Source organism: Reinekea sp. (assembly GCF_046710285.1).
GTDB lineage: Bacteria > Pseudomonadota > Gammaproteobacteria > Pseudomonadales > Natronospirillaceae > Reinekea.
This window is the reverse complement of the sequence record NZ_JBKEGY010000011.1, coordinates 1-114,747: the sequence shown is the minus strand read 5'-3', so window position 1 is coordinate 114,747 and position 114,747 is coordinate 1. Positions and strand designations below refer to the sequence as shown.

117 protein-coding genes (1 of these 117 only partly in view) are annotated in these 114,747 nt (G+C 43.4%); 64 read left to right on the top strand and 53 right to left on the bottom strand.

Annotation, left to right across the window (positions count from 1 at the left end; all coding sequences use genetic code 11):
* Positions 1-1,601: the 3' portion of a diguanylate cyclase gene (locus ACI882_RS09840; RefSeq protein WP_411744732.1), read on the top strand. 181 nt of this gene lie to the left of the window's left edge; the window shows 1,601 of its 1,782 coding nt (coding positions 182-1,782); its start codon lies beyond the left edge, outside the window; the stop codon is at positions 1,599-1,601.
* Between the two features lie 4 nt (positions 1,602-1,605).
* On the opposite strand, the gene ACI882_RS09835 is transcribed toward ACI882_RS09840, so the two are convergent.
* The gene (locus ACI882_RS09835; RefSeq protein WP_411744731.1) at positions 1,606-3,786 is read right to left on the bottom strand and encodes a LemA family protein; all 2,181 of its coding nucleotides are present in this window, start codon (positions 3,784-3,786) and stop codon (positions 1,606-1,608) included.
* Between the two features lie 102 nt (positions 3,787-3,888).
* On the opposite strand from ACI882_RS09835, the gene ACI882_RS09830 reads away from it, so the two are divergent.
* Positions 3,889-4,614 (top strand): pyridoxine 5'-phosphate synthase, encoded by a 726-nt coding sequence (locus ACI882_RS09830; RefSeq protein ID WP_411744730.1) that lies wholly within the window; start codon positions 3,889-3,891, stop codon positions 4,612-4,614.
* A 1-nt stretch (position 4,615) separates the two neighbouring features.
* On the opposite strand, the gene ACI882_RS09825 is transcribed toward ACI882_RS09830, so the two are convergent.
* From ACI882_RS09825 to ACI882_RS09815, 3 genes are all read right to left on the bottom strand, one after another.
* The gene (locus ACI882_RS09825) at positions 4,616-7,675 is read right to left on the bottom strand and encodes a beta-galactosidase (protein WP_411744729.1); all 3,060 of its coding nucleotides are present in this window, start codon (positions 7,673-7,675) and stop codon (positions 4,616-4,618) included.
* A 112-nt stretch (positions 7,676-7,787) separates the two neighbouring features.
* Positions 7,788-8,948, bottom strand: coding sequence for an MFS transporter (locus tag ACI882_RS09820; RefSeq protein ID WP_411744728.1), 1,161 nt, complete (start codon positions 8,946-8,948; stop codon positions 7,788-7,790).
* Positions 8,949-9,014: 66 nt separating this feature from the next.
* Entirely contained in the window at positions 9,015-9,638 is a 624-nt protein-coding gene (locus ACI882_RS09815) for a LysE family translocator (RefSeq protein ID WP_411744727.1), read from the bottom strand.
* A gap of 118 nt (positions 9,639-9,756) precedes the next feature.
* Here ACI882_RS09815 and ACI882_RS09810 point away from each other — a divergent pair, with 118 nt between their 5' ends.
* Complete coding sequence (locus ACI882_RS09810) at positions 9,757-10,398, top strand: hypothetical protein (RefSeq protein ID WP_411744726.1); 642 nt, start codon at positions 9,757-9,759, stop codon at positions 10,396-10,398.
* Between the two features lie 85 nt (positions 10,399-10,483).
* On the opposite strand, the gene ACI882_RS09805 is transcribed toward ACI882_RS09810, so the two are convergent.
* Genes ACI882_RS09805 through ACI882_RS09795 form a run of 3 tightly spaced genes read right to left on the bottom strand, consistent with a single transcriptional unit; the run spans position 10,484 to position 13,182 of the window.
* Entirely contained in the window at positions 10,484-12,061 is a 1,578-nt protein-coding gene (locus tag ACI882_RS09805) for a WG repeat-containing protein (protein ID WP_411746717.1), read from the bottom strand.
* Between the two features lie 20 nt (positions 12,062-12,081).
* A complete protein-coding gene (locus ACI882_RS09800; protein WP_411746716.1) occupies positions 12,082-12,795 on the bottom strand; it encodes a hypothetical protein in 714 nt (237 codons plus the stop codon).
* 12 nt (positions 12,796-12,807) lie between these two features.
* On the bottom strand, positions 12,808-13,182 hold the full coding sequence (locus tag ACI882_RS09795) for a hypothetical protein (RefSeq protein WP_411743157.1): 375 nt from the start codon (positions 13,180-13,182) through the stop codon (positions 12,808-12,810).
* 309 nt (positions 13,183-13,491) lie between these two features.
* On the opposite strand from ACI882_RS09795, the gene ACI882_RS09790 reads away from it, so the two are divergent.
* Positions 13,492-14,079: a hypothetical protein gene (locus ACI882_RS09790; protein ID WP_411743156.1), complete on the top strand. Its 588-nt coding sequence runs from the start codon at positions 13,492-13,494 to the stop codon at positions 14,077-14,079.
* Here ACI882_RS09790 and ACI882_RS09785 read toward each other — a convergent pair.
* The 5 genes from ACI882_RS09785 to ACI882_RS09765 all read right to left on the bottom strand — a co-directional run bounded on the left by ACI882_RS09785 (position 14,076) and on the right by ACI882_RS09765 (position 16,793).
* Positions 14,076-14,708: a UPF0149 family protein gene (locus ACI882_RS09785; RefSeq protein WP_411743155.1), complete on the bottom strand. Its 633-nt coding sequence runs from the start codon at positions 14,706-14,708 to the stop codon at positions 14,076-14,078. The genes ACI882_RS09790 and ACI882_RS09785 overlap by 4 nt on opposite strands.
* A gap of 2 nt (positions 14,709-14,710) precedes the next feature.
* Positions 14,711-15,007, bottom strand: coding sequence for a DUF1244 domain-containing protein (locus tag ACI882_RS09780; protein ID WP_411743154.1), 297 nt, complete (start codon positions 15,005-15,007; stop codon positions 14,711-14,713).
* An 11-nt stretch (positions 15,008-15,018) separates the two neighbouring features.
* Entirely contained in the window at positions 15,019-15,411 is a 393-nt protein-coding gene (locus ACI882_RS09775; protein WP_411743153.1) for a translation initiation factor Sui1, read from the bottom strand.
* A 62-nt stretch (positions 15,412-15,473) separates the two neighbouring features.
* Entirely contained in the window at positions 15,474-16,094 is a 621-nt protein-coding gene (locus tag ACI882_RS09770) for an FKBP-type peptidyl-prolyl cis-trans isomerase (protein WP_411743152.1), read from the bottom strand.
* Between the two features lie 54 nt (positions 16,095-16,148).
* Positions 16,149-16,793: a DsbA family oxidoreductase gene (locus ACI882_RS09765; protein WP_411743151.1), complete on the bottom strand. Its 645-nt coding sequence runs from the start codon at positions 16,791-16,793 to the stop codon at positions 16,149-16,151.
* A 165-nt stretch (positions 16,794-16,958) separates the two neighbouring features.
* On the opposite strand from ACI882_RS09765, the gene ribA reads away from it, so the two are divergent.
* Complete coding sequence (ribA, locus tag ACI882_RS09760) at positions 16,959-17,567, top strand: GTP cyclohydrolase II (RefSeq protein ID WP_411743150.1); 609 nt, start codon at positions 16,959-16,961, stop codon at positions 17,565-17,567.
* 130 nt (positions 17,568-17,697) lie between these two features.
* Positions 17,698-18,597, top strand: coding sequence for a lysophospholipase (locus ACI882_RS09755; RefSeq protein WP_411743149.1), 900 nt, complete (start codon positions 17,698-17,700; stop codon positions 18,595-18,597).
* A gap of 13 nt (positions 18,598-18,610) precedes the next feature.
* Here the strand turns inward: ACI882_RS09755 and mutT are convergent, their stop codons facing one another.
* The 5 genes from mutT to rpmH all read right to left on the bottom strand — a co-directional run bounded on the left by mutT (position 18,611) and on the right by rpmH (position 22,804).
* Positions 18,611-19,003: an 8-oxo-dGTP diphosphatase MutT gene (gene mutT, locus ACI882_RS09750; protein ID WP_411743148.1), complete on the bottom strand. Its 393-nt coding sequence runs from the start codon at positions 19,001-19,003 to the stop codon at positions 18,611-18,613.
* Between the two features lie 40 nt (positions 19,004-19,043).
* Complete coding sequence (gene mnmE, locus ACI882_RS09745) at positions 19,044-20,408, bottom strand: tRNA uridine-5-carboxymethylaminomethyl(34) synthesis GTPase MnmE (RefSeq protein WP_411743147.1); 1,365 nt, start codon at positions 20,406-20,408, stop codon at positions 19,044-19,046.
* Positions 20,409-20,496: 88 nt separating this feature from the next.
* Positions 20,497-22,167: a membrane protein insertase YidC gene (gene yidC, locus ACI882_RS09740; protein WP_411743146.1), complete on the bottom strand. Its 1,671-nt coding sequence runs from the start codon at positions 22,165-22,167 to the stop codon at positions 20,497-20,499.
* A 101-nt stretch (positions 22,168-22,268) separates the two neighbouring features.
* The gene (gene rnpA, locus ACI882_RS09735) at positions 22,269-22,652 is read right to left on the bottom strand and encodes a ribonuclease P protein component (RefSeq protein ID WP_411746682.1); all 384 of its coding nucleotides are present in this window, start codon (positions 22,650-22,652) and stop codon (positions 22,269-22,271) included.
* Positions 22,653-22,669: 17 nt separating this feature from the next.
* On the bottom strand, positions 22,670-22,804 hold the full coding sequence (gene rpmH / locus ACI882_RS09730) for a 50S ribosomal protein L34 (RefSeq protein ID WP_411743144.1): 135 nt from the start codon (positions 22,802-22,804) through the stop codon (positions 22,670-22,672).
* A gap of 537 nt (positions 22,805-23,341) precedes the next feature.
* Here rpmH and dnaA point away from each other — a divergent pair.
* From dnaA to gyrB, 4 genes are read left to right on the top strand one after another with little or no spacing between them, the layout of a single operon-like run.
* The gene (gene dnaA / locus ACI882_RS09725) at positions 23,342-24,781 is read left to right on the top strand and encodes a chromosomal replication initiator protein DnaA (protein WP_411743143.1); all 1,440 of its coding nucleotides are present in this window, start codon (positions 23,342-23,344) and stop codon (positions 24,779-24,781) included.
* Positions 24,782-24,803: 22 nt separating this feature from the next.
* Positions 24,804-25,910, top strand: a complete 1,107-nt coding sequence (gene dnaN / locus ACI882_RS09720; protein WP_411743160.1) for a DNA polymerase III subunit beta — start codon at positions 24,804-24,806, stop codon at positions 25,908-25,910.
* A gap of 18 nt (positions 25,911-25,928) precedes the next feature.
* Positions 25,929-27,026, top strand: a complete 1,098-nt coding sequence (recF, locus tag ACI882_RS09715) for a DNA replication/repair protein RecF (RefSeq protein ID WP_411743142.1) — start codon at positions 25,929-25,931, stop codon at positions 27,024-27,026.
* On the top strand, positions 27,023-29,440 hold the full coding sequence (gyrB, locus tag ACI882_RS09710) for a DNA topoisomerase (ATP-hydrolyzing) subunit B (protein WP_411743141.1): 2,418 nt from the start codon (positions 27,023-27,025) through the stop codon (positions 29,438-29,440). The genes recF and gyrB overlap by 4 nt, the downstream gene beginning before the upstream one ends.
* Positions 29,441-29,552: 112 nt before the next feature.
* Here gyrB and ACI882_RS09705 read toward each other — a convergent pair whose 3' ends face one another.
* The 3 genes from ACI882_RS09705 to ACI882_RS09695 form a co-directional block, all read right to left on the bottom strand.
* Positions 29,553-30,047, bottom strand: a complete 495-nt coding sequence (locus ACI882_RS09705) for an N-acetyltransferase family protein (RefSeq protein WP_411743140.1) — start codon at positions 30,045-30,047, stop codon at positions 29,553-29,555.
* Between the two features lie 24 nt (positions 30,048-30,071).
* Positions 30,072-30,368, bottom strand: a complete 297-nt coding sequence (locus ACI882_RS09700) for an MGMT family protein (RefSeq protein ID WP_411743139.1) — start codon at positions 30,366-30,368, stop codon at positions 30,072-30,074.
* A 122-nt stretch (positions 30,369-30,490) separates the two neighbouring features.
* A complete protein-coding gene (locus ACI882_RS09695; protein WP_411743138.1) occupies positions 30,491-30,967 on the bottom strand; it encodes a peroxiredoxin in 477 nt (158 codons plus the stop codon).
* Between the two features lie 224 nt (positions 30,968-31,191).
* Between ACI882_RS09695 and ACI882_RS09690 the strand changes: the two genes are divergently transcribed.
* Positions 31,192-33,492 (top strand): 7TM diverse intracellular signaling domain-containing protein, encoded by a 2,301-nt coding sequence (locus tag ACI882_RS09690; protein WP_411743137.1) that lies wholly within the window; start codon positions 31,192-31,194, stop codon positions 33,490-33,492.
* On the opposite strand, the gene ACI882_RS09685 is transcribed toward ACI882_RS09690, so the two are convergent.
* The 4 genes from ACI882_RS09685 to ACI882_RS09670 form a co-directional block, all read right to left on the bottom strand.
* Positions 33,493-34,935: a GGDEF domain-containing protein gene (locus ACI882_RS09685; protein ID WP_411743136.1), complete on the bottom strand. Its 1,443-nt coding sequence runs from the start codon at positions 34,933-34,935 to the stop codon at positions 33,493-33,495.
* Between the two features lie 60 nt (positions 34,936-34,995).
* The gene (locus ACI882_RS09680) at positions 34,996-35,814 is read right to left on the bottom strand and encodes an endonuclease/exonuclease/phosphatase family protein (protein ID WP_411743135.1); all 819 of its coding nucleotides are present in this window, start codon (positions 35,812-35,814) and stop codon (positions 34,996-34,998) included.
* A gap of 115 nt (positions 35,815-35,929) precedes the next feature.
* Positions 35,930-36,559 carry a thiol:disulfide interchange protein DsbA/DsbL gene (locus ACI882_RS09675; protein WP_411743134.1) on the bottom strand — a complete coding sequence of 210 codons (630 nt, stop codon included), beginning with the start codon at positions 36,557-36,559 and terminating at the stop codon, positions 35,930-35,932.
* Between the two features lie 143 nt (positions 36,560-36,702).
* A complete protein-coding gene (locus tag ACI882_RS09670) occupies positions 36,703-37,335 on the bottom strand; it encodes a c-type cytochrome (protein ID WP_411743133.1) in 633 nt (210 codons plus the stop codon).
* A 140-nt stretch (positions 37,336-37,475) separates the two neighbouring features.
* On the opposite strand from ACI882_RS09670, the gene yihA reads away from it, so the two are divergent.
* Complete coding sequence (yihA, locus tag ACI882_RS09665) at positions 37,476-38,126, top strand: ribosome biogenesis GTP-binding protein YihA/YsxC (protein WP_411743132.1); 651 nt, start codon at positions 37,476-37,478, stop codon at positions 38,124-38,126.
* Here the strand turns inward: yihA and ACI882_RS09660 are convergent.
* A complete protein-coding gene (locus tag ACI882_RS09660; RefSeq protein WP_411743131.1) occupies positions 38,108-39,016 on the bottom strand; it encodes a MaoC family dehydratase in 909 nt (302 codons plus the stop codon). The genes yihA and ACI882_RS09660 overlap by 19 nt on opposite strands.
* A gap of 192 nt (positions 39,017-39,208) precedes the next feature.
* Here ACI882_RS09660 and ACI882_RS09655 point away from each other — a divergent pair, with 192 nt between their 5' ends.
* The 3 genes from ACI882_RS09655 to ACI882_RS09645 are packed head-to-tail and all read left to right on the top strand — an operon-like array spanning position 39,209 to position 41,053.
* Complete coding sequence (locus ACI882_RS09655) at positions 39,209-39,445, top strand: YheV family putative metal-binding protein (protein WP_411743130.1); 237 nt, start codon at positions 39,209-39,211, stop codon at positions 39,443-39,445.
* 13 nt (positions 39,446-39,458) lie between these two features.
* Positions 39,459-39,968, top strand: a complete 510-nt coding sequence (gene purE, locus ACI882_RS09650) for a 5-(carboxyamino)imidazole ribonucleotide mutase (RefSeq protein WP_411743129.1) — start codon at positions 39,459-39,461, stop codon at positions 39,966-39,968.
* On the top strand, positions 39,965-41,053 hold the full coding sequence (locus ACI882_RS09645) for a 5-(carboxyamino)imidazole ribonucleotide synthase (protein ID WP_411743128.1): 1,089 nt from the start codon (positions 39,965-39,967) through the stop codon (positions 41,051-41,053). The genes purE and ACI882_RS09645 overlap by 4 nt, the downstream gene beginning before the upstream one ends.
* 150 nt (positions 41,054-41,203) lie before the next feature.
* Here ACI882_RS09645 and ACI882_RS09640 read toward each other — a convergent pair whose 3' ends face one another.
* The gene (locus ACI882_RS09640; RefSeq protein WP_411743127.1) at positions 41,204-42,547 is read right to left on the bottom strand and encodes an MATE family efflux transporter; all 1,344 of its coding nucleotides are present in this window, start codon (positions 42,545-42,547) and stop codon (positions 41,204-41,206) included.
* Positions 42,548-42,767: 220 nt separating this feature from the next.
* Here ACI882_RS09640 and coxB point away from each other — a divergent pair, with 220 nt between their 5' ends.
* Genes coxB through ACI882_RS09620 form a run of 4 tightly spaced genes read left to right on the top strand, consistent with a single transcriptional unit; the run spans position 42,768 to position 47,082 of the window.
* Positions 42,768-43,907, top strand: a complete 1,140-nt coding sequence (coxB, locus tag ACI882_RS09635) for a cytochrome c oxidase subunit II (RefSeq protein WP_411743126.1) — start codon at positions 42,768-42,770, stop codon at positions 43,905-43,907.
* 10 nt (positions 43,908-43,917) lie between these two features.
* Positions 43,918-45,501 carry a cytochrome c oxidase subunit I gene (gene ctaD, locus ACI882_RS09630; protein ID WP_411743125.1) on the top strand — a complete coding sequence of 528 codons (1,584 nt, stop codon included), beginning with the start codon at positions 43,918-43,920 and terminating at the stop codon, positions 45,499-45,501.
* 18 nt (positions 45,502-45,519) lie between these two features.
* On the top strand, positions 45,520-46,128 hold the full coding sequence (locus tag ACI882_RS09625) for a cytochrome c oxidase assembly protein (protein WP_411743124.1): 609 nt from the start codon (positions 45,520-45,522) through the stop codon (positions 46,126-46,128).
* Positions 46,129-46,179: 51 nt separating this feature from the next.
* Positions 46,180-47,082, top strand: coding sequence for a cytochrome c oxidase subunit 3 (locus ACI882_RS09620; RefSeq protein ID WP_411743123.1), 903 nt, complete (start codon positions 46,180-46,182; stop codon positions 47,080-47,082).
* An 18-nt stretch (positions 47,083-47,100) separates the two neighbouring features.
* Here the strand turns inward: ACI882_RS09620 and ACI882_RS09615 are convergent, their stop codons facing one another.
* The gene (locus ACI882_RS09615) at positions 47,101-47,325 is read right to left on the bottom strand and encodes a DUF2909 family protein (protein WP_411743122.1); all 225 of its coding nucleotides are present in this window, start codon (positions 47,323-47,325) and stop codon (positions 47,101-47,103) included.
* Between ACI882_RS09615 and ACI882_RS09610 the strand changes: the two genes are divergently transcribed.
* The 9 genes from ACI882_RS09610 to ACI882_RS09570 all read left to right on the top strand — a co-directional run bounded on the left by ACI882_RS09610 (position 47,324) and on the right by ACI882_RS09570 (position 58,193).
* A complete protein-coding gene (locus tag ACI882_RS09610) occupies positions 47,324-48,055 on the top strand; it encodes an SURF1 family protein (protein WP_411743121.1) in 732 nt (243 codons plus the stop codon). The two genes, ACI882_RS09615 and ACI882_RS09610, sit on opposite strands and share 2 nt — an antisense overlap.
* Positions 48,056-48,070: 15 nt before the next feature.
* The gene (locus ACI882_RS09605) at positions 48,071-48,661 is read left to right on the top strand and encodes a hypothetical protein (protein ID WP_411746676.1); all 591 of its coding nucleotides are present in this window, start codon (positions 48,071-48,073) and stop codon (positions 48,659-48,661) included.
* 4 nt (positions 48,662-48,665) lie between these two features.
* The gene (locus ACI882_RS09600) at positions 48,666-49,682 is read left to right on the top strand and encodes a COX15/CtaA family protein (protein ID WP_411746090.1); all 1,017 of its coding nucleotides are present in this window, start codon (positions 48,666-48,668) and stop codon (positions 49,680-49,682) included.
* Positions 49,675-50,607: a heme o synthase gene (cyoE, locus tag ACI882_RS09595; protein ID WP_411746089.1), complete on the top strand. Its 933-nt coding sequence runs from the start codon at positions 49,675-49,677 to the stop codon at positions 50,605-50,607. The genes ACI882_RS09600 and cyoE overlap by 8 nt, the downstream gene beginning before the upstream one ends.
* Before the next feature lie 15 nt (positions 50,608-50,622).
* On the top strand, positions 50,623-51,294 hold the full coding sequence (locus ACI882_RS09590) for an SCO family protein (protein ID WP_411746088.1): 672 nt from the start codon (positions 50,623-50,625) through the stop codon (positions 51,292-51,294).
* Positions 51,295-51,337: 43 nt separating this feature from the next.
* Positions 51,338-54,493 (top strand): diguanylate cyclase, encoded by a 3,156-nt coding sequence (locus ACI882_RS09585; RefSeq protein WP_411746675.1) that lies wholly within the window; start codon positions 51,338-51,340, stop codon positions 54,491-54,493.
* A gap of 36 nt (positions 54,494-54,529) precedes the next feature.
* Entirely contained in the window at positions 54,530-55,498 is a 969-nt protein-coding gene (gene pip / locus ACI882_RS09580) for a prolyl aminopeptidase (protein WP_411744830.1), read from the top strand.
* On the top strand, positions 55,495-55,932 hold the full coding sequence (gene dtd / locus ACI882_RS09575) for a D-aminoacyl-tRNA deacylase (protein ID WP_411744831.1): 438 nt from the start codon (positions 55,495-55,497) through the stop codon (positions 55,930-55,932). Before pip ends, dtd begins: the two co-directional genes overlap by 4 nt.
* 128 nt (positions 55,933-56,060) lie before the next feature.
* A complete protein-coding gene (locus ACI882_RS09570; protein WP_411744832.1) occupies positions 56,061-58,193 on the top strand; it encodes a diguanylate cyclase in 2,133 nt (710 codons plus the stop codon).
* On the opposite strand, the gene ACI882_RS09565 is transcribed toward ACI882_RS09570, so the two are convergent.
* The 5 genes from ACI882_RS09565 to ACI882_RS09545 form a co-directional block, all read right to left on the bottom strand.
* A complete protein-coding gene (locus ACI882_RS09565) occupies positions 58,187-58,525 on the bottom strand; it encodes a hypothetical protein (RefSeq protein ID WP_411744833.1) in 339 nt (112 codons plus the stop codon). The genes ACI882_RS09570 and ACI882_RS09565 overlap by 7 nt on opposite strands.
* On the bottom strand, positions 58,526-59,428 hold the full coding sequence (locus tag ACI882_RS09560; protein WP_411744834.1) for a DMT family transporter: 903 nt from the start codon (positions 59,426-59,428) through the stop codon (positions 58,526-58,528).
* A gap of 107 nt (positions 59,429-59,535) precedes the next feature.
* A complete protein-coding gene (locus ACI882_RS09555; RefSeq protein WP_411744835.1) occupies positions 59,536-60,210 on the bottom strand; it encodes an OmpA family protein in 675 nt (224 codons plus the stop codon).
* 346 nt (positions 60,211-60,556) lie between these two features.
* Positions 60,557-60,886, bottom strand: a complete 330-nt coding sequence (locus ACI882_RS09550; protein ID WP_411744836.1) for an HU family DNA-binding protein — start codon at positions 60,884-60,886, stop codon at positions 60,557-60,559.
* Between the two features lie 322 nt (positions 60,887-61,208).
* The gene (locus ACI882_RS09545; protein ID WP_411744837.1) at positions 61,209-61,754 is read right to left on the bottom strand and encodes a Tfp pilus assembly protein FimT/FimU; all 546 of its coding nucleotides are present in this window, start codon (positions 61,752-61,754) and stop codon (positions 61,209-61,211) included.
* Between the two features lie 167 nt (positions 61,755-61,921).
* On the opposite strand from ACI882_RS09545, the gene ACI882_RS09540 reads away from it, so the two are divergent.
* The 4 genes from ACI882_RS09540 (at position 61,922) to ACI882_RS09525 (ending at position 66,606) form a co-directional block, all read left to right on the top strand.
* On the top strand, positions 61,922-62,917 hold the full coding sequence (locus ACI882_RS09540) for a prenyltransferase (RefSeq protein ID WP_411744838.1): 996 nt from the start codon (positions 61,922-61,924) through the stop codon (positions 62,915-62,917).
* A gap of 131 nt (positions 62,918-63,048) precedes the next feature.
* A complete protein-coding gene (locus ACI882_RS09535; RefSeq protein WP_411744839.1) occupies positions 63,049-65,367 on the top strand; it encodes a Tex family protein in 2,319 nt (772 codons plus the stop codon).
* Positions 65,368-65,489: 122 nt separating this feature from the next.
* On the top strand, positions 65,490-66,026 hold the full coding sequence (locus tag ACI882_RS09530) for a GFA family protein (protein ID WP_411745579.1): 537 nt from the start codon (positions 65,490-65,492) through the stop codon (positions 66,024-66,026).
* Positions 66,027-66,045: 19 nt separating this feature from the next.
* Complete coding sequence (locus ACI882_RS09525) at positions 66,046-66,606, top strand: hypothetical protein (RefSeq protein WP_411745580.1); 561 nt, start codon at positions 66,046-66,048, stop codon at positions 66,604-66,606.
* Here ACI882_RS09525 and ACI882_RS09520 read toward each other — a convergent pair.
* A complete protein-coding gene (locus ACI882_RS09520) occupies positions 66,603-67,232 on the bottom strand; it encodes a YdcF family protein (protein WP_411745581.1) in 630 nt (209 codons plus the stop codon). The two genes, ACI882_RS09525 and ACI882_RS09520, sit on opposite strands and share 4 nt — an antisense overlap.
* A gap of 37 nt (positions 67,233-67,269) precedes the next feature.
* The gene (locus tag ACI882_RS09515; RefSeq protein ID WP_411745582.1) at positions 67,270-67,842 is read right to left on the bottom strand and encodes a TetR/AcrR family transcriptional regulator; all 573 of its coding nucleotides are present in this window, start codon (positions 67,840-67,842) and stop codon (positions 67,270-67,272) included.
* Positions 67,843-67,966: 124 nt separating this feature from the next.
* Between ACI882_RS09515 and ACI882_RS09510 the strand changes: the two genes are divergently transcribed.
* From ACI882_RS09510 to rmf, 8 genes are all read left to right on the top strand, one after another.
* A complete protein-coding gene (locus ACI882_RS09510; protein ID WP_411745583.1) occupies positions 67,967-69,064 on the top strand; it encodes an FAD-dependent monooxygenase in 1,098 nt (365 codons plus the stop codon).
* A gap of 3 nt (positions 69,065-69,067) precedes the next feature.
* Positions 69,068-69,439 (top strand): DUF6463 family protein, encoded by a 372-nt coding sequence (locus tag ACI882_RS09505; RefSeq protein WP_411745584.1) that lies wholly within the window; start codon positions 69,068-69,070, stop codon positions 69,437-69,439.
* 73 nt (positions 69,440-69,512) lie between these two features.
* Positions 69,513-69,926, top strand: a complete 414-nt coding sequence (locus ACI882_RS09500; RefSeq protein WP_411745585.1) for an SRPBCC domain-containing protein — start codon at positions 69,513-69,515, stop codon at positions 69,924-69,926.
* Positions 69,927-69,937: 11 nt separating this feature from the next.
* Positions 69,938-70,291: a DUF1428 domain-containing protein gene (locus tag ACI882_RS09495; RefSeq protein WP_411745586.1), complete on the top strand. Its 354-nt coding sequence runs from the start codon at positions 69,938-69,940 to the stop codon at positions 70,289-70,291.
* Between the two features lie 60 nt (positions 70,292-70,351).
* A complete protein-coding gene (locus tag ACI882_RS09490; protein ID WP_411745587.1) occupies positions 70,352-70,726 on the top strand; it encodes an iron chaperone in 375 nt (124 codons plus the stop codon).
* Positions 70,727-70,779: 53 nt separating this feature from the next.
* A complete protein-coding gene (locus tag ACI882_RS09485; protein ID WP_411745588.1) occupies positions 70,780-70,950 on the top strand; it encodes a hypothetical protein in 171 nt (56 codons plus the stop codon).
* Between the two features lie 121 nt (positions 70,951-71,071).
* Positions 71,072-72,622 carry a glutamate--cysteine ligase gene (gshA, locus tag ACI882_RS09480; RefSeq protein WP_411745589.1) on the top strand — a complete coding sequence of 517 codons (1,551 nt, stop codon included), beginning with the start codon at positions 71,072-71,074 and terminating at the stop codon, positions 72,620-72,622.
* A 221-nt stretch (positions 72,623-72,843) separates the two neighbouring features.
* Complete coding sequence (gene rmf, locus ACI882_RS09475; protein WP_411743331.1) at positions 72,844-73,050, top strand: ribosome modulation factor; 207 nt, start codon at positions 72,844-72,846, stop codon at positions 73,048-73,050.
* Between the two features lies 1 nt (position 73,051).
* Here rmf and ACI882_RS09470 read toward each other — a convergent pair whose 3' ends face one another.
* Positions 73,052-73,477: a flagellar basal body-associated FliL family protein gene (locus ACI882_RS09470; RefSeq protein WP_411743330.1), complete on the bottom strand. Its 426-nt coding sequence runs from the start codon at positions 73,475-73,477 to the stop codon at positions 73,052-73,054.
* A 187-nt stretch (positions 73,478-73,664) separates the two neighbouring features.
* Between ACI882_RS09470 and rsd the strand changes: the two genes are divergently transcribed.
* Positions 73,665-74,129 carry a sigma D regulator gene (gene rsd, locus ACI882_RS09465; RefSeq protein ID WP_411743329.1) on the top strand — a complete coding sequence of 155 codons (465 nt, stop codon included), beginning with the start codon at positions 73,665-73,667 and terminating at the stop codon, positions 74,127-74,129.
* A 55-nt stretch (positions 74,130-74,184) separates the two neighbouring features.
* Here the strand turns inward: rsd and lspA are convergent, their stop codons facing one another.
* Both lspA and ACI882_RS09455 read right to left on the bottom strand, forming a co-directional pair.
* The gene (lspA, locus tag ACI882_RS09460) at positions 74,185-74,688 is read right to left on the bottom strand and encodes a signal peptidase II (protein WP_411743328.1); all 504 of its coding nucleotides are present in this window, start codon (positions 74,686-74,688) and stop codon (positions 74,185-74,187) included.
* A gap of 53 nt (positions 74,689-74,741) precedes the next feature.
* Entirely contained in the window at positions 74,742-75,221 is a 480-nt protein-coding gene (locus ACI882_RS09455; RefSeq protein ID WP_411743327.1) for an Lrp/AsnC family transcriptional regulator, read from the bottom strand.
* Between the two features lie 379 nt (positions 75,222-75,600).
* On the opposite strand from ACI882_RS09455, the gene leuA reads away from it, so the two are divergent.
* From leuA to ACI882_RS09440, 3 genes are all read left to right on the top strand, one after another.
* On the top strand, positions 75,601-77,271 hold the full coding sequence (leuA, locus tag ACI882_RS09450; protein ID WP_411743333.1) for a 2-isopropylmalate synthase: 1,671 nt from the start codon (positions 75,601-75,603) through the stop codon (positions 77,269-77,271).
* A gap of 95 nt (positions 77,272-77,366) precedes the next feature.
* On the top strand, positions 77,367-77,759 hold the full coding sequence (locus tag ACI882_RS09445; protein WP_411743326.1) for a TerB family tellurite resistance protein: 393 nt from the start codon (positions 77,367-77,369) through the stop codon (positions 77,757-77,759).
* 5 nt (positions 77,760-77,764) lie between these two features.
* Complete coding sequence (locus tag ACI882_RS09440) at positions 77,765-78,574, top strand: DUF4922 domain-containing protein (RefSeq protein WP_411743325.1); 810 nt, start codon at positions 77,765-77,767, stop codon at positions 78,572-78,574.
* 2 nt (positions 78,575-78,576) lie between these two features.
* Here ACI882_RS09440 and ACI882_RS09435 read toward each other — a convergent pair whose 3' ends face one another.
* Positions 78,577-79,197 (bottom strand): lecithin retinol acyltransferase family protein, encoded by a 621-nt coding sequence (locus ACI882_RS09435; protein WP_411743324.1) that lies wholly within the window; start codon positions 79,195-79,197, stop codon positions 78,577-78,579.
* 89 nt (positions 79,198-79,286) lie between these two features.
* On the opposite strand from ACI882_RS09435, the gene ACI882_RS09430 reads away from it, so the two are divergent.
* Positions 79,287-79,910, top strand: a complete 624-nt coding sequence (locus tag ACI882_RS09430) for a DsbA family protein (protein ID WP_411743323.1) — start codon at positions 79,287-79,289, stop codon at positions 79,908-79,910.
* 19 nt (positions 79,911-79,929) lie between these two features.
* Here ACI882_RS09430 and hemF read toward each other — a convergent pair whose 3' ends face one another.
* The 6 genes from hemF to ACI882_RS09400 form a co-directional block, all read right to left on the bottom strand.
* Positions 79,930-80,853: an oxygen-dependent coproporphyrinogen oxidase gene (gene hemF, locus ACI882_RS09425; protein WP_411743322.1), complete on the bottom strand. Its 924-nt coding sequence runs from the start codon at positions 80,851-80,853 to the stop codon at positions 79,930-79,932.
* 16 nt (positions 80,854-80,869) lie between these two features.
* Positions 80,870-81,433 (bottom strand): L-threonylcarbamoyladenylate synthase, encoded by a 564-nt coding sequence (locus tag ACI882_RS09420; protein ID WP_411743321.1) that lies wholly within the window; start codon positions 81,431-81,433, stop codon positions 80,870-80,872.
* A gap of 54 nt (positions 81,434-81,487) precedes the next feature.
* On the bottom strand, positions 81,488-82,582 hold the full coding sequence (gene dprA / locus ACI882_RS09415; RefSeq protein ID WP_411743320.1) for a DNA-processing protein DprA: 1,095 nt from the start codon (positions 82,580-82,582) through the stop codon (positions 81,488-81,490).
* Between the two features lie 134 nt (positions 82,583-82,716).
* Complete coding sequence (locus tag ACI882_RS09410; RefSeq protein WP_411743319.1) at positions 82,717-84,741, bottom strand: methyl-accepting chemotaxis protein; 2,025 nt, start codon at positions 84,739-84,741, stop codon at positions 82,717-82,719.
* A 108-nt stretch (positions 84,742-84,849) separates the two neighbouring features.
* Positions 84,850-85,599: a substrate-binding periplasmic protein gene (locus tag ACI882_RS09405; RefSeq protein WP_411743318.1), complete on the bottom strand. Its 750-nt coding sequence runs from the start codon at positions 85,597-85,599 to the stop codon at positions 84,850-84,852.
* A gap of 68 nt (positions 85,600-85,667) precedes the next feature.
* Positions 85,668-86,744: a LysM peptidoglycan-binding domain-containing protein gene (locus tag ACI882_RS09400; RefSeq protein ID WP_411743317.1), complete on the bottom strand. Its 1,077-nt coding sequence runs from the start codon at positions 86,742-86,744 to the stop codon at positions 85,668-85,670.
* Between the two features lie 240 nt (positions 86,745-86,984).
* Between ACI882_RS09400 and def the strand changes: the two genes are divergently transcribed.
* The 6 genes from def (at position 86,985) to ACI882_RS09370 (ending at position 93,180) form a co-directional block, all read left to right on the top strand.
* Positions 86,985-87,494 carry a peptide deformylase gene (gene def / locus ACI882_RS09395; protein WP_411743316.1) on the top strand — a complete coding sequence of 170 codons (510 nt, stop codon included), beginning with the start codon at positions 86,985-86,987 and terminating at the stop codon, positions 87,492-87,494.
* The gene (gene fmt, locus ACI882_RS09390; RefSeq protein WP_411743315.1) at positions 87,494-88,459 is read left to right on the top strand and encodes a methionyl-tRNA formyltransferase; all 966 of its coding nucleotides are present in this window, start codon (positions 87,494-87,496) and stop codon (positions 88,457-88,459) included. The genes def and fmt overlap by 1 nt, the downstream gene beginning before the upstream one ends.
* Entirely contained in the window at positions 88,456-89,748 is a 1,293-nt protein-coding gene (gene rsmB / locus ACI882_RS09385) for a 16S rRNA (cytosine(967)-C(5))-methyltransferase RsmB (protein ID WP_411743314.1), read from the top strand. Before fmt ends, rsmB begins: the two co-directional genes overlap by 4 nt.
* An 82-nt stretch (positions 89,749-89,830) precedes the next feature.
* A complete protein-coding gene (trkA, locus tag ACI882_RS09380; protein WP_411743313.1) occupies positions 89,831-91,207 on the top strand; it encodes a Trk system potassium transporter TrkA in 1,377 nt (458 codons plus the stop codon).
* 15 nt (positions 91,208-91,222) lie between these two features.
* A complete protein-coding gene (locus ACI882_RS09375; protein WP_411743312.1) occupies positions 91,223-92,671 on the top strand; it encodes a TrkH family potassium uptake protein in 1,449 nt (482 codons plus the stop codon).
* 68 nt (positions 92,672-92,739) lie between these two features.
* Positions 92,740-93,180 carry a DUF1801 domain-containing protein gene (locus ACI882_RS09370; RefSeq protein ID WP_411743311.1) on the top strand — a complete coding sequence of 147 codons (441 nt, stop codon included), beginning with the start codon at positions 92,740-92,742 and terminating at the stop codon, positions 93,178-93,180.
* On the opposite strand, the gene ACI882_RS09365 is transcribed toward ACI882_RS09370, so the two are convergent.
* The 3 genes from ACI882_RS09365 to hisC form a co-directional block, all read right to left on the bottom strand.
* The gene (locus tag ACI882_RS09365) at positions 93,137-93,928 is read right to left on the bottom strand and encodes a class II glutamine amidotransferase (protein ID WP_411743310.1); all 792 of its coding nucleotides are present in this window, start codon (positions 93,926-93,928) and stop codon (positions 93,137-93,139) included. The genes ACI882_RS09370 and ACI882_RS09365 overlap by 44 nt on opposite strands.
* 141 nt (positions 93,929-94,069) lie before the next feature.
* Positions 94,070-94,840, bottom strand: coding sequence for a transporter substrate-binding domain-containing protein (locus tag ACI882_RS09360; protein ID WP_411743309.1), 771 nt, complete (start codon positions 94,838-94,840; stop codon positions 94,070-94,072).
* Complete coding sequence (hisC, locus tag ACI882_RS09355; RefSeq protein ID WP_411743308.1) at positions 94,837-95,907, bottom strand: histidinol-phosphate transaminase; 1,071 nt, start codon at positions 95,905-95,907, stop codon at positions 94,837-94,839. Before hisC ends, ACI882_RS09360 begins: the two co-directional genes overlap by 4 nt.
* A 130-nt stretch (positions 95,908-96,037) precedes the next feature.
* Between hisC and ACI882_RS09350 the strand changes: the two genes are divergently transcribed.
* The 7 genes from ACI882_RS09350 (at position 96,038) to ACI882_RS09320 (ending at position 102,509) form a co-directional block, all read left to right on the top strand.
* Positions 96,038-96,904: a LysR substrate-binding domain-containing protein gene (locus ACI882_RS09350; RefSeq protein ID WP_411743307.1), complete on the top strand. Its 867-nt coding sequence runs from the start codon at positions 96,038-96,040 to the stop codon at positions 96,902-96,904.
* A 58-nt stretch (positions 96,905-96,962) separates the two neighbouring features.
* Complete coding sequence (locus ACI882_RS09345; RefSeq protein WP_411743306.1) at positions 96,963-97,313, top strand: DUF3088 family protein; 351 nt, start codon at positions 96,963-96,965, stop codon at positions 97,311-97,313.
* Between the two features lie 353 nt (positions 97,314-97,666).
* Positions 97,667-98,617 (top strand): glycine--tRNA ligase subunit alpha, encoded by a 951-nt coding sequence (gene glyQ, locus ACI882_RS09340; protein ID WP_411743332.1) that lies wholly within the window; start codon positions 97,667-97,669, stop codon positions 98,615-98,617.
* Positions 98,617-100,683 carry a glycine--tRNA ligase subunit beta gene (gene glyS / locus ACI882_RS09335; RefSeq protein ID WP_411743305.1) on the top strand — a complete coding sequence of 689 codons (2,067 nt, stop codon included), beginning with the start codon at positions 98,617-98,619 and terminating at the stop codon, positions 100,681-100,683. Before glyQ ends, glyS begins: the two co-directional genes overlap by 1 nt.
* Positions 100,684-100,763: 80 nt before the next feature.
* Positions 100,764-101,585 (top strand): bifunctional DNA-formamidopyrimidine glycosylase/DNA-(apurinic or apyrimidinic site) lyase, encoded by an 822-nt coding sequence (mutM, locus tag ACI882_RS09330; protein ID WP_411743304.1) that lies wholly within the window; start codon positions 100,764-100,766, stop codon positions 101,583-101,585.
* Between the two features lie 10 nt (positions 101,586-101,595).
* Complete coding sequence (gene pdxH, locus ACI882_RS09325; RefSeq protein WP_411743303.1) at positions 101,596-102,234, top strand: pyridoxamine 5'-phosphate oxidase; 639 nt, start codon at positions 101,596-101,598, stop codon at positions 102,232-102,234.
* Between the two features lie 74 nt (positions 102,235-102,308).
* Positions 102,309-102,509 carry a DUF2892 domain-containing protein gene (locus ACI882_RS09320; RefSeq protein ID WP_411743302.1) on the top strand — a complete coding sequence of 67 codons (201 nt, stop codon included), beginning with the start codon at positions 102,309-102,311 and terminating at the stop codon, positions 102,507-102,509.
* Between the two features lie 16 nt (positions 102,510-102,525).
* On the opposite strand, the gene ACI882_RS09315 is transcribed toward ACI882_RS09320, so the two are convergent.
* Both ACI882_RS09315 and ACI882_RS09310 read right to left on the bottom strand, forming a co-directional pair.
* On the bottom strand, positions 102,526-103,743 hold the full coding sequence (locus ACI882_RS09315) for an HD-GYP domain-containing protein (protein ID WP_411743301.1): 1,218 nt from the start codon (positions 103,741-103,743) through the stop codon (positions 102,526-102,528).
* 103 nt (positions 103,744-103,846) lie between these two features.
* On the bottom strand, positions 103,847-104,854 hold the full coding sequence (locus ACI882_RS09310) for a hypothetical protein (RefSeq protein WP_411746724.1): 1,008 nt from the start codon (positions 104,852-104,854) through the stop codon (positions 103,847-103,849).
* Positions 104,855-104,991: 137 nt separating this feature from the next.
* On the opposite strand from ACI882_RS09310, the gene ACI882_RS09305 reads away from it, so the two are divergent.
* Positions 104,992-105,408, top strand: coding sequence for a GFA family protein (locus ACI882_RS09305; protein ID WP_411745518.1), 417 nt, complete (start codon positions 104,992-104,994; stop codon positions 105,406-105,408).
* 38 nt (positions 105,409-105,446) lie between these two features.
* Entirely contained in the window at positions 105,447-106,268 is an 822-nt protein-coding gene (locus tag ACI882_RS09300) for a hypothetical protein (RefSeq protein WP_411745517.1), read from the top strand.
* An 80-nt stretch (positions 106,269-106,348) separates the two neighbouring features.
* Here the strand turns inward: ACI882_RS09300 and selD are convergent, their stop codons facing one another.
* From selD to mnmH, 3 genes are read right to left on the bottom strand one after another with little or no spacing between them, the layout of a single operon-like run.
* Positions 106,349-108,493, bottom strand: coding sequence for a selenide, water dikinase SelD (gene selD / locus ACI882_RS09295; RefSeq protein ID WP_411745516.1), 2,145 nt, complete (start codon positions 108,491-108,493; stop codon positions 106,349-106,351).
* Positions 108,486-109,265 carry a hypothetical protein gene (locus ACI882_RS09290; protein WP_411745515.1) on the bottom strand — a complete coding sequence of 260 codons (780 nt, stop codon included), beginning with the start codon at positions 109,263-109,265 and terminating at the stop codon, positions 108,486-108,488. The genes selD and ACI882_RS09290 overlap by 8 nt, the downstream gene beginning before the upstream one ends.
* A 4-nt stretch (positions 109,266-109,269) precedes the next feature.
* Complete coding sequence (gene mnmH, locus ACI882_RS09285; protein WP_411745514.1) at positions 109,270-110,382, bottom strand: tRNA 2-selenouridine(34) synthase MnmH; 1,113 nt, start codon at positions 110,380-110,382, stop codon at positions 109,270-109,272.
* A gap of 242 nt (positions 110,383-110,624) precedes the next feature.
* On the opposite strand from mnmH, the gene ACI882_RS09280 reads away from it, so the two are divergent.
* Positions 110,625-111,107, top strand: a complete 483-nt coding sequence (locus tag ACI882_RS09280; RefSeq protein ID WP_411745519.1) for an FKBP-type peptidyl-prolyl cis-trans isomerase — start codon at positions 110,625-110,627, stop codon at positions 111,105-111,107.
* A 41-nt stretch (positions 111,108-111,148) separates the two neighbouring features.
* On the opposite strand, the gene ACI882_RS09275 is transcribed toward ACI882_RS09280, so the two are convergent.
* Positions 111,149-112,150 carry an integron integrase gene (locus ACI882_RS09275; protein WP_411745513.1) on the bottom strand — a complete coding sequence of 334 codons (1,002 nt, stop codon included), beginning with the start codon at positions 112,148-112,150 and terminating at the stop codon, positions 111,149-111,151.
* Between the two features lie 422 nt (positions 112,151-112,572).
* Here ACI882_RS09275 and ACI882_RS09270 point away from each other — a divergent pair, with 422 nt between their 5' ends.
* From ACI882_RS09270 to ACI882_RS09260, 3 genes are all read left to right on the top strand, one after another.
* Positions 112,573-113,100: a GNAT family N-acetyltransferase gene (locus ACI882_RS09270; RefSeq protein ID WP_411746725.1), complete on the top strand. Its 528-nt coding sequence runs from the start codon at positions 112,573-112,575 to the stop codon at positions 113,098-113,100.
* An 84-nt stretch (positions 113,101-113,184) separates the two neighbouring features.
* Positions 113,185-113,586 carry a hypothetical protein gene (locus ACI882_RS09265; protein WP_411746726.1) on the top strand — a complete coding sequence of 134 codons (402 nt, stop codon included), beginning with the start codon at positions 113,185-113,187 and terminating at the stop codon, positions 113,584-113,586.
* 567 nt (positions 113,587-114,153) lie between these two features.
* Entirely contained in the window at positions 114,154-114,543 is a 390-nt protein-coding gene (locus ACI882_RS09260) for a hypothetical protein (protein WP_411746727.1), read from the top strand.
* The last annotated feature ends 204 nt before the right edge of the window (positions 114,544-114,747 follow it).

Sequence of the window (114,747 nt, the reverse complement as noted above, 5' to 3'; positions counted from 1 at the left end):
AAGATCAGAACCTCGAACTTGTGCCAACGCCATCCAGCTGGCACAACTTTATAAAGCCCGACCGAGCCAATCCAAGTCTTGATGGCATTGCGACTTATGCAACTCGCATCACCTTTGACCGTAAACCTAGTAAGCCAATTAGCCTCCTAGTGCCATATATTACTGATGGCTATCGAATTATGTGGATGCCTTACAATCAGCCAGAAAAGGCTATGTTTTTAGGTCAGTCTGGCGATTGGGAAACTGGAAAAAACACGGCTCGAGAAGATATGCTCTATGCCATACCGGCTGAAAAAGACGGTATTTTAATCACTTATGTCGCTAAAACTCGATCTTTTCAGGGCGGTATCTTAGAGCCCTTTACCATTCAAGATAGCCACGTTGCTCTGAACCTCAAAGGTATTAACGATTTTGCTCGCGCACTCATGATGGGGGCCATTTTAATCATGAGTATTCACTATTTTGTTCAGTATTTTCATTGGCGCAATAATTTGAGTTTGTTGCTGTTGTCACTTATTTGCTTTGTTATGTTGATTCGGTCAATGGGCGTTTCTGGAAATACGGACCTATTGTTGTCTTATTTAACGCCAGATCATTTTACGGTACGTCTCAGAGCAGAGTACTTAACAATCGTCATAGGCCCCACTGCGTTTTTACATTTTTTTCACTCTCTAATTAGGGGGTTATTCCCCAAGCGCTTCTTACAGGGTGTTTGGACCCTTACCCTTATTTTAGCAATTACAACTTTGATTATACCCTTCAATGTAATGACTAAGAATTTGCTGGTTTACCAAATTCATATGCTGACCGTCTCTTTCATAGCGCTGTTCAGTTTATTTTGGCCTGCTTGGAAAGGTAAGCCTTTTGCTCGCTTACTTCTTGTCGGTACAGCTATTCTGGCATTAGGGGTGTTGAATGATGTTTATGCGTCAATATCGGTCAGTTATCATATTTACTTGATCGAGTTTTTTGTGTTTTTCTTTTTAATTTTCCAAGCTCAGGTTGTCGGTATAAAGCTCAACGAAACGGTTAGTTTATCGGCTCGCTTAAAATCTGAAAAACAAAAGCTTGAACACAAACACGATAAAGCACTGCTTGATAGTCAACTCGACCACTTAACTGGACTCTATAACCGGAAGGCTTTTGAAGAGCTGTTTAACCTAACTTGGCAACATTCGCTTATAAGTCAGGAGTCACTGAGCATTATCTTGATCGACCTCGATCACTTCAAAGATATCAATGACGTTCATGGGCACCTCATTGGTGATGAGGTATTAATTTATATTGCTTCATTGCTGCGCAGTCAAAACTTACGCAAGGGTGATTTCATCAGCCGTTATGGCGGTGAAGAGTTCGTCCTCATTCTACCGGATACTCGCTTAGAAGATGCCTATAACATCGCTGAAAAACTACGCATTGCGATTGCTCATGCCCCTGCGTATGAAGATAACCTTATAAACTTACGCATTACAACGAGCATTGGTGTATTCGCAACGATACCTAAGGAAGAAAATTATAAATCTGCCTTAGGTAAGGCTGATGAAGCGCTTTACAAAGCCAAGAACAACGGCCGAAATTGTGTAGTTAGTCTAGTTGATTAGACCGTCAGTTAGCTTCCATTTGCCGAAAAATAGCTGCTGCCTTGAAACCAAAGACTCTTGCTAAAATTACATCAGGTAGCTTTTCAATTTGTGTATTATAAAGCGTCACTGAATCATTATAACCTTGGCGGATCAAGGCTAACTCATCCTCTGATCGTTCCATTTGCTGGGTAAATTGCTGCATGACTTTATTGGCTTTGAGTTCAGGGTATTGTTCAGTAAGTGCCACCAGCTTTCCTACCGTTTTCTCTTCGACTTTAAGATGCCGTGATGCGTTATCCGCTGAATCTTGGACAGACGCTCGACCCGACCTTACTAACGAAATCGACTCCAATAATGCACTTTCATGGGCAAGATAGCCCTTAACCGTCTCCTGAATACGCGGCCATAAATCGTGACGTTTTTGTAACAGGGTATCTATATCTGCTGCGGTTTTGCTCACCCGTTGGCGTAAAAATACGAGGCTGTTGTAATGCATAACCACGGTTATCAACAGTAGTAGAACGGGTACCAACAACGACACCGATAGCAAATCTAAGGGTGTAAAGCTTCCTGACCCAGCCAACCAAACAGTCCCTGCCATTAGGCCAAACGCCAGTGCTAAACCCGTTAGTAGAAAACCTTTTGCGCCTTGACCCAATATAACCTTTTGTTCATCTTCGGCTGTCAGCAGTAAATCAATGTCTTCACTATTTTGCATCACTAGAGTTGAGGGCTGCTGGTCATCAAAGCCTGCAAAACCCAGGCAATAGACTTCTGTTAAAGGGGCGAGCCAGTACTCACTGTAACGACGTGAGCCTTCTTGTTTTATGAGTTTTTCAGGGTATTTAATGGTCGCTTGATTTGGGTTAATACTGACACGACCTAGGTTGTCTTCAAGCCAAAAATTGACGCTTTCATCGCCCGATTCAATTTCAACCCACTTTTGGTTTTTGCCAGAGCCTCGACGCTCTTCAATACTGTACCTATATGCCACGCAGTCTTTTTGATTCAACTGGCTGCGCAGTACGGGTGCTTCGGTATTAGTTTGTACAATGCCAAACAGCTCAGCAATACCATAGGTTAGCCCTGTCGTTTTTGAAGTCGGTATAAACTCAACTAATCGCTTAAAGCGAATCGCCACTAACGCCGCCCAAATTAAGCCCACGCAAACGAAAACGGCGATTAGGCAAACCAGATAGGTTATCCAAGAGTTTTCAAAACGGCTCGAAGCCTTAACAGCAATTTGAGCAATAAGTGCTTGTTGACGAGTATCGGTTAACACTGGCAGGTCTAAGTTAGAACGGGCAAAATTTTCAAACAATGCATGGTCCGGCCAGCCTTGCGCGCTTTGCTTTAGCAATAAGTAATATCGAAACAAGTCTTCTTGTGCATAACTATTTTTGGGTTGGCTTAATGCGGCCTGTGATCGTTGGCTATAGAGTTGCGCCGCGTGCTGCCAGTCTATTTGTACTGCACGGATACCTAAAGTGGCCAGTGCTGCCATTATGCCAACCGTCATCACCAACACGAATACCCAAAAACGATGCACTGCAAAACCAGTGAGTATAAATGCGACGCCCACTGCCAGTGCACCAACCGCGGCAGAGATAATCATGCCAATCCAGAACAGTGATTGCCCGCCTTCACGCGCGAGAGTTTGAGTGGTTATTATTTTTGGTACGCTGCCGTCTGTTTGAGATAACTTTAGCTCTGCTGATTTTGGGTCGTAATGACCCGTCAATTGAATTTGATTCTCTGCGGCCAGGGTATGCTCTGTATAAGTCAGATCACCGTCTTTTCGCCGATACGTTTCAGGCGCGCTTATTTTTATTTGCTGCAATGCAAAGCCAGGTTGAACACGTACCTCTCCGCTTGTGTCTGCGAGAGTAAAGGGCGTAGCACTTTTACCGCTTTCAAGGGTACGAGTTTTTTGATCGCCGTCGGAATCGGTGTAGGTTTCTTCTAGCTTATAAGCATAAAAGACCACCGGCGTTTTTGAATAGGGCGCAATAATAGCATTGTTAGCTTCTTCAATTGTACCATCAAGGGCATACACACCTTCTGTTAGCGCAGCGATAGGAGTATTGGGTAAGCGATCTAACTGGCGAACTTCTGACAACTTTGTAAAACCAAATGAAAAAGCCCACAAGGAAAAGGCGACCAAAGCTGCAGCCAAACAAATATAAACTATACGACGAATCACAAGTATCTCCTTAAATACTGAGCAAACTAAAGCAGTTTCACTGGCCTGTCTCAGAAATTTCCTTACACTACACGGCAATATGGAACCCGAATAGGAAATAGCATGACCGAATTAAGCGTAAATGTGAATAAAATAGCGTTACTGCGTAACTCGCGTGGCCACGATGCGCCTAATGTTGTTGAGTTCGCTAAGAAATTTATTGAACAGGGTGTAACTGGTATTACTATTCACCCGCGACAAGATGAACGCCACATTACTCGACAAGACGCTCGTGATTTGGGTAACTTGATACGACCACTTGAAGGTGTTGAACTCAATATCGAAGGGTATCCAAGTGAAGAATTCCTACAACTCATAGAAGAAATTAGGCCCGATCAAACCACATTGGTTCCGGATGCGCCCGACCAGTTAACATCAGATCATGGTTTCGACTTTAAAACTAAAACAGACTACTTAGCGCCTATTTTAAAGCGCTTAAAAACTACCGGTACGCGTGTGGCGGTATTTTTAGACCCCGATATCGAGCAAGTAAAGTTGGCGGCACAGTCAGAGACGGATCGTATTGAGTTATACACTGAAGAATATGCGCGGACTTATAATCAGCCTAACCACCCAGAAGTTCATGCCCGTTATGCTCAAGCAGCAATTGAAGCGCAGAAACTAGGTTTAGGCGTAAATGCAGGCCATGATTTGAGCCTAGAAAACTTAGCTAAATTTGTCACCATTCCTGGAATTTTAGAAGTCTCTATTGGCCATGCACTGATTGTAGAGTGTTTAGAATTAGGCTTGCCGTCCGTGGCGCGCCGATACTTACATATTTGCCAGTAAGTTAACTAAATACAAGCTGATACCGGTACTGCGTATCGGTCAGCTTATATTCTTCATGAACACTCGGACTCCAAGAATCATCCCCGCCAATGCCCATATGCTTGTGATCCAAATGAACGGTCAACGCTGTTTCTGGCGTCAGCTCATTGGTGTGGCTCGCCTGCGCTAAACTGGCCTGACTAAAACGGCTGACACCCAGATGAAACAGGCCGTCTACCTTTAAGCTACCAATAGCAGCATGGCGCACATCACAGCGCAGGCCATTGCCAGTCGGGAAAATATAAGGTGTATGAAAATCGTCGATATTCGCCGAATATTGACCAATTAGCGTCGAATATAAGCGATCAGGATAGTTTTCATGTGGGCCACGGCCATACCAATCAATACTTGCATCGGTATTTGGCAACTGCATTTCAATGCCAACACGCGCTAAAGAAGGTAAGCCAAGACTCGGCGTCACTTGGACCTCTAACTGCCACTCTCCATTGCCATTAAAGGTGTACAACCAAGTGGTTTCAATCAAGGCGATTTCATCAGCCTTATAACGCTGAGTGACTAGAATTTTAACGGCGGCTCCAGAAGACAGTAATTCAACCGAAACACATTCACGCGTTAAGCGATCCAATCCGGCATGTTGCCATTGCACACTTGGGGCATTGGCGTCCATCGCATCGGCTTCACTGACGCCAATATCGTTGTCGTGTGGTGCTCGCCAAAAATTATCAACCGGTGCTGACGCTATTTGCGGTTGGCCGTCTTTGTGCCAACCCGTTAACAGCCCAGTCGATGAGTCAAGCGTCCACTGACTGTTGGTTGCCGATATCTGCCAGCTATCTGCCTGCACGATAGAAACATCTGAATCGACAGAAGCAACTGGGCTTGGCAAGCCAACTTTGGCAGGTATTGCAAATTGAGCTTGCGCACTGATATGCCCAGCTTTGCTCCAAGCGGTATCGGCAATGTGGCTGACGGTAATAGTTAAAAAGTACTCACAACCCAACTTCTGCTCAGGTAATTGTGCCGCAAGATCAAGGGATGCACTTGCATTAGCATCAATGTTTAGAGCGGCTTGTCCTGAAGAAATGACGGCGCCATCTTCTAACAGTTGCCAATTTAATTGTTCATTATCCGTTGCTCTAAACAGATATTCACTGGTCACTTTAATGGTCAGTGGTGTGACGTCTAACAATTTAAATTGCAAATGTTGTTGGCAAAACTTAGCCTCAAGTACTGTCGGATGAGGGCTACGGTCGGGAAACATTAAGCCATTAATACAAAACTGTCGGTCATTGGGTTCATCGCCGAAATCGCCACCATAAGCATAGAAGTGCTGCCCATCTGCATCGAACTGACTAATACCTTGATCAACCCAATCCCAAATGAACCCACCTTGTAAACGTGGGAACTCACGGAAGGCTTTCCAATATTTGTCAAACGATCCTAGGCTATTCCCCATCGCATGGGCATATTCACACAGTATCAATGGGCGAGTTTCATTAGGTAAGCCAATCCACTTTTTTATACCCCACTTAGGTACAGCAGGATGGGGAAGGTCATAATCAACTCGGGCATACATTGGACAAATAATGTCTGTTGCCGCTGTATCAGCACCGCCACCTTCGTATTGCACTGGGCGAGTTGAGTCTGCAGCTTTCACCCATTGATACATGGCGTGGTGGTTTTTACCCACACCCGATTCATTGCCTAAAGACCAAATAATCACCGAGGGGTGGTTTCGGTCTCGTAACACCAAACGAACAATGCGTTCCATGTAACTGTTTAGCCAAATAGGGTCTTCAGATAATCGCGATACTGGCGACATCCCATGAGTTTCAAGGTTAGCTTCATCAACCACCAGCAGACCATACTGGTCACAAAGGTCATAAAAGTCAGGGTGGTTTGGGTAATGCGCGGTGCGTACTGCATTAAAGTTATATTGTTTCATTAATATAACATCTTGTTCCATACCAGCTCTGGTCACAGCGTGGCCACGGGTTGCATCGTGTTCATGACGGTTAACTCCACGAATCAAAACCGCCTGACCGTTCAAACATAGCTGACCATTTTTAATCTCAACCGACCGGAAACCAACCTGCGTTGCTTCTGTATCCAGCACTTGTCCTTGTTCATTTATCAAAGAAAGTACCAGTCGATACAAATTAGGGCTTTCATCACTCCATTTTTTAGGCGCGTCTACAAAAACACGTTGCTGGCAAATTTCAGGGTAACCGCCCGCTTCATCGACCACCATAGAGCCCAGTGCTTGGTATGATGATACGACTAATTCGTCACCATCAAACAATTGCGCGTGCACGCTTAAGCCGTTTGCCAGTACGCCTTGAATACGGGTCTCAATCACTAAATGTGCATCGCGATAACAGGCATCTAATTCGGTTTGTACCCAATAATCTGCAACGGCCGTTTTTGGTTTAACTAATAAAGACACATCTCTGAATAGGCCACTTAGCCACCACATGTCTTGGTCTTCTAGGTAAGAGCCATCACTCCAACGCACAACCACTGCGGTAAGGGTGTTGGTTCCAGCAACGGCAACCTGACTAATATCAAACTCACTCGGCAAACGGCTGTCTTTACTCAGACCGACAAACTCTCCGTTACAGTAAACCGTTAACAAGGAGTTCGCGCCTTCAAAGGTCAGGCGTATCTGCTGGGATAAGTCTGCTTGGCTTAACTCGAATTGAGTTCGGTAGACACCGGTAGGGTTTTCAGCGGGAACAAATGGCGGGTTAACCTCAAATGGATATTGAACGTTGGTATAGATTGGTTTATCGAAGCCCTGTAGCTGCCAGTTTGCAGGTACTGCAATGGTACTAGGAAATACAAAGTTGGCTTCGGTCACTCCATTAGGAACGAGTTCAGGGCGAGCAAACAATGCAAACTGCCAATTACCATTTAGTAACCGACGTTGTGTTTGCTGCTGCTGGGCCTGTTGAACAGATTGATAACTATGCAACGGCGCATGCGCGGTGAGTGTGTTGATTTGCTGTACCGTTGGGTTTTCCCATGGCCGCGATGAAATAAAGTCACTAATCCTAATCATATCTGCCTCGATCTTATTGTAATTTTGAAAGCACCCATTCATTTGGTAACGTTTTCAAGGATTACAATAGGATAATAGCGACGACGCAGAATAGCAATTGCAGCAAAAGTACCTAACTCGGTATTTTAGTAGCGGTCGCCCGATTTAGACACACGATTGAAACTAAGGTCATTACGGCACAGGCAATAAAAATGCCTCGGATACCAAAAAACTGCGCCAAAACACCACCACCAAGAGCACCTGCTAAGCCGCCCATTCTTATAGCGTTGGTATAAAGCGTTGAAGCCATGCCCATTCGGCCTTTCATCAAGGCCTGGAAGACTGAGATGCCGAGGCCAGCCATGATGCCAATGAAAGCACCATTAAATATTTGCGCCAATAGCATTAGGGTTAAGCTCTGGCTAAAAAATACGATGATATAAAATACCGCACCCATCACCGCAGCAAATTTTAACGGTGAGAAAAGCGGCCAGTGATTAGCCCTCGCACCTGCGAATATCATCATTGGTATTTCTAAACCCGCGGCCAACCCCATTAATAACCCTGGTGCAATGGCTGCAAGATTGAGGTTTTCCTGAAGGTATATCGGCATATAAACAATATACATATTGTTTGCTGCAAAAACGGCTGCAATTGCAACTATAAGCCATTTTAGTCGGGGATCGGTTAGGGTGATTTCATTACTACGAACTTGCACAGGAGAGTCAGTAAAGCCACGCACTGAACCCAAGGTAATTAAAAATATGGCGGCACAGATAAAGGCTAATCCACGAAAACCAATAGTGGCGAACAAAAGGTACGCCAACGGTGGTCCAATAATCCAACTTAATGAAAAAGAAGCTCTGAGTAAGCTTTGAAAGAGCGTCGCATCTTCTTCAACAACTAGCTCACGAGCTAGTGCAAAAATTTGCGGCTGTATTGGCGAGACAGCAGCAAAAAGCGCAACACCCGCGAGCATCAGTAACACATAAGAACTGGCCATTCCCAGTGCAATCACAGCAAATAGCGACACGATTACACCAACTCGAATGATTTTCACACGACTGAGCCCGGTGTCAGATTGATTCGCCATCCACTGACTGACCGCTATAGCCGATAGGGTGTTGGTGGCAAAAATTATACCTATCCAAAACGGTTCAACACCTAAATTGAGCGCTAAATGCGTACTTAACACGGGCATAATTGATGCACCGGCCATGCCCATACCCAATGAAAGCAATAGCAGTCTTAGACGCAGTGAGTCTTTAAAGATTATCGAGAGTGGTTTAAACATAGTTGCCACTTAGTAGTTTTTTGATTGTGAAAAGTACCTGCTAGCAAAGATACACCGAGAATAGAGTTAACCGAGCGCTAACCAAAATGCGACGCCAATCATTAAGGTACCCGATATTCGATTTAGCAGTTTCACGTTAGACGATTTTGCTAACAATCGGCTCAGGGTTTGCCCACCACCGGCATATGACAGCAGCGCTATAAATTCAATTGTTAAAATCATAAATACCAACACACTTAATTGCATGGGTAAGGGCAGGGAGTCGTCAATGAAGGGTGGTAAAAGCACCATAAAAAAAGCCCAACCTTTAGGGTTGGCTATCGCGGTGACAAAACCTTGCGTTATTAAGGTTTTAGGTGACACATTGTTTTGAACATTAGCTTCACTTGGAATGGCCATTTTCCCTTTAGAGCGCCACATTTGAAGCCCTAACCAGCCTAAATATAGCCCACCAAGCCATTTAAAAGCGGTAAATATAACCGGCGCTCCTAGCATGATGGCGGCAACGCCGACGACCGCGCAAATCGCCACGATACCTACGCCAACCAATTCACCCAGCATCATCCACAAAGCTCGTTTAACCCCAACTGTTATCCCTAATGTCATGGATAAGGTCATGCACATGCCTGGTGTAAAGGACACAAACAAAAACGTCGGCACGAAAGCGACTATCAACGCCCAATTTAACATTTTATTCCTTAGTAAATAATGAGACCTATTTAAGGTTAGTGCGCATACTCACTGTGCTACACTTGAATCAAATTAAACTAAACACCACGCCGTAAGGCTACGTTGAGGAGAACCCACTATGAGTTTTAATGTTCCACGAATAGTATCGCTTATTGCCCTGACGGGTGCTGCTTCATTCAGTTTAGCCGATGTTGGCGTTCTCGATAAATACGATTGCCATAAACACCAGCAAACCAAACAATATCATTGTCATGGTGATGCCGACAATGCCAAATTGGGTGGCTTTATTGTAAGTGCAGGTGCCAGTACTCAAGTATGGTCTGTGGGCAATAACAGTGTTTACTTACTTGCTGGTGCTGGCGTCACGGGTGAATATACACATATGTGGTATGCCGTGACCGCATCTTACTATGGTAAATATTTGTTAACGGAAGATTTAGAAGCCAATGAATCCGTTTTACAAACCGGCTGGGACGCAGGCGTTAAAGTAGGTCCGGGGGTTGGTCGACTAGGTACCAAAAATTATTTACTCGCAGGTTGGAGCGGTTCGACTTTAACTAATAGCAATGACAATACAACCGCTGAGTTAGGTGGCTATTACGTTGGTGTTGGTACGGGTTATAACTGGCCTACAATGAGTCTAGATATTAACGTTGTTTACAATGACCCAACAAAAGCCAATGCTTATGTAGAGGATACCCAATCTGAAAGCGTAGCTTACGATTTGGGTGTAAAAGTTAGCTTAGGTGCTCGTTTATAAACGTACCAAGTTGTTATAAAAAAGGTGCTGCTAAGTTTTACCGCACCTTTTCTATTAAGTCTCATCCAACAATCTAGCTTTTTAGCTATAAATCTACAACCACCCACTGGTTATTTTTCAGCACGTTTATCTGCTTTAACGATAGGTATTTTAATTCATCATATTCGATCGGCAGTAGCAGGCTGTTACTTTGTGGGTTTATAACGCCCCATTTATCATTTTGTTTGACTAACGCAAATGCACTGCTGATTATATCGATCGATTGATACTCAATTGGCAACAAGACTTTAGCCTCAGCATTCACCACCCCCCATCGCACACCTTGTTTAACGGCTAAGGTATCACTGAACTCTGCTCTGACATCATCATATATTGGCGCAGCAATAATCGACTTGTTTTGCGCTAATATGCCAAGCTTGCCAATGTTATCTGGTTTTTCACCTTTTGGGTTTGTACTACCCAATTCAACAAATTCGTTACCTTGTAAATCTATAAAGTAATGAAATGTTTGAGTGGGTACATTTCGGTCAGGTGAAAAAACAAATGTCTCAGTTCTAAAAAAACCATTTTCTGCATAATGAATACGGCTGTACTTTGGCTCAATAACATATTGACCCGTGGTATCAATAAGGCCATTAAATCGACTATTGAGCGGTCCAGCTAATGCTAAAACCTTATCTAAGCCTTCATAAGAACGAAATGGTTCAATATCGTCAAAGCTATAATCGGTTAAAAAGGTGCCTGTTTTATCCATCAATGCAACTTTTCGATTACTTTTAGGTGGGTAAACAATAGAAACTCCGTGATTAAATATTCCCCCACGATGATCACTAAAAGGAATCACAATATTGCCAGTCACATCAAAAAATGCGGTTTCTCGCTCAGTATCAACTCTGATCAAGCCTTCTGATACTTCAAATACATTTCGATAAATAGGAGGAATAACGATGCTGCCATCTTGATTGATTAGCCCGCTCTGTTTATTTTTTGTCACAATGGCTAGGCCATCTTTGAATTTACCAATGTCGTCATAGGTGGCGTTTTCCAACCAGCCTGAACTAGCCGAAAACAAGCTTTCTTTAGATCCTAAGCTTTCCTGATAGTGAAAGTAATCGACGTTGTATAAGTTGATATCCTCTAAATAAGTGATATTAAAAAATTCGGGTTCAATCACAAATCTGCCAGATCGATCAATTAACCCTTCACGACTTTTGTATCGCACTTGTTGAGTTCCATGTTGATCACCGTAGGGGATACGGGTTTCAACAATGGCTAATTGGTCCTCACCGAATTTATTAATATCGTCGTAAAGCGCCTCAAGAATTATCTCACCTTGAGAATTAATCAAACCTAATAGGCCTTCCGAACTCTCAACCTCAGCCATACCATAGCCATCAAAGCTACCTATTCGCTTAAAGCCTTGTTCATTAAGCAAGTTACCATCCAAGTCGGTAATAAAGTACAGGCCCTCATTTTTAACAACTAGGCCCCAAGGGTGCTTTTTGGTGATTTGATCGTAGCTATAATAAAGATCAGATTTGCTGGCGATAATTTTATATTCTTTAAGAAGCGCATTCACTTTGCTTGAATCCATATCTTTTACAAAGACGGCGATTAGACCAGCCATTAAAGTGAGCACGACTACTATTGCTATTTTTTTCATAAGATTAAATTCAACGTCTTTTAAGTCTGGGTTAAAATTGAAATGGTGTAGTTGTCTGTCGAGCCAGAAATCACACAGGGGTACAGCGTTCCAGGTTGATACCGACTAATCTCGTCTCGTGCTAACTCATAAACAAGGCTGGCTTTCTTGCCTTGAAACTCACCACCATGCAGTTCGCCGAGTAATTCAAACGAATTTTTACTCACCTCAAATCTTGGGGTTATTTCTAATAGCTTAAACAAGGTATCTGATTGAGCAATACTGGAACTTTCTTGAATCATTTGGTCGAAAAAATCTAAATAGGCATTCTGTTTATTTTTAGAGTCATAAACGACGGTCATGTCGCTTCCTCTATTGACCGGCGTGCTCACCACACGATTATCAACTTCAAAAACTCGCTTATGATCTGCGTAAATGACTTCAATATTTGTATGGGTCAAGCCTTGGGTTAGTTGCAAAACTCGCCCAGTCACCTTAATCGGCTTACCTTTAATCTTTCTTTGATTCAACATTGTATGAATAGAGCTTGGGATACTCATTAATATTGGTAAAACAACTAAAAATGAAACGGCAATCATGCCAATTAAGCCACCAAAAGCTGGGCCTGGGTTATCAATTAAAAAATTGATAAAGCCAAGGTCGATAATCGATTCTGGGGATATCTCAAGAAACATGAAGTACAACAATGCGAGAGTGAGTACGACCGAAATTAATATGCCAGATATATAAATCACCACTTAGCTTCCTTATTCGAGAAAATTGACGTATGCAACATCTGGTTTTTTTGCATTATATTTAACTTCAATAATATCGCCGGGCGACACATCGTGAATAAAGTTTGGCGGCAAGTTTTGAAATTCTTTGACGGTATCTAGATAGGCGATTTCGGCGTTATGCAACGGCTGATGTTGGCCACCCAAAAAAGTACCATTCGCTCGAATTGATAGTACTTTGCCTTTTGTTATGGTTTTGCACTGGCGTTCTTTGATTTCTTTGGATAACAGCTGCCAAGCTAAATAAATACTGAACCCACCTCCGATCAACCAAGAGGGCGATTGGGCAAAAGCCATGACAATAGAAAGCAATGCCATCCCTAGTACGATAAATCCATAAGTTCTCATAGGTTTCCTTTCACGAACGTTTGGGGCTGCAATATACAGAAAGTTACAATTGAAATGCAGAAGTTTTTAGTCATTCTTTTACTTTATTCGTAATTAGCCGATTTTTTGCCACTAATATATGATTTTCGCTACCTGTTTATGATATTTGATTTTCAACCTTTTAGTTTTGTCTAGTAATTCAAAAGCTTTCTGGTAGCCTTTTAGAGATTACTTAAATTAACAAACCAGACGATGAGTTTCAGTGAATCAGGTTCTAGCATTAGGTAGGGTAATAGTTAACTTATGAAAAACCTCTGTAAGGCCGCGATATTGTATTTCGTAGCTACCACCGCTTGGTCGAGCCCTGGTGCTATTGATCAATACGGCTGTCACCGAGACAAGGCGAATGTTTATCACTGCCATGGTGATTTAACACAAGCAAAACGAATTCATACTTTATTGGGGGTTGGCCTCAAATCAACTAATTGGTTTTACTCGGACGGGCCGGCTAATATTTTTATTGGGCCGAGTTTAGAAACCGAACTAGCCTTCGATGCCGTCGCAATACGTACTGGTTGGACATACCAACCGCTTTTCTTTGCCGCGAAAGACTATTCTTTGTCTGGTTGGGATATGGGTGTAAAAATCGGCAAGGGTCTATCAAGATTAGGCAAACATGGGTTTCTAGAGGTAGGTTACTTTCATAATCAATTCAAACAAGCCAACGGTAATGTAAATTTGCTAAATGGCTACCAACTTGGCGCAGGCTTTATTTTCAATAAAGAAAACTGGTCTTTTGATGGTAAGTTTTTATTTCGCGATGCCTCAAGCTTAAGTGATTATTGGAATAACGAGATAAATATTCCAACTAAAGTCGCCGACTATAGTTTTTCGATAGGCGCTTATCGTCGCTTTTAATGCAGCGACGATGTGTCTACTTCAACCGCCATTCCCAAGCGAACATGTAAGTCTGCTGCTTTTGGGAAGTTTGCCAACACCTGATCAGCTAATTGCTCAGGTCGTAATTTTGATTTTTTAACTTTCAAAAATTGCTTAGCATTGTCAGTACTGGCAAAAAAGCTCAACGCAAAAACCTGAGAAGTTAGTTCTTTTTGCAGTTCATTGGGTATTTTTACTGACCATATCGACGAAATTCTATCGTATCCTGCGCTAAAACCCTGACTAAAACTATTTAAATCACTGGCTGGCTTTAAGCCATCTAGAGAATCGGTCGACTCAGGTAAGCTATACTTTTGTGAGACCATACGCTTTTTCAAATGCATTTGATAAGAAATAAGCAAGTTGACCGCGGCAGCGGCTTTTTCGTCATCAGGCAGTTGTACTAAAGGTAGTAATTCACCCAACCAATCGGTGGGTGATACAGCCGCTGGTGCACTACAAATTGCAAATAAGTAACCATTGATAGTGTGTAAGTTAGCGTGTAAATCACTGGTGATGACTCGGTCAGTTTCTTTTAGCTGGTTAAACCGACGAGAAAACTCATCTAAACATTCACGGTAACTGTAACTGCTAGCCCATTGGCTCATGTTTAATCCTTTGGCTTATTAACGTCAAACGCGGCTTGTTGGTCTGCGTTCGCAGGCGTTTGGTATTGTGCTTTCCACTGAGCATAGGGCATGCCGTAAATAATTTCACGAGCGGTATCGGAATCTAATTCTATGCCTTTGTCTTTCGCTGCAGCGGCATACCACTTAGATAAGCAATTACGACAAAAACCAGCAAGATTCATTAAATCTATGTTCTGCACATCTTTTCGTTCGTCTAAATGGGCGAGTAAGCGGCGAAATGCAGCGGCTTCTAGTTCAGTTTGAGTTTGCTTATCCATAGTGTTCCTTATTAACCACCGGCTTTTTTTACCGTATAGCCAAGTTTCTTCAGTTCTTCTAGTAACAGATCTCTAAAATCGCCCTGAATTTCAATAACACCCTCTTTTACAGTGCCACCGGTACCACAGCGAGTTTTTAGTGTTTTTGCAAGAGCTTTAAGATCACTAGGTGCCAGCAACACACCTTCAATTAGGGTGACGCCTTTACCTTTACGACCCTTAGTTTCACGTCTTAGTCGCACTATACCATCGCCTTCGGGTACAACGTCACTCGAGCATTGACATTGCTCGACAGGTTGGTCGCAATTTGGGCAAATACGACCTTGCTCAGTGCTATAGACACGCGAGCTGCCACCAAAAAGTGAATCTAAATCTGACAGTGAAGTGGGTTTTTTATTAGCCATTTACTCATCCAGCGAACAAAAAATATTCAGCCAGGCAACATACCCAGCTGAATTTATGATTATTAAACGATGTCTAATAATTCAACTTCAAACACAAGTGCTTGGTAAGGGCCAATTGCAGCACCTGCGCCTTGTGGACCATAGGCTAAGTGATGAGGAATAAATAACTTCCACTTATCGCCAGGCACCATCAATTGTAGGGCTTCTGTCCAGCCTGCAATAACACCGTTAACTGCAAATTCAATTGGTTGACCACGATCTACAGAACTGTCGAAAACGTCGCCAGATATTAAGGTTCCATGGTAGTGAGTCTTCACTTTAGAGTTAACTGCAGGCTTTGTACCTGATGCATCACCAGAATTAATTACTTCATACTGAAGGCCAGATTCTGTAATAGTTACTTCTTCACGCTTTGCGTTTTCAGCTAAGAAAGCTTCGCCATCTTTAGCCAGTTCTTTCTCTTTTATTGCTTGAGCTTTAGTCATTTCTTCACGAATAACATCATAAGCTTTTTGCATGTCCATTGGGTTTACTGGATCGGCAACACCAGAAAAAGCTTCTCTTACGCCTTCTGCAACGGCTTCGATATCTAGTCCTTCAAACGGCTGCTCTAGTAACTGGCTACCCATTTGACGGCCAATGCCGTAGCTGACTTGTAGTTGTGGCGTATCATATTTAGACATAATTATTCCAATCGGTTAATGAATTTGCTTGGTAAAAAAGTGGCGCGCAGTTTATCACAATTCTTCGGCAATTTGAGTCAAGGCCTGCTTAAAAGCCTCGACTGGTTGACCGCCAGAAATAGCGTATTTATCGTTAATGATAAAAGTTGGCACTGAAGAGACACCCATCTGGTGCATCTTATTTTGTTCTTCACGTACTGTTTGCTTAAGATCGTCGCTGTTTAACAGCTGCTCAGCCTGTTCTGGGTCTAGGCCAACTGATTTAACGATATCCAGCAACGCCTTGTGCTCATTTAGCGGCAAATTGTCGGTAAAGTGAGCTTTAAAAAGCGCTAGCTTCAGATCTGTCTGCTTATCAAAATCTTTTGCCCAAGTTAATAAACGATGGCAGTCAAAACTATTAATCATGCGCATCTGCTCAGAGAACTGGAAATCAAATCCCGACTCTTTGCCACGCTCAATAATATTTTGGCGGTTTTGATCACTTTGTTGTTCAGTGATGCCATATTTTTCCATGAGATGTTCACGCATATCTTGACCATCTATGGGCATATCCGGGTTCAATTCAAACGCATGCCATTCAATACTGGCTTCTAACTGCTCATTAAGTTGACCTAGAGCCGAGTCAAGATTGTTATAGCCCACAACACACCAAGGGCACATCACATCAGAGACAATATCAATTTTTAGCTTTTTCAAGTTAATTCCTTATCTTCATGACCTCTGCATTTAGAGAAAACATCAAAGTCACATTCTATTTACCATTGTAAATGCGTGCAGAAACCTAAAATACAAGCCGTTTGCTGTTTTAATGCGCTAAACTTGCCCCCATATAAACGTTTCTAGCCATTATTGAGAAATCGCATGTCAGTAAAAGTCCGTGCTAATGTTCCCGTGCCATTAACAGAAAAAGCCATCGAAACCCGTTTTATCAGTTTCGCAGGGTTTTCTGATGACAAAGAGCACATTGCTATTTTGTACGGAGATCCCGCTAGTCAGTCATCTCCATTGGTACGCATTCATTCGGAATGTTTAACCGGCGATGTATTCGGCTCGCAACGCTGCGATTGCGGTGATCAACTGCACGAAGCCCAACGGCTAATGAATGTAGAAGGCGGTATTTTATTGTACTTGCGCCAAGAAGGCCGTGGCATTGGCTTATATAACAAATTAGATGCTTACGCCTTGCAAGATAAGGGTATCGATACCTATATGGCCAATGAAATGCTCGGCTTTGCCCACGATTTACGTGATTTTAAACCCGCAATAGACATGCTTAAAAGCCTCGACATAAACAGTGTCCGATTGCTTTCCAATAATCCACATAAAGCCGATGAGCTTGAAACTGCTGGAATTATAGTAAGTGAACGAGTAGAAACCGGTGTATATGTGAATAAGTATAATGCCGACTATCTAAAAGCAAAGGTAGACCAGCAAGAACACCGTATTAACTTAGAAGATAACGACAATTAAAAGAATTTAATAGAAGTTATAATATTCTGTTTTGTGGATAACTATGTACATAACCACTTCATAACCAGCGGTATATCCTATGATTAAGCCGTGATAAGCTGGGTATAAGTATTAATTTGAGGATAAGCTGGTGCAGTATTTAGAAGAATTTTTGGTTGCCGCCGATGGTCATGAAATTCCTGTTCGTTTGTGGCGCCCTGAACCATGCCAGCAACTCTTGGTCATATCCCATGGTATGGCGGAATATTGCGAACGTTATGCACCCTTAGCGGAATATCTTACCGAGCATCAAATAGCGGTTATCGCGCTTAACCACCGTGGACACGGTATGGATTGCCCAGATGATCAACTGGGTCATTACGCCGATGACCAAGGCTGGCAAAAAGTAATCTCTGATTTACACCAAGTTATTGAGTATGGTCGAGCACAGACTCCTAACGTACCGGTAAGTTTATTTGGCCACAGTATGGGGTCTTTTATTAGTCAGGCGTACATACAACAGCATGTTGAGGGCATAAATAATGTCATTCTCAGCGCCACGAATCGTATTGATCGTCCAAAAATAATCGCCTCAAAAATTCTAATTTCTACAATAATGGCCTTTAGAGGTAAGCGTGCGACCAGTTCGTTTGTCACCAACAGGGCATTCGGGCCTTTTAACGCCAAGTTCAAGCCAAATAGAACAAAATTTGATTGGTTATCTCGTGATAACGACATGGTTGATGAATATATCGCTGATCCTTATTGCGGTTTTGATTGCAGTCTAGGCTTATGGATCGATTTCCTTTCCGGAATGCTAACTATTTCACCAAGTAAATGGCCTGATACGCTTAATATTCACCTGTTATCGGGAACATCTGACCCTGTTGGCGATATGGGGTCCGGAGTTGAAAAGCTCGCCAAACAAATTAAAGCCGCCAGTAAAAACTTAGTAACGCTCAAACTTTATCCTGAAGGGCGACATGAAATAACCAATGAAACCAATCGCCAGGAAGTTTGGGATGATATTTTGGCCATCTTAAGCAAATAAGTCGGCCTTATAATTATTGCACCAATAAACGCCTAATTTCTTCAACAATGGGTTCATCGGCGGGTGCCCATTGCACGCTATTTAGGTCATTCACCGCTAACCAGGTCAATTCATCATGGTCTTTAAGCTGAATATTACCCGAATAGTCTGTTACCCAATAAGCATGTAGTTCAACTATTTTAGTGGCATAGCGATGTTTGGTTTTCATTAAAAATGGTCCGATCGTCGCCGATATTGCAAGTTCTTCGGCTAATTCGCGCTTTAAACACTGTTCTGGCGATTCACTTTCTTCAATCTTACCACCCGGAAATTCCCAATAACCGGCCAAATGACGACCCGGAGCTCGACGAGCTGCAAATATTTTCTGATCACTCACTAAAATTGCTGCACTGACTTGCAAGGCCATATTAAGAAAACTCGCTTTTTGTATTTATGTCTGAGTGTTTTTACTTACCTATACAAAAACTACCAAATATTCGACCCAATAAATCATCAGAGCTAAATTCACCGGTAATTTCATTTAGAGAGTTTTGCGCAACACGAAGATCTTCGGCTAAAAGTTCACCGGCGGCAGGGCCTAATAGTTGTGCTAATCCATTATTGAGCGCATCTTGAGCAACATTAAGCGCATCAAGGTGACGTTTACGCGCAATAAAGCCAGATTCATGTTGACCTTCAAAGCCCATTAATTTTTTTAAGTGATCGCGTAAAGCGTCTATACCCAATTCTTTGTCAGCCGATATTCTCACCACGGGATGACCGTTTTTAATCTTAGTTATCCCTGCAAGCTCGGCCGTTTTATCTATTTTGTTACGAATGACCGTCATTCGCGCATCAACTGGCAGACGATGCATAAAGTCTGGCCAAATTATTTCAGGGTCTGTGGCGTCGGTATCGCTAGCATCAACCATCAGCAATATGCGATCAGCCCGTTCTATTTCTTGCCAGGCGCGTTCTACCCCAATGCGTTCAACCTCATCAGGTGCATCTCGTAAGCCTGCGGTATCAATTATATGCAACGGCATGCCATCAAGGTGTATGTGCTCTTTGAGGACGTCACGGGTTGTTCCAGCGATGTCAGTGACAATTGCTCGCTCTTGACCTGCTAGGGCATTCATTAGGCTAGACTTGCCCGCATTCGGCCGGCCGGCGATAACTACCGACATACCTTCGCGCATTAAGCTGCCTTGATTGGCTGTTTTTAATACCTGTAACAATTGCGCCATCACCGTTCTTAGATCGGATTCAACTTTACCATCGGACAAAAAGTCGATTTCTTCTTCAGGGAAATCAATGGCAGCTTCAACATAAATTCGTAATTGAATAAGCTGCTCAACTAAAGAATGAACTTGCTTAGAAAAATCGCCCTGTAATGAACGCACCGCAGATCTAGCCGCCTCTTTTGAGCTGGCATCAATTAGATCGGCAATCGCTTCGGCTTGGGTTAAATCAATTTTGTCATTTAAAAAAGCACGTTCTGAAAATTCCCCTGGCCGCGCGAGTCGAGCGCCAAGCGTAACAACACGTTCAAGTAATAATTCTAAAATGACTGGGCCGCCGTGTCCTTGTAATTCAATTACGTCTTCACCAGTAAATGAGTTAGGACCAGGAAAATAAAGCGCGATACCTTCATCTAGGGTTTTACCTTGATCGTCTAAAAACGGACCGTACTGAGCGAAACGTGGTTTAGGCAATGTGGGTAATATACTTTTAGCAATAGCCGCCGCTTTAGGTCCAGAAATTCGAATAATGCCAACTCCACCACGACCAGGAGGCGTTGCGACGGCTGCAATTGTCTGAGCGCTATTCATTATATAAACCTTTTAAAAGCTTTAAACACAAAAAAGGCAGAGTTTAGTCTGCCTTTTCATTTAACTCACTAAACATTTAATTTAGTCGTTATTTTGCTTTAGCGTCTGCCTTAGCAACACTTCTATTCACATAGTACTGCTGACCAATGGTCGATAAGTTATTCACAAACCAGTAAAGCGTAAGACCCGCTGGGAACCAAAGGAACATGAAGGTAAACATAATTGGCATCATCTTCATGATCTTAGCTTGCATAGGATCCATCGTCGGTTGCTGCTGCATCTGCATTTGGAAGAACATAGACGCGCCCATTAATAACGGTAAGACGAAAAACGGGTCTTTAACCGACATATCAACAATCCAGAAAATAAACGGTGACTGGCGAAGCTCAACTGACTCCATCAATACCCAGTACAACGCGATGAAGACCGGCATTTGCACTAGCATTGGCAAACAACCGCCGAGTGGATTCAGCTTTTCTTTCTGATAAAGCTTCATCATTTCTTGGCTCATCTTCTGACGATCATCGCCATACATATCGCGCATTTCTTGAATTTTCGGTGCGAATTTCTTCATTTTCGCCATAGAGCGGTATGAAGAAGCTGTTAACGGGTATAGAACCATTTTAATAGACAAGGTCATTAATACGATAGCCCAACCCCAGTTACCCACTAAACCGTGAATAAATTGAAGTAATTTAAAAATAGGCTGAGCAATCCACCATAACCAGCCGTAATCGACTGTCTTTTCTAAGTTTGGTGCAATCAGTTCTAACGAGTCTTGATCTTTAGGACCAACATAAAGTTGTGTTGCCGTAGAACCTTGCTCTCCTGGACCTAAAACTAAGGTAGGCGCTTGATAACCTGCATAATATTGGCCGTTTTTACCCTGTTGAGCGTAGTAGTTATTTGTATCGTTAGCCGCAGGCACAAATGCAGATAGGAAGTAATGTTGAAGAATGGCTACCCAACCACCGGTACTGGTTTCAGTGAAACGGTCTTTTTCAAGGTCTTTAAATTTAACCTTGTTGTAGGCTTCATTCGTAGTTGAAAAGGTTGTACCCAAGTATGAGCGCATACCAATGCCGCCGGTAGAGCTAGGATCACCACTGTTGTCGCGGCGCAATTGCGCGAATAAATTTAAGCGAACGGTAGCAGTTGTTTTATTTTCAACTTCATAGCGGATATCCATCAAGTACGAATCTTTAGTGATTCGATAAATCTTGTTAACCACTAAACCTGAATCTGTAACATGAGTTAACACCACATCTAAGGTATCACCGGTTAAGTTATATTCAGATTTTTCAGCGGTATATTTAGCGCGCGACTTAGTATCAATGCCGTCTTCACCGACCAAACCCGACTGAGCAATATAGGTACGATTTACATTTTCTAAAATCGCAAAAGGTACGTCAGGCGTATTTATATTCGCTGGATACTTTGGTAAGCCCGTGTAAACCACGTCGCCGCCGTTTAAATCAACTTGAATCACAAGTTCATCAGAACGAATAGTGACTAAATCGGTAATTGCACCGGCTGTAGTGACTGCAGGTGTCTCGTTTGAAACAGTATTGCCCTGAGGGATATCGGTTGCAATGTCGTCGCTTACAAGCGCACTGACACTGTTGTCACCAACAATAACCGCTTGAGGTATGTCTGTTGCACTGGGTTCAACTCCAGAATAGTCCTTAGACCATTGTAGAATCATTAAATAAGAAACAACGGCCAATGCAGCCATGATAGAAATACGACGAACATCCATTATTTAGGTTCCAATGTTGGAAAATGCCCTTAATAGGCGTTTTTACGATTAAAAAAGCGTCGAAATAGTACCGTCCAAGCTTCACTATTGCCAGCCAGAAATCAGGTTTTTAGGTTTTTAACGGCGCGTTTTGTTAATTTTTGAAATTGCTTCTCGATAAGCTCATGCAATTGGGCATCTGAAAGATCAGATAATCCTTTGCGACCCATAAAAATAATGTCGAGACTAGGCAACTTGGCTTGATTCAGCCGAAAATAATTTCGCGTAAAACGCTTGATGCGATTGCGATCAGTCGCGTTCTTAACATTTTTCTTGGAAATGATGAACCCAAGACGTGGTTCACTTTGATTGGCTTTTGCAAGCAAGAGGCAAGTAGGACTAGGCGCTTTTACATCGACCTGGTCGAAAACCGTTCGGAAATCGCTTGCAGTCAGCAAACGTAAACTGCGTGGAAATCCGAACGACTTTTCAGACACTGGGCTCATTCACTCTAAATTAAGAATTATGCGCTCAGTACCGCACGTCCACGTGCACGACGACGTGCTAGGATTTTACGGCCATTTTTTGTTGCCATACGAGCACGGAAACCGTGGCTACGCTTACGTTTGAGGGTACTTGGTTGAAATGTACGTTTCATGTTCACGATCTCTTTTGGTTCGCCATCGCCCATTGGATGGCTTTAGTGTTCTCTGATCAACCTCACAAATTATAAAGATTGATCGGCTAAAATTAGGATGGCGGATTCTAAAGACTTTAGTTCAGTAAATCAATGATGTTTTTTTGATCATGGTGATGATTCTGGTTTTACTGAGTTTGGTTAATTAATTATTAAGTATATTTATATTATTATGTTTTTAGTTTTATAGTTATTGTTACTTATTGGTAAAGCCAGTTTCTGTGGATAGATTGCTATAAAGTAATAGATTAGATGCTTACAGCGATTTATAACCTTGTCTATAAAGACCCTATAAGTTGGGAATTGAGAAGGTTAAACCCGTGGATAACTAGGCGTTTTATGCACAGATATTTACTCACATTTATGCGCACAGGGTTATGAACAACCTTATACGCCTAGTTTTCCACAGCTTTTATCCACAAATATCTGTAATAAGGGTAGCGATGCCTAGGCGGGTTAGCTAAAATATGCGGCCGTTTTGATTGAATTGGAGTAGAGGTGCACGAGTCCCTTTGGCAGCAATGCTTAGAGCAACTACAAAATGAGCTGCCTTCACACCAATTTAATACTTGGTTGCGTCCTTTGACGTTATCAGACAGCGCAACTTTTACTGTCATGGCGCCAAACCGCTTTATAGCTAATTGGGTGCGCGATAAATATATTCAACGTATTCAAACAATTTTAGAGACCTTGGGTTTTAGTGAAGCTATAGAAGTAGAAATAGTGAATGGTCAGGGTAAAAAACCAGTTGTTGCTAGTCAGCGTAATACGGTGTCAGTAAAACCAACAGCAAGAAGCGAGTTAAAACCAGCCGCTGAGGTGCCTAGTGTAACCACAGCACGAACCCCTGTAGATGAACGTAAGGCTAAAGAGGTTCAAGTACAAACCACAGGCTCTAAGCGAGGTAAGGGTAAAGTACAAAGCTATTTAAACCCGTCCTTTACGTTTAAATCGTTTGTGGAAGGCAAATCAAACCAGCTTGCTTTAGCGGCCAGTCAACAAATTGCTGAAAACGTTGGGGGTGCTTATAATCCACTCTTTATATATGGTGGTGTAGGTTTAGGTAAAACGCACTTAATGCAGGCAATTGGTAATCATATTATTGATCAAAATCCAGCTGCAAAAGTAGTCTATCTACATTCTGAGCGTTTCGTTGCCGATATGGTTAAAGCGTTGCAACTTAATGCGATGCCAGAATTTAAAAAGTTTTATCGAAGTTTAGATGCTTTGTTAATTGATGATATTCAGTTTTTTGCCAAGAAAGACCGCTCACAAGAAGAGTTTTTTCATACCTTTAACGCGTTATTAGAAGGTAACCAACAAGTTATTTTAACTTGTGATCGTTTTCCAAAAGAAATTGAAGGTCTAGAAGATAGGTTAAAATCACGATTCGGCTGGGGGCTAACGGTAGCTGTAGAGCCGCCAGATCTTGAAACTCGTGTCGCTATTTTAATGAAAAAAGCCGAAGAGCAAAAAGTTAAGCTACCAGGTGAAGCTGCATTTTTTATTGCACAACGTATTAGATCAAACGTTCGGGAATTAGAAGGCGCCTTAAAACGAGTCAGTGCTAATGCCCGATTTACAGGCTCGGCTATTAATACGCCATTTGTAAAAGAAGCGTTAAAAGACTTATTGGCACTGCAAGATAAGCAGGTCAGTATTGAAAATATTCAGCGTACCGTAGCCGAATATTACAAAATTAAGATTTCGGATTTACACAGCAAGCGGCGCAGTCGCAGTATTGCACGGCCAAGACAAGTTGCTATGGCGCTCTCTAAAGAGCTAACTCAGCACAGTTTGCCTGAAATTGGTGAGGCTTTTGGCGGTAGAGATCACACGACAGTGTTACATGCATGTCGAAAAGTAAAAGAATTACGTGAAACCAATCAAGATATACGAGAAGATTACAGTAATTTACATCGAACTTTGACCACTTAATAAAGATGGAACGAACCTAATGATTCAATTTTCCCTCGCTCGAGAACAACTGATTAAACCTCTGCAACTGGTCAGTGGTGTAGTTGAAAAACGTCAGACATTACCTGTCCTCTCTAACGTGTTGTTAGAAGTTGAGGCCAATATGCTTTCATTAACCGGTACTGATTTAGAAGTTGAATTGGTTGGCCGTGTTGAATTGTCTGAACCGTCGACAGAGGGTGCGATTACTGTACCTGCAAAGAAATTCCTTGATATCGTTCGTTCGTTACCTGATGACGCCATTATTAGTCTGCAGCAAAACGAAGAGCGCGTTCAAGTAGTTAGCGGGCGTAGCAAGTTCACTTTATCATCGCTACCTGCCTCTGAGTTCCCAAATATAGAGAACGATACAGAAGCAGAAGAGTATCAATTGCCACAAAAAGTAGTTGCTAAATTAATTGATGCAACATCTTTTGCAATGGCTCAGCAAGATGTTCGCTACTATCTTAATGGTATGTTGGTTGAGTTTCATAATAGTCAGGTTCGAACTGTTTCAACCGATGGTCACCGGCTAGCGATGAGCGCTCGACACATTGATGGCTTGAATGTAACTGAACGTAAGCAAGTTATTGTACCCCGTAAGGGTATTTTGGAACTTAACCGATTGTTAGAAGATGACGACAGTACGGTGCAGATTAACCTAAGTTCGACACATTTAAGAGCAACTACACCTACTTTTAGTTTTACAACTAAGTTAGTTGATGGCAAGTTCCCAGATTATGAACGTGTTATTCCACGTGGTGGTGATAAAGAAATGGTTGGTGATCGCCAGGTGCTAAAATCTATTTTTAGTCGAGCGGCTATTTTATCTAATGAAAAATATCGCGGCGTTCGCATGTCTTTAACTGAAGGTAACTTAGTTGTTAAAGCAAATAACCCAGAGCAAGAAGAAGCTGAAGTTGCAGTCGAAGTAGATTACAGCGGCCCAGATATCGAAGTAGGCTTTAACGTTAGTTACTTGTTAGATGTGCTAAATGTTATCAACGGTGATCAAGTTCGTTTCGTTATGGCTGACGCTAACTCAAGTTCGCTAGTGACCGATTTTGACGATGATGCATCACAGTATGTTGTGATGCCAATGCGTCTATAGCGTAAAGACGAACGATTCGTGTCAATCGACACAATATCAATCCAGGGTGTTCGCAATCTTGTCAGCACCCAGTTGTCTCTGTCTCCTAAGGTTAATATCTTTTACGGTCTAAACGGAGCTGGTAAAACCTCTTTGCTAGAAAGCATCCATTTGTTGGCTATGGCCCGTTCTTTTCGCCTCACACGCACTCGAACGGTTGTGAGTCATGAATTGGAAGAGCTTCTCATATCTGCGAAAGATTCTCTAATAGGGCAGTTAGCTGTGCGTCGTACGGCGAAGGGGCAGATACAAATACGGCATAATGGTCAGTCTCTTGCTGGTTTGGCTGAATTAGTACACCAAAAGCCTCTACAGTTGATTGATTCCAGTAGTTTTTTGCTTTTAGAGGGATCTCCGAGCGATCGTCGGCAGTTTTTAGACTGGGGTGTTTTTCATCAGTTTCCAGAGTTTCATTTAGATTGGCAAAAGCTTCAAAAAAGCCTGAAAAACCGGAACTCTTTGCTCCGATCTGGTAAACTATCCCGCTCTGAGATGGAAGTTTGGGAGCGCGAATACTTAAGTTGTTCAGAACGGATAGATCAGTGCAGAAAACGCTATTTAGAAGGCTTTGTGCCGTGTTTTCATGAAGTGTTGGCAGCGTTAATAGATTTACCCGAACTGCGAATTCATTATTATCGAGGCTGGGATAAATCTAAGCCTTTAGATGAAATACTTGAACATCAAAGAGAACGCGATCAAAAGTTGGGTTATACCCAGTCAGGTCCTCAACGAGCTGACATGAGAATTAAAACCGGCAAGCTTAACGCAGCAGATGTGTTATCTAGAGGCCAGCAAAAATTGGTAGTCTGTGCGTTAAAAATTGCCCAAAGTTTGTATCTGCAAAAACAGCAAGATAGACCAACAACGTTTTTATTGGATGACTTGCCAGCAGAATTAGATCAAAACCATATTCAGAAATTGGGTGCGTTAATGGAGAGCCTAGAAGGCCAAGTGTTTATGACTTGTGTTGATCCAGCGCCACTCAGTAAATTTTGGAATAAGCCTGAACAAGTAAAAATGTTTCACGTGGAACATGGCGCAGTGATTGACACTGCAGTCAATGGAGATCAAGAATGAGTGATAATTACGATTCCTCGAGTATTAAAGTACTGAAAGGATTGGATGCAGTAAGAAAACGACCTGGTATGTATATTGGTGACACCGACGATGGCACTGGATTACATCACATGGTCTTCGAGGTTGTTGATAACTCTATCGATGAGGCGCTTGCTGGTCACTGTAGTGAAATTTCCGTCATCATTCATCCGGATGAATCAATAAGCGTTGAAGATAACGGCCGTGGTATTCCGACAGAGCCCATGCCTGAAGAGGGCGGTAAATCCGCCGCAGAAGTTATTTTGACGGTATTGCATGCGGGCGGTAAGTTCGATGATAACTCTTATAAAGTATCTGGCGGTCTTCACGGCGTTGGCGTTTCGGTAGTAAACGCTCTATCTGCAGAATTAAAGATGACTATTCGACGCGAAGGTAAGGTGCATGAGCAGCTGTATCGTCATGGTGTCCCTGTTGCGCCTTTAAAGGTAGTTGGAGAATCAGAGTCAACGGGCACGAAAGTTACATTTATGCCTTCAGATGAGACTTTCGGCAATATTGAATATTCTTTCGACATTCTAGCAAAACGTCTTCGTGAGTTAAGTTTCTTAAACTCAGGTGTTGCAATTCGTCTTAAGGATGAGCGCTCTGGCAATGAAGAGTTTTTCCATTATGAAGGTGGTTTGAAAGCATTTGTTGTTTATCTAAACCAAAATAAAACGACAATTAACGAAGTATTCCATTTCAACTTTGAACGCCCTGAAGACGGAATTGCTGTTGAAGTTGCTTTGCAATGGAACGACAGCTATCAAGAAAATATATTTTGCTATACCAATAATATTCCTCAACGTGATGGCGGTTCGCACCTAGCGGGCTTCCGTGCTGCATTGACTCGAACGCTTAATGGTTATATTACTCAAGAAAATGTTCAAAAGAAGCAGAAGGTTGCGACTACCGGTGATGATGCACGTGAAGGTTTAACGGCCATTATCTCTGTTAAAGTGCCAGATCCAAAATTTAGTTCTCAGACTAAAGATAAGCTCGTTTCTTCAGAAGTTAAGCCAGCGGTTGAGCAAGAGATGGGTCGAGTATTTGCAGAATACTTGATGGAGCATCCAAATGAAGCCAAAGTTATTGTTGGTAAGATGATTGATGCGGCTCGCGCACGTGAAGCAGCTCGTAACGCTCGTGATATGACACGTCGTAAAGGTGCGCTCGATATTGCCGGTCTACCGGGTAAACTAGCTGATTGCCAGGAAAAAGACCCTGCACTCTCTGAATTGTACTTAGTGGAAGGGGACTCTGCTGGCGGATCTGCCAAGCAAGGGCGTGCACGTAAGACACAAGCTATCTTACCGTTAAAAGGTAAAATTCTTAACGTAGAAAAAGCACGTTTCGACAAAATGTTGCAATCACAAGAAGTAGGTACCCTAATTAAAGCACTAGGGTGTGGTATTGGCCGTGAAGAATTTAGTGTCGAAAAGCTACGTTATCATAGCATTATAATTATGACCGATGCTGACGTTGATGGTTCGCACATTCGAACCTTGCTGTTAACTTTCTTTTTCCGTCAAATGCCGGAATTGATCGAAAATGGCCATATCTATATCGCTCAGCCTCCTTTGTATAAAATTAAGAAGGGCAAGCAAGAGACTTATATCAAAGACGAACCCTCTCTTGAGCAATTCTTAATGGCTCAGGCCTTAGAAGGTACAACCTTATATGTAAACGAATCTGCTCCGGGCATTGGCGAAGTTCAGCTAGAGGCTTTAGTGACACAATATAAGGCTGTTTTAGCGCGCATAGCTAAGATGAGCCGTGTTTATCCTCGACCGGTTCTTGAGCAGCTTATTTACATGCCTAAGTTGGCAGCAGAGCAGTTAGGTGACCAAGAAGCCGTTGCTAGCTGGTGTGATGATTTAAGTGAATCTTTAGTTAACCTAAGCTCTGGTGCTGCTGAGTATCAGGTTCTAATTGAAGAAGACAAAGAACGTCATATTTTCTTACCGAAGATACAGGCTACCGCACATGGATTAAGCACCGATTATCCTATTTCACACAATTTCTTCGAAAGTAACGATTACAAGCTAATTGTTGAGTTGGGCGAAGTACTGCAAGGTCTTATAGAAGATGGCGCTTATATCGCACGCGGCGAAAAGAAACACGAAGTTAGTACATTTGAAGAAGTTATCGACTGGTTAATGGGTGAAGCGAAACGCGGCTACCAGATTCAACGCTATAAAGGGTTGGGTGAAATGAACCCAGAACAGCTATGGGAAACCACGATGGACCCAGAAGCTCGTCGGATGTTGAAGGTGACTATTGAAGACGCTGTGGCGGCCGATCAGATATTTACAACGCTGATGGGTGATGATGTTGAGCCAAGACGTGCGTTTATCGAATCTAACGCTCTGATGGTGTCTAACTTAGACTACTAAAAAATACTTACATTAAGTTAAAAGCCCGTTTATCTAATAACACGGGCTTTTTTTTGGTCATAAGAAAGTTATTTCTAATTAGCAGCAATTGTTCCACGTGAAACAAAGTTTACTAAAACTTCTTTTCCATCCAAAGCACTGAATGGTACTTCCCGAACTTTCGGCCCGCTTCATTTAATATCCCCACCTCATAAAAGCCCAATTTTTTGTGTAAGGCAACAGATGCTTCATTTGGCAACGTAATTAGGGAATGTGCCCTATGAACGTCTTCATTGGCCAGTCGTTCGAAAAGTGTTTCATACAATAGGCTGCCTAAACCTGATTTATTGTAGCTAGGGCAGCGATAGACACTGACTTCAATTGAGGTGTCGTAAGCAGCTTTTGGTCGCAAAGCACTAGAGTTTGCATAACCTACAACGCGCCCATCAATTTCAGCTACCACACACTGGTGTCGACCTGTATTTTTAAACTGACTAAACCAAGGTTTGCGTGTTTCGACAGTATAAGCTGTTGTATCAAAAGTGACGGCAGTTTTTTTTATAAAAGGGTTTAAGATATCTACGATAGAGCTGTAGTCTTTTTTATCGATAGGACGGATTATTAGCATAAGTAAGCACTTACATTAAGGTAATTAGTTAGGATCGCTAGGCCAAAAAAACTCAATTGGAAACTTACCGCGATCATTGGGAATGAGCCCTTCTTTCGCCAATAGCTGGTGTTGTTTGAGCGCACCGCTGTGTTCAGTTATTTTACGCTGGCTATTAATAATCCGAAACCAAGGTAGTTGGCTGTCTGGCGGTAATGTACGCAGCCAGGCCTGAATTTGCCGTACGTGCACGCCACTTAAGCTTGCAAGCTGCCCATAGCTGGTATAGCGGCCCTTTGGAATAGACGCCATGGTATGATAAAAAACTGTTTTGTCTCCCATATACCGACCTAGCATGGCTTTTAGTGCAATAAGACTAAACGACTTTACAGAAAAAAGCCCAATTTCTTATATTCATTTCAGAGTTTGGGCTCACTTAAGGAATGCATTGCTGAACGGTACTACTAAAGAGCTGCGAGTACCGCTTCTACGGTTGAGTGTTCAAAACCACCGTCTTCAATGCCTATCCATTCAACAACACCGTCATTGGCAATTAGAGCATAGCGCTGTGAACGAATACCCATATTGGCATCTGTTAAATCTAGCACTAAGTCTACTGCTTCTGTGAAGTTAGCGCTGCCATCAGCGATCATGCGGATGTTTTCAGCATTTTGAGATTCACCCCATGCACCCATAACAAAAGCGTCATTAACGCTTAAACATATAATTTCATCTACACCCTTTGCTTTTAAAGCATCTGCTTGAACGACAAACCCGGGTAGATGAGCAGCACTGCAAGTTGGGGTATAGGCACCCGGTAGAGCAAACAACACTACTTTTTTGTTGGCAAATAGCTCATCACTGGTTACTTTTTGAGGACCATCTTTAGATAGCTCTGATAACTCTACGCTGGGTAGCGTATCTCCGACTTGAATAGGCATAGTTTCTCTCAATTTATTGGTTGTGTTGGACAACATTTAATTGGGTCATATTTTTAAAGTTCAATGTTGTTTGCAAAATTACCATCTGCGTTAAATAAGCAAACTAAGTCCAAAATGCTGTTAAACTATTCATATTAACTATTCAATGAGTTCATTTTGTTTTGCTAAAACTACTTAATTGGTCAATCCCAAGATTTGCACTTTATAGTCTCATGCTAGCGGCCATGATTTCTCACACATCACTGGTTAATGCCAATGAATCTCAGGTTATTCACCTTAAGAATGAACCCCTTCAATATCTAGGTAGTTTTATTGAAGTTCTACCAGACAAAGATGATGCATTATCGCCGTTTTTAATCGCGCTACCTGAGTGGGACGAGGCTTGGACGCCCTATAATGAAGACATTCTAAACTTAGGCTATGACCCCGTACCACACTGGATTCGCCTTAAAGTAGATGCGTCAGCTTCAATTCATAAGCAATGGGATCTTGTGATAAGTACATCGGCATTAGACTACGTTGACATTTACCAGATTTTTGAGGAAACAGGTCCACGGCTTGTCTACAGGTCTGGAATGAAACGTTCATTTGCCAATAGAATAGAAGATCATCGGTTTTTTATTGTCCCACTAAAAATATTTAACGAACCCGGTAAACCAACTGAATTTATGATTCGTATTGAGACAGTCGGCTCATTTTATGCGCCAATGCAACTGTATCCCAGCGGTGACTTTTGGTCGCCGTTGCAGAAGCAGGATATTTTTAACTGGATGTTTTATGGCATTATCCTCGCCATGGCACTCTATAACTTGTTTTTATACAGTTCAGTTAGAGATTCAGCTTACCTATACTATGTATTTTTTATCACCTCGTTTGCATTGCTTCATCTATCTCTAGATGGCTATATATTTCAACATTTTTGGCCGTTTGACCAAGGCTACAGTTATGCATTAGACACAGTATTTTCACTGATGACGGCTCTATTTGGTTTTTTATTCTTAAGTAAATTTATGGAATTAAAAGACTACTTACCTAGGTTGAACCTACTTATTATAGTTTTAGCACTACTGCAAATACCGATAATTTTTGCAGCTATCTACTATCATCAAGTTGCTTTTGACAGTTGGACAATGTTTCCACTAGGTACCATGCTTGCATTGGCCGTAATTGTTGGCATTTATGCAGCTTGGAAAGGCCTCAAGACAGCGCGATATTTTTTGGTAGCTTGGGTGCTGTTTGCGCTTGGGAATGCTTACCTAATAGCCGTACTGTTAGGCACTAATCTATTTAACTTCTCACCCCTACTAGCTTCGAAAGCAGCCGCCTTTGCGGAGGCGATGTTGCTAAGTTTCGCCTTAGCCCAGCGTATTAGGCGCCTAAGGGATGACCGTGAAAAGCAACGCTTAAAAGCCGAAGCTCAAAGTTACTTTTTGGCGCAAGTAAGTCATGAAATTAGAACACCTCTTAATGGAGTTTTGGGGACAGTCGAACTATTAGATCAAACAGAATTGAACTCTGAGCAAAAAGATTATATTGAAATTATTAAGGGCTCAGGCCAGTCTCTATTAACACTGGTCGGGGATGTTTTAGATTATTCTAAAATTGAAGCCGGAAAAATGGATATTCAAGAAGAGCAGGTTCCTGTTCATGAATTAATTAAACAGCAGGTCGAACTGTTTCGATCTAGTGCTGCTCAAAAAGATTTGGAGCTTACTTTACATATCTCTAAAGATGTTCCGCGTTGGATAATTACTGACTCACATAGATTACGACAAATTTGGTCGAACCTTTTATCAAATGCGATAAAATTTACAGATCATGGCTACGTTCGAGTAATTCTAGACGTAATAGACGACAAGGGCTCAAAACAGCTAAGTTTCTCAGTCTGTGACAGTGGCCTGGGTATTCCGTTAGCCGAGCAAGCGATGCTATTTAATGCCTATCAACAAGTAGAAATAGGTAAGCGTCGTGTTTATGGTGGAACCGGCTTAGGATTAGCGATATCTAAAGATCTAATTGAATTACTTGGTGGAACTATTCGGCTAGAAAGTGGCGTTGAGAAAGGGTCAACTTTTACTACGTTACTGCCTTTAAATGCGATTGAACTAGAAGAGCCCTATATTGTTGCAGAAGCCCACCCTGAAGTTGGCCGCTCAATGAAAATCCTTGTCGCAGAAGATAACCATGTCAACCAAAAAGTAATTCGAGGATTATTGTCTAAATTAGGACACGAAATAGTGGTTGTTCACCATGGCAAAGAAGCAGTAGCGCTTAGAACCAAATCTATTTTCGATTTTGATCTGATCTTGATGGACTGTGAGATGCCCGTAATGGATGGGTATGAAGCGACGATACGCATTCGAGAGTTTGAGAAGCTTCAAAAACTACCGCCTGTCCCTATTGTTGCACTGACAGCTCATGCCCTAGAGGAAATAAGAAATAAGTGTTTAAACAGTGGAATGACTGACTTCTTAACCAAGCCAATAAATACTAACAAGTTAGTCCGTACACTTAATAAATACTAGCTAGGCTGCTGATGATACTTTGTTGCGGCCGTTTTCTTTAGATTCATATAAGGCTAAATCTGCACGGTGTATCCAAGCACTGGTTTCTTCATCGGCCAATTTTTCCGAAACACCACCAGAAATAGTGATTGGCACCGGCTTATTTTGAAAGTGAAACGGGCGAGACTCAATTCTCTGGCGAATTTTATCTACCGCAATATAGGCATCTTCAAGATTTGTTTGGGGCAGTAATAAAATAAATTCTTCACCACCAAAACGAGCGAGAAAGTCCGATCCTCTCGATACCTCTTTCATTTCTTTGGCCATAATTTTTAAAACTTTATCACCGACAAGGTGGCCAAAGTCATCATTGATTCGTTTGAAAAAGTCGATATCAAGTATGGCAATGCTGATGGGTTGGTTATACCGCTCAGCTCTAGTCAGCTCTTCTGCTAAACGGCGTTCAAACCCCAAGCGATTAGGAAGTTGCGTCAGAGGATCAATTAGGCTCATCTTCCGCTCTTTAGTCAGCTCTTTGAGTAAGGCGAGGTTTTCCTTTTCGAGCGATTGAATATGCCCATTCATCTCTGTTTTACTTTCATGAAGGTTAAGCAACTTATCGGAGTAACTGTGTTGATAAGCCTCTAAACGCGAGGTGATAGCATCTAAGGATTGCAGTAAATCACTCTTGAGTAGTTTTAATTCACTGTGATTATCAATTTTATGACGAGCGTCTATCATTTGTTGATTTATGGTGCTGTTAAAATCAATGTTTATCTGCTTTATTTCATCAAGTGTTTTAGAGTCAGACTCAACAATGTCATTGATTCGTTTTAGTTTTAAATTTAGTTGGGCTAAGTAAACTTCGAACTGTTCTTTTTCTGCTGAAACTCTATCCTGAAGTAAGGTAATTATTTTCGAAGCCAGTCTATCTAAAGTGTTCCAGTCAGGTGTGGGTGTTAATGTTTTAGAAAGCTCAAGTAAAGCGCCATCATCATCACCTAAAAGAGTTAATGCTTCAATCAGCGACAAGAACCGAGAGCCCAAACGTTCACGAACCGCGTCTATTTCTGGACTATCAATTACAGGTGATTCACTAGCGTCGAGAAGCCTAGAAAGTTCATTGGAAATGGGTTCGGCTAAGGTAATAAGGTCATTGATGACCGCTTCTTTGGTTAGTAGCGGGCCTATTAACTTTTCTCTGCGCTCTTTAGAGCTTGCGTGTAATAAAGCTTGGAACGAGTTGCCGAAGCTCTGTAGGTTCGTATTGATGCTGAGCTCTAAGTCGTCGTAAATAACTTCAGCGGCACTCAATGCTTGACTAAGGTCGTCATCGTTAAGCTCTTCAGCTTTTAAGATTGATCGGAACTCTTTTAATTTTAAATCTAATGTGTGGTCTAAGCCCATCAACATGAGCGCAAGGCTGTTAGCGCTTTGTTCTAAAATGGAGAGTTCCTTGGACATCGCCTCTTTCCTTTGTACCAGTGCAAAAAATCAGTATAGACCAACTCTGCAGCAGTAAGGTCAAAATGGACGTTCTATTTCTATTGCCACGGGTAAATGGTCTGATAAGGCAAAATCTAAGACGGCCATCCGCACTATATTAAGATGCCGACTTATTAATATTTGATCAAAACATTTAACGGGACGCCAACTCGGATAGGTTGCTCTAGCATGTGCAGATTTAAGTCCGCACTCTGCTAAAGGAGAGTCATTAAGAATTCGTAGGCTGTGCGTATTCATATCGCCCATAACAATAGCATGGCGGTAACGATTAATTAGATTTTTTATATAAACTAACTGTTTGTTTTGAGCTTCCCTAGTTAACGCTAGATGTACGACAACAATAAGTACGGGTTCAATTTTACCAACCTCAAATGCAATCGCACCACGACCTTTTAAACCTGGTAGCTCATGATTATCTATTTTTATCGGCTCGAAGTCTGAAATGACCCCATTGCTGTGCTGACCCCAACGACCTAAGTTTCGGTTTCTTTGCTGATGCCAAAATTTTTTATCTGCAGCTTTCGCCAAATAATCTACTTGGTTGATAAACTGTGTACGAATGCTTCCACCATCAACCTCTTGCAGAGCAATGAGGTCAAAGTGCCGAACTAATTGAGCAATTTTGTCCAAGTTCACTAAGCGGGAGCGAGAAGGCAATAAATGCTGCCAAGCTTTTAGAACATAGTCACGATATTGCTTAGTGTGAATGCCGACTTGGATATTATAGGAAAGTAATTTAAGCGTATCGTCACGCTCGCTAGGGTCGTTGTTCAAATAGCTATGCCAAGGTTCCAAAATCACAGGAATTGCTTTTTGTTTGTAACCAGATAGTTTCAAGGCGGCCACTTTTATAAAAAGGTGTGCTTAAAGATTAGCAGAATAAAGAACGGTTTAGTGGAGTTTTGAGTAAATTTCCCCGTGCTTACCTAAAAGTAAACACGGGCAGATAGTTCTATTGTTGTGCATCACGCTCAACAAGCCATTTCGCAACTTCAAGAGCGACATTGTTACCGCCAACAGCGCCTGAGTCGATGAGGTACTTACCGTTCGCCATAATAGCCGGAGTACCCTGAATACCACTATTGCCGGTTAGCTGGATACTTTGATTCACTTTACCAGCAACGCCAAAAGAATTTGCCATGGCTAAGTAATCATCTTCAGAAACGCCATATCGAGTAAAAAACTTTGCAAATGCCTTATCAGTCCGCAGCGGTTTACGAGCAACATGGAATTCATTGAAAATACCCTGATGAGCTTCATCGCCGACTTTTAGTAGTACAGCTGAGTAGTAAGCCTTTACTTCGGCAGATTGACGTTCGTTAAACATCACCGGGACTGGAGAAAAGCGGATGGTGTCAGGTAAGCTGCTTTTGAATGCTTGCGCTGCTGGTTCTAGGTTTGCACAGTGAATACAGCCATAGCTGAAAAACTCCATTATTTCACCAACTTCGTCACCACTGTAGCTAGTGGGTAATGGCGTAACGAGCGTCTTATAATGAACGCCTTCTACCCATTTATCCTCCGCGATAGCGAATAAGGAGAGAAATGATAGCGCAGCGGCCATTAGGATTTTTTTACTCATGTTGCGGTACTCCAAGTTAATACGGTATTGGTTAAGCCTATAGTGCCCTTTGCGTGCAGACAAAAAAAGCGAGAAGAAGTTTCCTTCGACCCGCTTTTCAGTATCTTTACCGCGCTTGAATATAAGCTGAACAGTTTGAAGTTTTAATGAAGACCTTGGATATAACTTGCCAGCGCTTCTATCTCAAAATCTTTTAAATTAAAGGCAATGCTTCGCATTATCATAGCTTCACCATCGTTTACGCGGATATCAGCAGCCGGCTCTTTAAAACGATAACCTTTTTGGAACTTAGTTAACGATGAGATTGTGTATTCGGCATGTTGCCCAGATAACATCGGGAAGCCACCCAGTGCTATGCCAGCTCCAGTTGGAGAATGACAACCTGCACAGGCAGGAACACCGGTACTTGCGTTACCTGCTTTATACAATGCTTCACCAAGTTCGACTAAAGCAGGATCTGCCTCACCTACTTGAACGCTTTGAGAAGCATAATAAGCGCTAATGTCTTCAAGTTGTTGGTCAGAGTATGGCGCTAGTAGCCCCGTCATTTCGATGACTACCCTATTACCCGATTTAATATCGTGTAATTGTTTTGTTAAATACTTTTCACCTTGACCCGCTAACTTAGGAAAGTTGGCCAATGGGCTGTTACCGTCTGTACCGTGACAACTGGCACATACCGCAGTTAGTGCCTCACCGTCTTCTGCATTACCGGCTGCGTTGGCAACAGAGGCCAAACCGGCGATGACTAAAAAGCTTACAATCAGTTTTTTCATATCGCATTCCAGGCTAAATTCTTGTCGTTGTTCGCACCAGCGCGAAGGCTGAGCCATTTTTAAAGTGCCGATAGTATATAGAGTCGATTAGAAAACCGCTACAATGCTATTTACTTCATACATACGACAAATGGTTAAATATGTCTTCAATTAAGTTTGATTCCGCTGATTTTATGACCAGTGCGGCTAAATACTCGCAATGTCCTCCTGATACGGGTTCGGAAGTGGCGTTTGCTGGGCGATCCAATGCCGGTAAAAGCTCAGCAATGAACACCATTACGCGAAATTCTAAGCTCGCGCGGATATCAAAAACACCAGGCCGAACTCAGTTACTTAACTTTTTTACTTTATCAGGTGGAGACTACCGTTTAGTCGATTTACCAGGCTATGGCTTTGCAAAAGTTAATAAAAACATGAAAGCCGATTGGGAAGAAAACATTGGCGAGTATATGGCTGAGCGTCTTAGCCTGAAAGGTGTCGTTTTGTTAATGGATATTCGACACCCGTTAACCCCATTTGACCGTATGATGATAGATTGGGCCGTAACCGCAGAAATGCCGCTTTGTGTGGTACTTACAAAATCAGACAAACTCAAAAAAGGACCTGCGAAAAGTACTTATCTTAAAGTGAAAGCCGAATTGCAATCAAAAGCACCTTGGCTAACGGCACAAATGTTTAGTTCATTGAAAAAAGAAGGTGTGCCAGAGCTCAATGACTGGATTACTCAACAGCTTACTGACACCGATACTGGCGATCATGGTGAAAATAGCGATCAATTAGAGCAAATATAGCGTCCAGAAACTAAAAGGTTTCCTTCTCGATCAACCAACTCGAAATGATCAAGTGTGCACAGTAAGGTTGGTTTAGAGGGTTGAGAGACGGGCCGAAGAAATTCAATTTCTACAGAGCGAATTGAACTTTTCCAATGACGGCCTAGTTCAGCGACTATAACATTCAATGTACACAGCCCTTGAATAAATGAAGATTTGTGACCAAACAACCGAGCACCAATCGAAGAAATATGCATCGGATTGAGATCACCCGATAGTTTGCCGTACTTTTGGCCTAATGAACGACCAATGGTTAATTGAATAGAATCAGCCATTGGGTTGTTTGTTAGTAATGCTTTAGTATTTCGACGCTCAGGCGCTAAACCTTTCATATCTAATTGTGCGACAAACTCTTCATCTAGACCTGCAACATAGAGCTCATCTTCTAAATGCATGATGTCTTGGCCACGAACATTTTTGACCACAGATAAAAAACGTATCATCACTGCACGTTTGCTATGTGGCTTCACCCCTAAATAATGCACATAGGTTGAGTAGTGCTCATCAACCTGAAAGCCATCTTTGTTTATCATCAACAAACGGCTGCTGAGGTGCATAATGCGCCCAAAGCTAATGCCTATTTCTTTAAGAACCTGCATTAAGGCCCATACACCGGCTGGGGCACTAAAGGTGAAGGCTTGTGGATATGACAAGTCGTAACCGGTTAAATCTAACCAAGCCTGCATTTTTTTCTCGGTTAAAAACCAGGTGGTTTTCATTGGTGGCAGCTCGGAGTCGAGAGACAAAGACTCATCTTGAGAAATACTTTGGAATACCTTGTAGTAAAACTTTGAAGCATAGCCAAAGCCAGATTTAGGTGTGTCGAACCAGGTAGATTTTTGCTTTGCCATAAATTTAATTCTGTATTAAAACCGAGCGCTCTTAGATAAACGCAATATAGCAGACTATTTGTGTAAATGACGGACATATTACCTTGTTTCTTTCTATAGCTGACCATCCAGACAGGTATAAAATCACCCTGCCTCATGACGAGCGTGAAGCTGACCGTTATACTAGTACTCTTTAACAGGGCGTATCTTTTTATGAAAAAACGATTCATCGCAGGTGTTGTTTGCCCTAAGTGTGGCGCCATGGATGCAATGCTCGCTGGAGAGAATGCCGAAGGCACTGTGTTAGAGCGCGAATGCATTGAGTGTGGCTTTATTGATCACCTCAGTACGGGCTTGAACGTACCGAATGAAGTTTCAACCCGAGTGAATAACAAAGATTCATCACCTGCTGATAACGAGCCGGTTCAAATTGTCAGAATTATTGAATAAGGATTCTCCTGCAGTGAGCACAACAAAAGCGTCTCCACGCGTCGGTATAATTATGGGTTCTCAGTCCGATTGGGCAACAATGAGCCATGCTTCAGATACATTAACTGCCTTAGGTATTGAGCATGAGTGTAAGGTAGTCTCGGCGCACCGAACTCCCGATCTCTTGTTTGAATATGCAGAAACCGCCGAAGCACGAGGTATTAATGTCATTATTGCTGGCGCTGGCGGTGCAGCTCATTTACCGGGTATGTGTGCCGCTAAAACACACTTACCCGTGTTAGGTGTACCAGTACAAAGCAGTATGCTCAGTGGTGTTGATTCATTGTTGAGTATTGTGCAAATGCCTGCAGGAATTCCAACGGGCACGCTCGCGATAGGTAAAGCGGGTGCTATTAACTCTGCGCTCTTAGCTGCGAGTATATTGTCGATTAGTGATACACCTGTGCGTGAGGCACTCAAAAAATTCCGTACACAGCAAACAGAAAGTGTTTTGGCAAACCCTATTCCCGGTGAAGTAAAATGAAACTAGCAATTGTTGGCGGCGGTCAGCTAGGCCGAATGATGGCGCAAGCAGCACTACCGTTAGGTATTAAAAGTTTGCTTTTAGACCCTATTGCAGATGCGTGTGGCGTAGATTGTGGTGAATTATTGGTTGCGGCCTACGATGACCCTGCTTCTTTAGACTCTCTGGCTCAGCAATGCGATGCGGTGACTTTCGAATTTGAAAATGTCCCGCCGGCAGCCGTTTCACGCCTAGCTAAAGATATTCCTGCCTATCCTCCTGCACAAGCATTGGAAACAGCACGAGACCGTTGGAATGAAAAGTCATTATTTCAGTCTTTAAATATAGCAACAGCAACATTGGCTCTTGTTGATGATCAAGCCAGTTTAGTGCAAGGCGTCGCTAAGGTTGGCTTCCCCTGTGTTTTGAAAACTCGCACTCTTGGCTACGATGGTAAAGGGCAAAAAGTATTACGTAGCTCGGTTGATATTGAAGGCACTTTCGAAGAGCTTGGTGCTGTACCTCTATTGCTGGAAGGTTTCGTTGATTTTGATTACGAAGTGTCTTGCTTGAGTGTTCGTGGTCGTGACGGCGAATGTGTTTTCTACCCACTCGTTGAAAATGAACACCGACAGGGAATATTACATAAAAGCCGACCGCTACTAAACCATCCGCTACAATCTCAAGCCGCCCAAGCCGCCCAAGCCGTTATGGAGGCTATTGATTACGTGGGTGTTATGGCATTTGAATTTTTCGTTCAAGGTGATCATCTCGTGGCCAATGAAATAGCACCGAGAGTCCATAATTCGGGACACTGGACTATTGAAGGGTCAGCTTGTAGCCAGTTTGAAAACCATGTTCGTGCAGTCATGGGTTTACCATTAGGCTCCACAGAGACATCACGGCCAATAGCAATGCTGAACGTTATTGGCAAACGCCCCGATATTCACAAGTTGTTGGCGATTCCAGGCGTGCATCTAAATGATTATGGCAAAGCAGAACGCCAAGGTCGCAAAATAGCCCATATTAATATCAGTGCGGTAAACGAAGCTGATTTGTTAGTTAGATTAGACGCCGTTGAAGGTATTCTCGTTAATAACCTTTAGTGTAGTGGAAAAGTGTCAGGTATAAAGTGGGTATTGAAATAGAGGTCGCTGCAAGTGCGTCCATGCAAGCTCAGCGAAGACATCCATGTCTTCGATGTCCTCTATTCCAATACCCTCTCTATATTTTCTTGTTACTGGCTATTTCAGTGTTTAATACACCCGCTTGTAAAATACCGCTAATAACCACAGTGATCGAATTAAGAACATGCAATGAAAGCTAATCCATAGCCAAGTATTCGTTTGGGCAAACAACCAGCTGAAAATAAAAAAGACAACAAAAGCCGAAACCACGCTGTTGCGCATGCTTCTTGTTTCACGGGCGCCAATAAAAATACCATCTAACCAAAACGCGATTCCGCCTGTTATCGGCAGCCAGGCAATTAGCCAAATAACTTGATTGGCTTGTGTAAGCACATCTACTTGGCTGTTGAGCAAGCCAACGAATGCGCCACCGAAGAGCGAGAAGAAAACTGACATGGTGAGCATGAATATGGCGGTTAAGACAAAGGTGGTTTTAAACACTTGCCGTTTGAGTTGTTGGTTACCGCTGCCAATAGCGTGGCCCGTTTGAGCTTCTGCAGCGGCTGCGGTGCCATCTAAAAAATGAGCGATAAAATAAAAAAACTGCAGCAGTAAGCCATTTGCTGCCAATACCGAGGCACCTAATTCTGCACTTACTCGGTTAAACCAAAGAAAGCTCGTTAATAGGACAAAGGTTCGTATGAATATATGCGAGCTGACTTGAAAGATGGGTGCAAAAGCAGACCACTCTAGGGTTAAGGGCGTTCGCTTTGCTTGTTTTAATTCTGACCGTTTAAAGGTTCGCCAAAGTTGCCACAAAATTAGTGTTAACCCGAGGTATTCACTAATAACTGTGCCCCAGGCTATCCCGGCAATCTGCCAACCTAAACCGTAAACAAACCATAAATTAAAACCGATATTAGCCAGTTGACTGATTGCCACCGTCTGTAAACCAATTTTTGTATTCTGCATACCAATGAAAAACCCAAGCAATAGCGAATTGAGCACTAATGCAGGTACGCCAAACATTCGAATCTGTAGATAAATAGTCGCTTGTTCGGCCACATTTTGCGGCGGGTTTATAAAGTCTAAGCCATAGTGAATAAATAGCGGTGAGAACAATAAAAAAAGTATGATCAAGCACGCCGCTAATATTAAGTAGCGAAAAAGAGTCAATCGCAGTTGAGCAAAGTTGTTTTGACCCAGTAGTTGAGAGGTAAATCCTGACAGCCCCATGGCCAAAAAATTGAACCCGCCAAAAACATAGGCCATGAGAGCCAGTCCCGCAGTTACCCCCGCTAAATAAAGACTATTGTCGAGGTGACCGAGGATGGCGGCATCGGTTAGCCCGAGTAAAGGCATCGACATATTGGCAAGAATCACAGGCCAAGCGAGCGACCAAGTTTTTAAAAAAGCCTTCTTTTCCTCTTTTGCAAAATTATTTGCAAAATATTTAATTATTTTTACTGACATAGATCAACTTTAAGTTACTGATTTATATGGATTTTTTCTTAAAAATAGCATCGATGGATGATTTTTGATCTAAAAACCCCCTTGGGACTTTAAAATAACACTGTTTATACTATGGGTGTAAGTTTCTTATTGGTTGGCTAGAGGTTCTGGAGAGAGCGTTTCCTAAAATAGAAAACGAGACCTTGGTTGACCAGAAAATAACAATAAACAGAGGTGAATTATGCCGTTTAAGCTGCTTGTCAGAACAGTGGCACTGTTAGTGATTGCGTTAAGTTCGTTAGCGCATGCCGACTGGCAATTAAATATGCCACGAGGTGTCACTGACATCAGTCAGGAAGTCTTTGGGTTACATATGTTGGTTTTTTGGATATGTGTGATTATTGGCGTCTTAGTATTTGGTGTTATGTTTTATTCAATTATCAAACACCGTAAATCCAAAGGGGCCGTGGCGTCCAATTTCCATGAAAGTACCAAGATTGAATTGCTTTGGACCATCGTGCCCACCATCATTGTTGTTTTTATCGGGGTGAAAGCTTTTTATACACTCGAGAAAATGTACGATTTTGAAGACTCGGCGATGACCGTTGAAGTAGTTGGTTATCAGTGGAAATGGCGTTATACCTATTTGAGCGATGATCCAAGCGAGCAGGTCAGCTTTTTCTCAACCTTGACCACGCCGAAAGACCAGATCAATAACCTGCAAGAAAAAAATGAAAATTACCTATTAGAAGTAGATGAGCCGTTAGTTCTTCCTGTTGGTTCAAAGATTCGTTTTGTTCTGTCTTCAGCCGATGTTATTCACAGCTGGTGGGTACCACAACTCGCCGTTAAAAAAGATGCGATTCCAGGTATCGTGAATGAAAGCTGGACCATTATAAATGAGCCAGGTACCTACCGTGGTCAATGTACCGAGCTATGCGGTAAAGACCATGGCTTTATGCCAGTTGTCGTTATTGCTAAACCGCAAGCAGAATTTGATGAATGGTTAGCCGGTAAAAAAGAAGAAGCTAAGAAATTGGCAGAGCTAACACAGAAAGATTGGACCTTTGATGAACTAATGACAACAGGTGAGTCGGTTTACCAGAAAAGCTGTGCTTCCTGTCACCTAGCAAACGGTGAAGGTGTGCCGGGTGCATTCCCAGCCTTAAAGGGCAGTCCAATTGCGACAGGTGATGTTTTTGCGCACCTCGACATCGTTGTTAACGGTTCGCAAACAAACCCTGCTATGGCCGCATTTGGTGCGCAACTCAGTGAAGTAGATCTTGCCGCGGTAATTACTTATGAGCGTAATGCTTGGGGTAATAATATGGGTGATATGGTCACACCAATCGATATTCTTAACTTTAACTCGGGTCAATAGGAGGTTTGTTATGACAGCAGTTACCGATCACCACGATGATCATGAACACCATGGCCCAGCTAAAGGCATAAGCCGTTGGTTGTATTCGACTAACCATAAAGATATTGGCACGCTGTATCTATGGTTCAGTTTCGCTATGTTTATTTTAGGTGGTGCCTTTGCGATGGTGATCCGTGCTGAATTATTTCAGCCTGGGTTACAGCTAGTACAACCAGAATTCTTTAATCAAATGACCACCATGCATGGTTTGGTCATGGTATTTGGTGCAGTAATGCCGGCGTTTGTTGGTTTGGCAAACTGGATGATTCCACTCATGATTGGTGCGCCAGATATGGCATTACCTCGCATGAACAATTTGAGCTTTTGGATTCTACCTTTTGCCTTTGCAATGTTAGCTAGTACATTGTTTATGGATGGTGGTGCACCAAACTTTGGTTGGACATTCTACGCGCCGCTATCGACAACCTACGCGCCACCCAGTGTAACCTTCTTTATTTTTGCTATTCATATCATGGGTGCTAGTTCGATCATGGGAGCGATTAACGTGATCGCGACCATTTTGAACATGCGTGCACCGGGTATGACTTGGATGAAAATGCCTTTGTTCGTTTGGACCTGGCTAATTACTGCATTCTTATTGATTGCAGTGATGCCAGTTTTAGCCGGTGTAGTGACCATGATGTTGATGGACATTCACTTTGGCACGTCATTCTTTAATGCTGCCGGTGGTGGTTCACCTGTCTTGTTCCAGCATTTATTCTGGTTCTTCGGTCACCCTGAAGTTTACATAATGATTTTGCCTGCTTTTGGTGTGGTCTCTGCGATTATCCCTGCCTTTTCACGTAAGCCACTATTTGGCTATGCATCGATGGTTTATGCAACGGGTGCAATTGCTTTATTAAGCTTTTTGGTCTGGGCTCACCATATGTTTACGGTGGGTATCCCGTTTGCTGGCGAGCTGTTCTTTATGGCAGCGACCATGCTGATTTCGATCCCGACCGGCGTGAAGGTGTTCAACTGGGTAACAACCATGTTCCGTGGTTCACTGACGTTTGAAACCCCGATGCTGTTCTCTATTGCCTTTGTGGTTCTATTTACCATCGGTGGTTTCTCTGGCCTGATGCTTGCGGTCGCGCCGGCAGATTTCCAATACCATGATACGTATTTTGTTGTTGCGCATTTCCACTACGTATTAGTTCCGGGTGCAGTGTTCTCAATTATGGCAGCGGCTTACTATTGGTTACCAAAGTGGTCTGGCCGTATGTATAACGAAACCTTGGGTAAGTTGCATTTTTGGTTGAGTTTTGTGGGTGTGAACGTAACCTTCTTCCCTCAACATTTCATCGGTTTAGCGGGTATGCCTCGTCGCATCCCTGATTACGCGGTGCAATTTGCTGACTTCAATATGGTTTCAAGTATTGGTGCCTTCTTGTTTGGTGCGAGCCAAATATTGTTCTTATACATTGTTGTAAATACCATTGTTGCGGGTAAAAAAGCGCCGGCAAAACCATGGGAAGGTGCGGAAGGTTTGGAGTGGACGGTACCGTCTCCTGCTCCGTTCCATACCTTTACAACGCCACCAAAAATTGATTAGGAAGACTAAGTAGTCGATATGACTGAGCAACAGGATACGGTTAAGCCTAAATCGCATAAAACAGTGGTCATCAGTTCTGTACTGGTGGTCATCGGAATGTGCTTATTCGTTTATTACGTGCTGCGGCCTATGTATTACCTCATTTGTGAGTGGACAGGCATTACCGGCAGTACGTTTGAGGTCGTCGAAGCTCGGCCATACGAAGTTGACTATGACCGACCTATTAAGATTCAGTTCTTAGCGATGAATAACGCTAGCATGCCTTGGGCTTTCCGACCTGTCGAATCGGAAGTTATTGCCTACCCAGGTGAGCAAACATCGATCTTCTATTACGCAAAAAACACAAGCCAACGTGACATGGTGGCGCAAGCAATACCAAGCTTGACGCCATTTGATGCGACGAATTATTTTTTAAAGACCGAGTGTTTCTGTTTCAACTCGCAGCCGTTAGCGGCCGGAGAAGAAGTCGATATGGGCTTGGTATTTCAGATTGACCCTGATTTACCAGAGTGGGTAAAAACCATCAGCCTCACCTATTCTTTATTTGATATAACAGAAAGTGCGCAGTTGGCAGCACAAAAAGCAGCAAAGAAAGCAGATCAAAACAACGATCAGGTAACCAACTAGTTACTTGATTCAAACGAATAACAACGAAAATAAAAACTATTGGAGAGCAACATGACCTCATCCAGTCAACATACAGAACATGATCACTATTATGTTCCGACGCAATCTCGCCTACCAATTTGGGCTGCGTTTGCGATGTTTCTGACCGTCTTTGGGGCGGGGAGTTTATTTAATGATATGACTCAAGGTGTTGAGTCGAACGCCCACTGGATATTGATGGCAGGCTTCATTGCCTTAGCGTTTGTTTTATATCTTTGGTTCTCAGCCACCATTCGTGAAAACCAAGCAGGTTTGGTTAACGCCCAACTTAAGCATTCGTATGTTTGGGGTATGGGTTGGTTTATCTTTTCTGAAGTGATGTTCTTTGCGGCCTTTTTCGGCGCGCTGTTCTATATCCGAAACTTTGTTGGCCCGTGGATCGGTGGCGAAGGTGCGAAAGGTGTGACCAATTACTTATATGAAGGCTTTACTTACAGCTGGCCTATGTTGAGTAACCCAAATAACGCAATATTTACACCACCACATGAAATTATTGACCCTTGGCACCTGCCGCTTATTAATACTCTAATACTGATCACATCAAGTATTACGCTTACCTTTGCACATCATGCTTTACGCGCTAAAAAGCGTAAGCAGTTGAATATTTGGATGACATTGACTGTCGCGCTCGGTCTAATTTTCTTATTTTTCCAAATTGAAGAATACATCGAAGCTTATACGCACCTTGGACTTACCTTGAAGTCGGGTATTTATGGTTCAACGTTCTTTATGCTGACGGGTTTCCATGGCGCCCACGTGACCATTGGTACCTTTATGTTAATTGTACAAATGGTTCGCGGCTATAAAGGCCACTTTGAACCCGAGGATCACTTTGGTTTCGAAGCAACGGCTTGGTATTGGCACTTTGTTGATGTTGTTTGGGTCATGTTGTTCGTATTTGTTTATATTCTTTAAGCAAACTGTATGGATGGGTCAAAAATGGCCCGTCCATGGCGCACCAATGGTAAGTTCTCCCGTTACAAAGCCCACGAAAACGACTACACCAATCGCTGCCGCTAATACAATTCTTACGGTCAACCAAGTCAGCGTCTTCGAGCGATCAACAGCGATACCTTGCTCCTGAAATAAAGCTTTGAGAGAAACACCGAGAGAGAACAACATTGCAATTATTAATACCACAAGAACGATTTTATACATGAAGGTGCCTTTAAATTGGGTTGTGTGGAAACAATTCAAACCGGGTAAATTGTTGACTCTGTTTTTCTTAGTGTTTTTTACGTTATTTGTTTTACTAGGTACGTGGCAGCTTAACAGAGCAAAAGAAAAAACGCAGTTAGCAATTCTAGTTAATGAATCAGCCCGACAGTTCACAGCAGAGCTTCCCGTGTTGCCCTACGTTTCTTATAGAATTGCAGGTCGTTTTTTACCGGAGCCTGTTTTCTATATGGATAATCGAACGCTAGAGGGACAGGCCGGTTATGAAATTTGGGCTTTTTTTGAAACCAACGAAGGGACTTGGCTAGTGTCGACCGGCTGGTTAGCGGGGCAAGAATTGAGGTCACAACTACCCGAGCCAAACCTTAGCCAGCTGTTTATGGCCCTAGAAATAATAGTACGACCCGATTCAGAAAACCCTATGTACGGGGTAGAAGCTAATCAGAAAGCTTCCGATTCAAGTTCGGCTTGGTTAGTACAGAGTCTAAATAAAGAGTGGTTGAACACAACATGGCCAAATCAAGCATTGTTGGGTTTGGCTCAAATGAAAGATCCTCAGTTGTATGGCGTGGGTCCTAGTGTATGGCAACCCAGTGTCATGACCGTTGAGAAGCACCAAGGTTATGCACTGCAATGGTTTGGAATGTCGATGGCTTTGCTGGGCATGTTTTTGTATGCTGGCTTCGCCAAAAAAGAGCAAAACAACAAATAAATAGAGGTAGTTACCGTGTCAGAGAATTCAGCCACTACACCGGCGAATGGTATTTCTTATAACAAAACACAATTATTGGTTATCTTGTTGACGCCTCTTATCGTGATGGCTGTTTCCAGCTGGCTGTATTTTAGTGGTGTGTTAATACCTGATGGGCAAACGAATAAAGGCGTGCTGTTGTCGCCGGTCTTGTCGGTTACCGATTTTGGCTACCCTGAGCCAGTTATCACTGACGAACGCAAGTGGACCATGCTGCAGGTATCGAGTGATTGTAAGGAGAGCTGTGAAGAACAAGTTTATGTACAGCGTCAAATTCATATCGCATTAGGCAAATTAGAATCACGTATTGAACGTGTCTTATTAACCCAAGATGCAGATATCACAGGGTTAAAACAAAACTACCCTCGTTTAACGGTAAACACCACGAAAGAATCTCCACTTTCTAAGCAATTGTTAGATCGTGTGTCTGCAGAAGACTTAGCGAAAAACCCTGTCTTTATTGCCGATCCGTTCGGAAATGTAATGCTTTATTTCACCAATGAACACGATTATAAAGCACAAATAAGTGATATTAAAAAGCTTCTAAAGCTTTCAACGATAGGGTAAACGGATGAGTTTTAATCGCGTAAAACCGGGTTTCTGGCTTGCATTGATCGCAACGATTGTCGTATCAGTCGTTGTCGTACTCGGCGCATTCACTCGATTAGTCGATGCAGGGCTAGGGTGTCCAGATTGGCCAACCTGTTATGGACATTTTTGGGCACCGACAACGGAAGGAGAGATTGCGGTGGCCAATTCTGCTTACCCTGATATCCCTGTCGACTTAAATAAAACCTGGCCAGAAATGGTACATAGGTATTTCGCGTCTGGCTTAGGCTTATTTATTATTGCCATAACCGTGGTGTCTTTCCGTCATCGTAAGTCAGTGGATCAGCCATTCAAGTTACCATTATTTTTGCTATTTTTTGTCATTGTGCAAGGTATCTTTGGTGCATGGACCGTTACCCTTAAGTTGCTACCTCAGGTGGTGACGGGGCACTTGATCGGTGGATTTACAACCTTCACTTTGCTGGTCATTCTCACTTTGCGGCTTAGTGGTATTAAGTTTCGAAAAATCTCTCTATTGAATAAGGCGCTGAAACCAAAGAAACTGGCCGCGTTGACACTCTTTGCTGTTATTCTACAGATATTCTTAGGCGGCTGGACAACCTCTAATTATGCCGCCATGGCATGTCCAGATCTATTTACTTGCCAAGCCCAGTGGTGGCCAGAAGCCGACTTTAAAACCGGCTTTGATATTTTGCACCCCATCGGTCCGAACTACCAAGGCGGCGCTTTGGATTTGCCCGCACGTATCGCGATTCACTTAAGCCACCGTATTGGCGCAATAGTAGTGTCGGTATTAAGTCTAATGTTAATAGGCGTGCTGTTCCTGAGAGGCCTAAGTGTCTGGGCGCTAGGTTTGACTGTTTTATTGACCATTCAGGTTAGCCTCGGATTGAGTAATGTCCACTTTGGGCTACCGCTTTCGGTCGCAGTGTTGCACAATTTGTTTGGTGCCTTATTACTCATATATCTCGCGGTACTCAATTTAGTCTTGAACCGTAAGGAACCTGTCTATGTCTGATCACACTATTCCGCATATCGGCGCTGCTTGGCGTGAAGTGGTAGCTGACCTTTTTGAAATGACCAAGCCAAAGGTTGTTTTAGTCATGCTTATCACCGTTTGGGTTGGCATGGCGCTTACGCCTATTGGAGCTATACCTTGGCTTGCTGTGATCGCGGGTAACATAGGAATTGCTGCCTTGGCGGGTGCTGGTGCCGCGTTCAACCACATTTTGGACGAGCACATTGACCAAAAGATGGCTCGTACACACAAACGCCCTGTTGCCACAGGTCGTATCAGTCGTCGTGCAGGTTTAAGTTTTGCTGGGTTCTTGTCGGTATTTGGTTTTTCAGTCTTGATGATTTTTACCAATGCATTAACAGCTTGGTTAACGTTGTTTTCAATGGTCGGCTATGCACTGGTTTACACTGCTTACTTAAAGCGGGCAACACCACAAAATATTGTCATTGGCGGACTAGCGGGTGCGATGCCGCCTTTGTTAGGCTGGACTGCAATAACAGGTCATGTAATGGGTTTACCACTGTTGTTGGTACTGATTATTTTTGCTTGGACGCCGCCGCACTTTTGGGCATTAGCGATTCACCGTCGCGATGATTATGCACGAGCAAAAATACCTATGATGCCGGTTACCCATGGTATTGCCTTTACTCGAATTCAGGTTTGGCTATACAGCTGGTTATTGCTGTCCGTTTCTATGCTTCCGGTGGCCTTAGGTGCCTTAGGCGGTATTTACGCGCTTTCGGCATTGCTACTCGGCGCTCGCTTTTTACAGTGGAGTTATTGGCTGTTATACGAGAAAAAGCCAGATGCACCTTGGGGTATGTTTAAGTACTCTATTTCGTATTTAATGATTTTATTCATTATGATGCTAGTCGATCACTTCACTTGGTCTTGGCTGGTGAGTATCATTTTCCCGAACATATAAACAGATTAGAGAACTATGAACCCAACATTAGAAAGTAATCGCGTCGCAAAGCAAAAAAGAACTATTTGGATAACGGTAGGCATCCTTGTATTATTTATTGTCAGTGTAATTACATCGGTTGTCTTGCAGACTCTAGCGGCTAAGCCTGATATGAAATCAGCCCTGGAAGATTACCAAGTGATTTGGTTCAACGCCCCCAGATTGATACCTGATGTTGCACTGGTTGATCATAACGGTGAAGCCTTCTCGATCGAGCAGCTGAAAGGCCAATGGGATCTCATTAACTTTGGCTATACCTATTGCCCTGATATCTGCCCAACCAACATGGCAGATATGAATATCACTCATCGCCTTTTAGGCGAACAAGGCCTTGCAGAGCAAATTTCTTTTTGGATGATTACCGTTGACCCTGCCCGAGACACCACGGAGCAATTGTCGCTTTACGTTCCTTACTTTAATGAAGAGTTTGTTGGTTTAACCGGCGATATAGAAAGCATTCAAACAATAGCCACTGCACTCAGTGCTGTGTTTTATCAAGAAGGCACCGAAGCAGGCTATACCGTTGCCCACAGTGATAACTATGCTGTGATTGACCCAAATGGCCATTTGGTCGCAATCTTACGACCCCCTCACAACCCACAAGCCATGGCTGAAGTGTTGGCAATTATGATACAAGCAAATTACTAGTTAGCTGCTACAATTATTCACTCATAAGCGCTAGCGGTGGGTGATGAATAGCATCTTTGGTAGAACAGTCAAAACTTGGCTCAATAAGGTGTTTGTTGAACAAAAAAGCCTGCCAGTGCAGGTATTTGAGACGAATAGCTCTGATAGCCAAGCTCAGCTCGCTGCAGAAATAGCACAGAGCCTCGGCATTCTTGTTTTTAAAATTCAGTATAAAGCAAACGTCACCGCTGACCCTCACGCCATTACTTGGAAATTATTGACAGCATACCAAGACAGCTTGGGTGAAGAGATTTTCCATTCAATTATCTCAAAGCATCTATACGACGCGCATAAAGAAAATTTTATGAGGTGGCTGCGCCAAGAGCCATATTATCGTCTTGAACCCATGCTTTATGAAGAGGCTAGCTACGAAAGGTTCGAGTTTAATACTTCCTTATCCCTCATTCTGAAAGAGCTCTCTGCAGAGAAAAAGTTTGTTTTACTCATTAAGGATATTCAATGTGCGCCGCACGCAGTCATAGATTTTATTAATCGACTACTCGATGCAGACATCACACCTGGGAACTATGGACTCATCGCTTTTGTACCAAAACAAAAGGGACAAGTTCGCCAACCTAACCATACTAAGTGGCCAAGTTGTTTAAATCGATTAGAAAGAATGGGGCTGATATTACCATTAGAAGATGAAACTTTGTCGCGAACTCAAGGTGGCTTTTGGTATTGCCCTTCGCCTATAAAAACCTTCGATCAACAAATGAATATGTTGGCGGCGGCTGTTGATCTGTTTGCATTTGAAGATGTCATTCAAATAGTCAAAACCCTAGTGACTGAACAAAAGCATGAGCAAGCAGGTCGACTGTTATTTTTAAGTGGCTATGCCAACCTAATGCTAGACCAAATAGATTCAGCTATCCGAGACTTCAATAAGTCATTAAACAGTCTTCAAGCCTCCCCTAGTGAGAATATTCTGATGGCGGTTTACTATTGGCTGACGATTAGCTTCTCAATAAAGGGCCGAGAAACATTTGCGCGCGCCAATCAGGAGCAGTTAGAAAAGCTCGCTATTGAATTCGACAATCAGCGTTTTTATGCCCTGAGCCAATTTGCTTCTTACTATATTAACTCTAAAATCACGCAACACTTCTTAGTTTCAAGCGACCTAGACTCCCTAAAAGCGCTGCTGGTTAAGCAAAACTATAAAAACTTATATTGTCATGTCCTTTTACAGGTGTTTAGTCCGGTGAGCGAGGAGTTTACCTCTCCTAAACTCTTGATTAAGAATTGTATTGTCGCAATGCGACTATATCGGGAGTCGAAAAATCGCTTTGGACTTTCGATAGCACTTCAAGCAATAGGAATATGTAATTCGCGACTCGGAAATAATGCCCAGACCAACAGGCTATTCATTTTAAGCTTAAAACTACGAGAAACATTTCAAGGGCAATCAAACCTAACTCACATGCGTAATGGCTTGGGTTATCATTGTATTAGTTTAGAGAAGTGGCTAGAAGCTTGGAATTATCTGGACGCGGCGCTGGAGAGTTTGATCGATAGCAATAACTACACAGAACTGAGTATCACCTTGTTCAACTATGCTTGGCTTTATGGTCAGTCTGGTAACTATTTATGGGCTATTGAGATACTTGATGATTTATTGCAGTTGATGCATAGCCGAGGAGTCGACACCTTACCATTTAGAAACTTAAAAGATGTCTACGCCTATAAGGGTTGGTTGCATATTCAAGCCAAACAACCGATTCAAGCTCAATACAGTTTAGTGCGGTTTCAAAAGCTGCCACACCTACATAACACTGCCTTTAGTGCGGTACTCGAACAGCTCCTGAAGACATCATTAGCTTTATTGAATGGTAAAACCAATGTTGCTGCTAAGAGTTTGAACAAGGCGACTCGTGAATTAGGCCAAAGTAAAGACTTTGATCTATATATGCTGAGCACACTAGAGTTAGAAATAGCACGTTTCTATAAAAAAATGGGTTATTTGGATGAGTCAAAAGCTATCTTTGATGAATTAAGGGTTCGAGCACAAAAGCTAGACTATAACGCCTTAGCTCAACGGATATCTCGTGCATCCTTAGGGTTGGCTTTAAACGAGCTGTCGCCTTTGCCCGCAATCAAGCGACCTTATCGTTTACTCATGCAATTGGCCGACAAAGAGTCACGGGTTATTGAGTTACAACATGAGTTATCAGACCTTCATCAAGCGAATCTGCTTCTTGAATTGTCGACAACCGAGCCTAGTGTCAAAGGCTTTTTATCTAAAGCCATTGAGATTCTAGATCGACGAATACCGGCTAATCACTTGATGGTATTACTGAGTGATTCAAACTTAGATTTTGATGATATTCAAATTACGAATGACTCGCCAGAGGAGCTCGTACAATTATGTAGCGACTACTTAAAAGATAAGAGAGATTTCCAATCGCTACTTTCATTTGACTTAGGCTCGGAAACGCTCATGGCTTGGCCGCTTAGTATGAAGGCTTGCCAAGGTGCTTGGCTGATTGTTAGCGGTGATGAAAGCCAAGCGTTGGTCTGGAATAAAGACTACATTCTACTAGTAGCACAGCAACTGGGTTTAGTTCTCGATCGTCGCTTTCGAGAGATTCAACTAGAACAGCTGACACGTACAGACATGCTCACTGGTATTTTAAACCGAGCAGGGCTCTTTGAGCGTATGAAAAAACATTTTAGCCACATGAAGCGCTTCCCAGATGAAAGCTTCACTCTATGCTACTTTGATTTGGATCATTTTAAGTACTTCAATGACCAGTACGGACATGAATTGGGTGATAAAGTGCTCAAAGCACTGACCGACTTAGTTTACGATAACTTACGCGAATCCGATGAATTTGGTCGAATAGGTGGCGATGAATTTATTATTTTATTGCCAGATGCAGATCAAAAAGAGGCTGAGCGAATTTTGACGCGTATACGCATAGAAATTGCTAAGGCCACCTGGTGGTTACCTTTGCTCAATTTAGACAAGGAAAGTGAAAATCCAATTAGTGAAGAAAATTGGATTACCGCGAGTTTTGGCGCTGTGGTCGTTCATGGCTGGCCTAAAACAGGCTTGAGCCGGAAAACGTTAACCGGTCAGGCCGATAAATTAATGTATCAAGCAAAAACAGACGGGCGGAACCGGATATGCATTCACGACTATATCGACACAAAGGATTAAATTGTGTGACACTGAGGCGTCAATCGGAGGCCACACATGAAAACGCTGTTTCCTGAAATAAGACCTTATATGACCACTGCGCTGTCAGTTTCAGATGGTCATGAACTCTATTTAGAATGTTCGGGTACGCAAACAGGTATCCCTGTATTGGTGATACACGGCGGGCCAGGCGCAGGCTGCTCTGATAAAATGCGCCGTTTTTTTGATCCAGAACGTTACCATATTATTGTCTTCGATCAACGTGGCGCTGGTCGTTCGACACCCCATGCCAGTATCGAACATAACACGACAGACAACCTATTGGCTGACATGGAGGCAATTCGCCAGCACTTTGGTATTACCCGCTGGGTCTTATTTGGTGGCAGTTTTGGCGCGACATTAGCGCTCTTGTATGCGCAAAAACACCCCAAACAGGTTTGTGGACTAATTTTACGCGGTGTTTTTTTAGGTCGACAGCAAGACTTAGACTGGTTGTATCGCGAGGGAGCTGGGCGTTTTTTCCCGGAAGAATGGCATCGTTTTCTTGCACCCATAAAACCAGAAGCCAAAGCAGATATTGTTGAGCAGTATTTCCAAATATTGCAAAGCGACAATGAACTTGGTCGTGTATCAGCAGCCAAAGCTTGGGCCCGATGGGAGGCAGCAAATAGCTCCTTTCGCCCTAATCAAAGCTCAAATGACTATTACACCGCCACTCATGTTGCTTTGGCGCTCGCAAGTATATCAAGCCATTACTTTCGCAATAAATGTTTTTTAGAAGCCAATCAAATAATCGACAATATTGACATTATTGCCGATATTCCGGCGCATATCGTCCATGGGCGATACGATATGGTTTGCCCGCCAGAGCAGGCTTATACATTAGCGGAGCACTGGCCATTAGCCGAGCTTAAAATCATTAGAGAAGGTGGTCACTCCGCGTTTGATGACGCCATGCTCGATGCACTGATCACGGTCACCAACGAATTTGCAAAGCAACTAGGCTCACCGGAGACCGAAGCATGAAGGCTTTGATCCAACGAGTTGCGCAGGCTAGGGTCGAAATAGATAACCAAGTTGTCGGTGCCATCTCACAGGGCTTGCTCGTGCTGGTAGGTATCGATGCGCATGATACTGAGCACAGTGTTGAGGTGTTGGCTGAGCGTATCTTGAAGTACCGAGTTTTCGCCGATGAAGACAATAAAATGAACCTAAATGTTCAGCAAATTAATGGTGAGCTTTTGTTGGTGTCCCAATTTACGTTGTCAGCTGATACACACAAGGGTCTCAGGCCAGGTTTTTCTGGTGCGGCCCCTCCAGAGCAAGGTCGTGAGCTATTTGAACGCGTCGTGGCTCATATCAAAACCTTGCATGCCGGGACACAGACCGGTGTTTTTGGCGCAGACATGCAAGTACATCTTCAAAATGACGGACCAGTGACGTTTTTACTCGAAAACTAGTTCGAATTGATAAAAAACTGTCTTATCACTCAAGAATGAGAGCTAGTTATAATAATTGTCTACACTATGTGCTTAAATAGTTAACACAATTGTGATTTTTTAGACGTAATGCAGAGATTAGGTACTTAATGTCGGAACTGGATGTTCAAACTAAAGAGTGGCTCAAGTTAAGCTGGGAATTAATGATCCGTGATCCTTCTGAGGCTATTCAGTATGCTGATCGCGTCATTACCAGCACGCCGCCTGAAAGCGAGCCGCACTCGACTGCGCGCTATTTTCGTGGTTTATGCCTAATGTATCAGGGTTATTTTAGCGCTTCTTTTGATGAACTGACAGAAACGTTAAGCCTAGCCAATAATTACAAATACTATTTAAACGCATCTAGAGTTAATAATGCGTTGGGTATGGTTAACCATGCGAATGGCCGATATGGCCAAGCGCTCGACCATTATGAACTAACCTCTGAGTATGCTCGAGAAAATAACGATACTCCTCGCCTAGTCCCGCCGTTGATAAATATGTCGCAAGTATTTTTTGATATGGATGATATCGAATCTGCTAGCGAGCAATTAGATGAAATTGATCAATTAGAGACCGAAATTTCAGATGATAATTTAGTCGAGATATATCTTTTACGAGCTCGTATCTTTCTTGAAATTATGCAGTTTGAGCAAGCCGAAACATTTTTGAATAAAGCGAATGACTTAGCTATTTCAATTGAATATGCCTCGTTTATTTTACGCTGCCAAGAGGTTCTAGGTCGGCTGCGTCGATTGCAAGGTCGTTTAGATGAATCAAAAACCCTACTGATTAGTGTCATACGCCATCCTGATTTGAGTTCACTGGGTGCCGATGCCGTGGTGCCTTACATTGAATTATCAAAACTACTCGTGAGTAATGGTGAGATAAGTCACTCAATTAGTTCCTTGGAAGATGGTTTGGCGATCATTAAGCCGCGCAAAAGATCGCCTCAGAATGTGCGCGCACTCGAGCAACTCTCATACGTTTATGAATTAGCGGGTGATGTAAAGAATAATGCCCGAACCTTGCATTTATTGGTGTCAGCCATGAAACACTCTAGCGAAAGGCAAGGGCAAAGCTTTTTAGAAGTCCGTCGAATTAAACGCCAGCAAGTCAAAGATCAGTTTCAGAAAAAATTACTCGATCAAGAGAACCAGGCGTTAAAAAAAGCTCAAGAACGTTTGGAGTTTTTGAATGAGATTGCACAACAGCTAGCATCAACTTTAGACTATAAGGTACTCGGCGAACGTCTATTTAGAATATTTAGTAATAAACTAAATATACACTTCTTGTCTTTAGTGACGACCAATAACCATGCGCAATGCTTAAAATTTCAGTTTATTATTGATCAAAATGTACACATATTTAATCCAGATATCTCCTATGATGAACCTGGTAGTAACATGGTCAATGCGATGAAAACTCGCCAAGTAGTGGTAATAAATGATGCCCAAGTAAGTAAAGGCTTTCAAACAACCGGAGGTAGCCCAACCAAACCTAGAACAATGTTATTTTTCCCTCTTATTCAAGAAAAAGAAGTCAGTGGTGTGTTCTCAATACAATCACCTATACCCTTTGCATTCGCAGATGAAGAGATACAGCTGCTTGAGGCGGTGACAAAGTTTATCTCAATTGCGGTCAGCAATATCCAAAGTCACGAAACAGTGCGACAACTTAATAAAATTTTGAATATTGAGAAAAAAGAAATTGAAAGCGCCCAGCAGCGTATTGAACATATGGCCTATCATGATTCATTGACTAGTTTACCTAACCGGCAATCGCTCGATAACTTTATAAGCGCACAAATCATTAAGTCTCGACAAGAAAAACGCAACTTCCACCTCGTTTATATTGATCTTGATGGCTTTAAGCCAGTGAACGATCGCTACGGTCACCGCGTCGGAGATGAGGTTTTAATTATTATCAGTCGGCGAATTCAAAAAGCACTACGAGCCCATGACTTTGCAGCCCGAGTCGGTGGTGATGAATTTGTGCTCATCATTGACAGTTTTGCAAAAAAAGGTGCTGTACGAGGGTTTCTCGAACGGTTGTTAGTCGTCATTCAAGAACCTATCGTAGTTGAACAGCACAAGTTAATGGTATCGGCCAGTATAGGTGCGGCACGCTTTCCAGAGCAAGGTGAAAGCTTAGACCGATTAATGCACAGTGCCGATCAGGCCATGTACGCTATTAAGCGACTAGGTAAGGGTGGCTTTCAATTTGTGGAATCTAATCAATGAGACTGCATATAAGCTAGAATTTTAATTAAGAAAATCAACAAGGCTGCGCTGGTTGCAAACCATATCCAAAACATAAATTGATTCCATAATTTTAAGAACCAACCCGATAGGCCCGCTTTTGGCTGCCCGTGTTGATGGGATATATCTAGAATAGCGGCACTCGCCATTAAAAACGCGGAGACTGATAAAGCGGAAAACCAATATAAAGTATCCATCTCAGGTTGGATGACCGGCCAAGCTAGGGTGGCCAATAAGCACAGTGCTGATAGCCAATAAAGAGGCCGGGCTAAGAAATACCAGCGCCGTAATGCGTTAAGGAATTTACTTTGCATTTAACTAGCCACAAAAATTAGTGAAGTACCAACCACGACGATAGCTGCAGCTATAAAAGACGTTCTCGATGGTCGCTCTTTAGTGAAGAACCAAACTAAAGGTAGCAAAATAATTGGGGTGGTTGCAGACAAAATAGACACAATACCCAACGATGCTAAATTTACGCCCCAAAGCAATAGGCTCATACCGACGCCCATTCCTAAAAAGCCACTAATAAATATTTGTCTTACCGTTCGCTTGGTGAGTTGGCGATAAATACCAATACCGCCCAGTGATTTTACACTGAGAACCGTTAACGAGAGGAATATAACCGCGACCCAAACTCGCAACATTGTTGCAAAAATAGGGTCTTGCCCAGCTTTCATGATTTTATAAATGAGTAGCGTACCCATAGATTGGCAGAATGCCGCGCCAAAGCCAGCCAAAATTCCTAAGCTGGAGTGACCGAGAGTTTGTTCCCATTGATGACCTCCTGCTTTACTGCGGCCCGCAATGGCAAGAAACACACCACCCATAACACCTATTACGCCCACAACGTTTAACCAGACATACTGTTCTCCGAGTAGCCATGCTCCAAATGCAAAGCTGATGGGCGCGTTACATGCGAACAGTAACCCAGCCATACGAGGCCCAAGAATCTTAACGGCCGTAAATAACAGGGTGTCGCCTAGAAAAATACCGATGAATCCCGACAAAAATAGAGTGCCTAAATCTTCAGTCGCAGGCATATTCCAGCGGTTAGTCACAACTAAGAACAAGGTTAAAAAAGAGGCAACCATTAACATGCGAAGTGCATTAAAAGGAATGGGCCCGAGTTGGCGAACAGGGCCGACAGATAGCATACTACCAAAGGCCCAGCATGTTGCTGCACCCAAGGCAGCGAAGTATCCGATTAGTTCCACAAGCTACCTATATTGTGATGCGTACACCGCTTTATGTTGAGTGCGCGAAGTTAAAACAAGACAACACACGGGGCAGTTTATAAGCTGCCACGTGTGAACTATAGGTGCTATTGAGCAACAATTGCGTCTAGGGTGATTTCTACTCGACGGTTTTGTGCTCGGCCTTCCGTTGTGTTGTTGTCGGCAATTGGCATTGATTCACCGTTACCAAGAGCGGCAATACGCTCTACAACTATACCTTGCTCAAGGATGATATTGGCAACAGAGGTCGCGCGTTGTTCTGATAACAACTGATTGTAAGAGTCACTACCTGTACTGTCTGTGTGGCCTGAAATTGTCACTAAGGTGTCATCGTACTCAGCAAGAACTTTTGCGACAGACTTTAGCGTTGGTAAGAAACTACTAGCAACGTCGCTGCTGCTAACATCAAAGGTGATGTTCCCAGGCATAACCAATTCAATCTGGCCTTCTTCAGTACGTTTAACCTGAACACCAGAACCAACTAATTCTGTACGAAGCTTTTCTTCTTGCTTGTCCATGTACAAGCCCACGCCGCCGCCAGCAACGCCACCAATACCTGCACCAATAATTGCTCTTTTCATGCGGTCTTCTTTAGGAGAGGTTGCAGCACCAATGACGGCGCCAATTAAACCACCGGCTATAGCACCTTTTGATGCGCCGCTGATTTGAGACTCGCCCGAATAGGCTTCAAGGGTTGTACAGCCACTTAATACCGCACCCGCGAACATGGTGGTGATGCCAAATTTAGTCAAAAGACGCATAAATTCGTTGCTCCTGTAAATATTGAATGCCACATTTGTGGCGGGTTGATCTATTAATGTGTCGTCAGTTTATAAACGCACAAGCTGCTCAGTTTAGCTTATATTCGCAGCATTTAAAGTGATCACTGTTGAGTTATTGAGAAAGGGAGGAGATTTATTAGTTTTCTCCAATAGGGCGCTGAACCGACTCGTAGCAAGAGGTGCTAGATACCGCTGGGGTTTCAGTGCATTTATGACGATAAAGGCGTGCGTTAGGCGGCACGCCTTTATTAAGTGTAATTCAATTTAATCAGTGGTTATTAGCAAGCGCGGAAGACCAAGCGCTAAAAACCAAGATAAAACTGAGTTACTCAGCCATTTCTTTAAGTCTTTTTAATGGACGAACTTTAACCGCGGTAGAGGCAGGTTTAGCCGCAATCATGATCTCTTCACCCGTGAACGGGTTCACACCTGGACGAGCTTTACGAGCCGGCTTTTTAACGGTTTGAATTTTTAATAAACCAGGAAGCACGAATTCACCACAAGAACGCTTACGAATATGGCGCTCAATAACATCAGCAAGTTCATCGATGACTGCAGCAACGTCTTTTTTGCTCAGCTCTGTGTTCTCGGCGATTTCAGCCAAAATTTGAGTTTTAGTGTACCGCTCTTTGACTGCTGTTGTTTTTTTAGCCATGTGTCTATTCCTTACTGTGTATGGTGTTTTCAAAAAGTGCGCCGAGTATTGCAGAGGCTGTAAAAAAGACAATAGTGTAACCCGCAAAAAATGAAAAAACCGCGTACTTTATGCCGATTACGTGCTTTCTGCGCATTTAAAGTCAAAATTTTGATACTAGGTTGGCAGTTTTTTGCTGAATTTTATACTGTTTGGTTAGAGCGAATTTAGTATCATGCCAACCCCTTTTTAGGATGCATATACATGACCTTGTTGGTGATTGGCGTGAGTTTATCGCCATTATTTAGATAAACAGAGCATCGCTCAGCTTAGCGCCGAGTAATTAGCAATCGCTCGTGAACATCTCGAGAGTACATTGGGGGTCACCGAATGAATCGTATAAAATGTAGCAGCCCGGACCTCGGCTAGCGTTGCTTGGAATATTATAACCAACCACCGTATATTGATTGTTGTACCAAAGCTGAATATTACTGCTAAGCGTGTGAATATTGCTTTGAGACAAATTATCTTCAGTTAGGCTAATAAAGTGGTACATGTCTTTTGCATCACCAAGCTCTCCAGCACTTTCAGGGCATAGGTTGCGCCAATCGACTTCTACAGAAAAGCCTTCCATTTGGATAACATGAGAGCTTTGAGCCGCATTTCCAGGGTTATTTGGTAGAACAGTAAGCCCACTGGCGTGTGCATTAACCCGTGTAATTGCAATCGCCGAACGCATAGAGCCTTGTATGCCTTGCAGCACAGCAAGCCTTGAATTTTGTTGCAGATTAGCAAAACGAGGCAAGGCGAACGCGCTAAGAACGGCTAAAATCACGATGACCGTGACTAACTCAATAAGGGTAAAACCGCGTTGATAAGAAAGTTTCAAGTAACTACATCCGTGTGACATTGATCACAGTTTATACGACCGCTTCATTGTTGATCAAGGCCGAAAGTCTTGAATCAGGTGCCTATTTATCGTTAGACGTGCTATTTGTTTTAGAATCGCGTTAAATCAGTCGATATTGAACCTTTTATTTAACACGGAGAGTAAACATGATCCCAACTTGGTCTGAAGTTTTAACTAAGATTCCACGTCTAGACAGCCAAGACTGGCAAGCCATGGGCCTGGTTAAGCGCTGGTTTGTTGCCACTCGCTCTGCAGTATTCGTAATGACCTTGTTTTCAGCAGGTATCGGCCTGGTTGCTGCATTGCAGTTTGAACAATTTAATGGGCTTAATGCCTTGTTGGTTGTGCTTGGGTTAGTTTTGGCTCATGCAACAAACAACCTTCTAAATGACTGGACTGATTCGAAAAAGGGCATCGACAAAGACAATTACTTTAGAACCCAATATGGTCCGCAAGCGCTAGAGTCGGGCTTATTAACTGAGCGGGCCCTGTTAACTTATTTTGCTCTAACGGGTGCAGCCGCCATTGCCTGTGGCATCGCTCTGATCATACGCACAGACATGGTGACCCTATACTTCATGCTGGCGGGCGCTTTCTTTGTGCTGTTTTATACTTGGCCGTTAAAATACATTGGTTTAGGCGAACCTACGGTTTGGCTAGTATGGGGACCGCTTATGGTGTGCGGGGCGGCTTATGTCGTATCAGGGCAATACAGTAGCAGTATTTTGTGGTTGTCTATCGTTTACGGTTTAGGCCCAACTACGGTGCTTTTCGGCAAACATACCGACAAGTTACTCGAAGATAGGCGTAAAGGCGTTTATACCTTGCCAGTGATCTTAGGTGAACAACATAGTCGTTATGCCACCATTTTAGCTTGGGCGGCACAATACAGCTTAATCACCTTGGCGGTGGTTTTGGGGCAATTGCATTGGGCGCTGTTATTGGTCTGGCTCGCATTTCCGAAATTTTTGAAAAACAGCAAAATGTTCTTAGTCCCGCGGCCTACCGAAAAACCAAGCTCGCTGCCCGAAGGTGTGTGGCCACTGTATTTAGTCGCTTTCGCCTTTGACCATAATAAATCCTTTAGCGGGCTATTTTTCATCGGTTTAATTGTGTCGGTTATTTTGCCAAAGATGGTTTAAAATGGCATCGCGTCACAGTACGAATAATCTATTAAAATCATAGAGTTAGTAAATGTATCAGGGCTTGCAAAGTGCCCTGTTTTTCACAATGATGCGTCATTGTTTTATTTTGTCACCGGTTTAGGAACGTTATGAGTATCATCGAACAAAAAATCGCCAAAGAGTTAAATGTACATGACCGCCAAGTAGCGGCCGCCGTCGCTTTGTTAGACGAGGGGGCAACGGTGCCGTTTATCTCTCGATATCGTAAAGAAGTGACTGGCGGTCTCGATGATACTCAGCTTCGTAACCTTGAAGATCGTTTGCGTTACTTGCGTGAAATGGATGATCGGCGCAGTTCAATTCTGGCCAGCATCGAAGAGCAGGGCAAGTTAACCGATGAACTTAAAAAAGCGATCTTAACCTCGGAAACAAAAACCGAACTCGAAGATTTATATCTGCCTTATAAGAAGAAGCGCCGCACCAAGGGAGAAATCGCCAAAGAAGCAGGCTTAGAACCTCTCGCTGATATGCTCTTTGCGGATCCCTCGCTCGACCCTGAAACACAAGCCGCTGGCTTCCTAAACGCTGAAAAAGACATCAATGACAGCAAAGCAGCGTTAGATGGCGCGCGTTATATTCTTATGGAGCGCTTCGCAGAAGACGCCAGTTTGTTGAAAAAGCTGCGAGAACATATGTGGCAATACGGTGAAATGCAAGCGCGTGTGATTGAAGGAAAAGAACGCGAAGCCGAAAAGTTCCGAGATTATTTTGAACACGATGAACTCATCTGCAAAGTACCTAGCCACCGCGCGTTAGCCATGTACCGAGGTCGCAATGAAGGTTTTTTACAGGTGAGTTTGGTGATGCCAAACGAAGATCCGCGCACTGCCGGTGTGGGCGCACTCATGGTGGCAGAGCAGTTTGGCATTGAAGACCAAAGCCGCCCAGCCGATAAATGGCTATTAGACGTTTGCCGGTGGACATGGCGCATTAAATTATTAACCCACATTGAAACCGATTTATTCGGCCGTGTGCGTGAAGAAGCTGAGCAATCGGCTATCGATGTTTTCGCGAAAAATTTGAAAGACTTGCTATTAGCAGCCCCTGCCGGCCCGAAAGCGACTATCGGTTTAGACCCAGGTTTACGTACCGGTGTTAAAGTCGCCGTAGTCGACGCCACCGGAAAGGTGCTTGACCACTGTGCTATTTATCCGACTCAGCCGCAAAATAAAACCATAGAGTCAGAGCAAATTTTGGCAGCGCTGTGTGCAAAATACAACGTAGAGCTGATTGCGATTGGTAATGGAACTGCGAGCCGAGAAACCGAACGTTTCGTTAAAGACATGATCAAAAAATACCCTCAAATTAAAGCCCAGCCGGTGGTGGTGAATGAATCGGGTGCGTCTATTTACTCCGCTTCCGAGTACGCGGCTAAAGAGTACCCTGATTTGGATGTCACCATTCGCGGTGCGGTATCTATTGCACACCGCTTACAAGATCCGCTTGCAGAGCTAGTGAAAATTGATCCTAAATCTATTGGCGTTGGCCAATATCAGCACGATGTCTCGCAAGTGGCATTGGCACGCCAACTCGACTCCGTAGTAGAAGATTGCGTAAACGGTGTTGGGGTAGATTTAAACACCGCATCGGCACCGCTATTGGCTCGGGTCTCTGGCTTAAACCAAACCATTGCGTCCAATATTGTCGCCTTTCGAGACGCCAACGGCGCTTTTGTTGAGCGTAAACAATTGAAAGATGTACCGCGTCTGGGTCCGAAAGCCTTCGAGCAAGCAGCCGGTTTCTTACGTATTATGAATGGTAAGAATCCGCTCGATCGCTCAGGCGTGCACCCTGAAGCCTATTCAGTGGTTAAGCGCATTGTTGATAGCCACCAAAAAGCCGTTAACGATGTCATTGGTGATACCGCCTTCTTAAAAACAGTCAGCGCTGCCGACTTTATTGATGACACCTTTGGTTTACCAACCGTTACCGACATCATCAAAGAGCTAGATAAACCTGGCCGTGATCCTCGACCAGAATTCAAAACCGCCACCTTCCAAGACGGTGTTGAAAAAATCAGCGACCTGCGCCCCAATATGACCCTTGAAGGCGTGGTGACCAACGTGACTCACTTTGGTGCCTTTGTTGATGTTGGCGTTCATCAAGACGGCTTGGTGCATATCTCAGCGTTAAGCCATACCTTTGTTGAGGACCCTTCGAAAGTCGTGAAAGCCGGCGACATTGTGAAAGTGAAGGTGATGGATGTAGACCCAGAGCGTAAACGCATTGCATTGTCGATGCGCTTAGATGATGAAGCCAGCGAGCACGAACAAGCAGGTTCTAGTCGAGGCGGCCAACGTCAGCAAAATAACGGTGGCGGTCGAACTCAAGCTCGCCCGAAACAGCAGCAAAAACAAGAGCCCGCGAATACACTGGGGTCATTGTTCGATCAGGTCTTAAAGAAGTAATCGTTAATGCAGTCACCGCAACAACCTATTTTTATTGGCGCGTTGTTGCGGTTTTAGTACCAAATCTCTATTAAACTTGCCGCTTAACATGGTAAGAAGAATAACAATAAAGGCACATTACGATGACCAAACAGAATCTAAACTGCCAATGCGGCACCGTGTCGATCTCCGTCATTAGCCAGCCTATAATGAGTGTTGAATGTTTGTGCACCGACTGCCAAAAGGCAGGAGCTCTACTACAACACCGAAAGGGTGCGCCGACTATTCTTAAACCCAATCACTCGACTGGCTTTGTTATGTATAGAAAAGACCGAGTTGAATTTCTAGCGGGTCAAGACAAGTTAAAATCACTCACCCTAAACGAAGACTCCAAAACACGTCGAGTGATTGCGAGTTGTTGCAATACCCCGATGTTTTTGGAGTTTTCTGATGGTCATTGGTTAAGTATTTATGGCTTGCTTTGGCCTACTGAAAACTTACCGCCACTGGAAATGCGAACGATGACACGAAGCCGGCCTGAAGGCGTTGTGTTATCAGATGATGTGCCAAACCCTAAAACCCATACTCTTTCATTTATGGTCAAGTTATTAGCGGCCTGGGTTGCCATGCGCTTTCGTGTCCCTAAGTTAGATTTTATCTCTGGCAAGTTAGAAGATTAAAACAAGGATAAGCAATTTAATGGATGATAACCGCTTAAAAACTAGGGGCTACTTACTCTTTATTTCTTGCGTGATTGCAACCGCCGTCAGCGTTGCCGATGACACGTTAGAAATTGAACAAATGATCAACGACTTCAGCTCCGAGCAACTGGCTTTTTATGAAGCGGTTGTGCTTTACGACTTTGCCATAGGAAAGTCACCTCTGGGTGATTATGCATTCAAAACTTGCGCGACACCTTCAGAGCCTTACATGCCACATTTAAGTTGGTTAATGGCGCTATATGGCGAACCTGATTTTAACAACGAAAATGTACTGACCGCCATGCAAGTGATGATCGACAACGGCTGTGATATCGATGACCACCAGCACGCAGGCATGTCACCTCTGCATGAAGCGATATTGCTAAAGCATGACAAGGTAATAGAGTTTTTGTTGTTAAATGGCGCCGACAAGAAAGACCTAATCAACCGGCCAGGACAGAAATCTGACCAGCTTAATGCAATTGAGTTTGCCCATCTGCTGTATGAAACTACGGGCATGAATGCCTATTTAGAACTTGTCGAATTGCTAGAAGACTAATTGGCGATATGTTCATCAAACCCATTAGCCAATAAAAACTGGTAAGCGTCTTTTACCGCTAAAGGCAACTCATGCGTCACCTGAAAGCCAAGTGCTGGGTAGTGAATTATTCTATTGATATCGCCGACCATTTCGTTGATGAGCCCTTCGACCCCAATCACATCGGATACCTCGTTAGGGAAGTTGAATGTAGGGGCAGAAAAACTAGCCTCAATGCCTAATTGCTTGGCTAGAGTGAGTTTAATTCTAAGCAGTGTATTGGCTTTGGAAACGTAGCTAAGGTTAGCGTCATGGTCGAAAAGATTTTGAGTGAAACTGATATTTTCACCCAAGTTGGTTGATTTTACCTCGGTGACTATTTTGGACGCATCAATGCCTAGTTCTATCGCTCTGTCTTTAAAAATCTCTGCTTCAGGCTTATTCCATAAATCTCGAGTCCAATTACCTGTGTTGCCGCTGAAAATAATAACATCGGCGTCGACCCTTGATAGTAAGTCACAGGCATAGTCGCAGACTCTAAGATCGTAAGAACAGCAAACAACGATCACCTCGGGTGAGGTTTCACTATTAAAACCTTGGAAGTAATTCCAAATAGCTTTAGCGTTATCTAAAACTGGCTTATCCACTATGAGTAATACTCCCTAAGAAATACAATGGTAGGCGCTACTTTACCGTACTTAGCAACATCTCACAGTCTACTCTTAAGCCTTGCAGCCATTCTTGAGGCCGGGTGTTTGGGTTTTTAAGCCCCAACATCAGCTGAAAAAAGTAGAAGCCGAAGAAAGATTTGGCCAAGGCAAGGTGTTGATCACCGTTTAGTTTAGGATAATCCGTTTTTAGTTTATCGGCTATTAGGGCAATAAACATGCTGACTTGTTGCTCAAAGTAGGCGACATCGAAAAACGAACTTTGTAACAGTGCAATTGAAAACGCACGGTCTTCATTATAAAAATCATAAAGCCCATTGGCGTAACTTAGAAAGAACTCTAAACCGGTTGGTTGTGTTGAGGCTTCTTGGAAAAGTCCTTCAATGATTGCGTCTAACTTATGGTGAAACAGCGCCATCGTCAGTGTTTTCTTATCTTCAAAATGCGCAAATACAGTACCAATGGCCACGCCTGCTTCTTTGGCGATTAAGCGTGTTGATACCTTGTTGTAGCCAACCTCCTGAAACAACCGAGCGGATGTCAGTAAGATTTTCTCTCGAGTGATCTGTTTTTGTTGCTCACGATTCATCGTTGATTCATTGCCTGTATAACTTTGACCATAGTGTATGACATTTCTGGTAAGTTTAAAATATGAGCTTGCTCATTGAGCACGCTCATATTAAGGTTAAGTAAATAGTATTCAGGAATATCAGATGATCATAATTATAGGGGCTGGAATTGCAGGGCTAACACTCGCAAACTACTTGCAGAGAAGCGGTAAGCTGTATGTGGTGCTGGAGGCAGCCGAAAAGCTCACTGAAGTAGGTGCGGGTATCTTGTTGCAAAACAACAGCTTAGCGATTCTTAGGCAGTTATCGTTAGAGCACTTATTAGACGGTGAACTCATTGATCACATGGCCATGGGGTATCACTCAGCGCATGGCACGGTGAATATTAAGCAGCTAGGAATGGAGGCAGTTTGTGTACATCGAGCGGTTTTACAAAGTGCCTTACTTGCTAACATTCCTGACACCCATATCAAGTTAAGCTCTGTCATCACTCATGTGGAAATACAAGCGCATGGTGTCACTGTTAAATTGGCGAATGGCGAGACTATATCAGGGGCCTATGCCGTCAATTGCGCTGGAATCAACAGCGACTTACATGCCAAGCCAATCATTACCTCAACCCAGCTTTGGTGCTGGCGCGCCATTGTTTCTTTAAACGAACCCATTAACACCTTTCGTGAGCATTGGTTTGATGAACAGCGCATCGGGTTTGGGCCAATCAGCCAAACTCAAGCTTACCTATTTCACGTGGTCGATGAACGCACAATAAATAGTGCGCACTACAGCGATAAACAACGCCAAGCTTGGATACTCTCAAAAATACCCGAAGTTCCCGATCTATCAGCTATTAACTTTGCCGAAACAGTTTGGTTGTCTCACCCCCTACAGGAGAGAGATATAAATTGGGGTCATGGTCGCTTCATTGCGATAGGCGATGCTGCGCACGCCATGACCCCAAATTTAGGTCAGGGCGCAGCGATTGCCATGGAAGATGGCGCCGTACTGGCACAGCTATTCATAGAAAATCCAGCGGATGTATTAGCTAGTCTAGTCAAAAAAAGAGATAAACGTGTAGCGAATATGAAGCTAAAAAGCTTGTACGTCGGGAAAGTAGCGCATAGCCAGCAGCCGGTGATGCGTGCACTTAAATGGATTACATTCCGATACTTACCTTTTAAACCCGCATTAAAGTCTCAGCTAACTTGGATAAACGCCTTCGTCCATTCAATAAAAGGAAATTAAAAAATGACCCAACATCATTACGCGCGCGTTCTACTGTTTATTAGCCTCGGCCATCTGTTTGTTGGCGTATTGCTTTTTTATTCCGTATTCATTGATATTTGGCAGCAAGGCTGGATAAATGTAGTCGGGCCAAATTTTCTATTGGGCTCTGCCGCAGTATGGTTTATGTTATTCGCATGGCCGTTGTTGCTGATCGTGATTCAGTTTTGGCAACAGCATGTAAACCTTAGCCGAGCATTTGTTATTGTCGCTACAATAGGGTCTATTGTCGGAGTGAGCCTTATGCCCGCTAGTGGTTTTTGGTTAATGTTAGTGCTTAATGTTTATGCGTTGGCTAAGCTGAAGGTTAATGCCAATACACTTAAAAAAGCTTAATGAACTAGTGGTTAGGCAAGTCAAAAATATAATAAAAGTACTCGTCACTTAGAGGCGAAGTTAAAAGGACGCTATGAACATATCAATAGAAACGACCGTTAAAACAACTCTCACTCAAGCTTGGAACGCATGGGTAACCCCGGCTGACATCATGGCTTGGAATTTTGCCAGTGATGATTGGGCCTGCCCGAAAGCCGACATTAATTTAACGGTGGGTGGTCAGTTCTGTTATCGCATGGAAGCCAAAGATGGCTCGATGGGCTTTGACTTTGAAGGCGAGTTCGTTGCCATAGAACCTAATAAATCAATACGCTATAAGTTAGAAGATAATCGTGAAGTACTCATTGAGTTTTTTGAGGTTGAAAACGGAATAAAGGTGGTTGAAACATTTGAAGCCGAAGATGAAAACTCAGCAGAGCAGCAGCGTACTGGCTGGCTGTGCATTCTAAATAACTTTAAAAAGCATGTGGAATCTAAGAATAATTAAAAGGAAAGAATATGAATTACATCGATGGCTTTGTTGCAGCAGTCCCCACTAAAAACAAAGAAAAGTACCTAGAACACGCCAAGCTATCCGCGCTCGTTTTTAAAGATAATGGCGCCCTAAAAATTACCGAAGCCTGGGGCAATGATATTCCCACTGGTGAAGTAACCTCTCTTCCATTGGCCGTAAAATGTGGCGAAGATGAAACCGTCGTTTTTTCAACCGTGGTCTGGCCATCAAAAGAAGTTCGCGATGCCGGTTGGGCGGCTATGATGGAAGACCCAAGAATGCACCCAGATAATAACCCCATGCCATTCGATGGTAAGCGGCTAATTTATGGTGGTTTTGACGTGATCCTAGAGTCGTAACTTAAAACGAACTTATTGTTGGTTGACGATGAATCTAATAACTTGATGGCTGGAATAAACATGAAAGAAGAAGCTATTAATTCAGCAGAGGTAGATGCCTATATATCCAGTCAGCCGGCAGAAGTTCAACAAGCACTTAAAACATTGCGATCCTATATCTTGCAAGCCGCACCAGAGGCTGTTGAGCTAATAAATTACGATATACCAGCCTTCGCTCTAGTGAAAGATGGCAAGCGCGAGCAACAAATTATGATGGCTGGATACAAAAAGCACATCGGCTTTTACCCACATCCAACTACTATTGAAGCCTTTGAAGAATCCTTGTCGGATTATAAGTATGCCAAAGGCTCAGTCCAATTCCCGCTTAACAAGCCAATTCCTAAACAGTTGGTGATATCGATGGTTGATTTTAGGCTTGCGCAACTCACACCATAAGATCTAGTGCCCATTTTCTAACTCCCTAATTTTTTAAAACCCAAGAGAAATCCATGACCAAAAAAGTCCTAAAGTTCGAATACGAAAAAGAAACCAAGAACAGCGTTCGTTATAAAGAAGTCCCTGAAAAAGGCTCTGCACCGATTTTAGGGTCGATATACGTACAAAAGTGGTTTGCTGGCAACAGTAAAAATATTGAGATAAGTATTGATAAGAAAGATTAGTTCGCCATGCCCTGCAACCAGGGGGGCTATTCGGGAATATGACCTGAATAACTAGAAAAGGTTTGATCTTCCTCAGTTTGCCCCCATACTTTGTGGCATCTATTTATGAGGACGACCGGTTGTGACTGATATTTCCCGGCTAGAACGATTACAAGCGCTCGATAATGATGCCTTTAAATTTCAACGTGGCATTGAGCGTGAAACCTTACGCGTTGATGGGGCGGGGACCATAAGCCAAGCACCTCACCCAGAAACACTCGGTTCGGCACTGACTCATGGTTCTATCACCACAGACTACTCTGAATCGTTACTCGAGTTTATCACCGGGGTTCATAACGACAGTGATGAGCTGATTGAAGAGCTCGATTCATTGCATCGGTTTACTTATAGCCAGCTTAAGGGTGAGCATTTTTGGGCAGGCAGCATGCCTTCTCGCTTGCCAGAACAAGAGCAAATACCGATTGCACAGTTTGGCCCAAGTCACAGTGGTTTAATGAAAACCTATTATCGTCATGGCCTATGGCATCGATATGGTCGAAAAATGCAGACCATTGCAGGGCTACATTACAATTGGTCGCTACCTGATGCGTTTTGGGAGCAATGGGCTAAAAGCAATGGTGGCTCTGACAATCTTCAAGATTTCAAAACCAAAGAATACTTTGGCTTAATTCGCTCATTCCGCCGCCATTCTTGGATATTGTTGTATTTGTTTGGTGCTTCTCCCGCAATGGATAAGTCGTTCTTAGATGATGAAAACGACAACTTAGAGTCATTGGGTGAAGAAACCTTATATGCACCCTTTGCGACTTCGTTGCGAATGAGTGATTTAGGCTACTCGAACCGTGCACAAAAAGACTTATTTGTTTGCTTCAACTCACTTGAAAGCTATGCCGATACTTTAGTGAAAGCAATAAAAACACCTTATCCTGAGTATGAGAAAATAGGTATTAAAACCGCCACAGGCTATAACCAGCTTAACGACAGTATTTTGCAGATAGAAAATGAATACTACAGCGATATTCGCCCAAAGCGTGTTGTAGGCAGTGGTGAAACGCCAATTCACGGTTTACGTGATCGTGGTGTTGAATACATAGAAGTGCGTTGCTTAGACATAAATCCGTTTGAGCCATTAGGTATTAATAAATCGCAAATGAACTTTATCGATTTGTTTTTGCTTTGGTGCATCGTTCAAGAAAGTCCAATGATTGAGCCAACAGAGTGTTCCTTATTGCGCGATAATAGTGAGCGGGTTGCTCTTATGGGTCGCAAGCCCGACTTAGGCATTTACTTTAATGGTGAAATAGAACCCATTAAGCCTTTATCGGAACGGATACTAAAGCAAATCTACCAATTCGCAGAAGTGGTTGATGAGCATGAAGGCTGTACGCGATATCGTGAAGCCTGCACAGAGCAGCTAGCAAAAGTTCGAGATGAGAATTTAACGCCTTCCGCTAAGATATTGCAAAAAGTTCAGCAAAATGGATCATTTTCCGCAACAATGTTACAGCGCTCAGAAGCGCTCAGTCGGTACTTTGCAGCACTTGAGTTACCTAAAGAAAAACATGCAGAATTTACTCAATTGGCTGAACAAAGTTGGTTAGAAGCAAAACAAAAAGAAGAAGAAAGTATTGGCGACTTCGATACCTTTTTAGAGAATTATTTCAAACAGTAGTCGAATGTAGGCATTTTTGACGACAAAATTTTAAAATGGCGACACCTTATTGTCGCCATTTTTATTTTTTGTAAAAAATAATCGTATTTGAGTCTAAAACTGTGATGAAGCAAGCGTTTTAAGCTTAAACTTCCGTTACAATCATCTGTAAGTTGGACGTTAGAATTCAACAAGATCGGTCAGAGTAGTTCCCATACGCTGAAATGAAGGTAATAGGAAGTATGTTAGAAACAGAATGGACGCTAGAAACCCTCAACAAAGGGTACCAACAAGGATACATGACTGGGCTGGCAGGCAAAGGAAGAAGTGAATGCCAGTTTGAAAATGATGTTCTTATTGCCGCCTGGGAAGCAGGTTGGGATGATGGCGCGGCTCAATATACGCGTTCATTAGAAGACCGCACTCGCACAAGTATACGTTCAGCCTAATTTAAGACTGAACAATAAAGTCTGTAAACAAAACACGCTCGATCAACGTTCGGCCGGTTTCCTTCAGCATCAAATTCTGCAGTTCTGTTAGCGCATCATTTAAAATGGCATCGCGGCCAATCGATGATTTAATATCATCTGGTGTTTGTCGTGAAAACAATAAAATTATACTGTGACGTATAGCATCAGAATGAGCGGTAACTTCTAGGGCCGCACTGCTGTCTACCACTCTTAACGTGATAGAGGCTTGAACATAGCGCAATCTACTTGCTGTTCCGTAGTTCAGCGTAAAGGTCGGTTCTAACTCTACATAAGAAGGCCCCAACAGCGGTGGGTCTTCTGCAAATAGATGTGAGCTGAAGCCAATCGTAAAAAGCAATAACAAGAGTGTGCTTAAAAAAGTAATACTAGATTGTGCATTGCGCATAGCTTGCCTCGTTAGATGGTGCTTCGTAGCATTGTTTAGTATAGCTTACTGATAATAATCGGCCAGCGTCAGCAAAACTTGACCCTAATGCGGTTAAAACAGATTCAGCAGTTGAATGACCCGTTTACAAAGCATATATTGTAATTAATGGATTAAATGACAACGTAAATATCAAGGGTTCTCGACTATGTTAGAAAATTGTAAAACCGCACAGGAACGCTGGGGTGGTAGACACGAGATGATCGATCGTTGGTTGGCAGATCGAAAAGCTACGTTAATAACCTTTTTTGACATCCAAGGGAAAGAAGGCGAGGAAGTCGTCTCATCAACACTAAAAGAGTTTTGTCAGCGCCTAATGGATTACTTGTCTGAAGGTCATTTCGAGATTTACGAACAATTATTCCGCGAAGCGAAAGAGTTTGATGATGGAGGCTTGTTATTGGCCAAAGAGCTCTATCCGAAAATAGATTCAACCACTCAGCTCATGCTCGACTTCAATGATAAGTACGCCACAGCAGAGCACATTCGTGAGAACATAACCGATTTACATGAAGATTTATCAAATCTCGGTGAAAAGTTAACGGAGCGGTTTGACCTTGAGGATCAGCTGATAGAAAACCTACACAACGTCCACCAAGGTGCCGTTGATTAGTAAAAGTTAAACAGCGACACGCTAGTTCTAACTGAAAGTGTCGCTATGTTGAAAACTAGGCTCTTGTCTGCTCTTTGAAGACATACGGGCCTAAAATCATTAAACCAGCGCCTATCATTATGTAAACGTCGGCGATATTGAAAATTCCAGTTCGCAACGTGCCGATGCCCATATTTATAAAGTCTACCACACCGCCGTTATTCATCGCTCGATCAATAAAATTACTGAAGCCACCCGCCAACACCAACGTTAAAGATATAAGGATTATACGATCGATCTCTTTGCCTATTAGCACGTAAACCAGAAGGGCAGTTAAGAAAACCCCAACTAGAGCGGTAAATATCCAAAACCTTACATTAGGCGATAAGCTATTGCCTAAGCCTAGAAATGCACCGTGGTTTTCGGCATATAAAATTCGAATTGAATCGAATAAATAGCTAAATCGCGGACCAGATTTCAAGTAAGAAACAGCCCAGACTTTAGACAATTGATCAATTAAAATGGCAATGCCCATGAGTGGTAATAAGATTTTTAAACGAGTTTTTAGCGTAAGGCTCATAAATGTTCTTTTCGTTTTTGGTGATTTATGGTGCCAGTATACCCGAAAAGCCTTTAACGAATGTACTTCAACGGTAAAGCTTTATGGCTGATGATCTGCCTTAACAAGAAGCTGGAATGAACGCCATCTACGCCTTCAATTGTTGTAATGTGCTTCAGCAGTACGTTGTGATACTCGTCCATATCAGGTACAACGACTTTTAGCTGATAGTCGGCGTCCTGTCCGGTGACCAGTGCACATTCAATAACTTCTGGTAGGGCTGCAATTTTGCGTTCGAAGTTTTCAAAACGTTCTGGAGTGTGTTTATCCATGCGGATGTTTAGTAGGGCGGTTAAATTTAAGTTAACCGACTTAGGGTTAACGACTGCAATGCGCCGTACGATATAACCGCGGTCTTCTAAACTTTTAATTCTTCGTGAGCAGGGGGAAGCCGAAAGACCGATGCAATCTGCAACTTCCTGGTTAGTTAGGCTTGCGTCCTCTTGAAGCGTCTCTAGAATCTTGCGATCAAAGCCATCTAATTTAGTTTCCATGTCCATAATTTCAACAAACCTATCGTTTAATTGCGCAATTATTACTTATGTTGGTAGATAATTGCGTAAATATAGCAAATTAATTGTTTTTTGCACGGACATTGCGGTGGTTTTTCACTATTATTTTCACCAGTCCAAGGCATTAATGCGCTGGCACGAGTTACCCCTCGTACCTTCTGAAGATTGTTACCCATAATCAACAGTGCATTCGATCCGACACCTACCCGGTTGCAATTGATGTATTATCCACATCTCAAAATACGGTCGGATCGTTAGAACCGACCTTCGCCTCTAGGCATATCACATTTATTTAAAAATTCTCAGGTGAAATATGAGCGATACCAAAGCAAACCAAGCTGGAACTTCCGTTGCGAAACAAATGGCCGCTGCAGGCTCTTTCGATCATCGTAAATATACGCAATACCAGCCTTTAAGCCTGAGAGACCGTACTTGGCCAGATCAAATCTTAACTAAGGCACCCATTTGGTGCAGCGTTGATTTACGTGATGGTAACCAAGCTTTGATACAGCCGATGACGGTTGATCAAAAAGTCACCATGTTTAATATGTTGGTTAAGCTTGGTTTTAAACAAATTGAAATTGGCTTCCCATCGGCCGCGCAACCTGAATTTGATTTTGCCCGTCGCCTTATTGAAGACAACCTAATTCCCGATGATGTGACCATTCAAGTCTTGGTTCAAGCACGCGAGCACCTCATTGAGCGTACCTTTGAATCTTTGCAGGGTGTAAAACGCGCCATTGTTCATGTCTATAACTCAACCTCCACTGTTCAGCGCCAGCAAACGTTTGCGATGAGTAAAGAAGAAATTGCCGCCATTGCGGTACAGGGTGCGAAGTGGGTTCAAGAGTATGCCGCGAAGAACCCGAATACCCAGTGGACCTTCCAATACTCACCAGAAAGTTTTACTGGTACAGAAATAGATTACGCAATTGATGTTTGCAACCAGGTTATTGAGACGTGGAACCCAAAAGAAACCGGTAAAGTGATCATTAACTTACCGGCAACCGTAGAGATGTCGACCCCTAACGTCTTTGCCGACCAAATAGAATACATGTGCCGTGGTTTAAGTCAGCGCGAACATGTGATTGTCAGCCTACACACCCATAATGACCGTGGCTGTGGTGTCGCTGCAACAGAGTTGGGTTTGATGGCGGGCGCCGACCGTGTAGAAGGTGCCTTGCTTGGCAACGGTGAGCGTACCGGTAATATGGATACCGTTACCTTGGCCATGAACCTTTATTCGCAAGGAATTGACCCTGAATTAGACTTTAGCAATGTGCAAGAGATGATTGATATTTGCACCGCCTGCACCAATTTGCCGGTACACCCAAGGCACCCATGGGTAGGGGATTTAGTTTATACCGCCTTTTCGGGCAGCCACCAAGATGCGATCCGAAAATCATTGCAGTACCACAGCGATGAAAAACTACCGCATTGGGATGTAGCCTATTTACCGATTAACCCAGCAGACCTTGGCCGTGATTACGAAGCTGTGGTTCGTATTAACAGCCAGTCAGGCAAGGGCGGAGTGGCGCACGTACTTGAACGAGATTACGGAATTGAGTTACCTAAATGGATGCACGGCCATGTTAGTAAAGTTGTGCAAAAAGCCGCTGAAGAGGCGGGTGATGAAGTTTCCAGTAAGGCTATTCATCAGCTATTTGTGAATAACTTTGTCACTGCTCCCGAGAGCTGGGCACTTAAAGGCTATTCGTTAAATAGCCAAGACAGCCAAACCGTAGCTTCCTTTAACATTGGCTCAGCAACCTATGAAGGCAAAGGCCAGGGTGCACTAGAAGCGTTAGCGCAAGCAATTGCGAGCCATCTAAACACTACCTTAAAGGTGACTCAGTTTGACGAACATGCGTTAACGCAAGGGACAGACTCTCAAGCAATAGCGAGTGTGTGTGTCGATGTTGATGGAACAGAAAGCGTCGCCTGTTTTATTCATGAAGACACCACAACGGCAAACCTTCAGGCCTTGTTGTCGGCTTTAGGGCGAACCGGTTTGAGCTTAACTGAAAAATAGCCAGAGTCTGCTTAATACGCACTTGAATCACTGGTAGTTAAATTGAAAACCCATTACAGTTTGTGATGGGTTTTTTTATTGTCTAAGGGAAAATTATGACCATGTTTGCCGATATATTATTAATGTTAGAAAAAACAGAGCCTGTAGATCAGGTTAAATCTGAAGCCATTATTGCGGTAATGACGCTGCTCTATCAGGTGGATGGCAAAGTAAAAATGCAGGAACAAGATACATTTGACCGCATGTTAGGCGAACTTCCTTGGCATAATGCAGGTGTTTCTAAAGAAGCCTTTCATCGTGGCCAGGTTTCAAAGTCATTACACGCTTTAGAAAATAACAGCATTGCAGACTATTTAGCGGAGTTTGTACCCGCACTGAATTCCGATGGCAACGTATTGGCTATGTTTAGAGACTTAGCGAATGCAGATGGCGATTTACACCCTAAAGAAGCTGAAATTATTCGCCAAGTAGCGGCATTAATGGTGTAGACGAATTGGCCCAATCACATGAGCTTGATCTTTGGCAAAAAATGAGCAAGGTTACTCATGATGCGAAAATTTCAGGTCATTTAAAGACAATTGACAGCAAGATAGAGATTATATCCTGTGAAGGTGTTGATTTCGTAATTCGTTTTGCTGCTCAATTGTCTACCAAAATCCCCAAAAAAGCAGGCGAACCGAATAGAAGTAAGCCATTTTTGTCGCCTGAGCCCGAGCTTTTTGTGCAAGCATTGGGTGAAGCCCATAACCTTATATTAAATAAATTCAATATTTTGCCCATACATGGCTTAATCACGACCAAAAACTGGGTGTCACAGACAGACCAGCTTAGTTTGAGTGATTTTGCAGCTCTAGAGCTTGCGTTTAATGAAGTGGATGGTTTTATTTTTTATAATGGCGGCCAACAAGCAGGTGCTTCACAAGATCATCGACATTTTCAATTGGTCCCTAAAGACTTAGGTGCCGGCAAACTTCCTATAGAGTCTGCTATTGAGCGTCTACAGGGTGACCACTCCCTATCCATATTTCCATTCAATCATCGCTATTATGCGCTACCCAATTGGCAAGCCGAGACGCTTTATGATGCTTGGCAGAAAATGGAATACAGCTGGCAGCCCTATAATTTACTTATCACTCGTGATTGGATGATCGTTGTGCCAAGGTCATGTGAATCGTTAGGCAGTATTTCAATAAACTCGCTAGGTTATGCGGGAGCACTGTTGGCTAAAAGCGAGACTGAACTAGAATTTATTCGGCGCCAAGGCCCGATGGCAGTGCTTAACCAAGTAAGCTTGAATGGCTAGCCTTAGTACTTTTTTTGGTTAAGCAGTTGTTTTGAAACTCGGTAACCCACATAAGCCGCAATTCCAACGGGACCCACCGCCCAACGAGCCGCAGATTTAAGCCCCCAATCGATTGCTAAGGTTTTAGCAATGCTGCTGACTGCTTTTTTAGGGCCGGTCGATGCATATTGCTTAGGTTGACGCAGGGTACCAACGCCTTTACTGGCTGCTTCTAATCCTGGGTGTATAGCGCCTAAAACCGTATTGACCCAATCAACTTGCTTAGACCGGTGATCACCCATAATGGCCCAATGGCAGAGATGCTCGCAGTTATTGGTGTGAACATCGTATTGGTCTTCACCTAAGCGTTGCAATACACGCTCAACACTGTCTTCAGGACGGAAAACTCGTTTAGGGTATAAGCGAACATGAATGTTCTTGCCTGCACTGAATATGTCTAAGCTGTCTAAGGTAAGTGGCCCGCCTCGAAAGCCATCAACCCAGCCAGCGTAATGGGCAACCAAGTGTTCGCCCTGTTCATCCTCACCGACATAGAGCGCATGGTGGGTATAGCCTTTTTTGTGAATCCAAAGATGATCACCTAGGCAAGGTAACTGATGTTTTTCAAGTAAAAATGAAGCCATACTGCACGCCTTGTGAAACTTTCTCGCTTAACTGTAGTCGTTATAGTACAACTAAGCATCAGATAATCGTCACATTATTGGAATAAACAATGTCAGAGAGTAAGTTTTATTATGTACATGATCCCATGTGCAGTTGGTGTTGGGCACATCGTCCGCAATGGAGTTTATTAGAACAGGAACTGGGCAAGCTTGAGGTTACGGTTCAGTATGTTGTTGGTGGGCTTGCGCCAGACAGTGATGTTGCCATGCCTGAAGATCAAAAAGCGGCAATTTCAGGTTACTGGAAAAAAATAGAAGCCATGCTCGGCACTCAATTCAATCATGATTTTTGGACGCAAACGATACCGCGCCGCTCTACTTATCCTGCTTGTCGCGCGGTGATTGCTGCAACATGGCAAGACGCTGAAATAGATATGATTACCGCTTTGCAGCAGGCTTATTATTTACGAGCCATGAACCCATCCGATCAATCTACGCATCGAGTGTTAGCGCAAGAGTTAGAATTAAATGTGGATAAGTTTATGGCAGACTTGAATTCGACAGAGTTAGAGCAGGCTTTTATTGAACAGCTTAACTTTGCTCACAGCCTACCCATTCAAGGGTTCCCTTCAATGGTCATGCAGCACAATGGCCAGTTAAATAGCATTGTATTAGATTATAAAGACCATCGCGGAGCCTTAGCTCAGGTGAGAGAAGTGTTGGCTCAGGCTTAACTGAGCCATGGGGCGAAAACTATAACACACCTAACCAGTCGCGGTTCTGTAGTGTATGGGTCATGAGTTTCTCTTCAGGGCTGCCAGCGTCGGGCTGATAGTTATAGCGCCATTGAACGTGGGGCGGTAATGACATCAAAATAGACTCGGTGCGGCCACCTGATTGCAATCCAAAAATAGTGCCCCGGTCGAACACTAGGTTAAACTCTACATAACGACCGCGTCGGTACTCTTGCCAGTCACGATGTTCAGGCAAATAAGGTGTGTCTTTGCGCTTTTTGACAATCGGGAGGTAAGCCTCTAAGTAAGAGTTACCAATAGATTGCATAAAGCTAAAGGTTTTCTCAAAGCCCCATTCGTTGAGGTCGTCATAGAAAAGACCGCCAACACCGCGCGGCTCATCGCGGTGTTTCAAGTAAAAGTACTCATCACACCATTTTTTGAAATCGTTGTAGACCGTTTCTCCGAACGGGTCACAAGCGTCTTTGGCTGTTTGATGCCAATGTATGCAGTCTTCATCAAAACCATAGTAAGGCGTTAGATCATAGCCACCGCCAAACCACCAAACCGGCTCCATGCCCTCGCGTTCGGCAACAAAAAACCGCACGTTGGCGTGAGAAGTGGGTACGAAGGGGTTTTTTGGATGCATGACTAATGAAACACCCATGGCTTGCCAGCGCGCGCCAGCAAGTTCTGGACGGCTCTGCGAAGCCGAAGGTGGTAGCTTATCGCCCATGACATGGCTAAAGCCCACGCCGCCTTTTTCGAGCACATGGCCATTTTCGATAATACGTGAACGGCCACCGCCACCGTCAGGTCTCTGCCAGCTTTCTTCTTGAAAAGTAGCTCCGCCATCTTCGCGCTCCAACCCTTCGCAAATACGATCTTGCAGTGACAACAGATAGTCTTTAACTGCCGTTATATCAAATGCGTTTTCCGCCATGAATGTTTTACCTTTTTTAACTAGCTCTGAGGGTGAGCCCAGTTTTCAAATCACGAATGGTACTGGCCTTGCCGATAGATTGCACCCGCCCAGTCACGATGGCGTCGATATCTTTACCTAAACAAACACTTACCTGCGTGCGGCTCGTTAACGCCACTTTGCCGGAATGATTGGCACTGGTAGAGACTAGGGGTTGGTCTAAAGTGAGGCATAAGTGTTTTACTATGGGGTGATCGCTGACTCGAACCGCTACCGTCGGTCGGCCACCTGTGATCCAGTCGGGCAAAGTCCCATTATGAGGAATCACCCAAGTAATCGGCCCCGGCCAGCTTTCATCCAGAAGGGCTCGTTGGTGGGGCGTTAGCTCAGCCAAATAGGGCAATAAGCTGTCTATATGGTGAGCAACTAAGATTAGCCCTTTTGCTACATCACGTTTTTTAATCGCCAAAATACGATGTACCGCGTCGGCATTTAGGAAGTCACAGCCTAAGCCGAATACGCCTTCCGTCGGGTAGGCAATGACACCCCCCGCTTGGACGATACTGATTAATTTCTTAAGGGTGAAAGACGGAATTAACAATGGCAAACCAATTCAACAGCCAGATTTGCTGTAAGGGTAGCTATTTGCCTTTCGCTACGCAAACCCTGAATAAACATAACCGCCTGGGTGTTGCTCAATTAGCCCTTCGAGCTCCAACTCTAGCAAGGGTTCTAATAATTGATGCGCAGCAATAGACAATTCATAACTCAGCCCTTCTATGGGTAAATGAGCTGTTTTAAGCAGGCTAATAATTTGCAGCTGAACGGGGTTTAAGTGGCTTGGCAATTCTATTGTTTCAGAATTACTCACACTGCGACCAAACTCTACAATATCTTTTGCATCGGTAAGTAAATAGGCGCCATCTCTAATTAGCTGGTGGCAGCCAGCGCTATTAGGGTTGAGCACATCACCCGGCATGGCATAGACATCTCGGCCTTGCTCTAAGGCATGTTGCGCAGTGACTAAGGAGCCACTTTTTAGGGCTGCTTCAACGACGACGATTGCCTCTGAAAGCCCACTGATAATACGGTTGCGACGAGGAAAATGCCCTGGTTTAGGCGAAGTACCTAGAGGGTGCTCTGAAACGAGCGCGCCTTTGACGCTAATAGCATCAAACAGGCCTCGATGGCTTTTTGGGTAAACCTGGTCGATTCCACAACCAAATACCGCAATGGTGTTCCCGTTAGCATCAAGAGCACCTTCGTGACAGGCCTTATCTATCCCCGAAGCGCCACCACTGGTGACTGTTTTGTCATATTGGCACAGGGATTTCGCTAATGTTCTCGCATGATTGCGTGCATTGGGACTCGCGCTACGACTGCCAACAATGCCGATTTGAGGGGTTGAGAGTAAATTAGCATTCCCTTTAACCCATAGCATAAGTGGTGAGTCATGAATTTCTGACAGCAAAACAGGGTAGTGAGGGTCGGCCAGTGTAATGAGGTGATGATTATCGGCTTCTGCTTGCCAGTTCATTTGCTCCAAAGCTCGGCGATGCACCGGGTGTTGCTCACCAAGGCGAGCCATCTGTTTTAAAATAGTTTTAATCGAATCGGGCAGTGGCCAGCGATCGGGGTGTAAGAATAGGCTTGAAGGTGAATCTATGTGGGCCATGAGTTCATGAGAGCGTTTAACGCCCAAGCCAGGCACCAACACCCAGCGCAGCCACGCGAGCGTATCGTTTGTCATGAGAACATCCTTGTTCTGATCAGAATTTATTTAAAAGCTTAATTAAGCACTTATGGTATAAACAAACCCTGTGTAAATTTCAATCTATTCGAAACTTTCTGGCTACCTTTTTTAAATAAATGTGATCAAAGTATCTAGATTTTAAACCGAGATATAGAATCGTGTTGCTTATCGATAAGGTTGTTTAGTGCTTCAAAGGAAGTTACGTTTTTACCTGCATTGTTAAATACGGAGTCAGCAATGTTGGCAATTTCTTGAATCTCAATTTTGACCTGCTCGACCGTTGCTCTTTGTTCCGACGTTTGTGCATCAATGCTCTCGCTCATTTGTGTGATGCGAACCAACGACTCCATAATGAGGGTCATGGCGCTATTGGTCGCTTCAAAGTTCTCGAGTAGATCATTTATTTTTAATAAGTTGTCACTCATGGTATTAGCGACGGTATTTGTTTGTGCCTGAAAGTTATCAATGGTTTGGTAGACTTCCTCAGTTGCAGTCTGAGTTTTGCTAGCTAGGTTCCGAACTTCATCGGCGACCACCGCAAAGCCGCGACCTTGCTCACCAGCCCTAGCTGCTTCGATTGCCGCATTCAGTGCTAGTAGGTTGGTTTGTTCAGCAATGCCCTGAATGGTGGTAACAATTTGACTGATATTGTCTGATTCGAGTTTTAAGCCCGTTATCACGTCATTGGTTTGTGAAAGATCTGAGACCAACTGCTTGATAAACTGATAGCTGGATTGCACGTTGGTTTGCCCTTCTAGCGCGACATTGCTGACATCCCTAACATCTATCAACGTAGACGATGAGTTACTGCTAATGCCTTCAGAAGCATCCGCTAGGCTGCCGGTGGCGTTGACTATGTCTACAGATTTATCTTTTTGGGTTTGTAGCCGAGCCAGAGAGCCTTTAGTGTTTGTTGTCACGTTGGAAACTAACGTTTCAATGTGAGCAGCGTTTTCTGTTATGTCACCAATGACGCTTCTGATATTAGCAATTAACGCATTCACTCCACTGGATATCTGGCCAAACTCATCATTGCTTAACACCTCCGCCGATGAGGTTAAATCGCCTTTACTTACTTTTCCTAATGTAGAGATTATTGTTTTTAAGGGCTTTTTAATAGATCGAACCACGCTATATACAACACCAATCCCCAGTAAAAGTGACAACCCTGCAACAATAAATTGCACCAACAGAGCGTTTTCATTATTCGCCTTAACCCGTGCGGTGGTGATGTTGGTTTTGTTGGCGACTTGATCTATGAGCAACACTTGCTCGCTTAGTGTGGTGTTTACAGACTCTGCTAACTTGGATAATAAGTCTGAATCGTTGTTTTTGGCTTTTTGCAGTTTTAGATACAGTTGAAACATTGAGTTTTCACCGTCAATGACTTCATTAGAAAGTGAGACAAACTTACCGAGCTTTCGAAAAAGAAACGACTGCTGGCTCTCTAAAACAGCCATGTTTTCAGCAATTAGATTGGCGTTGCGAGCTAAATTGCTCATGGTGATTTCTAGTGTACCAAGGTCTTGAACCCCGACAACGGCTCCAGTAGATGCTCGCGAGAGCGTGAGCTTCTCGGTAATTAGTCGAGTGGCAGTTTCTATTGAAATAACGTCAGGATCGTTTTCACTTTTCAATCGACCCAACGTTAAATCAACTATTTTAAGCTCACCATTAAACGACAGCCATCGGCTGTTCACGTCGTTATAAATTTCGTTAAAGTCTTGGTTAAGCTTGAGTTTACTTTTGTGCGAGTCCATGTGTTCTTTGCCCAGCGCGATGCTCTCTTGCGCTAATGTATCTGATGCTTCAAGAGCAGCTGACAGTGCTTCATCTAACAAGGAGTTTTGCCGTATTTTCTCTGAAATTGCTGTGTATTGCGTGGTAAATTGCTCAAACTGAACCGTATAGATTTCTAGTTTTTCTGGATTTTCATTGGCTGCATGCTGAGTGACCGCTTTGTTGATGTTTTGCAGGGTCGATTGCAACTGGTATACCTGTTGCAAAAGTGGAATGACTTCGTTACTTAGCGATTCAAACTCTTTAGAGGCGTTTTGTTGATTGTTAATAGCGACAATTGTAATGGCAATTACGAAGGTGAGTACAAGTGCAAAACCAAAAGTTACCTTGCTAATAATAGTTTGTAGAAATTGCATAAATTGCCTTATCTGAGCTGATTAAAGTACTTCCAATTCATTATGTATCGGAAAATAGTTAATGTTCTTTAATTCTTTAGAGTAGCCTAAATATCGGATAAGGGTGTTTTAACGGTAGGTGCTGAAAATTTCTTTGAAAGTATCGTCTGATTTAATCTGCCTTAAACCTCGATCTAAATCGGCGGCATATTGAACGCTTTTGCTACTATCTTTATTAAAGGCAAGATAAATATCACTAACGTGATTAGAGTTACCTTTGACAATAGCTGAGCTTGGCCAGCCCATTTCTTTCAACGTGAATTCAGCAATATCATCAAACATGATCGCCATATCTATCCTACCTGAGGCAAGCATACGAATGAGCTGTGTTTGAGATTTTACTTCAGTAAGTTCGAAGCGATAAATGTTTGCCGAAAAATCATCACCATATTCATAGTTAAGCATTACCCCAATTTTAGTGCCTTCAGGGATGTTTCTTGCGTTGCTAAACAGTTTAGCTTGCCCAGGCGGGAAATAATGCGAGGCGACTGCTTGGAATAAGGGTTCCGTACCAAAAGTAAAAATAGACTCTGTGCTTTTTTCGCGCGTAACATTCCAGCCTGCGTCGGCAACACCGTTTGCAGTGTGTCTTAATACTCGAGAGTAAGGCAAAGCCTCAATAGTAATTGTATGTCCAGTAACTGCAAAGGCAGCACTGACGATATCATGTGTAATGCCAAGACCGAGATGGTCTGAATAGGGTGACCAGCTGTTTTCTGCTGCTATATTAATGGTATCAGCTAGGGCTTTCCCGATGGGAAAAGCAATGACTAAGATAAAAACTAAAGTAGATCGGAATAAAGCACTTGTTAACGGCAAACCACCCCCACCTTTAATGCTCAGGACAATGGCCTGAGCATTATGTCATTACCTTAGACTCGCACTAATTAGAAGCCAGGGTTTGTAACCCGGTCACCAATTCGCATAGGAATCTTAGATTCTAAAACGAGAGCATAAGACATCTTTTCAAATACTCGGAACACCATCGCTAAGCCACCGTCTTCTAGTGGAAGCTGAATCTTCTGATTATTGATAGGGTCACGCACCTTATCGCCAAAGCGTGAAACTCGGAAAATGTTACCGGCTTCGACGCCTTCTCGTTCGCCCACGTTTAACAAAATAATATCAAACTGGCCGATGAACTTAACACCGCGAGCAACATCGACAATAGCGCCGACTAAGTCTTTTGGTGGCTCACTAGGGTAAAAGAACGTATCGAGTGTTGTTTCATCAGACGGTAAAATACGATCTGAAATGCCTATTTGCTGGTTAGAGCGCTCAATTAAGAAAGTCGCAATATCGCTTTCTAAGTCTTGAAGACGGGCCTGACCCAATTCAATGGCTTCAAAACCGATGCCTTCTTTAGTAAATGGGTCTTTATAGCGCTTGCCCATACGGTAAATTTGATAGACCGGTAGTGAAGAACTAAATTCACCACGCCCAAAAACCGTATCGCCTGCGCCCATGATAACTCTGCCTTCCGTACCACTAATAATATAAGGCGCTGAATTCAATTCTTGTGTGCTTAAAATACGGTTACCCGATAAGAAGCCTTCTATATGTTCGCGGGCAATAGCAGGAATTGCACCAAATATTGGTGTAATGCGCGCGGTAGGTCGTAATTTTACGACGCCGTTTTCATCGGCTTGTCCGGTATTAATTTTTAAGGTATTGGCATTTTCACCTTGGGTTAAGCGCGTTAGGCGTGTTTGGCCGTCTACTGTAATTAGTCCTATAATGTCGCCAGGGTAAATTAAGTGTGGGTTTTCAACCTGTGGGTTCAAATACCATATGTCTTGCCATTTCCATGGATCTTGCAAATACATGGCAGCAATGTCCCATAAAGTGTCGCCTTTTACGACAACATACCTTTCTGGAACGTCTTCATTTATAACTAATTCGTCGGCCCAAGACATCCCCGTAATAACAATGGATGTAATTAAAGCAGCGATGATTTTCCTCATGGCCAGATTCCCTATACAATTCGGTGTTGTAGGCACTAAGCTAATTTAATTCCTGTGGCCGATATAATACAGGCTACACGGTACAAGAGTGAACACTTTTAGTTTAGCAGTCAATCGCTTAGCGAAACACCTTAAAGCCAAATCTATCTGTTAAAAGTGTGATTTTGTTAACTGCGTATCATTTTGCAGTAGGTTCGTTAAGAGAATTTAGTCAAATTATAGTTGGTGAATCAATAAGTTATGGCAATACTCGATATTTTAGAATTTCCAGACGACCGTTTACGTACCGTAGCCAGTGTCGTTGAAAAGGTGGATGCACGCATTCAAAAATTGGCTGAAGACATGCTCGAAACCATGTACGAAGCGCCTGGCATTGGCCTTGCGGCGAGTCAGGTGAATGAGCATATTCGGCTAATTGTGGTCGATGTGTCCGAAGATCAAGATGAACCTCATGTCCTAATTAACCCAGAATACGTAAAACTGGGTGAAGAAATGGAGTATCAAGAGGGCTGTTTGTCGATTCCGGGCTTTTATGAAAAAATCTCCCGTTCTGACAAAATTGAAGTGACGGCGCTGAATAAAGACGGCGAATCGCTCAAGTTTATCGCTGAAGATCTGTTCGCAATTTGTATTCAACACGAAATAGACCACTTAGATGGTAAATTGTTTGTTGATTACCTGTCTAATCTAAAGCGCACGCGCATTAAGAAGAAACTAGAGAAGCAACATAAGATGGCGGCACGTGGTTAATGGCATTAAACATTATCTTCGCCGGAACACCGGAATTTGCAGCAGAGCATTTACAGACCTTAATAAACAGTGAGCACAATGTTGTCGCTGTTTATAGTCAGCCAGATCGGCCAGCAGGCCGCGGTCGTAAGTTAGTCGCATCGCCGGTTAAGGCCTTGGCGCTTGAGCATGACATCGCGGTTTATCAACCGGTAAACTTTAAATCGGAAGAGGCGGTAGCTGAACTAGCAGCCCTCAACGCCGATTTAATGGTTGTAGTCGCCTATGGCCTAATCTTGCCGCAAGTGGTTTTGGATGCGCCTAAGTTAGGTTGTATTAATGTACACGCTTCATTGTTACCACGTTGGCGTGGCGCAGCACCGATACATCGCAGCTTGTTAGCGGGCGACGGAAAAACGGGTGTCACCATTATGCAAATGGATAAAGGCCTGGATACCGGTGATATGCTGGTTAAGGTCGAATGCGATATTTTGCCGACAGATACCAGCGAAGTTCTGCACGATCGACTTATTTCTATAGGTGGCCCTGCATTAATAGAAGCATGCCAACAATTAGAGGCCGGCACAGCTCGCCCTGAAAAACAAGATGATTCACTGGCGAACTATGCGCACAAGCTAGAAAAATCTGAAGGCCTGATCGACTGGTATGAGAGCGCAGAGGCGATTTGCCGTAAAATACGAGGCTTAACCCCTTGGCCAGGTGCCTATAGCCAATGGCAGGGCGACAACGTTCGTATCCACCAAGCTCGAGCACTTGAAGCGCCGAATGGTAAAACACCCGGCACCATCGTTGCTATGTCTAAAGCGGGCATTGAAGTGGCCACTCTTCATGGAACGGTATTGATCGAAACATTGCAGATGCCAGGTAAAAAAGCGATGTCTGCCACCGATGTTTTAAATGCCCGTAAAGCTCAATTTGAAGCGCACCCTCTATTTGGCGACCAAAATAGCGAAGTATCTGAATGATCTTATCTACCCGCTTAGCCGCGGCTGAAACCTTATATCAAATGGTTGAGCATGGCCGTTCACTGAACGACCTCATCCCAGCGTTATTGGAAAAAATAGACCCTGACCAGCATGCCTTTTATCAGCAGCTTGTTTACGGTTCTACTCGCTATTATTTTGCCTTAGACGAACTGGCGAACGGGTTATTGGAAAAGCCGATCAAAGAAAAGGAACGTTTAGTTCACATGTTGCTGCTGGTGGGTATTTACCAGCTGTGGCAACTAGAAGTTGCAGATCATGCCGCACTCAATGAAACAGTACAGGCTGCTGTTGATGGTAAAAAGCAATGGGCTAAACCGCTTCTAAATGCCACATTACGCCGTTTTCAACGCGAAAAAGAACAAATGATCGCCGATCTTCGTCGAAAAGATTCATTTCCAGGTTGGCTAAACAAGCGTTTACGCAAGGCTTACCCTGATCATTGGCAAGCTATCTGCACTCAATCGAATGAATTGGGGCCAATGACCTTGCGTGTCAACGCACGTCACAATACCCGTGATCAATGGTTGGCGTTGGCCGATGAAGAAGGTTTGGAGTGTTTTGCTACAGCCTATTCTAAGGTTGGCGTAACCTTAGCTGCACCTGCACCAGTGTTTGCGTTGCCCGGCTTTGAACAAGGTCATGTTTCTGTCCAAGATGAAGCTGCGCAAATGTGTGCGGCCATTCTTGCGGTTCAAGACGGTGAAAAAGTATTAGATGCATGCGCAGCACCTGGTGGTAAAACAGGCCACTTGCTGGAAAGTGCAGATATTGATCTGATTGCCTTAGATGTTGACGAACGTCGTTTAACTCGCGTTAATGAGAACCTAGAGCGCATTGGCTTAACCGCGAACTTAATCGCCTGTGATGCAGGAGATTTAACGCAATGGTGGAACGATGAGCCATTTGATGCCGTATTACTCGATGCGCCCTGTTCCGGGACCGGTGTTATTCGTCGCCACCCCGATATTAAACTACTCAGAAAGTCAGCAGATATTGCAGCGTTGGCTAAAGTTCAATACACGATATTGGAACAGCTGTGGAAAACAGTTAAACCGGGCGGGCGTCTGCTTTACGCGACTTGCTCAATATTGCCCGATGAAAATAGTGACCAAGTTGTTCGGTTTTTGGCAGATTATGTCGATGCAGAACTGGTTGAAATTGAACTAGAAGCCGATGTTGCCAGTGAGGTTGGCGTGCAATGGTTGCCACAGGAAAATGGTCACGATGGCTTCTATTTTGCGCTGCTGCGTAAAAAACTCAGCGAATGATGTTCGAACGGAATCAAAACAGAGTACTATTTGGCATAATTTTAAGTTATGACTCATTAGTCTTCACTTTAGGAAGCGTTGCGTGAAAATTATTTTATTAGGCGCTGGGCAAGTTGGCGGAAATCTCGCAGAAAGCTTAGCCTCAGAAGAGAACGATATTACCGTGGTCGACTCTGACGGCAAACGCTTAAGAGACTTACAAGACCGCATCGACATACGTACAGTGAACGGTAAGGCATCACTGCCCGATGTCTTAAAGCAAGCCGGTGCCGAAGACGCAGATATGCTCATTGCTGTGACCAACAGCGATGAAGTAAATATGATCGCCTGCCAGGTCGCCTACACCCTCTATCGTACACCGATGAAGATCGCGCGGATCAGAGACCCGCAATACATCCGTGAAGGGGATCGGTTGTTTAAGCGAGAGCATGTTCCTATTGATGTCCTTATATCTCCTGAGCAATTAGTTACAAACTATATTCAGCGCCTAATAGAAACCCCAGGTGCATTACAGGTGCTCGACTTTGCTCAAGGTCAATTGCAGTTGGTCGCTGTTAAGGCGGTTCATGGTGGCTTGTTGGTAGGTCAGGAACTGCGTTTCTTGAAGCATCATATGCCCTCTATCGAAACACGTGTTGCAGCTATTTTCCGCAAAGGCCGTGCGATAACACCACAAGGCTCAACAGTAATAGAAGACGACGACGAAATATTTTTCATCGCCGCTAAAGCGGATATCAACGCCGTCATGAGTGAGCTACGTCGTAAAGAAAGCAACTATAAGCGCATTATGATTGCCGGCGGTGGCAACATTGGTTATCGCCTAGCCAAATCACTTGAGCACAGGTATTCGGTTAAATTAATTGAACACGATGAAGAGCGCAGTGAGTGGCTAAGCCATCACCTAAAGCAAACGATCGTGTTGAATTCAGATGCATCCGATCAAGATCTGATGCTCGACGAAAACATCGAAGACATTGATGTTTTTCTCGCATTGACCAACGATGATGAAGTTAACATCATGGCATCTATGCTTGCTAAGCGCTTAGGTGCCCGCAAAGTAATGACTCTTATTAATAACACTGCCTATGTAGATTTAGTGCAGGGCGGCGATATTGATGTCGCCATCTCTCCTTCACAAACCACGATTGGCAGCTTATTAACTCACGTTCGCCGTGGTGATATTGTCAACGTTTATTCGTTGCGACGAGGTGCGGCTGAAGCGATTGAAGCGGTTGCCCACGGCGATGAAAAATCTTCAAAAGTAGTCGGCCGAAGCGTGGAAGATATAGATTTGCCGGAAGGCTGCACCATCGGCGCTATTGTCCGTAAAGAGGAAGTGATTATTGCCCATGACCACACAATTATTGAGTCGGGCGATCATGTCATTTTATTCTTGATCGACAAGCGTCGTACTGTCGATGTTGAACGCTTATTCCAAGTTGGTTTTTCATTCTTTTAATAGGTTACAGACACTATGCAGTTTCGATTAATTATACGAATTCTTGGTCTATTGCTGATGGTATTCAGCTTGACCATGCTGCCCTCTGCTGCGGTGTCTTTGATTTATGACGATGGGGCGCATAATGCGTTTGTACTGGGGTTTTTATTGGTACTCAGTGCCGGCTTTGTTATGTGGTATCCGGTTCGTAATCGGCATAAAGAGTTAAGAACTCGCGATGGGTTTTTAATCACGGTGATGTTCTGGGTTGTACTAGGAGTTGCAGGTTCTGTTCCGTTATCTTTAGCGCCGTCGTTCGATTTATCTTATACCGATGCCTTTTTTGAATCATTCAGTGGTTTAACCACCACCGGTTCTACAGTGATAACCGGCATTGACCAACTACCCAAAAGTATCCAGTTTTATCGCCAACAATTGCAGTGGTTAGGGGGAATGGGTATCGTAGTTTTGGCCGTTGCGGTGCTACCTATGTTGGGCATTGGAGGCATGCAGCTTTACCGTGCTGAAACACCTGGACCCATGAAAGACAGTAAGCTCACGCCCAGAATTGCTGAAACCGCCAAAGCCCTTTGGTATATTTATTTAACCCTAACCATCGTCTGTGGCGTGGCCTATTGGTTTGCCGGGATGACGCCTTTTGATGCTATCTCTCATAGTTTCTCAACAGTCGCAATTGGTGGCTTCTCAACGCACGATGCCTCCATTGGGTACTTTGATAGCGCAGCCGTTGAGATGATCGCAATTCTCTTTATGATATTGTCTTCTGCAAATTTTGGGCTTCATTTTGCCGCGTGGCGTTCAAAAACGGTTCGTCACTATCTTAACGATCCAGAATATCGATTCTTTTTAACAATTGCTGTCATTCTGATGGTTTCCGCAGCGTTAGTGCTGTGGGCAACAAAAACCTATGAAGCATCTGATTCAGTACGCTACGGAATGTTCGTATCGGTTAGCTTGCTCACCACGACTGGTTTTGGCACCGCTGATTTTTCTATTTGGCCCCTATTCTTACCATTTCTATTATTTATGGCTTCCTTTATCGGTGGCTCAGCAGGCTCAACGGCCGGTGGTATGAAAGCCATTCGGGTTCTGCTTATCTTGAAGCAAGGTGTACGAGAAATTAAACGTTTGATTCACCCAACCGGTGTCTTTTCAGTAAAGCTAGGTAATCGCCCTGTTAACAACAAGGTGGTGGAATCTGTTTGGGGGTTCTTTAGTGTTTATATCATGGCCTACGCGGTCATATTTTTTGGCTTGCTGGCCACAGGCTTAGACTTCGTTACCACATGGTCAGCCGTGGGTTCGTCATTGAATAACCTAGGCCCTGGCTTAGGAGAGGTCGCGCTGAATTACGGTTCAATTCCCGATACCGCTAAGTGGATATTATGCTTTGCAATGTTATTAGGGCGGCTCGAAATTTTTACCTTGCTGGTTATTTTAACGCCGCAGTATTGGCGTAGGTAGTTTGCTCTATTATGCACTTTGAATAAGTTGCTGTAATCTTAAAGCTTCATGAAACCGTGAGTAAGAAGATGGCAAAAACAGAGAATAAAACTAAGCCAACAGATCAATCAGTCGCAGATTATATAGATGCAATTGAAAACAAAACTCGCCAGTCCGATTGTAAAAAACTCATTGAAATTATGTGCGAAGAAAGTGGTTGCGAGCCTGTCATGTGGGGGAGCATCGTTGGCTTTGGCAACTATCATTACAAATATGAGAGTGGTCGAGAAGGCGACTTCATGCGTACTGGTTTTGCCAATCGCAAGGCTGCACTTTCTGTTTACATTATGGCTGGCTTTGATGCCTATCCAGATTTAATGACAAAGCTTGGAAAGTTCAAAACAGGTAAGTCTTGTCTGTATATTAACAGCTTAGATGATGTCGACGTCGATGTGTTGCGTCGGCTTATTAAAGAGTCGTTGCAATTTATGGCGCAAACCTACGGTCCTGAATTAACGCACCGTCGTTAGCAATATATAACTTATTCGGTTGCATAGGCAGCCACGATTCATCCGAAAGCGGAACGCTGGCGAACAAGACTAACTCTTGTTGATTCTCGGTAGATTCTTCTGTACTGGCGCTTAAAGCATTCTGTGTCGAGCAAGCGCGGCAAATCATATACATGCCGGGTGCGGAAATTTCACCGTTGGCTTGGGTGCGTTTGTTGGAGAACGCATAGAGATAATCACCGTCGCTAAAGAGTATATTTAGTGGCCCTAATGGCGATAAACTCCGTAAAAATTCTTCTATCTTATTTCTCTTTGCATCAAAATCTAAGGTTGATAGCGAACTAATAATTTCCAGTAGCGCAGAAAATACAACCTCTGAATCGGTAGTTCCCTCTGGTGAATAGCGTAGTTCGAGAGCCATTTCTTGGGCTTTTGGAACATGGCCATTGTGGGCAAAGACGAGCGATTGCCTATCTAATTGATGCGAAAAAGGCTGGGTGTTTTGCAGACAAACATCGCCATGAGTCGCTAAGCGAATATGAGAAATAATTAGAGAAGACTCAGGCGATTGGGCTTGAATACGGTTAAGCGTAGAAGAGTCTGAAGCTTGTTCAGGTGCTTTTTCTAACCAAGCTTGATGACCCTGATAATAGGCAATACCCCAGCCGTCTTTATGTGGGCCAGTTAAACCGCCATGTTCAGCAAAGGTTGTTAACGTTTGCTGTACGTCGGTAGCATGCTTTGCTGAAACGCCAAATAGTTCGCACATAACCCAGCACTCTAGTAAATCACCTTAATATTAGTATAATCTAATTTTTAAAATACGCCACTATAAAGATAGGAAGTAACCAAGATCTAGCTCTAAAACAACCATAGCAACGCTACGTCGCCATGGCTTAAAAATGGCTAATTAGTCGCCATAAATGTCAAAATTAAAATATTTTTCGGCTATTTCATCGTAAGTACCGTTGGCTCGAATGGTGGCTATGGCAGCATTAAACTTTTCTGCTAGGTCTGTATCACGCTTGCGTAAGGCGAGTGCCGTGCCCTTGCCCACGTATGCTTCGTCTGTGACTGGCTTGCCGACAAACTCAAAAGCTTTGCCGTCTTCAGTGTTTAAAAAGCTTAAGGCTAATTGATCAGAGTTAGCAAATACCAAATCTAAACGTTCATTAACAAGTTCCATGTAAACTTCGGCTTGGCCGTCATAACGTAAGATATTTACATCGTTGCCAAATTTATCTGAAATATAAGTATCATGAATGGTGCCGCGCTGAACCCCAATGTTTAGGCCTTTTAAGCCCTCAGCGCTGACATCGAAAGTTCGATCTGAACGACCAGCGAATTGTGCTGGAGTTTTATAGTAACGGTCAGTAAAAAGTACTCGTTTTTGGCGGTCTTCGGTGATGCGCATAGAAGCCATGATGACATCAATTTTGCGGGACAATAAACCTGGAATTAGTCCATCCCAGCCCATGGTGACCCATTCGCAATCTAATTTTGCTTCAGCACATAAGGCCTCTGCAATCTCAATATCAAAGCCAACAGGCACTTGCTGTTCATTTTTATAGTTAAAAGGTGGGTAGGTGAAGTCGGAACCCAGTTTTACAGTTTCTGCCATGACTGGAGCAGATAAGCAGGCAGTGGCTAGTGCTAAAATGGTTACTAATTTTTTCATCATATTTCTCTCTTTTTGTTATTAAGGGCAGATATGATTTCTGCCATGCTTTGTTCGGAGCCAATGGTAATGCGCACACAATCTTGCAGCGCAGGTTCGTGACTTTGGTTACGAGTGACAATGCCTTCGGCAATTAAAAGGTCAAAAGGGTTAAGGCTTGGCTTAAAGCGAACTAACACAAAGTTAGTTGCGCTCGGGTAAATCCGTTCAACCCATTCAGATTCGCTCAACTGATCGCAAAATTGTTGCTTTATCTTGTTCTGCTTTTTAACCGCGGCTCGCATCTGTTCAACATTGCTTGGTTGCAATGCATCAATGGCGATATCTGCACAAGGGTCAGGGATTGGGTAAGGCGCAATGAGTTTACGAAGGGCGTTAATCATGACAGGGCTGCCGACAACAAAACCAACACGAAGCGCAGCTAGACCAAAGGCTTTAGACAGTGTGCGAATAATGACTAAGTTTGGAAACTCCGCCAGTAGAGGCAATACCGAGTCTTGTTCGCTGTACTCGATATAAGCTTCATCAACAGCAACCACATGAGACTCTTTAGTTTTTTCAAGTAAATGACGAATAGACGACGAATCGAGCAAGTTACCGGTTGGGTTGTTCGGTGCACAAATAAAGATGAGCTTGGTTGTTGGCAGCAGTGTCTCAATTGAGGGTATGTCTAATTCAAAGTCAGCCGTCAACGGAACGCGGTGAACCCCCACACCTGAAGCGGTAGCGCAAATTTCATACATGCCGTACGTAGGCGTACAAATGAGTATGTTATCAACAGCCGGGGCACAAAAGGTCCGAACCAAAAGTTCGATGCCTTCATCGGCACCGCGCACGGCCAAACAATCGGCTTCAACCTGACAAAAGTCTAGGTAAGCCTCGGCTAATTGCTGAGGTTTAAAATCAGGGTAACGATTTAAGGGCTGCTGTGGATTACTGCAGGGTAAAGGTTGCTCAAGCTCGTTTGCATTGAGATACAAATGACCGGTCGCACCAATGCGACGAGCTGATTGGTAAGGTATGAGGTTTTTTATTGACTCAGGGAGCAAGCTTGAAATTAAGTTATTCATGATATATCTAGACCAACCAAGGCGTATGCCTATTAATTAATAGAAATCCGCTCGACTATAGTCAGCATCTGGTTGATTAAGAATCGAATTATTGTCATGCTAGCCATGCAATTTTTTCATGGTTAAGCCTATGGCTCGAATACCCTCAAGTAAGGCAATGTTGGCGTTTGTTACCACAGCCCAAAGCCTCAACATAACGCATGCCGCCGAGACCTTAAATTTGACGCAAGGCGCTATTAGTCGTCAGCTTTCAAATTTTGAGCAAGAGCTTGGGGTTACGCTGTTTCATCGGCAAGCTAGAGGTTTGGCATTGACCAGCGCGGGCCGCCAATTGCTGCCAGAAATAAGCCAAGCATTGCAAAGAATTCAGCACTCGATAGACCAGCTTGCCACCAACCACCGCCGCATACGCTTAAAAGCACCAAGTTGTGTTACCTATTGGTTGATGCCTAAATTGGCAGATTTTCATGGCCGGCATCCAAGCTTAGAAGTCGAACTCACCTCGACAACCAAACATGATGTAAACTTCTTAACCGAACAGTTCGATGCTGCAATATGTTTTGGCCACCGCTCAATAAGCCAAGGAACCGATAGACACTGGTTGCTAGATGAAGTGCTGACGCCCATGTGCACACCTGACATTGCTAAAACTCTTGATAGTGCCAATCTTCTGCAAAGCCTCACAGAGCATACTTGGCTGCACGCCAACCAAGAGCATGCTGATTGGCAGCTCTGGCTAGCCGGAACAGGCCATGAAAATGTTCAAGCAGAGCGCAATCAAATATTCGCCACATTAGACATGGCAACCAGTGCAGCAGCAAGAGGTTTTGGCATTGTGGTCGGGGATGTAAATTTGGCCATTCATGAACTGGAAAGCGGTCGCCTGATTACGCCATCACCGATACAAATAAAAACCAACAACAGCTACTTTTTACAAATACCGCAAGACAACCAAACCCCAGCGGCAATAACGCTGCTAAAAGACTTGTTCAGTTAGACTCAGCTTTAAATGAAAGGTTAACATTCACCAAAACATACAGTCATACGGAATTTTCATGAACAAAGACACCTTATATTTATTAGACGCTCACAATTTCGTAAAAGAAGGCCTAGTTAGATTCTGCCCAGCGTGTGCCATGGTGGTCGGGTATTTAAAATATTACCCGAAGATTGCCGAGCAAATCGACATCATCACGGTTTCACCAGAGCGACCAAGAGCCAAAATCGTAAATTTGATTGGGGAAGACAATCAGGGCTCACCCGTACTCGTATTAGCAAAAACCTCAATACTGCCCGAAGGCATCACAGCACGCCAGGCCAATGGCTATCAATTTATAAATGAGGAACGTCAAATCCTAACCTACCTAGGCCTAACCTATAACGGCGGTTTATCACTAGGTTTTTAATCCCATTTTTACGTTACTAATCACAGTCTGATGCAAAACTAAGCGAGGGGCTGAATAGGCTGTGAAAGGCATTCTGAGCCAAGGATGGCGAAGCATAGCGCACATGGATGTGTTTACAGCGACCTTTCACAGCCTATTCAGCTCATCGCGAGCCAAAGCATAGCGCACACGGACGTGTTCACAGCGGCCTTACAAAGCGAAATCACCACCTCACGAGCCGAAACCACCCAAACCACCAAAAACCCCGCAAGCAAACAATTAAAAACCCGCATGACCACTGGCTTTGCCCTGTGTATAATGGCAGACCTTTTGAACTTTAAACGCTCGGGCGAACGGACTTAATCGTGACGAATATGACATCGGAAACACAGACATTTCAGGGCTTGATCCTGACACTGCAAAAATATTGGGCCGACCAAGGCTGCGTGGTACTACAACCACTCGATATGGAAGTGGGCGCAGGTACCAGCCACCCAGCCACATTCTTACATGCCTTAGGGCCAGAAACATGGAATGCCGCCTACGTGCAGCCTTCGCGCCGCCCAACCGATGGTCGTTACGGTGAAAACCCAAACCGCTTACAGCATTATTATCAGTACCAAGTGGTTCTCAAGCCAAGCCCTGACAACATTCAGGAACTGTACTTAGGCTCATTAGAAGCCATTGGTATTGACCCAGCGATCTATGACGTTCGCTTTGTTGAAGACAATTGGGAAAACCCAACTTTGGGCGCCTGGGGGCTAGGTTGGGAAGTATGGCTAAACGGCATGGAAGTGACTCAGTTCACCTATTTCCAGCAAGTCGGCGGCATTGAATGTTACCCAGTGACCGGAGAAATTACATACGGCTTAGAGCGTTTAGCCATGTATGTTCAAGGCGTAGACAGTGTGTATGACCTCATTTGGACCATTGGCCCAGATGGCACACCAGTAACTTATGGCGATGTGTATCACCAGAACGAAGTTGAGCAATCAACCTATAACTTTGAACACGCCAACGTAAAAGAATTGTTTCACCAGTTCGACTACCACGCCGCCGAAGCTGAAATGCTCATTGGCAAGAGTTTGCCATTACCCGCTTATGAGCAAATTTTAAAAGCAGGCCATACCTTCAACTTACTCGATGCGCGTAAAGCGATTTCGGTGACAGAACGTCAGCGTTACATTTTACAAATTCGTACCTTGTCGCGTTCGGTTGCTAAAGAATACTACGATTCCCGATTACGACTGGGCTTTCCACGAGCGCCCGCCGCGCTGCGTGATGAAGTGATTGCAAAAGAACAAGCTCAGGGAGAAAAGAAATAATGTCACATGCGAATTTTTTGATTGAACTGGGCACAGAAGAGTTACCACCGAAAGCATTACGAACACTTAAAAATGCCTTCGCCGATGGCATTCTCGATCGCCTAAAAGCAGCGGGCGTGCAATTTGAAAGCAGTGAACGTTTCGGCGCGCCGCGTCGTTTGGCGCTCACCATTACCGCCTTGCAGCTTACGCAACCCGATGAAAAAATTGAACGCCGTGGCCCAGCTATTGCGGGTGCCTACGACAAAGAAGGCAAGCCAACCAAGGCCTGCGAAGGTTTTGCACGCTCTTGTGGTGTAACCGTTGCAGAGCTCACGCAACTTGAAACCGACAAAGGCACCTACGTGGTTTACAACGGTACCAAAGCCGGTAAAGCTACCAAAGATTTATTGCCAGAAATAGTTCAGCAAACGTTAGACGCATTGCCGATAGCCAAACGTATGCGTTGGGGTGCAAACCGAATTGAATTTGTACGGCCAGTTAAATGGTTGTTGATGTTGTTAGACGATGAAGTGGTACCGGCAGAAATGTACGGCGTGGTTGCGGGCAATACAACACGCGGTCACCGTTTCCATGCGCCGAAAGAAATCACCATAACCGATCCACTTTCTTATGCCGATGTATTGCGCAGCGAAGGCAAGGTAATGGCCTCATACAGCGAACGCCATCAATTGATTGAAACTAGCGTCCAAGCCATTGCCGCTGAAAAAGGTATCGTAGCGGTTATCGATTCAGACTTACTTGATGAAGTAACCTCGCTAAACGAATGGCCGGTGGCCTTAGTTGGCCAGTTCGAGGAGCGATTCCTAGATGTTCCTGCTGAAGCCTTAATGTCTTCGATGGAAGAGCATCAAAAGTATTTCCCAACGGTGAATGCCGAAGGTGCGATTCAGCCGTACTTTATTTTCATCGCCAACATTGAAAGTAAAAACCCACAGTTGGTCATTGAAGGTAACGAAAAAGTTATTCGTCCACGCCTAGCCGATGCCGCCTTCTTTTGGGAAACCGATAAAAAAACGCCATTAGCCGATCGTGTTGAAAAGCTTAAAACGGTTATGTTCCAAAAAGACTTGGGCAGTACCTTCGATAAAGTTCAACGGCTACAAAAAACGGCTGGTTATATCGCAGGCTTAATTGATGCTTCGGTGTCAGAGTCTGAACGAGCGGCCTACTTATCAAAAGCCGACTTAGTCACCGACATGGTGTTTGAATTTACCGACTTACAAGGCTTGGCGGGTCGTTACTATGCCCTAGCCGATGGCGAACCTGAAGCCGTCGCCGAAGCGTTGCATGAGCAATATAAACCAGCCGGCGCTGGCGATGCATTGCCACAAACGCGTGAAGGTATGGCGTTAGCCTTAGCAGACCGGTTAGATAATTTATCGGGCTTGTTCGGTATTGGTCAGCCGCCTACAGGCACCAAAGATCCTTTTGCGTTGCGTCGTGCTGCATTGGGCGTATTGCGCATAGCAGTTGAGCGTGAGCTAGACATTGACTTAGTTGATATCGTTACCTTTGCCGCCGATCAGCACGCTAACTTAGCGAAGAAAGAAGTCGTTGTTGGGCAGGTCGTTGAATACGCATTAGATCGCTTCAGCGCGTTGTATCAAGACGCAGGCTTCCGCACCGAAGTGTTCCAATCGGTTCGTGCTTTAAACTTAACGCACCCATACGATATTGATCGACGTGTTCGCGCCGTGTCAGAATTCAGCAAGCTTGAACAGGCTGCTGCATTAGCCGCTGCCAACAAGCGTGTATCTAACATTTTGTCGAAAGTGAAAGGCGACATAAATGAGCAGATAGACACCAACTTGTTAACTGAAACCGCTGAATCTGCCTTGTTAACCGCACTAGATTCAGTCAGTGCAGATGTCAGCGCCGCCGTTGCCAAAGCAGATTATGCTGGCGCATTAGCGCTGCTAGCAGGCTTGCGTGATGTGGTTGATACTTTCTTTGATGAAGTGATGGTGATGGCCGAAGACGAAGCGGTTAAGAATAATCGTCTAGCATTGCTGGCTAAATTACGTGGCTTATTCATCTTAGTGGCCGACATTTCAGTTTTATAAGATCGCGAAACGTTACTCTCTTGCCCAGCTAAAAAGGCAAGAGAGCATTCTCGTCAGACCAGTCTTGAATAAGGGTTGTGATGCCAGAGTTACCCGAAGTAGAAACCACTCGTCGGGGTATAGAACCCCATGTGAAAGGCCGTTCCATTTCTCGCATCACAGTTCGTGATAGCCGTTTACGTTGGCCTATTCCTGAAAGTTTACCCGCTTGGGCAGAAGATCAAAAAATTCTCCGCGTTGAAAGGCGCTCCAAATATCTGCTTATCGTACTAGAGCGCGGCACCATGCTGGTTCATTTAGGTATGTCTGGGTCTTTAAGAGTGTTACTAGATGATCCAACGCCCAGCAAGCATGACCATGTAGATGTTGAGTTAGATAACGGCATTCGCTTGCGCTATAACGATCCGCGTCGCTTTGGTGCCTGGTTGTATACCGAAGCACCTGTCGATGAGCATAGCCTGATCGAAAAGCTCGGCCCTGAACCGCTGACCGATGCTTTCAACTTTGACTATTTTTATCCGCTGACACGTAAACGTAAAACCAAAATCAAAACCTTTGTCATGGACGCGCACGTCGTCGTTGGCGTAGGTAATATTTATGCCAATGAAGCCTTGTTTATGTCGGGTATCCACCCTCATAAGCTGGTGGGTAAAATTACGAAAGCCGAAACAACGCTGTTAATTGAAAACATCAAAAAAGTCTTAGCCCATGCCATAGAGCAAGGAGGCACAACCTTAAAAGACTTTGTTGGCGGTGATGGTAAACCAGGTTACTTTGCGCAATCGCTGAATGTATATGGCCGCACTGGATTACCTTGTTTTACTTGTGAAACACCTATTAAAGAATTACGTACTAATAACCGTGGTACGTTTTATTGTTCTGTTTGTCAGTCATCTCGATAAGAGGCTCTGCATGAAATTAGAAGATATTCGTCGTGAATACACGCAAATGGGTTTGAATCGTGATGATTTAAATGCCGACCCTATTGCCCAGTTTGACCATTGGCTAAACCAAGCCATTGACGCCAAACTCTCATCGGATCCAACGGCCATGAGCCTAGCGACCGTTGATGAGCATGGCCAGCCGAGTCAACGTGTAGTCTTACTAAAGCACTTAGATGAACAAGGCTTTGTTTTTTACACCAACCTTGAAAGCCACAAGGCGAAAGACATCGCGCAAAACTCCAAAGTAAGTCTTCACTTCCCCTGGACGCCACTTGAACGACAGGTCATTGTTTATGGCGTGGCAGAAAAGTTAAGCATGGCCGAGGCGACAAAGTACTTTATTACCCGACCGAGAGATTCTCAAATAGCGGCTTGGACCAGCCATCAAAGCCGAGTCGTTGATTCACGCAAGGTGTTAGAACAAGCATTTGAACAAATGAAGAATAAGTTTAAGCAAGGTGATATTCCACTGCCATCGTTTTGGGGTGGTTTTCGAGTTCGCCCAGTTAAAGTAGAGTTCTGGCAAGGGCGCGGCGCAAGACTGCATGATCGCTTCATGTATGAACTTGAAAATGAACAATGGCAAATAAAACGGCTGCAACCTTAAGTGAATACATTAGCTTGATCTAATCTAGGTTCGGCGTACACTAAAGGCAGACTATCATTCAAAGGAGATACGATATGAAGCTTAATGTAGGTCAAACAGACCGCTATATTCGCATGGCCGTAGCCGCAGTCTTGGTTGCATTGGTATTGTTTGGTGTTGTAACCGGTGTTGCAGCTATTATTGCCAGTGTCGTTGCTGTTGTTTTTATAGCCACCGCGACTGTTAAGGTATGCCCTCTTTATATGCCATTTGGCATTAAAACTAATAAAGAGTAAACAGTAGCGAGTTGTGTTACATGATACCCGAGATGTCGATTTTTAGAGCTCTGGCATCAAGGGTATTTATAATCTCCATGCTGACTTTCTTATCATCTAAGTTAACAATTTCTTGTTCAATATGATGCTCGTGTCGAACATTGTAAAAAACCTTAATCACCGGATGCTTTGGGCTGCGGCGATTGGCTTCCAATACCACCCCTGCACGACCATTCGATAATTCAACTAAAGTACCCACTGGGTATACTGATAAACTTCGGATGAAATCGTAAACTAGTTCTTTATCAAGGTGGAAAATACTCCACTCAACAAGCTTTCTAAGGGCGTCGTTTGGTGCCATTCCCGTGTGATAAACGCGATCAGCTGTTACCGCATCATAAACATCACAGATTGCAGACATACGACCAAATTCAGTAATTTCTTTTGCAGGCAGGTTACGGGGGTAGCCGCTGCCATCTAGCCGTTCGTGATGTTGTCGACATATAGAGCGTGTAATATCTGAAAGGCCTGCAGTTACATCTAGTATTTGTTCACCATAGGTGACATGACGTTTCATCTCTTCCCATTCGGCGCCGCTGAGTTTTCCGGGTTTATTTAGAATTTCGTTGGGTACTAGAATTTTACCAATATCATGAAGAATACCGCCTGCCACGACCTGGCGCATAACATCGGGTTCTATGCGACGCGCACGACAAAAAATACCAAGCAAAATACCGACATTTACCGAGTGCTCAAGTAAGTATTCATCTTTAGTTCGTATAAAAGATAGGCACGCTAGCGCGTTTTCGTTTTCGTTTAACGAGTGAATTAAATCATCTGTGGTCGCATCGACGGCTTGAGCATCAATACCCTTGCCATTTTTGATATCTTCAAGAATATCGCCAATAAGGCCTTTCGCCTGAGAATATGATTTTTCAGCATTGTCTCGCGACGTCTCAAGCGGAATGCGCTTAGGACTATGGTTGGCATCACTTTGGGTTTTTAAAGATTCAAACTGATGGGCTTGCAGTTGTTTTACAGGGTCAATTTCAAGACATTCACCTTTCGCACAATCGATGCCTTTATTGGTATCTATGTATATTTCAGTAATACCCAGTTTCCTGATCTTTTCGATAGTTGCAAGGCTGCCTATTTTACCACTGCGTGATTTATTACCGGCAGGTACCCATTGATTATTTAAATCTGATACGTACATGCCTGGCTTAAGGTGATCTATTTTGATCTTTTTTATCACAAGGGTGTCTCACAACTTATCTTATAGTAAGCATAGACTATTTTTCACGGATGTATCTCTAAATAACCATTTATGACCGTCGTTAGAATTGGTGGTTCTAGCATTACTGTATATTTTTAAGATTAAAGCCAATGCGGGGGTAGGAACCTAGGTGATAACTAACTAACCAATGCTCGCCTGCGTTAGCGCCTTGCAGGTCATATGCTTGGGTAGTTAAGGTGATTTCTGAATCATTTTCATATAGATGGATATCATTGTAGATATTGATAGATGTACTCAAAACGAGCTCGTTGTTTAGAGGGTTAAATTGCTCCGGAATAACCACTGTACCCAGCGATACTTTTACCTCATCACAATGCAATGTCTGTTGAATAGGGTTTATACACTCTAAACTTGCCGTTAACTTAAAAATATTACGGACAGGGAATAAAGCAGCATGGCTCTTTTTATCGCGAAGGCACAAAGTTATATCTATTTGTTCCGGTAAAAAAATGCCCTGTGGTTTTAGTTGCGAGCCGAGGTTAGAGGTAACAATAACTTGAGGCTCTTGCTCCAAAGCCTTTTGCATGGTTTCGGTTAATATGATGTCAAAATCAATAGATTGAGAAAATTCACAAGCGTTTTCACAGTGATACCTAATGGTAATATCTTCAAAACCAAAGTGAATAATTAACTGTTGAGCACTTAACAACGATTCTTCATGGATATCTAAAAGGTGTACGTCTAAGTGAGTCGTGTCTAAAATACTCAATAGCGGTAATAAAATAGCCGCATAAGGGCCGCAACCTGCATAGAGCAGCCTAATAGTTTGCTCGGGTTTAACTTCTAACTTACTTTGGATAGCTGCATATAAACCTCTAATAAAAGCAACCGTGCGTTGATAATCTTTAACGCATTGAGCTGCTGCCTCTGGGTTAATAGCCACGCCTTGTTTTAACTCTGTATCACCAGCATGTGCGTTGAAACTTAATGAAGGTAAAATAGGCGAAGCATGACTGCATAAAAGCAAAAAATTATCGAGAGCTTCAGTAAGCTGTTGGTTTGAGCTCTGTTTATTAAGTATTGTAGAGGTAAGTTCTTCAAGTAATTGATTATCATTTTTATGCGGCATTCATTTCAGTCTCTAGTTATTCCAACCCAACATATCCAGTGAAGAATAGCGCTTACGAAACGAAAACTCATCCAAATTGTCACTTTTGACTAAATGTTAATGTAGACTAGATCAATTAAAAAATGGGCTTAAAAGAAATGTCTCAGTCTGTAACAAGTTGTCTATGCGGTTCTGTAAAAATCACCGCTGAAGAAGTGAACCCTAAATTCACTGTATGCCATTGCCAATCTTGTAGAACCTGGGGTGGTGCTCCATTTTTTGCCGTTCAATGCGGTACAAAGGTCCAGGTTGAAGGTGAAGATAAGGTCAAAATTTACGAATCGTCAGCTTGGGCTTCCCGAGGCTTCTGCTCAGAATGTGGCACTCACCTGTTTTTTAAATTCAAAGGCAGTGGTGAATATAATATGCCCGTCGGCCTTTTCCCCAGCTTGCCTGAGTTAACAATGGACATTCAGTTCTTTAGCGACCTGCGCCCTAGCTACTACTGTTTTTCAAATGAAACAAAAGAAATGACAACAGCAGAAATTATGGCGTTATATGCGCCAAAAATTTAGTAAATATAATCATATTTAAACACAAAAAGGAATTCGATGTGACGACGCAACTAACCCAAGGCCAGCAACGATTGAAAACTGTAAACAGGGTTTCAATTGGATTGTTTTTTATGTTTCTAATTCTGGGCGAGCTATACTTCTTGCTTCCAATAGGAACGGCTGATTTTTCAATTATTATAAACCGGCTAACTATGCCGTTAAGCTTTCTTATACCGATAGCTGTGCTGATGGCGTACTATTTGCGAAAGGTAATTAAAACCATTTATGTGCGCGAAACAGTAGAGTTAGCAAAAGGATGCTATACGGAACGCTCTTGGCTCGATATCGATGATAAAGTTTTAGTTTCTGTCGAGGGTAATGACGTGTCTTTTTTTGAAATACCTGAATACCAACTAAATGATGTTCAGAGTGCGTATCAGCAACGAGCTAGTTTTGACACACTCATCGAAACGGCTGGTGTTAAACGTTCAAAGGTCGTTACCATTGCGATGGCTGCGGTTGAAAAAATGACTTCTTCACATAAAAAGGACACCATTGAGGTTGAAATTGGTGAAGATTACCACTCTTTGGAATTCCTAAATGTTAAGATGAAGAACCATGCATTGACGCGGTTCCAATTGTTGCTTAATGACAAAATGATTTATCGAAAAACCAAACCTAGTCGTTTACGAGCAACTTTGCCTTGGCTGATCACAATAATAATTTTTGCGCTCATCATGTTCCTTATACATAACCCCTATGTTTGGGCTCTTTTATTTGGGATTGGTTTTTTTATGATTTTGCCGAAAATGTTGCGAGAATTGATTGACCCGACTCAGCTCGAAATTTGGGAGTTACCTGAAGAAGAGAGTAGTAAATAGCAATCGCTACTAGAGCACTCGGGTTATATAACACTATCAACGCGAGCGCTCAGATTTTTAGATTTTTAATCTAAATACCATTAGCGGACTAATTTAATTTTGTGATTTTCAGTTTTGTCAGTGTGGTGAACTTCGCCAATTTTAATCGCATCAGTCTTGGCCATAATTTCTTGTACTACATCGGGCGATACTGAGATTAACAAACCACCATTGGTTTGTGGGTCGAGCAAGCACTTAACTTGAGCCAACTCTTTATTGCCAATGTCACACTGGCTTAACAATGGCAAAAGGTGAGGTAACAATGATGATTCAACACCACGTTGGCTTTGTTCTAAGGCACCTTTAATGAGAGGGATACTCTCTAACGTAAGTTCAGCGTCATAAGGCGTTCCCTTGAGCATTTCCAATAAATGCCCGATTAAGCCAAAACCGGTGACATCGGTCGCGGCATGAATTTGTTGGTCTTTTATGGCGGTAAAAAACTCTCGGTTAGATTGCAGTAAAGTTTCCCACAAGGCTTCAACACTGTCTGGTGGAGCAATACCCTGTGCGTCAGCCGCTAAAAGTATGCCGGTGCCGAGAGGCTTATTAAGCATTAGCCAGTCGCCTTCTTCTACCGCACCTTTTTTCCAAAGCGATTCACTCGACCCGTTTACCACTAGGGCCAAATGCGTTTCCAACCCTTCAGTGCTATGCCCGCCGACTAAGGTGGTTTCATGGTGCAATAAGGTTTCTGTTACGCCAGCCATTAGGCGCTTAAAGTCTCGTTTGATTAACCTAGGGTGATTAAATTCTAGGTTTGCCCAAACCTGTGCGCTGGTGGGTTGAATGCCCATGGCGTATAAATCATTCACTGCGTGATGTGTAGCAGCAATGCCGAGCTTGTAATAATCTTTGGTGAAGGCGCGAAAACCATCAATGCTTTGTAACAGTTGCGTATTTTTTAAGACAGCGGCAACTGCGGCGTCTTCGGCTTGCGTTAAATCGGTGGCGAGCTCTTTATTTGGGAAAAGTGTTAAGTCTTTTAGTGTTTCGCTAAGCAGCTCAGGACCAATTTTACTGCCACAGCCTGCGCAATGCATAGGTTCATCGCCCATACTGGCCATTGCCGGTAAATGCTTATCAAACAGCGCCATGAATTTTTGATCGATGCGATCTTTCCAGTGCCAAACCCATTCGCCTTTCATACTCAACCAACCGCGCTGACCCACCGCGCTTTTGCCGCCAAGAGAAACTAACGAGAGGAAATCGGTCTGCAGCTTTAAGTCGGTCATCGGTTGCTGACGGAATGCCGCGTGTAAATTTTTAACTAAAAATGGTGCTGACCTTACCGCGTAGACACCCGCTTTGGGTCTGGGTGATTTAATCATAGCGGCGACATCACCACAGGCGAACATATCTTGATGTGACGTGCTCTGTAAAAATTCGTTCACGGCAATAAAGCCGGCATCATCGGTATCTAAACCAGCCGCTTTTGGCCAAGCAGGCGCGGTAGCGGGGGTACACCAAATGGACTGATCAATCGCTAAGCTTTTACCTGTATTAGATTCAATAGCATGTTCAGTTACCTTGGCGACACGAAAGTTATCAACAAGCTCGATGTTGTATTGCTTCAATGCAATCGCAACGTGCTTTTGAACATTGCGATGATAGCCTGGTAGTAGGGTATCGCCCGATTGCACCAAAGAAAGCTTAAGTGCTTCGCCTGTCTCTTTAAAACGATGCGCAATAGCCAGCACCATTTCAATGCCCGCTGCGCCACCACCGATGATTGCCCAATGAGGGGTTTCGGAGTTTGATTTTTCCGCAATGAGTTTTCGCCAAGTTGCGGTGAGTTGACTAACCGGTTTGACACCGACACCGAATTCACGCGCACCGGGTACATTCACATTCGGTGTGGAGCCGGTGTTGATTGATACCTTGTCATAAGACAAACTGGCTTGGTTTTCTAACTGTATTTTTTTCTCTGTCACATCAATGCCAATGACACGAGCATGAACCAAATTAACATTCGCGGCTTTGCACAGTTTATTTAGATCTAAATGAGTTTCTTCTAGGCTGTAATGACCCGCAATATAACCCGGCAACATACCAGAATAGGGCGTGAGCAGTGTGTCGGTTATTAATGTAAGGCGTACATTTTCGATCGGCTTCATCGCCAGCATACGAAGCACAAGTGCATGGGTATGACCGCCGCCTATAAAAACTAAATCACGTTCAAGCATAATGTTGGTTTCTTATCGTGTGAGATGTAACGGCTTTGTAACCCAACCACAGTGTTGCTAGAGGAATGATCATGCTTTTAAACAGCATACCCACAATGAGCGTGACGACTGAGCTGGAAATTTGAGTACCAATGTCTTCGTTTTTAATGGCAGGCGTATCGGAGCCAAAAATAAGGTCGCTAAGGTTAATGTTGGTGATCGCATCTTTAAGGGATTCTACAACTGCAATGGTAGCTTCTAAAACCGATAATGCCTCTTGTCCGGTTGCGTCAAAGTATAGGTAGTCAAAGAGCCAAACTACACACACCTGAACGACAAGAATAAAACGAATAAATATAATTATCAGTGTCCAGCGTAATAACCTAGACGACCAGTGGGGCTTTCCCCAAATACTGAACAAGCAAAATAAAGCAACGAGCGAGAACGCAATCTTTATTGGCAGCGATAGCGTTAACACCAGTAACACCTGTTGAATGCCCAAAGCCGTTAACGTAACCAGCAGTAAGCCAGAGAACCGTTCAACTAAATCATTCACCGGGTCTAATATTTCGCCAATGGTCACACTGGCAACGCCTATACCAATATCGGCAGACTGTATCACCGAGATCACACCGTTGAGTGTGCGCACTACGCCAAAGATGATTGCATTACTGGAGATACTGTCTGATAAAAAAACTTGAGCCATGACATCTAACTGCGGTAGCCAATTAGTGATGACAGCGACCAAGAGCGCAAGGGTGATCAGTACCTGTTCGGGTCGACGAAGTTGCATAAGTTTACCTTGTGGCTAACCACTCAATAATGTCAGCGTGACTGCCTTTGAAAATAGTTTTATCGGCCTTTTGCTTATATTGATATTCATACATTGGGTCGTAATATTCGCTGAGTAAAATATTAATGATGTCATCAAAGCCGGACCATTGATTTTGGTTTTTTAACGCCAACATTGCCGCATCGAGCGTATCATTCAACAGCGCAAACCGTGTACCACCCAAGCGTTTTTTAATACGAAAAACAGCATCGCGAATAAAGGCATCGAGTAGTTCGTAAGCTTGCTTGGGCTCGGTTTTTTGATAATGCTGAAAGGCATCCATAAAGTAGTCGCGGCGAATTCGAGTGATGCGCTCTTCATAAGGGGCTTCGAGCAAAATGTTGCTGGCTTGCTTAGCGGCGTCTAAATATTCAGGCAGCACGGCCACACGGCCTATTAAACGGGATTCGTCTTCAATTAACACCGGTGCTGTACTTATGTGATGGCGTTTTAACCAAGCCACCGACCATGCGTTTTCAAAATCTATTTGTGCCGGTTGAGGTTCAAAGGTTTTACCAAAGGCGCTGCCACGGTGATTTGCCAAGCCTTCTAAGTCTATTGAATGCGGCCAATCATGAATAACTTCGGTTTTACCCGAGCCGGTCGCGCCAGAAAGCACTAAAAACTGACCAGAATTGACCCGCTCATGCAATTGGTTAAGCAAATAAGTGCGCATGGCTTTGTAGCCACCCTCGACATAAGGGCGAACAACCCCAGCTTCGCTCAGCCATTGCTGGCTAATGCGTGAGCGTAAACCCCCGCGAAAGCAGTATAAAATGCCATTTGGGTACTGGTTTGCAAAGCTTAACCATTGCTCAACACGTGCTTGCTTCACATCACCGCACACCAGCTGATGCCCAAGCTCTTGAGCTGCCTCAGGCCCATTCTCTTTATAACAAATACCCACCGCTTCGCGCTCATCATCGTTCATGAGTGGTGCGCTTATACTGTGCGGAAAAGCGCCTTTGGCGAATTCGATCGGCGCTCGAACATCAACCATAGGGGTATCTGATAAAAACAGCTGCTTGAAATCGGTGATGGGTTGCAAAATAGAAGCTCGGAGAACATGAACCGCCATTATGGCGCGGTTACGGGGGGTAACTCAAATAAGATTGAACTTTGCAGCGATAAAGATGTCCGATTAATAACAAGCGTTCCCCTGCTAACAGAGCACAGCCCTTTCACAGATGGGGTTGTGTTCTGTTACACTTAGCGCACTCGCGTGTTTCTTCGTAAGAACGGCGGTCGCTTTTGCACTGCTCCGTACGTCTCCTTCGTTAGCTCGCATTCAAACATACTCTCTAACAGAGGTAGCGGTTCATTATGATCGAAGATAAAAAAGTAATTACTCTTGAATACCAAGTCACTGACGAAAAAGGCGAAGTCATCGACACGTCTGAAGGCCAAGATCCATTGGTTTATATGCACGGTGCACAGAACATTATTCCAGGCTTAGAAAACGCGTTGGCAGGTAAGAGCTTAAACGATACCTTTGACGTAACCGTTGAGCCAAAAGACGCCTATGGCGAATACAACGAAGAAATGGTGCAAGTTGTACCGCGCAGCGCATTTGAAGGCGTAGAAAGTGTAGAGCCAGGCATGGCATTTACCGCCCAAACTCAAGGCGGACCAGTACAGCTAGTGGTAACCGGCGTAGAAGGTGACGATATCACCGTAGACCCAAACCACCCACTGTCAGGCAAAACGCTAGGCTTCACCGGTAAGATCATCGATATACGCGATGCAACCGAAGAAGAAATAGAGCACGGCCACGCACATGGCGCTGGTGGTCATCACCACTAAGTTCTACTGAACATCTGAAGCCCACTTTTTAGTGGGCTTTTTTATGTCAAAGCATCAGCTGGGCTGACCATACCGCGTTCATGCAGGCCAACCACATGGGTATAAATTTGAGTTGTCTCAATAGAGTTGTGACCAAGAATTTCTTGAATGTTGCGTAAATCAACGCCTTGTCGCAGCAGCTCAGTTGCAAATGAATGCCGAAATGTATGGCAGCTAACACGCTTAACTATATTTGCTTTTTTTGTTGCGTGCTTTATTGCCCGCTGAATTTGTTGAGGGCCTATATGGTGGCGGCGTTCGACGCCCGAGCGAGGATCAATAGAACACTTGTCAGCGGGAAATAGGTACTGCCAACCAATTTCATATTGAGCATTTGGGTACTTTAGACTTAACCCATTAGGCATAAACACGCCAGCCAAACCTGCATCCCTATCTTCTGCGAATTGACTTTTAACAAAATTGATTTGAGCTTCCAATGGCCGAACAATAGATGCGGGTAAAAGTGTTCGTCGCGACTTATTCCCTTTGGTCTCCATTAAAAATAGCCCGCCATTTTCGATGTCGATGTCTTTTACACGTAAGGTTACCACTTCCTGTATTCTTAAGCCGCTACCATACATAAGCAAAACACATAGCTTTTTTATTCCAGCAAGATTATCAATAATGGCTTTGGCTTCATTGACAGCCAAAACCACAGGGACTTTGCGCGGGTTTCTAGCTAATGCGAAACTCAAATTACTGGTGTCTAAACCCAAAAAATCACGAAATAAAAAGACCAGCGAATTTAGGGCGATTCTTTGCGTGTTAATAGAGCAGTTACGCTCGTTCGACAAATGAGTTAGAAATAACTCAACATCAGCCAAGACAAAATCAGCCACTGACCGATACGCTTTAAAATAAATAAACCGCTTAACCCAGTGGCAATAGGTTTTTTCTGTACTGTAAGCTAACCCTTTAGAGCGGATAAACAGCCTAAAGCAATCATTGAACTTTGTAGAACCGCTATTAATACTTTGTCTCACGTCAATAACATCTTTATTCATACACAAATCCTTTTCTGTATGAATAAACAGTAACCCAGCCGACTGTTTAAAACTTGTGATTGCTATCACATATCTGCAATGTTCTTCAATAATTTAAGTATTAGAGACGTAAAACAACGATTAATCGCGGGTTATAAGTCACCGCGACGCTTTTGCCAAATAACCCTTTTAATTCTGATTGGCCAATAAATTCCTACTCTTTTAAAATCAATAACTTAGAGAGACATATAACACTGACTAATGCGTCGCCGCGACGCATTAGCCGGGTTGTTAAATTGACAAGATTAACGGAAAGCTACAGTATGACTGCATTGTAAAAATAATTTAGGGAAGACGCTCCGTATTAAGCGTCTTTCGGGGATATACGTCGCTGAGACGTTTAATAAAATGTTAACATAATCAAAAAAGGAGTTATGTATTGCATGTTTGAATTCAATAATTTTCAAATGAAGATTATTCAGCCTAAGGATTTAGACCCCTACTACTATTTTGGTTTTTGTGATATCTCAGAAGAAACAAGATACTTTACAGGTACGACCGAGCATTTCACTAAAGAGCAGATTGAGTCATATATCCTCAATATTTCGGAAGACACCACTCGATATGACTTCCTGATTTCTGAAGGTGATGAAATAGTTGGGGAAGCGGTACTATCGGATATAAATGGAAACAATTGTCATTTTCGAATAGCAATATTCAATAAGAAAAACTTCTCTAGTGGTATTGGATTCTCAGCAACAAAAATTCTGTTAGATTTTGCTTTTAGTGAACTTGATCTAGAGGTAGTTGAATTAGAAGTATTTCCATTCAATGAACGAGGAATTGCCTTGTACTCTAAGCTAGGATTCAACCTAGTAGATCAAGTTATCGATGATGAGGCTAAAGAACCATATAGGGAAATACTCATAATGCGATTAAACAAAGAAAACTACGTTCGCAGTTTAAACTAGTAATGTTAACAATCCATTGCAATGGACTCGGAAAAAGCTCCTCGCCATTGAATAGGGGCGTTATTTGCTAGCAGGAGATCAAACTTGCAGAAATATCTAATCTTTGGCTTAGTTGTATGTATTACTTCTATAGTAAGTTTTTCCTTTGGTTTTGTCCTCGGAGATCTTGATAGCAAAGAAAGAGAGTTCCAGGTAGAAGTGGCTATAGAGAAGCAAATAGCAGCGCTAGAAAGAGCAAGTGATGCAAATATGTATTCTAGTGAGCCTTACAATAGTTTCATGTTTTCTATCATTCTTCTCGAAAGTATTATCGAGAACCCGGAAATGGCTCATACGAATATTAAGTCAATTCTAGTGCAGGAGTTACGATCGAGGAAAGATTCAGTTAGGTCTTATTGTGGCTCAAGGGCAACCCAAATGTTTAGATCGTCGTGTGAAAAAGCCGTTGATAAAGCAGAACAACTTGTTGAGCAGTCTGGCAAATAACAAATTGCTCCATCGGACATTTTTTCCGTTGCTTGATTTTGGTTTTATACGCTATGCTAAACCAAAATCAAGCAACGGAAAAAATGCAGCTGAGCAAGGCGTTAAGAGAGCGTATGGGTATTTTTCTACTACTAGAGATTCTTGTTTGGGTTTTACCTTTAATGCTCTTTCTTAAAATATTAAGGAGTAACAGAATTGAATTGGAGTCGAGAAGCGACACCCTAAAATCATCTTTAATAATAGGCCTCTTAATAAGCCCATCATTGATTGTTTTTGGTTACGGGTACTTTATTGTGCCGTTGATATATCTAATTCCAATAGTTAGTTTTGTTTTTATCGGTGACTGGGTAAATATATTAGCAAATATCCGAAGTTGGAAAGCGGAAGAGTTTTTATTGTTCGTAATGCTACCTTACGTAGTGGTAGTATCAGCTATATTTACAGGGTTGAGGTTATGGCCGCTCTTAACAAGGCGCTGAAACTAGCGGCCTTAAATCCACCGCTACGCGGTAGGCCTTGGACTCGTTCCTCGCCGTTTAGCTTTGCGTTAAGGTAAAGGAATTACTTATGAACATACTTCGGGCATTATTGGTAATTTTGTTGGCGACATGCTCTTTCTCAGATCAGGGATTGGTATTAAGGTTTACCATTGAAAAAAGCGACGGATCAGATTTTTCTTATAGGTATGAGAATGCTGTACTAGTTTCATTTGATAAAGAGCACAGTTTCCAGATTCCCAATCAGTATGAATTAGTCGTCGTAGCAGAAAATATTTCACCAAACAAAGCTAGAGTTCGTTTTGAATACAGTGACATTCAAGGTGATAAACCAAAGTTTATAGATAAGTATGAAAATCTAGTTATTGTTGACGAATCTGTCTCAATAACACAACCTAAAAACCTAGGTAAGAGCGAGTACAAACTAACTCTAATTTCATCGTATGGTGAATTACCTTAACAAATAATTGTTGTTCAAGCCCAAAACCCTTGCTTCGCAAGTGGGCTTCGGACTCGTAAACTCGCCGCAAAATGTAAGCGTTCAGGCTGTATAAAAACCTCCAAAACCTTTATTAATTGGTTTAAAATGGCGTAACTCAAACGGAGTTTGTTTATGCCAAAATTCATTCCTTATGATTTTAACCAAAGCTCCATGGTCGTGATT

What these genes read in the sequence shown, in the direction of transcription:
- ACI882_RS09640 (WP_411743127.1), bottom strand. Translation starts at nt 42,547, where the DNA reads ATGTCAGTAAAAATAATTAAATATTTTGCAAATAATTTTGCAAAAGAG.
- gyrB (WP_411743141.1), top strand. Translation starts at nt 27,023, where the DNA reads ATGAGTGATAATTACGATTCCTCGAGTATTAAAGTACTGAAAGGATTG.
- ACI882_RS09775 (WP_411743153.1), bottom strand. Translation starts at nt 15,411, where the DNA reads ATGGCTAATAAAAAACCCACTTCACTGTCAGATTTAGATTCACTTTTT.
- def (WP_411743316.1), top strand. Translation starts at nt 86,985, where the DNA reads ATGGCAATACTCGATATTTTAGAATTTCCAGACGACCGTTTACGTACC.
- ACI882_RS09695 (WP_411743138.1), bottom strand. Translation starts at nt 30,967, where the DNA reads ATGCCTATTCAAGTCGGAGATACGCTACCCAGCGTAGAGTTATCAGAG.
- pdxH (WP_411743303.1), top strand. Translation starts at nt 101,596, where the DNA reads ATGAAATTAGAAGATATTCGTCGTGAATACACGCAAATGGGTTTGAAT.
- ACI882_RS09805 (WP_411746717.1), bottom strand. Translation starts at nt 12,061, where the DNA reads ATGAAAAAAATAGCAATAGTAGTCGTGCTCACTTTAATGGCTGGTCTA.
- ACI882_RS09825 (WP_411744729.1), bottom strand. Translation starts at nt 7,675, where the DNA reads ATGATTAGGATTAGTGACTTTATTTCATCGCGGCCATGGGAAAACCCA.
- ACI882_RS09820 (WP_411744728.1), bottom strand. Translation starts at nt 8,948, where the DNA reads ATGTTTAAACCACTCTCGATAATCTTTAAAGACTCACTGCGTCTAAGA.
- ACI882_RS09815 (WP_411744727.1), bottom strand. Translation starts at nt 9,638, where the DNA reads ATGTTAAATTGGGCGTTGATAGTCGCTTTCGTGCCGACGTTTTTGTTT.
- rsmB (WP_411743314.1), top strand. Translation starts at nt 88,456, where the DNA reads ATGATCTTATCTACCCGCTTAGCCGCGGCTGAAACCTTATATCAAATG.
- ACI882_RS09400 (WP_411743317.1), bottom strand. Translation starts at nt 86,744, where the DNA reads ATGAGGAAAATCATCGCTGCTTTAATTACATCCATTGTTATTACGGGG.
- ACI882_RS09455 (WP_411743327.1), bottom strand. Translation starts at nt 75,221, where the DNA reads ATGGAAACTAAATTAGATGGCTTTGATCGCAAGATTCTAGAGACGCTT.
- ACI882_RS09530 (WP_411745579.1), top strand. Translation starts at nt 65,490, where the DNA reads ATGACCAAACAGAATCTAAACTGCCAATGCGGCACCGTGTCGATCTCC.
- ACI882_RS09705 (WP_411743140.1), bottom strand. Translation starts at nt 30,047, where the DNA reads ATGCTAATAATCCGTCCTATCGATAAAAAAGACTACAGCTCTATCGTA.
- ACI882_RS09780 (WP_411743154.1), bottom strand. Translation starts at nt 15,007, where the DNA reads ATGGATAAGCAAACTCAAACTGAACTAGAAGCCGCTGCATTTCGCCGC.
- rsd (WP_411743329.1), top strand. Translation starts at nt 73,665, where the DNA reads ATGTTAGAAAATTGTAAAACCGCACAGGAACGCTGGGGTGGTAGACAC.
- ACI882_RS09260 (WP_411746727.1), top strand. Translation starts at nt 114,154, where the DNA reads ATGAACATACTTCGGGCATTATTGGTAATTTTGTTGGCGACATGCTCT.
- rpmH (WP_411743144.1), bottom strand. Translation starts at nt 22,804, where the DNA reads ATGAAACGTACATTTCAACCAAGTACCCTCAAACGTAAGCGTAGCCAC.
- ACI882_RS09290 (WP_411745515.1), bottom strand. Translation starts at nt 109,265, where the DNA reads ATGCAACTTCGTCGACCCGAACAGGTACTGATCACCCTTGCGCTCTTG.
- ACI882_RS09700 (WP_411743139.1), bottom strand. Translation starts at nt 30,368, where the DNA reads ATGGGAGACAAAACAGTTTTTTATCATACCATGGCGTCTATTCCAAAG.
- ribA (WP_411743150.1), top strand. Translation starts at nt 16,959, where the DNA reads ATGTCAGTAAAAGTCCGTGCTAATGTTCCCGTGCCATTAACAGAAAAA.
- ACI882_RS09270 (WP_411746725.1), top strand. Translation starts at nt 112,573, where the DNA reads ATGTTTGAATTCAATAATTTTCAAATGAAGATTATTCAGCCTAAGGAT.
- mutT (WP_411743148.1), bottom strand. Translation starts at nt 19,003, where the DNA reads ATGGCCTTGCAAGTCAGTGCAGCAATTTTAGTGAGTGATCAGAAAATA.
- hisC (WP_411743308.1), bottom strand. Translation starts at nt 95,907, where the DNA reads ATGAATAACTTAATTTCAAGCTTGCTCCCTGAGTCAATAAAAAACCTC.
- ACI882_RS09655 (WP_411743130.1), top strand. Translation starts at nt 39,209, where the DNA reads ATGAAAAAACGATTCATCGCAGGTGTTGTTTGCCCTAAGTGTGGCGCC.
- rmf (WP_411743331.1), top strand. Translation starts at nt 72,844, where the DNA reads ATGTTAGAAACAGAATGGACGCTAGAAACCCTCAACAAAGGGTACCAA.
- ACI882_RS09365 (WP_411743310.1), bottom strand. Translation starts at nt 93,928, where the DNA reads ATGTGCGAACTATTTGGCGTTTCAGCAAAGCATGCTACCGACGTACAG.
- cyoE (WP_411746089.1), top strand. Translation starts at nt 49,675, where the DNA reads ATGTCTGATCACACTATTCCGCATATCGGCGCTGCTTGGCGTGAAGTG.
- yihA (WP_411743132.1), top strand. Translation starts at nt 37,476, where the DNA reads ATGTCTTCAATTAAGTTTGATTCCGCTGATTTTATGACCAGTGCGGCT.
- ACI882_RS09660 (WP_411743131.1), bottom strand. Translation starts at nt 39,016, where the DNA reads ATGGCAAAGCAAAAATCTACCTGGTTCGACACACCTAAATCTGGCTTT.
- ACI882_RS09525 (WP_411745580.1), top strand. Translation starts at nt 66,046, where the DNA reads ATGGATGATAACCGCTTAAAAACTAGGGGCTACTTACTCTTTATTTCT.
- ACI882_RS09500 (WP_411745585.1), top strand. Translation starts at nt 69,513, where the DNA reads ATGAACATATCAATAGAAACGACCGTTAAAACAACTCTCACTCAAGCT.
- ACI882_RS09345 (WP_411743306.1), top strand. Translation starts at nt 96,963, where the DNA reads ATGAACAAAGACACCTTATATTTATTAGACGCTCACAATTTCGTAAAA.
- ACI882_RS09620 (WP_411743123.1), top strand. Translation starts at nt 46,180, where the DNA reads ATGACCTCATCCAGTCAACATACAGAACATGATCACTATTATGTTCCG.
- ACI882_RS09550 (WP_411744836.1), bottom strand. Translation starts at nt 60,886, where the DNA reads ATGGCTAAAAAAACAACAGCAGTCAAAGAGCGGTACACTAAAACTCAA.
- ACI882_RS09360 (WP_411743309.1), bottom strand. Translation starts at nt 94,840, where the DNA reads ATGATGAAAAAATTAGTAACCATTTTAGCACTAGCCACTGCCTGCTTA.
- ACI882_RS09810 (WP_411744726.1), top strand. Translation starts at nt 9,757, where the DNA reads ATGAGTTTTAATGTTCCACGAATAGTATCGCTTATTGCCCTGACGGGT.
- ACI882_RS09410 (WP_411743319.1), bottom strand. Translation starts at nt 84,741, where the DNA reads ATGCAATTTCTACAAACTATTATTAGCAAGGTAACTTTTGGTTTTGCA.
- ACI882_RS09310 (WP_411746724.1), bottom strand. Translation starts at nt 104,854, where the DNA reads ATGCCGCATAAAAATGATAATCAATTACTTGAAGAACTTACCTCTACA.
- ACI882_RS09435 (WP_411743324.1), bottom strand. Translation starts at nt 79,197, where the DNA reads ATGGCTTCATTTTTACTTGAAAAACATCAGTTACCTTGCCTAGGTGAT.
- ACI882_RS09690 (WP_411743137.1), top strand. Translation starts at nt 31,192, where the DNA reads ATGATTTCTCACACATCACTGGTTAATGCCAATGAATCTCAGGTTATT.
- ACI882_RS09610 (WP_411743121.1), top strand. Translation starts at nt 47,324, where the DNA reads ATGAAGGTGCCTTTAAATTGGGTTGTGTGGAAACAATTCAAACCGGGT.
- ACI882_RS09675 (WP_411743134.1), bottom strand. Translation starts at nt 36,559, where the DNA reads ATGAGTAAAAAAATCCTAATGGCCGCTGCGCTATCATTTCTCTCCTTA.
- pip (WP_411744830.1), top strand. Translation starts at nt 54,530, where the DNA reads ATGAAAACGCTGTTTCCTGAAATAAGACCTTATATGACCACTGCGCTG.
- ACI882_RS09555 (WP_411744835.1), bottom strand. Translation starts at nt 60,210, where the DNA reads ATGCGTCTTTTGACTAAATTTGGCATCACCACCATGTTCGCGGGTGCG.
- ACI882_RS09275 (WP_411745513.1), bottom strand. Translation starts at nt 112,150, where the DNA reads ATGAATAAAGATGTTATTGACGTGAGACAAAGTATTAATAGCGGTTCT.
- ACI882_RS09470 (WP_411743330.1), bottom strand. Translation starts at nt 73,477, where the DNA reads ATGCGCAATGCACAATCTAGTATTACTTTTTTAAGCACACTCTTGTTA.
- ACI882_RS09430 (WP_411743323.1), top strand. Translation starts at nt 79,287, where the DNA reads ATGTCAGAGAGTAAGTTTTATTATGTACATGATCCCATGTGCAGTTGG.
- glyQ (WP_411743332.1), top strand. Translation starts at nt 97,667, where the DNA reads ATGACATCGGAAACACAGACATTTCAGGGCTTGATCCTGACACTGCAA.
- ACI882_RS09830 (WP_411744730.1), top strand. Translation starts at nt 3,889, where the DNA reads ATGACCGAATTAAGCGTAAATGTGAATAAAATAGCGTTACTGCGTAAC.
- ACI882_RS09670 (WP_411743133.1), bottom strand. Translation starts at nt 37,335, where the DNA reads ATGAAAAAACTGATTGTAAGCTTTTTAGTCATCGCCGGTTTGGCCTCT.
- ACI882_RS09505 (WP_411745584.1), top strand. Translation starts at nt 69,068, where the DNA reads ATGACCCAACATCATTACGCGCGCGTTCTACTGTTTATTAGCCTCGGC.
- mnmE (WP_411743147.1), bottom strand. Translation starts at nt 20,408, where the DNA reads ATGAATAGCGCTCAGACAATTGCAGCCGTCGCAACGCCTCCTGGTCGT.
- ctaD (WP_411743125.1), top strand. Translation starts at nt 43,918, where the DNA reads ATGACAGCAGTTACCGATCACCACGATGATCATGAACACCATGGCCCA.
- ACI882_RS09540 (WP_411744838.1), top strand. Translation starts at nt 61,922, where the DNA reads ATGATCCCAACTTGGTCTGAAGTTTTAACTAAGATTCCACGTCTAGAC.
- ACI882_RS09495 (WP_411745586.1), top strand. Translation starts at nt 69,938, where the DNA reads ATGAATTACATCGATGGCTTTGTTGCAGCAGTCCCCACTAAAAACAAA.
- ACI882_RS09510 (WP_411745583.1), top strand. Translation starts at nt 67,967, where the DNA reads ATGATCATAATTATAGGGGCTGGAATTGCAGGGCTAACACTCGCAAAC.
- mutM (WP_411743304.1), top strand. Translation starts at nt 100,764, where the DNA reads ATGCCAGAGTTACCCGAAGTAGAAACCACTCGTCGGGGTATAGAACCC.
- ACI882_RS09350 (WP_411743307.1), top strand. Translation starts at nt 96,038, where the DNA reads ATGGCTCGAATACCCTCAAGTAAGGCAATGTTGGCGTTTGTTACCACA.
- ACI882_RS09445 (WP_411743326.1), top strand. Translation starts at nt 77,367, where the DNA reads ATGACCATGTTTGCCGATATATTATTAATGTTAGAAAAAACAGAGCCT.
- mnmH (WP_411745514.1), bottom strand. Translation starts at nt 110,382, where the DNA reads ATGGCGGTTCATGTTCTCCGAGCTTCTATTTTGCAACCCATCACCGAT.
- ACI882_RS09625 (WP_411743124.1), top strand. Translation starts at nt 45,520, where the DNA reads ATGACTGAGCAACAGGATACGGTTAAGCCTAAATCGCATAAAACAGTG.
- ACI882_RS09370 (WP_411743311.1), top strand. Translation starts at nt 92,740, where the DNA reads ATGGCAAAAACAGAGAATAAAACTAAGCCAACAGATCAATCAGTCGCA.
- ACI882_RS09590 (WP_411746088.1), top strand. Translation starts at nt 50,623, where the DNA reads ATGAACCCAACATTAGAAAGTAATCGCGTCGCAAAGCAAAAAAGAACT.
- ACI882_RS09770 (WP_411743152.1), bottom strand. Translation starts at nt 16,094, where the DNA reads ATGTCTAAATATGATACGCCACAACTACAAGTCAGCTACGGCATTGGC.
- ACI882_RS09535 (WP_411744839.1), top strand. Translation starts at nt 63,049, where the DNA reads ATGAGTATCATCGAACAAAAAATCGCCAAAGAGTTAAATGTACATGAC.
- leuA (WP_411743333.1), top strand. Translation starts at nt 75,601, where the DNA reads ATGGCCGCTGCAGGCTCTTTCGATCATCGTAAATATACGCAATACCAG.
- ACI882_RS09615 (WP_411743122.1), bottom strand. Translation starts at nt 47,325, where the DNA reads ATGTATAAAATCGTTCTTGTGGTATTAATAATTGCAATGTTGTTCTCT.
- dtd (WP_411744831.1), top strand. Translation starts at nt 55,495, where the DNA reads ATGAAGGCTTTGATCCAACGAGTTGCGCAGGCTAGGGTCGAAATAGAT.
- coxB (WP_411743126.1), top strand. Translation starts at nt 42,768, where the DNA reads ATGCCGTTTAAGCTGCTTGTCAGAACAGTGGCACTGTTAGTGATTGCG.
- ACI882_RS09570 (WP_411744832.1), top strand. Translation starts at nt 56,061, where the DNA reads ATGTCGGAACTGGATGTTCAAACTAAAGAGTGGCTCAAGTTAAGCTGG.
- lspA (WP_411743328.1), bottom strand. Translation starts at nt 74,688, where the DNA reads ATGAGCCTTACGCTAAAAACTCGTTTAAAAATCTTATTACCACTCATG.
- rnpA (WP_411746682.1), bottom strand. Translation starts at nt 22,652, where the DNA reads ATGAGCCCAGTGTCTGAAAAGTCGTTCGGATTTCCACGCAGTTTACGT.
- ACI882_RS09515 (WP_411745582.1), bottom strand. Translation starts at nt 67,842, where the DNA reads ATGAATCGTGAGCAACAAAAACAGATCACTCGAGAGAAAATCTTACTG.
- dprA (WP_411743320.1), bottom strand. Translation starts at nt 82,582, where the DNA reads ATGACAAACGATACGCTCGCGTGGCTGCGCTGGGTGTTGGTGCCTGGC.
- ACI882_RS09600 (WP_411746090.1), top strand. Translation starts at nt 48,666, where the DNA reads ATGAGTTTTAATCGCGTAAAACCGGGTTTCTGGCTTGCATTGATCGCA.
- hemF (WP_411743322.1), bottom strand. Translation starts at nt 80,853, where the DNA reads ATGGCGGAAAACGCATTTGATATAACGGCAGTTAAAGACTATCTGTTG.
- ACI882_RS09685 (WP_411743136.1), bottom strand. Translation starts at nt 34,935, where the DNA reads ATGTCCAAGGAACTCTCCATTTTAGAACAAAGCGCTAACAGCCTTGCG.
- ACI882_RS09320 (WP_411743302.1), top strand. Translation starts at nt 102,309, where the DNA reads ATGAAGCTTAATGTAGGTCAAACAGACCGCTATATTCGCATGGCCGTA.
- ACI882_RS09795 (WP_411743157.1), bottom strand. Translation starts at nt 13,182, where the DNA reads ATGAGAACTTATGGATTTATCGTACTAGGGATGGCATTGCTTTCTATT.
- ACI882_RS09375 (WP_411743312.1), top strand. Translation starts at nt 91,223, where the DNA reads ATGCAGTTTCGATTAATTATACGAATTCTTGGTCTATTGCTGATGGTA.
- yidC (WP_411743146.1), bottom strand. Translation starts at nt 22,167, where the DNA reads ATGGATGTTCGTCGTATTTCTATCATGGCTGCATTGGCCGTTGTTTCT.
- glyS (WP_411743305.1), top strand. Translation starts at nt 98,617, where the DNA reads ATGTCACATGCGAATTTTTTGATTGAACTGGGCACAGAAGAGTTACCA.
- selD (WP_411745516.1), bottom strand. Translation starts at nt 108,493, where the DNA reads ATGCTTGAACGTGATTTAGTTTTTATAGGCGGCGGTCATACCCATGCA.
- ACI882_RS09485 (WP_411745588.1), top strand. Translation starts at nt 70,780, where the DNA reads ATGACCAAAAAAGTCCTAAAGTTCGAATACGAAAAAGAAACCAAGAAC.
- ACI882_RS09490 (WP_411745587.1), top strand. Translation starts at nt 70,352, where the DNA reads ATGAAAGAAGAAGCTATTAATTCAGCAGAGGTAGATGCCTATATATCC.
- ACI882_RS09645 (WP_411743128.1), top strand. Translation starts at nt 39,965, where the DNA reads ATGAAACTAGCAATTGTTGGCGGCGGTCAGCTAGGCCGAATGATGGCG.
- ACI882_RS09305 (WP_411745518.1), top strand. Translation starts at nt 104,992, where the DNA reads ATGTCTCAGTCTGTAACAAGTTGTCTATGCGGTTCTGTAAAAATCACC.
- ACI882_RS09785 (WP_411743155.1), bottom strand. Translation starts at nt 14,708, where the DNA reads ATGAGCCAATGGGCTAGCAGTTACAGTTACCGTGAATGTTTAGATGAG.
- ACI882_RS09585 (WP_411746675.1), top strand. Translation starts at nt 51,338, where the DNA reads ATGAATAGCATCTTTGGTAGAACAGTCAAAACTTGGCTCAATAAGGTG.
- fmt (WP_411743315.1), top strand. Translation starts at nt 87,494, where the DNA reads ATGGCATTAAACATTATCTTCGCCGGAACACCGGAATTTGCAGCAGAG.
- ACI882_RS09565 (WP_411744833.1), bottom strand. Translation starts at nt 58,525, where the DNA reads ATGCAAAGTAAATTCCTTAACGCATTACGGCGCTGGTATTTCTTAGCC.